Below are 115,343 nucleotides of genomic sequence, written 5' to 3' on the forward strand. Positions count from 1 at the left end.
GGAAGTATAAACTCCAATTCTTTCAGTGCACTCCAATTAATTGTAGGCGACAATGATCCCACTGAAATTCGAATAGCTGCATCAAAAAAATAATCGGAACAAATGAAAAAAGGAAAAAGCTTTGATGAAATCACCTCTTCATTTGGACGTAGAATCATTCCATGCGCGGAAAAAAGTCCATCATGCGGTGCAATTGATGCTCTTCTAAGATAGGCATTCCTTTTTCCAAAAAGAACATCACCTTTTTCCATTACTAGTTTATCACCCTTAATGGGCACCTTACTTCCCCATCTTGTAACAGCAAGGCTACCACTATCTAAATGCTCTAATCCAATATACGTCTCCATGTCATCAGTTGTCGGCTTTCTCTTTTGAGTTATATTAAATGCTATATCTTTAAATTTAAATTTAGGCATTTTTATCACCACCGATCTCAAAAATCATATATTTCAAAGTATCATATGATTCTCTAAAAGTATCACTACTGGTAAGCCACTCATCTAAAGATTCCTCAACAGAGTATGAAATCTCCTCATCTTCACTACTAGACCCACTTACATAAAGAGGAATACTCAATTTACTACCATATCCAACAATCTGCTCTATCGTAGCAATTGAAGAAAAACCATCTTCTATTTTAAAATCAGTGTATGTTTGTGCAATCCTCTGGATATGCTCTTCTTCCAAATAACTCTCTGCATTTTTCCGAGTCACTTCATTTTTTGCATTGATAAATAGTACACGGCCTTTTCGAAAATGCTCCTTTTCAGTTCGACATATAATAATACATGCCTCCATTGGCGAATTGAAAAAGAGGTTTTTCCCAATTCCAATAACACATTCAACTAAATCACTTTTCACTAGCATTTCTCGCATTTCTTTTTCTTCATCTCTAAATAGAACACCATGTGGAAACAGAATTGCACATCTACCAGTTTTAGTATCTAAACTTTTTAAAATATGTTGAAGGAAAGCGTAATCTGCCCTTCCCTGGGGTGGTGTGCCAAGAAAATTCCTACCATACTTATCCGCTGAAAATGCTTCTCGATCCCATTGTTTAATTGAATATGGTGGATTTGCTAACACTAAATCAAATTGCATTAACTCACCATTTTCCACGAATGCAGGTTTTTTCAATGTATCATCATTAACTATATAAAAGTCCCTTACACCGTGTAAAAACAAATTCATCCTTCCAATCGCAGATGTAAGAGCATTAATTTCTTGTCCGTAGGCTTTTACATTTCTCCATTCCAACCCTTGTTGCTTCAAATAAGCAATAGATGAAATTAACATACCACCACTTCCACAGGTCGGATCATATATGCTTTCACCTGACTGTGGTTTAAGCATCTCCGTCATTAGGTGAACAACCGTGCGATTTGTATAAAACTCTTGAGCAGTGTGCCCACTATCATCAGCAAACTTCTTTATTAAATACTCATATCCTTGGCCAAGTTCGTCTTCAGGGCAATTTTGCATGCTAAGTGTCTGTGAGGAGAAATGCTCCATTAGGTCTTTAAGTAACTTATCGGGCAATCTGTTTTTATTCGTCCAAGCACCATCACCAAAAACGCCTTGTAATTTTTCAGGATTAGCTTTTTCAATAGATCGAAATGCATTTACAATTGCAACACCTACATTTTCTGATACTGATCTAACATCATTCCAGTGGGACCCCTTTGGAACAATGAATCTATGATTTTCTTCCCACTCTATTGCATCTTCATCGCCGTCATATTCTTCAAGAATTTGTTGGCATTCTTCATCATATACATCACATATTCTCTTAAAAAACATAAGTGGGAAAATATACTGCTTATACGAACCGGCATCAATATGAGTCCGCAAAAATACTGCTGAATTCCATAAGTATGATTTCAATTCATCAAGTGTAATTCTATGACTCACTAATGTATCCCCCTTCTATCAATAATCCCTTTAAATTTTCTTCCGCTTCAATAGCTTCATTTAATGCTAATAAAAACTCTTTTCTAACTTCTTCAGGGCAAGCAGTTTTTATAGGTGCTTTTTCAATGTACCCATTCACAGAAAGAATGTAATCCTTTAACTTTATATCTTCAATAGTCACAACTTTAGACTTTTCAATTATTGATTCGTAGTTTTTGAAAAGATTATAAACTTCTGCAACATCTTGCTCGGTCATAATATTTTGTGCCCTCTGTGCAGTATAGATCTTTGATGCATCAATCAGACACACTTTCCCTTTATGTTCAGCAGGCTTATTGTTATTCAAAATTAAAATACATGCAGACACGCCTGTACTATAAAATAATCCACTGACTAAAGTAATTACACACTCCAGCTTGTCAGATTCAATAAGTTGCTTACGGATTTCTCCTTCTTTGCCTCCATGAAAGAGGACACCTTGAGGTAGAACAACCGCACATCGGCCATTTTCTTTATCCATGGATTTCACCATATGCTGAAGCCAAGCAAAATCAGCACTAGAATCTGAAGGGCTACCCCATAAATTACGACCATAAACATCTGATGAAAATTGATCTGCCCCCCAAGCTTTTAATGAAAAAGGAGGGTTTGCTATTACACAATCAAATGTTTGTAATTCTCCTCGATGTAAGAAAAGTGGCGACTTTAAGGTATCCCCTTGCTTAATCTTAAAATCCCTTGCTCCGTGTAAGAATAGATTCATTCTCGCAATTGAGGAAGTTGCTAAGTTTTTTTCCTGCCCATAAATTCTACCGTACGTACTTTTATCATCACGTACGTTACGGATCGCCTCGATCAGCATACCACCAGTACCACAAGCAGGATCATAAACTGTATCACCCGGCTTCGGATCAAGGATTTTAACCATTAATTTCACAACAGATCTAGGCGTGTAAAATTCACCTGCATTTTTCTTTGAAAGATCAGCAAATTTTTTGATTAAGTATTCATAACTATCTCCCATCACATCAGATGAATAATTCTCATTTCCTACTTTAATTTCTGACATGTGTTCAATAAGATCCTTTAGACGTTCATCTGATAATTTGTTCTTATCAGTCCAGTTTGCATCGTCGAAACTAGAAAACACCCCAAATAAAGTATCTGGATTCGCACGTTCAATTCCGTTCATAGCATTGACAATTGCTATTCCCACATTCTCACTCGCTTCACGAACATCCTGCCAGTGACAGCCGTTTGGAATAATAAAACGGTGGTTTTCAGGGAAACTAGCAAATTCTTCATCGCCCCCAGACTCTTCTAATGCAACTTGCGTTTCCTCGTCATAGACATCTGATAAGCGTTTAAAAAAGAGAATTGGCGTAACATAACTTTTATACTCATCCTGATTAATTGGGCCTCGCAAAATATTGCAGGCTTCAAAAAGGTGAGAAAACAGCTTTTGACCAGTTGTTTCTTCAGGCTCTGAAGTGCTATTTTTTAGCGCTTCATCAGCAGCATCCATTGCCGATTGGATCATCACTTCTCTACCTCCAGTTTTTATTTTGTCTCCGACAGATTCTTCTTTAAAGCTAACACTCCCTGAAGATTGTATCTTTTCCATCTTTGCAGGATATCGATTTTCGAACTCAAGAAGTATCTTCAGAAGCCGTTCATCAAGAAATGTCAGTGCATGCTTTCTGATATGTGTCGGCACTCCGTAGTAAGCTTCTGCCACACTTCCAGTAATTGCTGCCAATGTATCACTATCTCCACCAATTGAGATAGCATTCCGAATTGCATCTTCAAAATCGGAAGACTCGAAGAATGCAACAAGTGCTTGTGGTACTGTTTCTTGACAAGTCTCGTTAAATTGATATGTTTCCCGAATTCCATCGAGCGAGAAATTCATTGGGTAGTAGTTCTTATCAATGTAATCGCGAATTTCTAAGATATTCTTCCCACTTCTAGCCAGAAAGACCGCAACTGCAGTAGCCTCAGCACCTTTTATTCCCTCCGGATGGTTATGTGTTACAGCTGTCACCTTGCGTGAGAGCATTTTAACTTCTTCAATGGAATTCGCTACATAGCCACAGGCACTCACTCTCATTGCAGCACCATTCCCATAACTGTTGTATGGTTTAGGTGAATCACTGTACATCCATTTATAGAATCCCCCTCCATACCCACAATTCGGATAAGGTCTCCCAACGACTTGCATGGATTTAACAGCCCGGTCACCCAAATCTCTAAAATCATGTTTACAACTCATAAGCGCTTCGCATATAGCTAATGACATCACCGAGTCGTCTGTAAAAAAACACTTGTATATTAAAAAATCAAAATTCTTCGAGCGATGATTATCCCATTCAAACCTGGAACCGACAATATCGCCAATTATAGCTCCGATCATGTATTTTCCTCCTCTGCTGACAGGTTGATATTTTAATGAAGGTTTCCATATTACTAACCTTCTATATAACTCAACCATTTCATCACAGTTGCCAAAGTCAAATATTTTACTGTTTCACATTCAAAATTGTATTTTGAAGACGCCCCGTTACTTCATTCCATCTATCCTCAGCAAGACGAATGCTTTCTGCATATCTGGAACGTTCCAGTTCATATTCTTCTGCTATCACTTTTTGTTCTTCAATTCTAAGCAACGGAATTTCTAGTGTTTTCAAGTCTTTATAACTAATATTGATGACGACTGTTCCTTGTTGCTTTCCTGCTAAGACTTTACTCCCCATTGGACTATCCAAGAAAATTTTCAAGTACGTCCCAATAAGCAGCTTTTCATTCGGCCTTATTACAATAATGTTTGATGACGCGATGCAAGGATACTTCTGTTCTTTAAATATCGATATTCTGGTCGCCGTTCCGCGTGCCGGCAATAATAAATCACCATCTTTAAGAAGGTAATTCACCACTTTGCGTTCTTCCTCTTCTATATGATCAAGACTCTCATAATCAACGTCAAAATCATATAGGTTCGATATATTTACGACTCCAATGCTACCAGTAGCATCTTTTTTGTTGACCGCTTTTCCGCGAAAAACCTCAGCGATACTCCCTAGTTCTTCTTTTTTTATGTTTGAGTTCTGATAACGTTGCCAATCTTCATCCATCATCGCGAAGATATGATCGACATTCCAATAACCCATTTCTATTAACTCTTCCAACATAACAAACGTATCATCAAGGAGTACCAGCCTGTTGATTCCATTCTTTTTGACATTTCTTGTATCAGCATCATATCTTTTAACCATTACATCTTCTGTTCTACCAGTTGTGATAGTAAACATATAAGTCTTAATAGCAGTAGATGCAAATATCCCAGTTGGCAGCTCAGCTATTTCTTCTAATTTATACATCCCTTGTATAAAATCCCTTAACTCTTTAACCGAACCAGCTGCAAAGGTTATTCTAGCTGGAAGCACAATCACTAATACACCCGAACTATTCAAGTGCAATAGTAGGTTCTCTGCAGCAATCATTTCATATTCTCTACAAATGAAATCTCCATTATCTTCTCCGCGCTCTCTCGCCCCAAATACAGGCACCGCCAGAATTAAATCAAACTTCCTTGATGAAAACTCATAATCATAAATACTAGTCTGTTCGACAATTACGTTAACATGCTCCTTAAACATTTCATCAAGAAGAACTTTACTCACGCTATTCATAGTAGTAATAAGGAATTCACAACCAGAATGTCGGTTTACTAATTCAGAAAGATAAGGTACAAATTTTTCAGCTTCAGGAATCAATACCACATTAGTGTTTGGATTAAAATGCTTTTCAAATTCGGCAATCAACACTTTCGGTATATAAAACATCTCTTTAGGATCTGCAGATGCAAGTACCATTTCCCATTCAATTTCTTCATCATCCATAGCCATAAAAGAACTATAAAACGCTTTTGAATCCGGATATGGATTATTCATTCCGTAACTATCTGCTATCGAAAGCATGACTTCATAAATTTTGTGCTCAGTAGGGTTTTTTGAATTTGAAACAAACTCTTGTTTTGTCTTCTCTAATAGGAACAATGCAACAGGCAACTCCGATTGAACCGTATATCCCCTCAATGCATTATAACGATCCCAAATATATTTCATCTGCTTGTCATTAAGCATCTTTACAACCCTCCCTTACAAAACATCACATTGTTTTCATACATAAAATATAGCACTGTGATTTTCCATTGTCAATCAGTATTTAGTTTTGGTATTAAAATACCAAAACTAAATACAATGCGTTTTACCCCATTATAGATTCGTACACACAAAAAAAAATCAGGGAAAACCTGAATTCCGACTTCCTGTTGAGACAATTATGGCTGAATTACTATTAATACATAGATTGAAACATTCACACGACAACCACCTGCAGGGTATTCCGATGTTGTGTGAACTACAACTAAATATTTGCAATCGACCACCGGAAGTGAGGTTGCAATTCGAAATGGAGAAATCCTATTGAATTGCACCAACCATCTGTGGCCTGGTTTGTAATATCAAAAGCCCCCCTTCGGTTCAAACCGAAGGAGGGCTTTTCAGGTTCTGGTGCAAACACTCCAAAACGCTTGTAAGTAACCTCCTAAACTTGGACATACTGATACTAGTACTCTGAAAAAGGATGTGATTGGTATGGAAAAGCAAAATCTATTCAAGTGGAAACATTATCAACCTGATATTATTTTATTAACCGTGAGATGGTACCTACGGTACAACCTCAGTTTTCGTAATTTAGTCGAAATGATGGAAGAGCGTGGGTTATCACTTGCTCATACAACTATCATGCGATGGGTTCATCAATATGGTCCTGAATTAGATAAGCGAGTACGACGTCATCTTAAATCAACCAATGATTCTTGGCGAGTCGATGAGACGTATGTGAAAGTCAAAGGTCAATGGATGTACCTATATCGTGCTGTTGATTCAAAAGGAAATACAATTGATTTTTATTTAAGCTAAACAAGAGATCATAGGGCTGCAAAGCGTTTTTTCAAGAAAGCTTTGCAGTCTTTTCATGTTTCAAAGCCCCGTGTGATTACAGTGGACAAAAACCCGGCCTATCCTATAGCGATTGAAGAGTTGAAGACAGAGAAAAAGATGCCTGTAGGCATCCAAATAAGGCAGGTAAAATACCTGAATAACATTGTAGAGCAAGATCATCGTTTTATTAAAAAGAGAGTTCGTTCAATGCTAGGATTGAAATCTTTTCGTACAGCTAAATCTATTCTTTCAGGAATAGAAGCGATGCATATCATTAAAAAAGGCCAACTTATTTTACGGGACAAGTCTGTCCAAAATGAAGTGAAGTTTATTCATCAACTATTCGGAATGGCTGCATAAGAATAGATTCTATTAGGCATCTATATACCTCTTTCAAATAAATACAATCTTTGCACCAGAACCACAATTGTATCTTCCCGCGGATAAGGATTCTTTCCGTAATGCCTGTCATGGTTTCGACTTCCTTATATGTATGTGTCTCAAGCAGTTTTAAATCATCTCAGATTCTCTCCTATTTGATACCGTAATAAAGCCTATACAGCCTATTTCTTATCAATTCATTAACGTTCAATTCTTTAAAAACAAACACCCTACATTCCCTCCTATTATGTTACAATAAAACCACATATCAACATATTTTTACTTGTAATCTAGAACATATTTAAGATGAATAATAGAGGTGATTTAATTGGATAAAGACACCAAATACAAATGGATTACAATCAGAGTAATTATAGAAAAAATGTTGATTGAAGCCTTCATGTTAGGATTAATCACTTTCATTGTATATAACGTCATTAAAGACATATATTCTATCAATCTGTTTACATCAATATCCTCTATTCTAAAACCAATTCCTTCAGAAGCTCTAACTATTATTTTTATATTGATAATATCTAAAAATTTCAATAAGCGTTATAAGTTTCATAGAATGCTAGATGTTTTAGAGAATAGCAAAAATAAATATGAAAATCCAAAAGCTCGTATTGAATGGAGTATCGCAAATTTAAATGGCCAGATAGATTCATTGAAATTGAAGGTGGATATATTAAAGTCATTTTCTCCAATCCCCATTCTCATTCTCTTTATAGGCAATTTGTTTGAAAAAGGAACTTTTATCAACTTAAACTCCTTTAGCATAACAGTTTTAGTGATTATATTAGTTTATTTTGCTTGGTTAATGAATGCTTATAATCAATTTGTTACCATTAGAAAAGTACTTGTTCATTTTGAACAAGAAAAAATTAAATTAGAAAATGAAAATTTCTTTGATCAAAAAATTCGTACACCTAATAATCTTCATAATGACTTTAAAAAATTTGAAAAAAGTTTAAGCAAGTTAAGAGAACCTTCTTTTTCAACAGAAAAAAAAGATAACTCCAATTAAGTTAAAATATCATTTACAATTTTCACTTGTAGGTTAAGAACAAAATCCCATCAGAAATTCCAAATAAATTTATAGCTCTTTATATTGGTAATAAAATATGAATATACGTATTGAGCACATCTTGTATACTATCTCTGAAACATCACATTTACTCTCAAATAGGCTTTTAAAAGGAGATAGAACTCTCTAATAAATAACTATGCACAAATACATACCATATTTAATCTATTCATTTTCATATCCCTGTAGTAGAGTAAAAGAATAATTTTTAAGCTATTTTTTATAATTCACAACAAAAATCTGGTCAAGATTCAAGTCAATAAATTTTATTTTTCTACTTTATAATATTTTTATAAAAAAATACAGAATACCCTATAAATACTTGATGCAACTAACTTTCCGCTCGATATTCTAGAAAATGCTTCTTACCTTGACAGGGTGGAGGTCGCTGGTTCGAACCTCTCCGGGGTCATAGTTGTAGAAACCGTGTCAAATTAATGTTTGATGCGGTTTTTATTTGTTTACTTTCATACTCTATAAGGCTAGTGGTCACAGAATTGGTCACATTCCCTACAAAATCTCTTCTATTTTATTAACTGCATCCTCTTGCATCGTTGGCAATACATGCGAATAAGTATCTAGTGTGATTTTGATATTACTATGACCTAACCGTTCGGAAATCACCTTCACATTCACCCCTTTAGCCAATAGTAAAGTCGCATGTGTATGACGTAAATCATGAAAGCGAATCTTCGGAACAGCCGCTTTCTTAATCAAAACGTTTAAACTTCGTCTAACATTAGCAGGATTAATTGGTGTTCCAGAAGGCGTACACATCACCAAGTCATTGTCTTGGTATTCCTCACCTTGACTCAGCTTCTCTTTCAATACGACTGCTCTGTGTTTCTTTAGCTTTGCTACTGTGGATGCAGGCAATAGTATCTTTCTTAAACTTGATTTCGTCTTTCCTCCAAGCAAGAACGTCTTTCCATCATGACTTAACGTTTGGCTAATAGTTAAATGCCCCTTTTCTAAATCAACATCTTTCCACCGCAAGCCTAACAATTCACCTTGTCGCATTCCAGTTACAAGAGCCATATGAAAGACAATAGAATATCTGCTATCCTGCGCAGCCTTTAAGAACAACTGTACCTCATGTTCATTCCACACAGTTAATTCTTCCTTATCAACTTTAGGCAACTTCGTTTTTGCTGCAACGTTTTTAGTAATTAACTCCAAATCTATCGCATGCTCAAGAGAGTTCCGAATGATTTTGACTATCTTCTCAATTGTTCCTCTCTTTAACCCTTCATCTCGCAGTGAATTAACGTAGTTTTGCATATGCAATGATGTTAACTTATCTAGTTTGATATCGCCTAGAGAAGGGATGATACGACTGTTCAAATAGCCTTTCAGTACCTTTGCTGTTTGAGTCCCAACACTATGCTTTTTGGTATTGAACCAGCTCTCAAGATATTCATCATAAAAGAGTTTGCTAGGTTCTACGTATGTTCCAGTATGAACTTCTGAGAGCAGCTTTGTTAAAGAGTTTTCTGCTTCTTTTTTTGTAATGAATCCCCTCTTCTTCTTTTGCTTTCTTTTACCAGTTAAAGGGTCCATACCGATATCAACAATATAAAAATACTTTCCTGTTTTCTTATCCTTTTTGACGCTTCCTTTCATTGTTAAGAACCTCCTTGGAGTCCTTAACTGTGCTGTATTATGGTAATTTTATTATAATGGATATTTTATTGTTAGGAGTTATAATTATAAAATTTTATTATAAAAATATACAAGTGAAATTTAAGAATAAGTAAGATAGGACATCTAATAATTCAGATATCCTATCTTACTTATCCTTTTTCATAAAAGCAGCTTCCCATCTATAAAAAATTTGTTGTATAATTTCACAGTAAAACATTTATTGGAAATGAGAGTGAATTTATGGAAATAGCGAAAAGTGTTTATCTTATTATTATTAAAATTTTACTAGCTTCAATACTCGTTGTAGGTTATTGGGCTTTAGGCGGCTCATTTCTCTTTTTGATTAATTTCAACATATATACTTCCTTCTTAAGTTGCTTACTTTATGTTACTCTAGGGTTCTTATTCTTTACAATCAAATCATCTAAATATAGTGGATTATATGGCGCTTTGGAAATCACCTTGGGCTTAGCAACATTCTTTGTTCCATTCTTTTTAACATCAGGGATTTCTGATAAAATTCTTATTGATTCATCAACAAAATATTCCACTTTTTATATAGCCTTCTATTCGGGAATTTACATACAAGCTAGGGGATTCGAAAACGTATATAAAAATTGGAAATCCAATCCTTCAAAGTATGATTGGGCTTTCAATAAACTATTCAACTATGTAAAGAAAATTGAACTACAGACTATACAACAACATGATTTAATTAAAAGAACACAATCAAAAAAGCGTAAATGGAAACAATTCAGCTCCATATCTGTATTATATATCATAAGTATTTTTATAAGTTTTCTAGTTTTTTATACTATAGTTAATACTGAGCATGATTTAAACAATGTTTATTATATCTTCAGCACTAGCGCACAAACAATAGCCGCACTAGTTGGACTTGTATTAGCTGCATATACCTTTAATCATCAGTTTATGTGGAATGCAAGGGATAGTAGTGAAGGAACTTCAGAGATTATTGATGAAACTATCCAAAAATACTACACCTATATTAAATTGCTTTCCATTGCAACGGGTTTTACCTTAATAGCAGACATATTCATGCTTCAGCTCAATGCAACTCTAAATTCATCCATAAAACCAGCTTTATATATATTAATTGGTTCTCTGAATGTCTGTGTAATAATTACCGCATTCCTTATAGCACTTCATATTATCCGTCCTATTAATATTGAAGATTGGGCAAAAAATTTATTTAACGAAAGAATAAGAGAAAGCGAAAACAAATCTACATTGACAATTAATAGAGGTGAATTTATAGATACTTTCATCACACTAGAGACAATAGTTAGGAACTTTTTAAACAATCTTGAACCATCATCACAACATGTCGTAATGGCTAAAATGACTAGGGAGCTATACGAAAGAGGAACTGTTGATGAAAAGACTTTCGGGGAGCTAATAGAGATAATTAAATATAGAAATCTAGTTATACATGGTCATATTCCTATGGTAGAAAAAGACATGTATGATAAACTTCTAGAGTTAACTGAGCTTATGAATACTAAATTAAAACTAGAGTAAAATTAAAGATACCCGCTAAAAACAAACCTTATTACAAGCATTAACAATTATTTTTCATTTCTCTAATACTCTAATGCAGGGTAGCTACTTAATGTAGCTACCCACAAGCATTTTAACCCTCTTATAACTTTGATACATAACACATTATTATTCAAGCTCCTAATGCTTCCACCTATTCCTCCCTTATCAAATAAATATTATATATTCAACTCCACTACTAGAATTGAATGGTCTGATAAACTATTTAAACGTTCTTGATGTGAAAAATATGATTCAAGTATGTTTCCTTTTAAAACTGGTGAAATAAAAGCATGGTCAATTCGGAATCCATTCCCCTTTGTACTGTACCATGAGTAACCAGAAAAAGAACCATGTGTATGTCTCCAAGCGTCAATCCAACCTAAATCAACTAGTTCCTGCATATACTGTGGTCCGATAAATGGAGCACCTTGTGTATCTTCTTCTAGTCCTGTATTATAGTCCCCGATTATAACAGTCCTAAAACTCCCCTGTTCTTTTGCAAAGGCATTTATTTCTTGCCAAAATTGCAGCTTCTCTTGTACATCATTGTTATTAGTTGGAATATGGACCCCAGTAATATGTAATTCATATTGAGGTATTCTAATTTCTAACCAGCGCTGTCCGTTTCTATCTTTATTGTAAAAAGATGGAACAATTTCAAAGGGATAACGAGAAGCAAATAGTAGACTATTCTGCTTTATATCGCCATTATTAGAAATCATATATTCATACCCATTTTCTCTTAGTAATCGCTTAATCTCTTCCCCCTTTCCCCCCTCCCAGTATTCTGTTAATAGGAGTACATCTGGTGAATGTTTACTTAGTTGCTCTACAATCCTCGGGATGCGCTTCACTGAACCCCCTTGTCTTATATTCCAAGTTAATAATTTCAAAACAACACTCCTTTCACCAATTGCGTTAATTGTTAATAAATTTAAGATGAATGGGGAGTCTACCACATATCCAAATACACTATTCATGCCATCCTATCCATGTTTTTGGTTCATTCTGTAATTCCCCTTCGGGGTTAAGCAAAGTTGATTACCAACAAGGTTCGGAACATTATCTCGAACCTTGTTGGTAATCAAGAAGAATGGTTGTTAACAGAAGATGGTCTTTATGAGGTCTTGATGCAACCACGAAAGCCTATTGCTAAAATATTCAAAAAGGCAGTTAAGCGTTCTACTGCTCTTAAGTCTATTATTAATTTACTAAACAAGTGATTATATTATGTGTCACTTGTTTAGAGATATGTTTTTAATAGAACAAATCCCTAATAAAATCAACATTTTATTATGATTGTATCAAAAAAAGGATAGCATTGTAGTAGCTTCCCTTTTCATCGTTAAGAGCCTCCTTAGAATCCTTAACTGTGCTGTATATGGTAATTTTATTATAATGAATAACTTGGTACTATGGATTAGAAATTCACCCTATATCAGTATAAAGACAGCTGAATGTGACTTGAATATGTTTTCTAACAAGTTGAAGAAAAATAATGAGAGATTTAATCTGCGTACGTAGTTTCTCCACTTATGATTCACGTAGCATTATGCCAAACCTCAGAACGACAAAACTTTCAAGAGGTGCTGCTTCATATTCATTTATTGATTATCCCAACTAGGGAGTATTACATATTCACGAACTTAGCTCGGTGACCTTACTACGTTATAACTAATATTTTTATAGAACCATAGAATTATTTTAAATACTGCTTTAAAATAATAAGTAAAATGTAATAAGAGGTGCTAATTTTGGGTAATCAAGAGAAATCTAGCAAATTTTACTTAATCAATACTACTTTAGAAATAATCCTATTTACTTTAGCTGCTTTAGTTTTAAACATATTTCTAGGAAAGGGTATGTTTAAAAGTGCCATAGCTACTGCAATAATTGCTATAATTCTAGAAATCATTTTAAAAGTAAAAGGAATCAATCCTTTACTAAAAAAAGCAAAAAAAGTAGAAACTCTATATGAAAATTTAGAAAAAGATGGTGTTAACAATATTTATTTCATGTATGACCGTAATTCTAAAAAAGAGCGAAATGAAAAAACTCAAATTGCTATTAGTGAAGCATCTTATATGTATTTATTAGCTGAAACAGGTCGCTCATATATAGACGCTTCAACAGATAGACATTGGAAAGAAGTAAAAAAACAATTAGATAAAAGTACTTCTTTCAAAGTACTTTTAATACATCCAGAATGTGAAAATAAAATTGTAAGAAATAAGTTAAATAATTCTACTGGAGTGGATAGAAAATTAAATTTTGAAGAGCTAAAGGTTCTTGTATCAAAGTATGAAACTTTAGAAATTCGATTTACTGACCAAGTTTATAATACTCTTTTCTTTACGAACGATTATATGATATACGACCCTTATCATTTAGGTAAAACTTCTGAACGTTTAGAAAACAATTTCGTAGCAATTGAATTCGATAGTGCTAGTAGTAACTATAAAACAATGAAAAGTCATTTTGATTACTGTTGGAATAATAGCAAATCGATAGAAGATGTAGAAGCAGCTTTAGGAGGTATTTAGTTGAAAAGACTAATCCTTACATACAATCAAAGTTGTAATTTAAACTGTAAATTCTGCTATATAGATTTTCATCATAAAAAAATTGAAGATAAAACTATATCAATAGTAGAACAAGCAATTCAATTAGGATTCAACATCATTACATTTGGTGGTGGAGATTCATTTAGTAAAAGGGATTTTCGTGAAGCATGTAAAATTGCACATCAAAATCATCTTATTACTCATGTTGATACTAATACGTTGAGTATTAGTGAATCTGACTTTGAATTCATTGAAGAGAATATTGATTTGTTAGGTATTTCAATAGATGCTATTGGCAGTGATTATAATCTATTTAGAGATTCTCGCCACCTTTTTCAAAAACTTAATCATACATTACAGCAATTAGAAAAGTACCCTATCGAAATTAAAGTTAATACTATATTAACTGCAAAGAATATAGATTCTATACCTGATATTTTTGAATATATAACCACTCTTAACAATATCAAACGCTGGAGCATATACCAATTTTTCCCTTTATCTTCCGCGAAGAAATTCGAAGATATATACAAAATATCAGATAGTGATTTTGAACAAGCATTAAAATTTTTAAACACATCAAAAACGAATTTGATTATAGAAAAAAATAGATATGCCAACAGAGTGGATGGTTATATATTTTGTGATGAGGAAGGAAACTTATACACAAACAATATTAATGGCAAATACATTCCTTTAGGTTCTATTTTTAATGAAGAAGATACAAAAAATATGCTTTCAAAAGATGCTTTGATTAATCCTAAAATAAAACAACGTTATAAATAATTATGAACCTTATCGCATCGGTAATTTACCTTACTATTAAATAAACATTCTATAGTCTATTTAATATAAAAAGGGCAGACCTCCTTGTCTGCCCTTAATTATTAAAATCGATATTTTATTACGATTGTATCAAAAAAGGATAGCATTGTAGTAGCTATCTCAACTGAATATCAATTATATATTTACCATCATTTATTAGTTCCTTTTAAGATATCAATACAAGATTGCATTCTCTCTTCTCTCTCATCAATTTTTTTAGAAAAACTTCTTATGTCTGCTTCTATGCCGCTTAGTTTCCTATTCTATAGATGATATTTTTTCATCCATAGATAAAACTTTATTTAATAATATAGAAGTACAGTAACACATCTCTTATGTCTATTTAGCTGCCTTTATAAGCATTGTTGAGTTTAATCTACGGTAGGTGAGAACAAAATTTGCAAGCATCTTTTTTCACCGCAACCACATATTCCCGCCAAAAACATTGAATTTTTTGGTGAAATAAGAGATTTTTCTCCTTATCAATAAGTAGATTATAACACGTTAGAAGATGATAATTGCATATACGGTTTCCAGTTACTTACTTTCCTGTTTTCTTATCTTTTTTGACGCTTCCTTTCATCGTTAAGAGCCTCCTTGGAGTCCTTAACTGTGCTGTATATGGTAATTTTTATTATAAAGAACAATCTTATTATTATGTATTATAATTTTTTATCAGCACTAGCTAACTAAATATCATTTGCATATGTTTTATTATAATTTAATAAATAAAAACCTCAATTCATTATTAAAGTGAGGTTTTTATTGCGATTTAAACTCCTATCCAGAAACACTAATATTTCAGTTACTACACATATAGTTTATCTATTTATAATTAGTACTACATTTGAAGAACTTAGGGCTACAAGCATTCCAAAAGTTTTTATACTCCCATTAACTCGATTGCACTTAGCACTTACTAGGAATCATCACATATTACAAGCTGAGTTCCAATACCTTCTTATAAAACTATTCTACTATCTCTACATCTAATGTCCCCTTCATAAACCCATTAACTTCGAAATTTTTCTGTAATCCTCCTTGAAGTTTAGTTTCAATACTAGCCAATGCTTGTTCTACTACTATACTAGCTACTAGTTGTTCTTGTTCTTGTTCTTTCTCTTGTTCTTTCTCTTGTTCTTGCTCTTGTTCTTGTTCTTTCTCTTGTTCTTTCTCTTGTTCTTTCTCTTGTTCTTGTTCTTGTTCTTGCTCTTGTTCTTGTTCTTGTTCTTGTTCTTGTTCTTGTTCTTGCTCTTGTTCTTGCTCTTGTTCTTGCTCTTGTTCTTGCTCTTGTTCTTCCTGCATAACTAATTCTAATTTCCTCTTAATATTTATCCACTTTTCAATAGTTTGTGTAGACAACTCATCTGAGGAAGTGTCTGTTACTTCCTCGTCACCATTTAAATGTTCAGCTTCTAAATCAAAATCATCCATATCTTCATCTACATAATCGTTTGTCAACTTATCTTTATCTACTTTATTAACATATACTTGATGCATTAAATTCAAGAATACGTATCCAGCAACAAAACAAATTGTAAAAGGACTATTATGTCTTACTTCTTTTAAATCTATTTGCTTTTCTTCATGAGCATTTTGTTTTATGAAATTTGTTCCCAAAATCTCGATTAGATTAGACTCTTCATAAAAAACTGCTACGATAGGTCTCACGTTATTTACAAATAATTTACCAAATTTATCAATATACTTATTCTGAAGTGTATTGTATCTATCTTTTTGTTCCGAGGTTCTGCCATTCGAAATTTTTTCCATTAAAATATATTCATTAATTTCATCATTTACTTTTTTATTTTTTTTTGTTAGTTTATCAAAAGTTTTTTCACACTTATCAATTAACACTTCTTGTTTCTTTTTATCTTTTATTCGTTTCGAGCATTCATTAATGTAGATTTTTAAATTTTTGATGCAAATTTCAGCTTTTGCTGTATTATCCATTGCCTCTTTAATAAATTCATTTAAATTATCTTTGTTTAAAATTACCCCTTCTGCGTTAAAATCTTTATATAAATTGGAAAAAGCTTCAAAAATATGATTTATTTTATATATTTTTTCATTAGGATACAAAGGGATTGGTTTACCTAAATGATACAGGTTTTTTACACCTATTTTTGATTCCACACTATGTTTCCCTATATGTTCATATTGCTTATGGATACTAAAAGATTTATCAAAGATAATAATTTGTTGACTTTTCACACCACCATCTAATAATCTTTGAATTTCATTCATTATTTCTTTTTTATAGTTTAAATAAGAGATTTTATCAACAAAATCTGTAACTCTCCAAGCTTTCAAGTTTTCATTCTTATCTTGTACTAAAGTGAACTTATATTTATTCTCCACGATTTTTCCTCTTCTCTAATTCTTCTTGTAATTTTTCCACAATTTTTGTAGCCTCTTCTAAATGCTCTGCTAATTCATTATTACGTTTCTTTAAATCCTGGTTCTCTTCCCTACATTTCAGATTTGCTTCTTGATATTTCAATTTTTCTTTTTGTTCCTTTATAAGTTTATGATAATTTGCATCAGTTTTTTTCTTTTCTTTCAATAGTGCATTGTTATTATAAATATCACTTATTTTAAATGACCATAAAGTTATAGCAATACCAATAAGCAATAAAGCGTTTGTATCAATGCCATTTATGCAACCTTCTATTAAATTATAATATTTAAATCCCTTTGCAAAAGCGGCTGTAATTAACATGATAATCCCAATTGAAATATTAAGCTTTCTAAAAGACTTTATAGTGACATCATTTACCTTACTAGTTACAGAACCTTGGTTCACACAAGAGATAGTGAAAAAAAACGCTCCAATATTAAAGGCATTGAGCTGGAAAGTATCAAATTCATAAAATCCCATACCTATCAGTACACCTAAGACTATGAGTAAACTTGGGGCTATATTCTCCCGTAAAGCCATCGTATCCCTCCTGTGCTCATATAGTTTGTTTCACATAAACATCTTAATTTTTGTCTAAGTATAACAAAGTAATATCCAATATAAAATATTTAAAATTAAACGTTCCTCTTAATAATCATACATTTCCAACCAATAAAATAGGTTAAAAAATTAAAGTTTATGTATGATATTTACTTTTTCGTTTTTAATAGCTATATTATCTATATTCATCAGTTACTTATTACTTGGAAATTCTTAGTCGCTTCTTCAGAGCAACCATCTCCTTAATATGCAAAGAATCTTTGTTGTAAATGATGTGGCATCTTTATGATGCCTATTAAATAATTATTATATTATTCTCTGTGGAGTACCCTAGTTATCCTTCTACTTTTTGGCGACAAATCCCTCCTGCTTTCTATCTACTATATAAAGAGTTTCTCTATATATGTTTCTTATAAAATATATGGGTAAAGTTTTCTAATCGTATTAGAAATCAGGAAATTCTATAGATTTACACAAAATCATATTTAATTTTACAGTCTACTGTCTCAACGGTAGACTGTTCTTGAAGTTTAGTAACAGCTTTTTCAAAAATAGCGATATTATTATAGGGCTTATCCCCAGCTCCTTTATAGTAAACACCATCAAAACCAACTTCATTACATACACTTGCTAAAAAATTTGTGAATAGATAATTTCTTTTTACTAGGGTACTTTCATTATTTTCTCTATTTATAAACAGAGAAAAATCTCCGAAAATAGCATCTACATCAAATAACACAAGCTCTTGCTGCACTTGATACTCCGCTACATCTATAACTTCATTTTTCTTAGGCTCAATTTCATACGGTATGCCCATTTTGTCGTCTGTCAAATATAAAACAGATGTCCCAACTAAGTTGTATCTTCCATGACTCGCTAGACCTTTCGGGGGCATTCCTAAATTACCAACTTCGAATTTTTTATTATCCTTTGCTCTACATCTCCCTCTAAATAGAGATTCTCCGATTTGCACACTTAAATTAGCTTTCTTTTCCAACACTTTATTAAGAACATCAAATATTAATTTTGCTAAATTATGTTTATAAGCTAGCATAGGGTTATCAAAACAATGCTGGACGAAATCATCAATTTGTTCCATTGAGATTATCACACCATAAATTTGAGCTACCTCAATTAATCTATCCTCGAATCCTCCCCAAAATTCATGAATTTCTTCAGATTTGTATATTCTATCAGAGTAATCAAAGTGACCATTATCAGGATTTTGTTTAGGATGGTATCCTTCCCCATAACCACAATTACATCTCAATTTTGGCATGATTTCAGCATGAATATCATCTGGGACGTTCATATTACACAAAAAATCAGCAATATCTATACCGCTACTTTGATAAGAAACTTTTTCTTTTTCAGCTCGAACTTCGTAATCCTGCAAGTCCCTTCCTTCACAATGTGAACAATGCTCAATCTCATCCGATAATACATTAGCAATTGCAGTCACAATTAGCGTTAAACCTATTTTTAAATCATCCTCGCATGTAAAATACATGTCCAATGCTTCCAGTTCTTCTCCACATTCTTTACATACAAAAGTATCTTCTTCACCATAACCAACTACTTTTATTTTAGGATACTCATCTAAATCTTCTATTTTAATTTTAAATTCATCTAAGTATGCATTAATTGAACAGTTACAACAAATAATCTCGTCATATACTTTCATACTATTTCTCCTTTTATTTTACATTTCTATCTAATTATATATATTTAAATATAATACTACATAATTATCCAAAAAAATCATTCAATTCCTCTAATACAAAACTAAAAACAATATTAGATACAAAAATCCTACCTCCCATAAAGAAGATAGGATTTTTTATTTTAAGAGAGTCATCACAAAGTATAGTCTGTATTGGGTTAAATCAATATGATATTTACATTATCAGCTATCATTGAGAACAAATACAATAATCTTAATTAATAATTTATTTATTTATTTATTTATATTTAATCGTTTACATAAAGCCAGACTAAAACTTATAAGTTACCTAACTTCTTCTAAAAGATACATTGCTTCGACTCGAGAGGATAGTTTTCGGTTCAATTCATACTCGGATTCCCAAACGATTGTATTTGTTTGTGCTACATCAAAATGTCTTTTTTCAAATTCATCTTTCCTACAAGTGAAAATTACCTGTTTGCCAATACCTTTTGCATATCCCGCTTCATAGTAAACTCCCGCTTTATGATGAGTTAAATCAGCGATGACAAACTCTGCCCTTTCAATTTCATAGAATATCTCAGGAACAATTTGATTGTTATGTTCTTTAGAATCAATGATAACTGGTTTAAAGCCATTTGCCTCAATACCTTCGCAAAGTTGTTTTCTTAATTCTTTTAACTCGTCATTAAATGACATTGCAACAAATACTTTCTTTCCATAATTAGGTATTTTTATATTTAGTTGTCTTAAGACCTTTTTAACCCTTAGAGCAATACCACTCCAAACCTCATAATTCTCCATGTTCTGCGCTATATAAACCATTGTTACAAAATATGTGAAATGGTCTAATTCTTTGACCAACTGTAAAACATCTTGATAATCATACAAATACTCAGTTGCTTCATATTCTCCATCCCTATCATATATCTTATACGGATAAGAAGGTATCTTGTCGATATGTATATTTAAACCATTTATTAAAGGTAGGACTTCATCAAATGTACTTCTATCGGATTCAAACCTATGGTCTTCAAGTGCTTCTTCAATAGTTTTATCATCTGGCACATATAGACCCGCTAGGATATCAGCTTCAATAGATTTTAGATGAATATTTAAAATCTCTAGTTCATTTTCAACTCCATTATAAAACATTTGTAGTAACTCTTTGTTTTCACTGTAACGTAGTAATTTCTCTTTTAATTGAAGCAATTTATAACACCCCTTAAAAATGTGATATTTTTATAATAATGTATAATTAAGGGGATATAAATACTTTTAGATTAATAAATCATTATGTAAAAAGGAATTCTTAACAAGAATAGCTGTCTTTTAACAACATTAGATAGGTTTCGCATTTGTTATCAGCTGTCATTAGCGAACTCTATCAGTTTATCACTACATGATTTATCAATTTATAGCTCTAAATCATGTACATTATTTGAATCCTATCGAAACTACATCTTATGTCACGTGAGTATCTAGCTTTTATTTTAATGAAGTTTTCATTAAAACTATTTTTAAAATTTTATGTATAAGAAAATCATATCCTGCTATTTAAATCTCTAATATATGTGAATAAGGAAAATACGAGAAATCTTCTCCTTGTATTAACAGGCTATAACATTTTACCTAACAAAATAAAAGATGGGTTTTATTAATTTATGAAACAACGTCGTTAAATCCTGCCCCGTCTTCAATCACCCGCTCCAAGATACAAAAAAGAGAGCCTCAATTAAGAGACCCTATTTATCACATCTGACCATATCTAATCCTACGAAACACTTCAAGAGGATTGTTTGTGGTTCGTTCTAATTTGACAGGCTGTCCACCCTCAAATTGCTTCTCCCATTCCTTGTGTTCTCGTTGTTTTTGATGCTCATATTCAGCTATTATCTCTTTTGCTGTAACCTTTCTTGTTCCATGTCCCAAAACAGCATCAAGCGTCATGTGTTTCATACCATCATCACCATACTTTTCTTCATAAACCCGAATCTCATCTCTAATGGTTTGCATAACATCAAGATATTCATAATCTGTAATTTCTGTACAATATCCAATTTCCAGAAATTCTTTTTCGTATTCATAGTATTCTTGTTCAACATAATACTTGGAAGGCTCGATATTTGGTTTGGCTTTAATGTTGTTGCCTTGCTGCGCTAGATTTTCTAATTCAATCTCTCTAAAAGCTTGATTTTGATTGTTTTGTACTTTCTTGGTCAATTCTATATGTTGTTCAGTGTTCACGCAGGATTCATAATTTCGAATCCCATTCTTAACACTTTTCTCATGCTCTACCTTCGCTGGGAGTGACAGTCCTAGCTGTTCAAGTTCTTTCCTTTCATATTCATCAATCATTTTTTGAACCGCTTTAATTCCATCGGATTCAGTGACACTCATGCCATGTAATTGAAGATGGAGGTTTCTAATACACTCAACATATTTATCGCTCTCAAGTAGTACTATATAAGGTGATTTCTCTTTCTCCTTAAAATAAACCTCTTCTTTCATACGCTGCTCATTAGATGCGATGATTTCTTCCTCTGATGTACCGAGTGCAATCAGTAACTCTTTCACATCTTCTTCAAGCTGAAATTTCTTATCATGCTTCTTCTTCAAATAATTGTGATACTTCTTTTGGGCATTATCTACAACATAATCAAGTAACTTAGAGTGGTATGCTTGTTCATTTTCATGTAAATCGAATGAATCAATTTCACTAGGCTAATGTGCCTTAATATACTCATCAAATGCATATTTGTTTAATACATCGATTCGAAACACTTCATAAATATACTGCAAGTGCATTGCATCGCCTTCTGCATCTTCTACATTCTCGATATATTGAAGCCACTCAGCTTTAAAAGCTTTGGTCTTTGGGCAGTTCTTAAACATTAGTGAATGTGTTTTAGAAATTTCATGTTTCTTAAGCAACTGTTCTTCAATGAACTTTATCTCCATGGCAAGGAATCCATCAATTTCAATCGGCTTATCAGAACCTTTTACTTTAGCTCTCCATGAACATATTCTGCTAATTAGTTTCAACTTCTCCGCTTGGTTAAGTACAGTCTGTATTTGCCCTTTAGCAACCTTAGTTAACGTGTAAGCAAGGTCTTGGAATATCTTCTCTTCTCCATCTTCTATAATTCCTAACCCAATCATGGATTGCTTATATGGTTTAAGTGCTTTTTCACTGAAAACGCCATTCATGATATCTTTTTCAGCAGAGGATATAAGTCCAAAATAGGTTGCCCATCCATTTCTAGTCCTTGCCTTGTTATCAATATCATTCATCTTCCTCATAACCATGAGCGCTAAATGCTTTGAATGGGGTGGTGCTATTCCTTTATTAAATTGCCGTCTGTCTTCTTTCTTAGCTTTTACTTTTCGCTTCTTATCTGTGATGATGATTCGATTCTTACCAATACCTTTGTCCCTAACCTCTTCGTAATTGCATTCAATTTCTTTGATAAGAGATTCGTATTCACGTTTGTTTAGATTCCCATTATTCTTATTCAAAGATTTCATCTTTTCTGGTTTAAACTTCTTAACTGCATTTTGTAGTGTCCATTCTTTTGCCACTTTTTTACCTACTTTCTCCTTATTTTTATTAATGAATTTGAGGATTAATTTCTGTGCAAGATTTACCTCTATATAAAGACATTTTTATATAAATATTTAGAGACAAATCTTGCACTGTTTTTTTGCCTTAGATTCGCCCTATCTTTACTAACGGTTTTGATATTTTCAGTTGATATTTTTTAATTTACGCTTATCTGAATCCGATTCAATGTCATAACTTAAGGACATCCGTTCCATGTCTCCCTTAGAAAACACAAAAAAGGAGCGAATCTACATACAACTCACCTCGTTCGAAAGCACACTCATCCCTGTCCAATATAGGCATAAAAATTAGCCTATCCCTATGAGTACGTCATAGGCATACAGAATAAGTGCGCCTCCTTATGAGGCGGTTGCATGTAAATCCACTCCTTTATAATTTATTCATTTAACAATTTACTTTTTTAAAATTTTAATTCTTAATATGATAACATTAATATTCTCATAATACAATAGATTCATTATAGTAAATGAACAAGAAGCGCAAAAATAGGAGTGTATCGAAATTAGTGTTATAAATACAGGAAATTGGATGTTTATGTTAACAATAAACTAGCAAAATATCCGTCTCGTATCGGAATTTTTTATGTCTTGCTTGGTGTAAATTGAGGCGCTTAACTCCTTTTCATAACAAGAGGGCTATAATATATGAAAATATAGCCCTCAGTAATTATATATTTAAATGAGATGGTGCTTTTTCTGAAATCTTTTTAATGTCCTCTTCCATCTCCAATAGATGAATTTTTCGATGGCAATTCGGACATAAAGCAACCACATTATCTATAGTGTCACTTCCACCTTTAGATAAGTAATGGATATGATGGACTTCTAAAAATGGGTTTCCGTATTTATCTGAGAAAGGCGCTTTTTTGTCACAGAGCTGACAAATTCCCTTTGCCACCCTTCTTGCAAATTCCTTAACATATACACTTCTTGTGAAGACAGATGTTTGTGTTGTTCTACAAGTACTTTCTATTTGTGATTGCTGGTTTGAGGAGATTTGTTTTAACCTCTCTAATGAAAGACTTTTAAAATAAGCAACTTTCATGCTACAAAATTCTTGATACATAGCAGGAAAATGCTTGTATTCAGAAGATGACATTATACGTTCTTTCCATGCTTTCTGTTTCGCCTTAACCTCTAACATTGAATCAAACTTAGTAACCCATACATCTTCCTCAAGGCTAACGCCATAATCTTTCGCTTCCTTTATTATGTTAATAGCCTGCTCTTCTGATTTACACAATAATATCTGGTGTTCAAATAAAACGCTGTATTTTCGCCTACGCTTCATTTGAGTTTTTAAAATTCTATTCTTTAACTCAACACAGTCTTCATAATCCTCAATAAAATGTATTAAAGTACGATTATAAAATACAAATGGTGGCTTAAATCCATGTTCATCTATTTTATTGTAAAACACTTTAACTTGTTCAGCGTTGTCCAGATAATTTACCATCATATTAAGCTCATCTATGGACGGGCTTCTGTTATGCTTTTTTATTAAATCTAAGTACAAAAGTATTTCAGATAAATCTATTGTAATGTTCATAATCTACCTCCTCTTTTTATTCCATGTTACATTTAGCAATAGTCTTATAATAGGAAATAGTCTCATACACTGGATAGTATTAAATATAGTTATCAATGATATAATTAATCTACTCTATATTAATTACGACTACTGTTTTACGGATAATTCCAATCTTTCTTTTGCATTCTCACATGCTGTTTCAAAATATCCTTTAATAACCATTATTTGTTCTGGATTCAACTCGAATCTAGACATTATTTGTATCCAATTTGATTCCTTGGTAAATTCCTCCCATGTAAGGTCATATTTGTTGTAACTGGTCATTGCATGTACAACCCAACGAACTAGCCTTTTCCTTCCATTTCCGTTCAATTTCCTTTGATAGAATAAAGCCGATGCGGCACTTCGTTGATATGACCTATTCACATCAATTCTCTTTGTAACATCCCTAAACAATTTCACAGTATTTCTAGCATCAGTCCTTGCACTATGAGCCTTACCTCTCCATTTTAAGCCCATTACTTCCATTGCATATTTAAGGTTAGGAGTATTTTCAAACAAATCCTCAAATGCATGGTACATTAGATGTTGTAAATCTATGAACCTAGGCATATCCCACTTGATATTATGAAGAATACAATCATTTTTAAGAAAATTAGAATCAGCATTTCCCCAAGTTACCATTACATATTCCCCTTCTAAAAAATAATGAAACCATTCGAGCATTTCGGGAAATGTAGGTGCGTCTTGTACTGTTTTATCACTAATTCCAGTTAATGTCTCAGTATATGTAGAGATGGATGTACTTGGCTTTACAAGAGAACAAAATTCATCAATTACTTTAAACGTTTTAGAATCTAATTTGAATGCAGAAATCTCAACAATTTCTGTTGGCTTATTTGTTTTATATCTTCTAACATTCGCCTCTAAATCCAATACAATGTAATACAAACGTTCCCGCTCCTTGACTCAAGATTCTTATACAACTTCGTCTGACCGCAAACCTTGCAGTTTTTGAATAAGCGAAAACTGTCGCTTGTCTTTCTTTCCTATAAAAAATTTTTAAAGCTTACCGTATACCAAATATGTTCTTGTCAATTATAGCAATAGAGTTTCTCTAGTAAATCTTCCAGTATTCGCATTTCTTCTAGTTCTCTAAAGTGTACGCCGCTTTCATTAAGCTTTGAAGTTTGGGTACGTAGACACTCTCCTCCTTTTATCAACTCCCCAATGACAACAGATTTCTGTTCTATAGAAATTTGTTCTTCTAAGGTGGCATCCCACTCTAGCATTTTAAGTTCCATTTCTTCTTCTGTATATCTTCCTTCTATAAAAGCATCTGCATTATATATGTAGTTTTCACCAAAGAAACCCTCTCCAATTATAGCCACAACTGCAGATTTTAAATCAAACCCTTTAATAATCTCAAAAAAATCCATTCCTGTATTATCCATAACATCCATGCCATGAGAATAAAATTCACGCTCTTCTTTCCATATCGCCATAACTACATCAATTTTTCTCACTTTAACTCCCTCCTAAAATTTCATTAACTCCAAGCCTCTTTTATCAACTTAATACCAAATCCTTCTTCTGCAATTAATACGAGAGCATAATGTATGGGTAAATCCATCTTTATGTACCTGCGTACTCAAAGGCAAATCATTCTAAAATCATTTTCCTACTTATCCCCAAAAACCTCCTTTCATTCATTATATTATAAAACGAATATTCATTAATTTCAAAATATTTAGAACGTAAATACATTTAACTTAATCCGCTGTATTACTGTATAAGTCATACAGTAATACACTATCACATTAACTTTCCGCTGTTAAAAGCGCCTTTCAATAATTATGTTTAAATAACATTAAGTTGTTTTTACTTCAAACAGAACAATACAATATCATTTCAAAATTTCTAGTATACATGCCGTTCTATCTTCCCTTCTTCTAATGCTTAACCCCATCGATTCGCACCATGTATATCGTGTGGTTTAGGGTACTATATCCGCCTTCTTTAGTAAGATGGCTGTAAAATGTGGCAAATAGCCCCCACTACATTCAAAAAAGGAATGAGTCATCTCATTCCTTTTACCATTATACAGACAGTTAAGAACATAATTTTGTGGTCACAAGTTTGGTCACATTTTTACAATAACCATTGCTTTTTTAATAGAATCCCATTTATACAAACCCGTAAAAACGCCTTTTAATCAACGTTTCTCCCGTAGCTCAGCAGGGAGAGCGCCACCTTGACAGGGTGGCGGCCATGAGCCCGAGCCACCGGAGTCATACAAATACTTTCAAAACAGTTTATATCTTATAAAAATCTGTCTCATTATTTCTTATTTCAGACCTTAATTTTTAAACTTCAAACATAAAACTCCCACGGTTGGAAGATCCGCCGGGGCCCACTTTAACTCCAATAAATTATTGACATGAACCCATATCAACTCGGCATGCTCAAGCGCTTTAGGTATACCGGACTCTATGTATGCCTTATAAGTAGCAAGATGAACTATAATATTCTCATATTCATGATCCACTTCTTCTATTTTTTCACCAACAGTAATTAAACATCCTAGTTCTTCTTTGATCTCACGTATCAACGCCTCTTGCTGCATTTCTCCTTCATTAATTTTTCCACCTGGAAATTCCCAATAGTTCGGTAATGACATTGCAGGAGAACGTAATGCACATAGTATTTCATTCTCCTCATTAAAAATGACCGCTCCAACAACCGATACTTTTTTCTTCATGAATCGTCACTTCTTTCACATCTTATTTAGTACATATACTCTCTATATTCCGTCTTTTTGCTTATATCACGCCAGCTTTTTCTCTAATTTCACAACATCTTCATGTAGATTTAAAACATGCAGCTTCCGATGACAATTCGCACATACTCCAACAGTATTATAAATCGTATCTTCTCCATCCTCTGCTAGCCATTTCACATGATGTGCTTCTAAGTATGGATTCCCTTTTTTATCTTGGAAAGGAGCATGCTATTCACATAACTCCCATATACCTTGCGCACGTCTTTTAGCTAGCTCAGCTACATACTCATTACGTTGATATACTGTATATTTTGTAAAGCACCTATTATAACCATGAAATACTACCTTTGTAGCTCGATCCTTTAATTTATTTTAACTTATTACTCCCAACAATTTTTTAGCCACTTAAGCCTGAAATTCAATCTCTCTATGCCATTTCATATATTGACGCTGCATTTCATTCATTCGGATCTGTAACTTATCATGTATATTCAAGAAGATTTTTAAAGTTTCGTCTAAACTGTTCGAAATTAAAATTCTCCCGTCATCTCCAAAGCTAATATAACCTTTATCAAATAAAGCATCATGGTTAGGACAAAGTAGTAGTCCATTGTTTATATCTAACCTTTCCCTATGATTAGATTGGCTCCAAGGCTTAATATGACTTGCTATTAGAAAACGTTTATCAGAGACTCCACATAGTTTACATTTCTCTTCATTCTTCAACAAATTCTTTTTAAAAATGGATTGTCCAATTCTAGATTTTATAACTTGTTCTTTTTCAGTTTGATCTAATACATACGACAAATCCTTCTCTATTTCTTCCAGAATAGTTTCTTCATCACTACCCCCTATGTTTGATAGCTTGTTCCAAGTATCCCTATTTTTTTCTTTAACTATTGTTAATAAATAATCAGCAAGTTCTAGAGTTACTCTAAACAGGTAACCAGTATTACCACGCCCAATCTTATTAAATGGAGCGTATTTTTCACCCTGTAGCTTTAATATGTTTTCTATGAAATCTTTATATATAATAGGAATCTCCAAATCATGGTATTCCACATTTACAATCCATCCTTCTTTTTCCCAGAGCTCAGTCTGTTCCAGTCCAATTGGCTTATCATGAACCTTATAATCTTCTTTTGCAACCAAAATTGATACTAGCCTTCCTTTAAAACTATTAAAAATGATGTCACCTTTTCTTATCATTTTCATATCTGCCCAGTGATGAAATGTTTGTCCCTTGTTATTTTTTTGTGGCGCCCAGAGAAATCCTCCCTCCCTCTCCTCCTTATAACTTTTATTTTGAAATACAAGAAAATAATTCATTTTTCTACTCCCCATATATTAGATTGGAAACTTATCTTATCAATATTTAAGTAACTGTTTATATTCAAATAAAATATTATCAAATCTAGTACTCTTTTTCACATGAAACATCTAAATTATTCCTTATTGCTTTTTATGGTACTTCATCCCATGCACAAAATAATTTAAATCATCTTGTCATAGACAATAAAAAAGTAACAAATTTGAAATTAGGACTAAGTGAAGCAATTGCTGTGAATGGGAATGTAGATTCTTTTGAAGTTACCAATAACAAAGTGCATGATAACAACATTGGAATTGTTCTTATTGGACATGAAAGCATATCTCCAGTAGCAGCTTTAGATCAATCGCGGAACGGAATTATTCGTAACAATTTCGTTCATTACAATTCATCTTTCAATAATACTAGTTATAATGAGTATTCAGCTGATGGTATTTACGTGGATGGTGGGAAGGAAATTATCATAGAGCAAAATCAGAACTATGAAAATGACCTTGGTATCGAAGTAGCATTTGTGAATGTTTTGTGGATGAATTACTCTTCTTTCAAATAAAAGTGTTTGACCCACAAAATAAATAACCCTCAACACGTTGTGCGTCGAGGGTTTGAGGCTCTTAATATAGAAACATATATTAATTGCGTTCCCATTTGTGAACTTGTGTGCGGAATATATCCTCTCGATTCATCAAGTTTTAAGTCATGCCAAAAATATTGATTTATCAAGGTTTTATAAAAGTGATGTTTCATAGTGATTCATCACTTTTTTTTATTTTGTGGGTGAATTGTGGGTGGGTTCGTGGGTGAATTATAAATTATTTTGATTCACCCACAAAAACAAACGGTCATTCATTTATTTCTTCTTTGTCGGTCACGACCTTTTTCTTCTTTTCATATTCCCCTTCCTCAACTCCAAGTTCAAGAAGTATAGCATTCAATTTATTGTAAAGGTCATTCGCACCCCGAACGGAATTTTTGCCCCTATCATTGATCGAAGTTAATTGTCCATTAAATTCGAATGCAATACCGTCTCTATGGCGAAAGATTTTTACACCGTCCAAGTAAGCCGTCTTTTCATTATGATATGTAGCTTTGAAGCGTCCATTTTCGATTGTCTTTTTATCCACTATTAAAAACCCCTTTTCGTTTTCAAGTTCCCCGGCCTACTAAATCTTAAAAATTCGATGCGTCTATTTTGCTGTATCTTATATTTAATAACTACAATACCTCTACTGTCGGAATGTCAACCGGTGCCCATTTCAATTCCTTTAAATGATCAATGCTAATCCATCTCAATTCTGAATGTTCAAGGGCCTTAGGTATTCCTGACTTTATACGCGCTTTATAAGTAACTAAGTGAACAATTATATTCTCATATTCATGTTCAACTGCTTCTAATTCTTCCTCTACAGTAATGAAGCAATCCAATTCTTCTTTAATCTCACGTACTAAAGCATCTCGCGGATGTTCCCCTTTATTTATCTTACCACCTGGAAACTCCCAATAATTTAGAAGTGACATATTTGGAGAACGTAATGCACAAAGTACGTGATTATCATTATTTAATATAACTGCACCAACGACTGATATTTTTTTCTTCATTTTTGATCGCTTCCCTATGCGAATTATTGTAATTTAATCATTATCTTCCTTCTTATATCTTCTTAACTTTTCTTTTAACTTCATAACATCATTTCTTTCATTTAGAATATGTAAACGGCGATGACAATTTGCGCACACCCCTACTGTGTTATAGATGGTGTCTTCTCCCCCTTCAGATAACCATTCTACATGATGAGATTCAAGATAAGGATTTCCTTTCTTATCTTCAAATGGAGCTTTTTGTTCACATAACTCACATATACCATTTGCTCGTCTTTTTGAAAACTCTGCTACAAATCCATTTCGCTGATACGTTTCAGTTTTTATATTTCGTTTATTACTTCCAGATGGAGCTTTCTTAGCCCTCTCCTTCAATTCCTGGTAATCTAATTTTCTTGCTTCCTTCTGTTCTTTTTCCTGCTTGCTTAGGAATACATTTTTTGAAAGAGTTATATCATCGTTTAATAAACGTATTGGAAAAATCCATACTCTTCTCTTTTGGCCTTGCGTATCTTCTTGGGTCTCTTGAAAAGGTTCCTCTACAAGTCTAACTTGCCCCATAAATATATGTTCACCAGGTTGAAATGTCTCAAACAAATATACATCTACTCCATTTTCATTGGATTCGTACAATGTTTTGTTTTGGTTTCCATCTAGTATTTGATGCCCTTCTTGTCCCATTCCAGTGTACAATAATGTACCTTTCTCCCAACGATCATCATAAATACCTTTTGTGTGATCAGAAAATAGCACTAATGTATTTGTTTTTTTAGACCGTCTCATTCCGCCCATGTTTCCACATTTAAAATATTTAGCGATTTCACTATTATTATATATTTCACCTATTACCATTGAATCGATGTCTTTTCTAATACTTTTCAACCACTCTGCTACTTGCTCTATATCGTATTCTTTATCACGAGTGCTAATTTTATAAAACGGTAATCCTTCTTTTTCCATAACACTCAATGTCTTTCTATCTAAATTAAAATGTTCTATAATTTGTTTCTGTGTTACCCTTTTCTTCATTTCCAACAATCCTCAACCCGCTTTACTATTTATTTCTTTCATTTATTACCGTATCTTAACACCTAGTTCCTAGCAAGATATAAATTAGGAGATTTACAACTTAATTCATCAAAGATATTCCTACTCAAAACCTAATGGATGTAAACTTTGTTGGACTTGGAAAACCAACAAATGCTTCTAAGAATGCAAAAGATTGGAGTACATGGCCGGGGCATCCTAAATACGGTAAGGTTCCCGAAATTATAAGACTAGAAATGTTAGAACGTGAAGCAGTGGCTAGAGAAGCTTTGAAAAAATCAATAAAAGAGAGGTTACAATCCATTGAAAACAATAGTTAAAAATATAGGTGGTAAAAAGATAATAGCTACAGCAGAAGAACATTTAAGCCCCCAGATAGAAAAGTTATTGTATTTGCTAACTAAAGTAGAAGATAACAAATTAGTTGATGGATTTTCTATACAAGTTGGTTGGTCTATTTTTGTTCTATCCAAACGTGAAGATGGGTATCACATTATTGCCCCAGATTATACAAAAAATCCATTTAAGGATACTACAGATGATTTAACAATTGCTTTATGGGTGCAATTAGAACAAGTACACTGTTTACGTCAGTTAAATATTGATGGTGAAATGATAAAGTTTAGCGATAAAATAGTGACTGCAAAAAATGTGTTACAACTAGATGAGGTTTATTTACAAAGGGCTAGGGATTGTGAAAAAGGTGATTCTGGTTGGTATATCGGTCCTGTCGATGAAACAGAAGAAACTGAAGGTAAATTAGAAGCATTTTACGCATATCAGCTACTAAAAATTAGACCTTCAATTATTCAAGTTTTAGCCTTACCTTATGAATATCTGGTAGTTTTTGAGAAAGATAAAATCAAAGCCATTTTAGATGATAACGATGTCGATGTTTGGAATGAAGTTACAAACTGAGATTGGTAAAGTTCTAAAATAATTGATAGGAGTTAACCGCATGGACTCAAAAACTTCGGAAATTCTAGGAATATTAGACGATTATGAGGAAAGTGAAAAAGAAATTTTTGTAATAATAGAAGCTGAAGCAATGGTTTACATTAAACTAGACACTTACAGGATGGAAAATAATCAATTATGAATAATAAAAGAGCATCCCTCCCATTAAAACAGGATTGCTCTTTTTTAAATTTCTCTACTACTTCACATACACACAGGCTTCATTTGCTGTTATATAGTATGTTTTTCCTTTGCTATTGTGTACTTTATATTGTGACGATCCATTGACAGTTACTTTCGCATCAATTGTAAATCCTAACCCTGCATCTACAGACCCAGCAACATCTTTATCCTGCCAAGATGGAGATTCATAGAAACGTAAATTGTCCACTTTAGAAATAACCCTTTTACCAGCTACAGTAGAAGCTTCCGTCCCATTGTAACGAATGTATGAGGAATCATAATAAATCCATTGGTTACCACCAAGATTTAACCAGTTTCCTAATTTGCCCCATACTTTATAAGCCTGTCCTTTTTGTAGTTTACGAATAACACTATTATCTGTTGATGGTCCAGAGCGAAGATTTACATTGTATCCCTCAATATATGCAACACTATTTACCTGTACTGTGCCAGGTACTTCATTTGGTTTTTGTGGTTTAGCATCCACTGTAACAGAGTTCCCGTTATAAGCCTTTAACACATCTGCTCGGAATTTAGCCTCTGATACACCATGACTACGAAGATAATCAAGTGGATCTTCATGGTCTGTGCCACCTAATTTATAAGTAATATCCTTATGTGTCCATAATCCTTTAGAAGGATGAATATTTCGTTCTCGCAAGATTTCTCCAATCCAACGGTATAACTACCAACCACGGTTTTCTATCCGCTTTTATTGCTAATGCATCTGGCTGTTCACGTTCATCCTCCAACCAGTTGTATAACGTCTTGAATCCTTCTTTCCTCGCTTTTACTTCCCATTCAAGACCTTAAACCCTTCACATCATTTGAGTACCCGTCCATCGCACCAGAGAGTGGTACACGAGCACCGCCTATTAAACTAGCAAATTCTCTTTCGCGTCTCATACCCTTATCTCGTTGACTTTTCCCCATCTATAATTCTCCATTTCTTTAAAAGGACTATTTTATTAGGTTTTCTAACAACCTTCATTTTTCAATTTTCAGATCCAGATGCACATCTAGACTCATAAACCATATGTTAATTTAAATACTTCTTAAGAAAGTAGGTGAAAACAATGCCATCTATTGTTGGAAATATGGTTGTACAAAATAGTAACGGTTCTTTCAACTTAGGTGATTTTTATAACGTTTCTCCAAAGGAAAATACAAAAGCTTATAATGGTTCAGGTTCATCAAATGTTGCTTTTGTTGCCAATACCTTTAGCGGTGTTAGTGCAACAAACACATACGATTCTGATATTGCAGACCAAAACCAAGTTGGGACAGTCTAGAATTGTTCATTTCCCTCTTCCTCCCTTAATAAAACTCAATATTTCGTCAATACTGTATATGACATTAGATTTTCTCCTTGTTCCCCCTTGGAGAACCGAGCAGTTAGCTTTTGCTAACTGCTCTTTTATTTGTGACAAAATGAAATTTTTATATTAATCTTCATCATCCAACAGAATTAATCGGAGGCATCTTTTGCTATCCCCACGGATATTTGAATAACTTGGCGTTTTCATCCATCTGAGAAAAGATAATGCCTTATTTGTTTTCTTACTGATTTCTAAAATCGTCCCTTCCGCAATGAAGTTATCACCTTGATAAAGAGCGAATATTTGCTTGTCCCACGGGATCATATCGCCACCTCGATTTCTACTAAAATAGCGTTCTTGTTCAACTATCTTCTTCACTTCTTCACGTTCTACAATTCGATATGCAATATTACATATTCTGTATGTTCAATTTATAAACATGTAATAATTGGTTTATAAAATATTTAAAATTAATATCGAAAGGAGAATACTAAATGTCTTTCTTTTCTTGGTCTCCTCTTATTTTCTTAATAGTTGTTGCAATCATCATTTCTATTAAAAAGGCTAAGAAACAATAGCTTTAGATAGTTACAATAATTTATTATTAGGAGGTGTAGTTATGTCATTTGCAGCATGGAGTGCAATTTTTATGACTTTAATCGGAGCAATATCCGGGGCAATCTTTGGTACAATTCCCTCTAGAAATAAAAGCAAAAATACCAACTAAAAAACCTAATAATAAAAATTAATATCTATTTTAGTGACAGCTGATACGATCTTAATATTTCAGCTGTCATTTTCTATTCGTTGCGATAGGTAAGACTTTGAAGTTATCTCCATCTTTTCCCCCGCTTAACACTGTACGTGCGACTTTCATCGCATACAGCGTCCCATCTTATCCTTTTATACTAAAGCAACTAGATTACAAACTTAGTGTTGTACTCACCAACGTATTAATTCCCCTTTCTTACGAAAGGTCACATCATCTTACTCGATCCTGTGAGTTACATCTAATTGATTTAGTTTTCAAAGAACAAGACTAGGGACTATCCCTTCACATTCGTTACATGCTTCGTCGGTACTGTGTCCCCACCTTCACAAGAATGAAGCAATTTCGGTTCGTTAGAACCTTATATGCATCTGTCCGCTAGTAGGCGTTGATGACAGTTTCTTGCTTACCACGTTCCGATTGACTTAGCTATACATATATCCTTAGGTGCTTGCTGTAAGCCTGTTATCTTTACATCTTCATTGTTAGATGTTCCGAATTTCATATTATTTACTCTTACTTTTCGGTAGATAACGTCGTCATTGACGACATACACATTTCTAATGTATTAATAGTTTAGACCCGTACATTCGCAAGTTCGTCAGTCCATTCGGACATTCTCACCATAGATATTTTGTAGCATCCCGACCTATCCATTACCATATGATTTCTCACTTAGGTTTTGTTCAGCCGACTTCACCTAGCTTCATACAATTTGTGACTACTATCACGCCTTGCATGTAGGAGTATTAGATAAGTAGTTTCAGCTCAACCTGACGGCTTTCATTCCTACTTTCAGTCAATCAGTTGTTGTCATCAAATTGATAACTCTCCTATTTCGTGTTTGCACACTTATGAGGAAACGTGTCGCGCAAATAACTATTTTGTTAAGTTTTATCAATTCCTACATTCTCTTAATAAGTTCTGTATAATAACCTTTTCAAAATCATTGTGTTTCTCTCTGCAATACTACTTTTCTAAAGAATCCGACAAAATTTGACAAACACAGTCAGCTATATTTGTTATGATGTTCTAGGTATTTCACTTGACCACATAGAGGTTCTGAAAAAAAGAAACATATTTAATGACTGTTCGAAGAAGGAGAATACAACATGGAAACACAAACCTACAAATACTCTAGACAAAAGATTAATGGGATTTGGCTAATAATTGCTGGTATAGCAATGTTTTTACTTTTAATAAAATATAACGGCTATCCAAATGTTTGGCCTTTTATCATCGTTTATTTATTGGGTATGATTTGGCAATTAAACCCTAAAACTAGGAAAAAGTTAGCAGTTGGTCCTGGAACGCCCGAACAAAAAAAGTGGTCTAATTCTTCAATCATCCTATTGGCCATTTTAGTTTTTCTTATTTTTCATTTCTTTTCCGATGATTATAGAATTTGCTGGTTATTAATTCTTTTAGCTGTAGGCGTTCATTTTTTAACTTTCATTCCAGTACACGGAAAATTAATGCTCTTTTTATCAATTAGTTTGATAATTAATGCATTTATAGGATTAATTATTACTAACGTAAGTCTTGATGTCTTTTTTGTAATAGATGGTCTAATAAAAATCCTATTTGGTGGTATCTTTATTAAGCTAAGCCCTACTAATTTTTAAAAAATTAGTATTCTGTTTCACAGTGAACCTCGGAGATAAGCAGTTAGCTTTCGCTAGCTGCTCTTTTGTTAAGATCTATGAATCCATTTCTTAGGTGAATAACTTTTATAGAAGCACCTTTTTTGGACAAATTTACCGGGTGAATTAGCGGAAATTTCGTGTTATTCTGAACTTGTTGAATAACCCAATACATTCAACAATGCTCTTGATTGCATACTTAGTATGCAACCATCCATCCAGATACCTTAGCTAATACATCCCCCTAATCATTGTTATAGCTAAGGTATCTTTTTAGATGCCCTGTGTGCAGGGCTTTTTCATTTCAGTGATGATGCTCTTTCCCCATCTAATTATCGATGCTTTCAGTCCAATTTCTTAATAAAATCCAAATTTGATTAATATCCGTTATCCTGTCTCTCGAAGTTTTCCGCATTCTTCTCCTTATACGAATCAATTACATCCTCATAAGTAAATCCGTACAAATAGCAAATACGAAAGAAAATACCAAACGCTCTTCTCAAATGCCCCATCGTTGTAGTTAAATCTCTGTACTGACACCATGCCCTTTTTGCAGTCAACACATCTTGCATATACCATTCAAACAGCATATTTACATTGCTAGTATCTTTCCTCATAATTGATTGCATGCTGAATGATGGAATATATACAGTCCGCTTACGCCTCTTAAACGTTCAATCATACTTGGTACTTCTTCAAAATCTATACTTGAATACTTTTTCTTACTCAATATAAAATACCTTTCTTACAAATTAATACGGTAATCTAATATTAACATGGTGCAATTTCAGGGGTAAGTTATCAGAAGACATATGAAGTAAGCACTCTACAAATTATAATAAATTAAATCTTGTTAAAACAAAAAGAGATGTCTTAGTAGTATACCTAGGACATCCCCTTCATTTTATAATATCTAGATTCTATACATATCTAACAATTAAACAATCATTAGATAAATCTTCTACCTAAAACATCGTATTATCATTAGCCGCCTCACTTGGGATCTCCTGAATTACATCCCAGTGTTCAACAATCTTACCATTCCTTATACGAAATATATCGACTATAGCCACTCCCTTATCTTGAGAATTAGCTCGAGAATGTACATGAAGAGCTACTGTATCTCCTTCAGCTACTACACGTTTTATCTCTGCAGAGGAATTAGGATTTTTAACAAAGTCCTCCTTAAAGAAATCCATGAAGGCTTTTCGTCGATCACCAACAAAAGGATTATGTTGCTTATAATCTTCACTTACATATTTAGGGATAATATCGATATTATGTTTGTTAAAAACTTCATTATAGAAATCAACTACCATCTTTTTATTCTTTTCTTTTTCTGTCGCTTCTTTTGATACTGAGGCAACATTTTCGCTCTTTATTGAGTTACCTTTGTTATTACCGGTGGAAGCTTGAAATATCAAAGTCGACACAATTCCTAAAATAAACACAGAAATAATTATTACTATTAAATTTTTCTCTAATTTCATTTATACCTACCTCTTCTATTCATATAAGTTATATTCCATAACATACTTGAAGAAGGAGAAACTTTCCCCCAAATGTAATGTAAGGGGTAATGTTAGGAAATTTCGTTTATCCTAACACTACTCCTTATACAAGGTATGTTAGAAACGATTAACTCTAACTCAATACCTCATTAACAGTTGCACTGTCCACAATTTGAATAAACTTCTTAACCTTATCGTTCTCATCAAACTCATAAAGATGACAAAAATCTGCTATAAATGATTTCCCTGTTGCTTTATATGTGCCACTATATTTCCCATAAACGATAACAGTATTATTATTAAATGCATAAACGTCATCTTTTGCACTATAGTTATCCCATTCCGTGCCAAGGCGTTCATGTACATTTTTCACTACTTCATCTGGACCTATATAAGTCCCCGCATATGGGAACCCAGCAGCTTCTGTCCAAGATACATTTTCACTTAAATATGCTTTGAAAGCATCTAAATTTCCTTCGCCAGTTAACACATACGTTTCATGTAATAGTTTTTGATATTTATTCATATCATTAACCCCAAGGTATTTCTTTTGTTACAACTTTTGCACTTAATTCTAATACACCTTTATTTGCATAGTCAGGATATGCTGTTTCAAGTTTCGCCACAAACTCTTTTGAAGTTTTACTTTCTTCAGAAGCTTGAATTGCAGTTCTCAGGTAATCCATAGTTGCAGTAATTGCTTGATTATTTAAAGATTTTTCAATTGATCCATGGCTAGGTACAATTATATCAGCATTTAATGCTTGTAATACTTTCAAGTTCTCAATCCATGCCTCCATAGCCGCTTTTGAGCTAGTATCCGCTAAGAATACATGTATTTCGTTAAATACATCAATACCACCAATTAATAATTTTAGCTCTTTATTAAATAAGCTAGTTCTGTAATGATCTAAGCCTACTAGTTCAAATGTTAACCCCTGAAAATCAATCGTTTTTTCTTTAAACACTTGAGGTAATACTACGTTACTTGGTGCGTTTTCTCCTAGGGCGCCTTTCCAAACTTTTAATTTACCTAAGACAGAATGAACAATATGTTCAACAGTAGACTCTGTAGCATACACTATAGCTTCTGGGTAAGCAGCTTTAATACTCTCTAATCCAAAGTAGTAGTCTGGATCTCCATGAATAATAAAAATTTCATCTAGAGATAAGTCGTTTTTTTTCAGATACTCAACAATTTCTTTCGAATCAGATTGAGTAAATTTTGAGTTTATTAAAAATGCATGTCCCGCTTTCTCAACTAAGGTTGCAGTGACCATAAAACTTTTTTCGTCTGAACTAAACACCGTCAATTTCACATCTTTTTGATTTGTATCGATTGTTTTAAACATAGAATGTTATTCTCCTTTTGTTAAAGTTATTAAATAGATAACATATTTTTATCTTGTTCCGACAGAAGCCCCCTCTTCAATTTGCCTGAAAGTGTGATAGTACCAGCAAATAGGCGAGAGATGAATGTCCGTTGGCTTAAGCTAACATGTTTGCTACTATAGTCTATAGAAAAATTAAAATTGGACTCTTTTTAAAAATAAGTTGAAACTATGACTGTTATAAAAAGGTTTAAGTCCATCCACTTCTAGCCTTTTTTAAAACGTTAAATGCTATATACTTTAACTTAAAATTTTTTAATATAAATTTTTAAAACGTGCTTCGATTTTATCTGGCGTCATTACCCCGCCACCAATAGGGATAATTTGATTATCCTTTTGTAAAAGCAAAGAAGGATAACTATTAATACCAAGCTGTCGAACTTTATTGAAGTCGTTTTGGGCATCTATTATTGTTTCTTGAGAGTTTAAACGTTCTAATACTTGTTTAGGATCCAAACCAAGCTCAATTGCAATCTTACGATATGTTTCAGGATCACTTAGACTTTGTCCCTCATAATAAAACGCTTTTTGCATAGCCGAAGTGAATTCTAACAAACGGTCTGGCGCTAATGAGCGTAAGGCTGAAAAGCCAATTGCAGCATCTTTCGAATTCATTTTAAAAGTCCCTTCTTCCACCAATTTTTGATATGAAGGACCAAATTCTGCACCTGTAAGTTGATTAATTCTTTTATTCCCCTCTTCTATATATGAGAAATTTTTTATTGGTAAATCATCTAAAAATAATCCTCCACATAAAACTGTTAACGGCATTTCAGTGTGTTCTTTGTAAAATCCTTTAATACTTTCTGAAAATCCATAGCACCATCCACAATATGCGTCCCATACGTATATAAGATTATCTTGTTTCGTCTTCATTTAAATCTCCTACCTTTATTTTTATTAACCAGTCCAGCTATCACTTAAAATTCTCAGCTAACTTTTTGGTTTATATAAGTACATCTTTTTTATATCTTGTTCTTTTATGAGCTACCTTACTATATTTCCCAAAAACTACCCCATTCAAAAAAATCAACTAAGATTTTTAACAAAAGATAACGCTACACATTATTGCCCCAAAGCAGAAAATACTATAGTTCGGAATATGCATTACCTTTAATCTTTTAGTGACTTTCTAGACTGAGCGACAATGTGTGAGCCACCTTCCTTAAATAAATATACTAACCGTATTTTTACATAAAGCAGAATGAATTGTAACCATTTTAGTTACAAACTTTATGTAACTATAATAGTTACAACTAAAACAGAAGTCAATTCTTTTTAAAAAATTTAATAACATAAACATAATTATAAGCTCTATCGAAAATAAATAAGTAGACCTTATCTCATTACACTCCTTTCAAATGTACAGAAATTCTTTGAGCAATATTTTCTTATTTACACAGTAATCCTCACAAAATAAAATTATTATATATAAATATAAAAAGTCCCCTGCTTTATAACAGGAAACTTTTTTGCATATTATTAACCTACAGACCTAAAATTCCTACAATCTGACGAGCTTTAGCATTATCAATATAATAATGCACCTCTAATCCTCTTCTTTCTGTACGGAGTACGGTTCTTCTCAATTTTGATAAATGCTGTGAAACAGTGGATTGAGGGAGTCTTAATATTTCCGTTAACTGTGTAACATTGCATTTTTTATGATGCATTAATTCATTTACAATTTGTAATCGTACTGGATGCGCCATAACCTTTAATAAATCTACGTTCTCTTCCGAAATTTCTTTTACATTTCGATCATTTTTTAATGCTATCATTTCACATTCTCCTTTATTATTTATTTCTATTTTCCTATTATCCTTATAAGTAGTATTTATAGATAAACAGCATTTGTCCTGTTGAGAAAATAAATTACCCTTTCAAAACAAAAAGGACACCTATCCTTAAAACAACTTTAATTACTGCTTCAATGAATTGGTGTTCTCTAGCTTTCTCAGACTATATTTTGTTTTCAAAGGATTATTTTTTCAATTTCTCTCATAATTATTTGCAATTAAATCACTAAAATGCTCTACTTTATTTTTTTCTATAAACTTCATTATTTCCTTCAGCTCTCCCCATGTCCCCTCCTACATGTGTTCTTTTAATCCCACAATAATCTTTAACAGCATTACATGAACCGACTCTACTCTTTCTTTTATAATAAATTAAAAATCTGCACTACATAGAGGATGTTAATTTCGACTAAATTAGTTACTATTTAAATCATAAATAGTAACAGCTTTTAAAGCCGGAAAATAATTAAAAACAGCAGTTAAATAATAAATACATAACAAAAAAGGATCTGCCACTTACTGCGGATCCTTTTTTGAATCGGTGTACATTTGTTAACTCTTACAAGCATTTAATGTGTTACATTTTTTACGTGCTTTAATTTCAGCCGGTTGAGCACCAAGCCAATAAGTTGGAAAGGCAGTCCCTTCAGTAACACCTCCATCACGATGCATGTAATAACGTTCATCATAGTCATTTTTAAAGTTCCCTTCAAGTGCAAGTTCTACCCATTCTGCACCAAAACGGAAAATTTCCGCAGCTACTCCACCAAGGGGATGAAATTCATTCTCATAGACACGCAGCTCCTTTGGTGCTTCTACAAGCTCATAAAGACTTAGTGCTTCTTCCAAACGGGTTAGTTCATCAAATTCTCCTATTCCCATAAAGACTGGACAAGTAATCTTTGGAGCCAATTTCCATAGGTTCATCTGGTTACTCAGCTCGTTTTCAAAAGCAACCTCATCAGTGTAGCCAGACATGTACATAAAGTTTGCTTTGAAACTCGGCTGTGCTCGGTTGAAGATAGTATCAAATTCACCATAAACACCTTCAAAGGTTGCTAAAGCGTTTATACGATTATCGCTTGCAGCAGCCCGCATCCCCCAATACCCACTCATACTGATGCCAAAAAATCCAATCCGATTTGAATCAACTTCAGGTCGCTTGGAAAGAAAATCGATATAACAACTAACTGCACGCTCATAATTAGTCAAATCAACTTTTAGACCTCCTGACACAGATTCGCCTTGACCAGGACCTTCAATTGATAGAGCTACAATTCCACGAGACGTATAATAACGTTGCGCAATCTGTATATAGTCCTCCTTAATCATATCCATACCTGGACCTAATATTACTGCTGGTGCATTACGAATTTCGCCTGAAGGCAAATGAAGCAATGCATATATCTTTTTTCCTTCAAAGTCTAATACTACACGTTGTACCGTTCCTCCTCCAAGTGACGAAATAGCTGCCACACATTCGTTACAACGCTCTCGAAACGCCAATTTTCGGGGATCATCATTAAAATATGAGTATTGCGCACGTCCCCACATAACAGCAGCTCGCTGATACAGGTCACGAGCAGTCACAGCGAATCCTTTTTGTTCATAGTGCTTTGCTCGTTCTTGAGCCTGAGCAGCAACCGTGGCCCATGCTTTTGGTATCATTGCCCCACTCTTTACTTGGGAAAAAACCTTATCAAAATCAGTATGATCGTGTCCTAACTGTTCCATAGTTGCCTTTGCCTCAGGGTGCAAAGCATCAAATCCACCAAGCGCAAGAGCTATGTCTAATGCCCATCCTTGAGATATTGAACGTTGAGTCATAATAATCATCCTTTACTATATCCTTAATAGTTAAGTACTTAATAATTAAGTACTTAACTAAAATAATGAAGTATACTATATGTTTTTGTCAAGTCTATAATCTAAGTATTTTATCTTTTTATAAGATAGCTCCAGATGATTAGATATACTATCGCTTGGAAAAAGAACAGTAAATTCCGCCTTAATTTGACTCTATTCTTCTCTATATGTTAATGTTATTTTTATATAATTAAGTACTTAGTTAATGAGGAAATGGTGATTTTATGAAAAATTCTGTAAATAAATTAACTGCAATAGACGTACTTAGTCAGGCTATATATAGCCTGACTGCAGCCGATGGACGTTTAAGAGGGCGAGCTACTCGTACATTGGGAGCTGTTTCAATGGTCCACGCTCGAACCCTCAAAGTATTAGCTGAAGAAGGTGAATTATCAGTCAAATATTTAGCTGACCGAGCAGAAACTACCGCCGCGGGTGTTACCCAATTAATCAATGGACTGCAACAGGCTGGCTACGTTGAGCGTGTTCGTTCAAATAATGACCGGAGAGTTGTCAACGTCCGACTTACACCTAGTGGTTTAAATTGTCATTTAGAAAGAGAAAAAAAACTAAAGCATATTCTTAATTCGACCCTTTCAGACTTTGATGCGGAACAACTCGAGCAGTCTGCGGAAATAATAAGACGTCTAGTTCGTGTACTTGACCAATTGTAATATATTTCTAAATACTCCTTGATTTCTCCCATCATCAAGTTAAGTGATTTATTACTCCATAAAATAGAAAAATGAATTTAACGACCAAATATATCTGCAATGATATAAAATTTTCGTTATGGAGGTGTAATGTATCTCATAAGAAGAAGGCACTTTTTCAGTGCCTTCTTCTTATGAGGTAAAAATTATTTAGCTAGTTATGAAATAATTATTCTCTCAAATAGACTATATTTATATCAGACAATATCATCAACTTATTGAAATTGTTTTCCATCTAATAAATAACATGTTATATAACTATATAAAAACTCTACCAAGTTACTAAAGGAATCTCCTTTCCCCTATCGAATTATTGTAAAGGGAAAGGAGATGAATGTATGGAAATTCTAGGATTAGATACTCGCGCATTAGCGACTTTAGGTGCACTTGAATACACAAATCGTCGCAATAAATTAGTCGAAGACTCAGACAATAACATATACGAGTGTAAAGAAATGAAAGAAATACTACAATCACTTCCTAAAGAGAAGCAGATTGAGATTCTTGAGAATCAAGCTTATTTTGAAGCAGTGGCAAAGATGATTGAACAAAACAATTTAATTCTTTTAGAACAGATGAAAGCTCTACAACTAATCCAGAAATAACAAACTTATGATTGATTAATCTTACATACGATCCCATAAATTATCTATCTTTATCTAGCATACTAGCCTCTGTTTTTACAGAGGCTTTTGTTATACTCTTTTTCATCTCTTAAATTTGAAGGGTTTCTTTTACATGTATAAATAAATTTTCCAATAAGCCTGGTGTAGATTCTAGTCCCTCCTTCTCACTCTCTTCTGTTACAGCACTTACAAACTCCCACGGTACTTGTGGCCTAATAGTTCTACAAATCGTTTTTCACGCATTTCAAATGTTTTTATCTTCATTTTGAACACCGCCCTTATTTAATACTTTTCTTTCCTACTAATGGTAATATCCGCGTTATTATCTCTTGTCAGTAGATTACAATATTATGTATAATGAAAATATTATTTTTCCAACAAATGTCAATAAAGAGATGCTATAAGTACATACAAAACGTATCATCAGCAATCGATATATTAACAGATTTATTCTATGTACACTCAGATACATACATGGGAATCAAAACTATGGAATTTTATGTACAGATTGAATTAATACAAGATGGAAGATTGGTAGCAAATGTACTCAAGGAAAAAAGAGTGTTCGATTTGATTAATGTTATAAAACTACTTGAAGTGACATCTACCGAACAAATTGAAAACATATTCAGGGGGAATTTCAAATGAAAACATTTGGTAAAGTATTATTAGCAGGAACGTTGGCTCTTGGCGGTTTAACAGCAATGAACGTGGAAACACCCAAAGCTCAAGCAGATGGAGCGAGCGAATTTTGCCGATACATTTGTGGTCCTAAAGAAACGTTGAACAATTTCACAATTCAACTTTCAAATACAGAATACAAAATGGGACAAAATATTATCCTACGAGCAACAAATGATAATGCATATGATGTACATTACCAAGCATCTGTAGAAAAACAATACGATACTGGTTGGGATTATTATGACGCTGATTTTCGCTATGGTTCACTATTACCAGCTGGAACAAACGTATATGAAGATTTTGATGCTGAGACTGGAAATGGTGGAGCAATTTCTGAACCAGGAACATATCGTATGAAAATTGAAGTAGCGCATGCTGATGGCCACGTTGACACAATGTACACAGCGCCAATTACATTAGTAAATTAAATAAGGAGTTCGCTTCACATCTTATAGTATATATTTTAATAATGTCATTAAATATTTACATGGACATAATGGATAATGAAAGGAAGGATTATACCTTCCTTTTTCTTATATTTTAGAATAAATAACGTATCCCCTCCTGAATGTTGTATATAAAAAAACAAGGAAATACCTGTCATGGTAATTAAAAATACTTGATAACAATCAATCATCTGTAATACCCCCTTCATACAAAAATAAGCTCAACAAAATATTCACTTAATACACATGTAATAAGGTCAAAAAATGTAAAATTCAGCTACAATCTCATTCATAATTTTTAAAATTAATTCTCTCCTTCTTTTAAGAATACTTCTAAACTTGATAGATTACGTTATATCGCTACTCTTGTATGCAGAATTACATACCAATCCCTATTGAAAATCATTCTCGTTGTAACTATAATGATTTCAGGAAGTAGTATTTTTATTTCCTTTTCAAATCTCACAATATATTAAAGGAGGATTTAGCGTTATGAAAAAAGTCATTTTAGCAGGGGCACTAGGAATTGCAGTACTTTCAGGTATGAATTTACCAGGGGTAGCAGCACCAAAAGCGAGTGCAGCAACTACGAATTTAGAAATTCAAGAAGTTACAAAATATTACTCTATGAGTTCTTATGAAGTGTCCCAAAAGGAAACATTTAATCTCAATAAAGGAGAAGAACTTACAGTCTTTGTACAAAATTCTGGGTTCCCAATTTCTTATACGGTCTTTGATGCAGATAATCAAATAATTGGCACCTACAATGCCAATTCACCATATGGTCGCGTATTCAAAGCACAAAAAGATGGTAATATTTCTGTACAATTTCAAGCAGGTGCAAATCCTTCGTACATGAAGAAGATGAATTTCACAGCTAAATTTGCAGTTTCTAAGCTTAACTAACAATCACAATTTCATTATCCTCTTTCAAAAAATTAAAAAGGTATATCCCTTCAACGGGATATACCTTTAACTTTAGTGAATTTTATATTGACCAGATAATTGCTCTTGCGCCATACGCACTAAACGTTTGGTAATTTCTCCACCTACTGAACCATTCGCTCGTGCTGTTGAATCCGGTCCAAGTGTAACACCAAACTCCTGAGCAATTTCATACTTCATTTGTTCAATTGCACTTGCTGCAGCTCCTACCAAAATCTCGTTTGAATTATTATTTTCGCGAATTTGCATTTCTTACACACCTCCGTTGAATTTGGTAATATCATGCTCTATTTCCAGTAAAATATGTAAAAAGATCAAAAAAAAAGACGCATTAAGGTGTCTTTTTTCAATATGTTTTTATTTGTTAAAGGAAGTAAAGTATCCACAGGAGTAATTTCCTCATAATTATACAGTTACCACAATGTTCTCTAATGTAATCATGGTTCTAAGATTTGTGCTCCTACAAATCCAAAATCCCCATAACTTCTTTTGTAAATATTTTAAAATCTTTTAGATGTTTTTCAATAATTTGACGAACAATATCTAAGTTTACACTTTGGTAATCATGTACAGCGATATTTCGAAATCCAACCATAGCCTTTAACTTATTTGCCAGCTCTGCGCTAAGTAATCCTGCTGTAACCAATAAATCAAAAGCTTCTCGACTAGATTGGGGTAGTCCTAATTTTTTACCTGCAACAATATGCATTGCTAAATCAATACTCGCTTCACAAGCTCTTTGTATATTCAATATTATTGAATCTTGCTTTGTATAATCCTCCAAATTTTCAGGGTCATTTCCATACACATCTTGGATTCTTTTTATACAACGCTCTATTGTGGAAATTTTATTTAAAATAACCTCATTCTTCATATATAGAACCTCTTTTCTTTATATCATCGAGTACTATCTGACGTTCCTCATTCAATTTTGAATACATTTTTAGAGTTTTCATTTCAAAAATGATTTTCCGTTCTTCATCAGAACAAAATATTGTCTTTCCTGTATGTATAATCTGAGCTTGAAAAACTGTAGAAGCTTCGGATAAATCAACTAAATCAACATCTCTATGAACAATGTTGGCTAACTCCTGTGCTAATAAAAAACGTTCATAGTTCCCTAAAGTTGTGTCACTTAAATAAGCTATATCAATATCACTATCTTCCCGTTCTCTGTTCTCAGCCGTTGATCCAAACACAATTATCCAATAGGGATTCACCGTCTCTTGTAATTTTTCTATAATAGCTGTTATCATACTTTGAAAAACCATTTAATTTATCCCCCTTAGCATACTTGAATTTTATTATATCATAACCATTAATAAATCCTTTAAACTACTAGAAATACCTAAACAATATTAAGACTTTTTAGTACTTAAGACATCACAAAATAACATGCTTATTCCTGAACTATATTACATGAGTTTAGAAATAAGCATGTTACGGTTTTAAATCTTAAATGATTGTTTATAATCCAACACTTTGGATACTTAAAGTACCACAAACCTTTCGATTTTTAAATATGCCAAACAAAACAAGTCCCATGAACATGTAGCTATAATTCTATGTAATTTCATATCCTTAAACCCTTATTTCAATGTAGCTTGTGCTGCTCAAAAAGCATATCTTTTATTGAAATATTTAGGATTGAACACCCAATCAATCTCATAAGTATGCTCACCAAAATGTTTATGAAAAACAATTTGACCAATCAGGATATTTTCATCTATTAATACCACAGGAAAGTTCTTAGCATTTTTACCAATGTTTTCATTCACAAAATTTCTTGTATCTTCTTCAGTAAAAACCCCTTCAGGTATGTATTTCATAACATTGATATCCGACGTATACTCATGGACAGCTTGCCAATCTTTGAACTCAAATTTTCGTATTAAAAACCTTTATTTTTTTACAAACATTTACATTTATTCCCCCCCTTAAAACAAAAAGAACTTGTAGGAATCTCTACAAGTTCTTTTTAGTTCCAGGTGAATATACGAGACAAACTATCTTACAGATTCATCATAGAAACTACAGGGGTAATGCTTTGACAAATATATTATATAACAAATATTAACAGTCATAAATTTCAATTTTGAAAATTATGTGAATTAAGAACGAAATTAGCTTTTTTCTTAACTATTATTAATTTCGTTTACTACTAACTTCTTTTTCCTTAAATAAACTGCTCGATCCGATTTTTTTGCAACTTCTTGTGAATGCGTAACTACAATTACACATTTATCCTCTTGATGAGCGAGCTCCTGAAATAACTCAATAATTTCATTTGCTGTTTCTCCATCAAGGTTTCCTGTTGGTTCATCAGCAATAAGTAAATCGACATTGCAAGATAGTGCTCGAGCAATTGCTACACGTTGTTGTTGTCCACCACTTAGTTGCAAGACATTTCGTTTCGCTTCTACTTCTGTGAGTCCTACCTTCTCTAATAATTCTAATGCTCTTGCTTTTTTATTTTGTACCTTCACACCTGTAATTTCCATTGCCGTTAGTACATTCTGAAGAGCAGTCATATAGGTAATCAAGTTATACGATTGGAAAATTACGGATACATTTTGATTACGGTATCGATCCAAACCAATTTTTCGAATATCCTTGCCATTATATAGTACATAACCGTTTTTAGGTATGTCCAGCCCACAACCTAAACTAAGAGTTGTGGTTTTGCCAGATCCAGAGGGCCCTAAAATCGTGTAAAAATGCCCTTTTTGAAAAGAAAAATTAACATTATCTAGTATCGTTACTTTTTTCCCGTTACTTTCATAATAATAATCTAAGTTTTTAAATTGTAAAATCGTCTCCATATCGAGCCTCCTTATTCATCTTTTAAAAGAATTTGTTTTGGATTTAAGCGTAAAATAGATAATGCTGGAAGAAGCGTTGCTAATATAGCAATAGCTAGTCCAATTCCCCCCATTTTTCCTACATCCTCTCCCGTTACACTTACATCAATTTTATCAATTGGCTCCTTTTTTTGGTCTTGTAGACTACCACCAGGTCCAGCCACCATTACAGTACTATTTTGTGAGGTGTCTGTTTCTTCACTTGCTGTAGCAATTTCACCCGAAAGTAAGTTATCCCCTACGAATTGAGAAACTTTAGCTCCTGTTGTTAGGGATAATCCAAACGCTAAAATAGCAATACATACTACTTCTACTATGAACTGCGCCATCAGTTTCCATTTTTTCTCTCCAATGGACAATAAAATCCCCATTTCCTTACGACGTGCTTTAATCGATAACATAATGATTAATCCTAAGATAATCGCACCTGCAATAGATACCATATAGATAATCATTTGAGACGTAGAAGCGATATTTTCGATAGGACCAATCATTTGTTTGTACAATGAATCTTGTGCATCTAACTTAAAATAATTAAAATCAATATCAGATTTTTTTGCTTCTTTTTTAAATGCATCAATGTCTTGTGGATCGTTCAATAAGTACACAACTTGAATACTACTACTCATACCTTCATCTGTTTCTAATTTTTTTAAAGTAGAGTAAGGCATATATAGTTTATTAGCTGGATTCATCATAGGAGGGGGATTTTGACCCATTGGTTGCTCATTCGTTTCGTAAATACCGATAATTTCAACTTCAAGAGTTTCCTTCTTATCCCCTGATTGAACTTTAACTTTATCTCCTACTTTCAAATTGTTTTGTTCCGCTAATCGTTTTTCCATTAAAGCTACATTCTGATCTTTCATCTGTTCTGTAATTGGTTTCCCATCAATGATTTTACTTTTTCCATTTTTAAAACTTTCTTGTAATAAAGTCTTGCGAACTCCTTCTATCATAAGGGAAGAATTCATATCTATTTCTGAACCTGAACCTGATCCTCCCACCGTTGCCACTCTAGCATTTCCTTTTCCTTCTTCTTCTCCTTTCGAAGCTCCTACTAATTTAAACCCATCCGCAATTCCGAAATTATTGGTTATATAATTATAGTCTTTTACATGCTTTGACTTCGCTAATTGATCTGCTTCTTTTGTGTTGAGCTTCGGCGGCTTAGGCATCTCGCCAGTTTCCCTAGCTTGTTGACCTAATTTGTCAAAATCAAGACCTAAAGTAACATCTGCACCTAGTTTTTTTCTTGCTGCATCAGCAGCTTTTTTTGATGCATTTTGGATTGCGAATCCTGCCAGCACTAAGTTTGTAACAATCAGAAAGACCGCTATCAAAATTAATGATGTTCCTATTCTTTTTTTCATACTGAGAATTGCACGTTTTATAAAATTCATTTTTCCTAACCTCCTTGATAGTTGTTATTCTAAATACACTATCTGGAGTTTATATGAAGATATTCAGTAGTTTATCTAAAGATATCAGGGGTTTATCTGGAGTTTATTTGGAGTTATTCATTGACCTGGTCAACAAAAGTTGGAACACAAGTTAGCATATGCAATCGATTTTGAAGATTGGTAAGGAGTCAGTCCATTTAATGTGGAATGAGGACGAACGGAATGATAGTACATATAAATAAATTCAGCCACCAAATGATTAACTTGAGGATGGGAAACAAATACGGGATAAGTCTTTTTATATAATATATGGCCCATACTGTACAGGATGAGAAACTGTAGCTGGAGAAAATGAGCTTCTTGCATGGAAAAACAATGTGGGCATTCTTTTTGCTTCATCACATGTAACACCTCTGATATATCTAGTACTCACACAAAAAGCACATATTAAAACTAGTAAAATAGAAAAAACCACCGAAAGGTGGCTGTATTTTTAAGCGGCACGTGTTTGATCCGTTAATTTCACGTTTTTTGTTAGTTTTTCACTATTTCGATAAACGGTTACTTTAATTGTATCCCCCAGTTTTTTCTTTTCATATAAATATTTACGGAATTGAACGACATTTTCTATTTTTTGTTCATCCAATGCAATCACAACATCATGCTGTTGTAATCCGCCTTTTTCTGCTGGTGATTGACTTGAGATATTCCCCAACACGGCACCATTTGTTATCTCTTTTGGTAATTTTAATTGATTACGTGCAGAATCCGTCAATTTCTCTACATCTAATAACTGTACACCCATCATTGGACGTTTAACTGTTCCATCTTTTTCAAGAGACTCTAGGGTTGTTTTGGCTATATGAATCGGGATTGCAAATCCAATTCCTTCAACAGCTTGTTGTGCAATTTTACTCGAATTAATTCCAATGACTTCACCCTGTTCATTAAACAAAGCTCCTCCACTATTTCCAGGATTAATAGCTGCATCTGTTTGAATGACCTGTGCTTGCCAATCCACTTGTTGATTTCCAAGGGTACTAACAGGTATTTCTCGTTCCTTGCTACTAATAATCCCCTTTGTTACACTCCCTTCTAGCCCTAATGGATTCCCAATGGCTATCACAGTTTCCCCTGTACGAATTTTTTCTGAGTCTCCAAGTGTTGCGACTCTATTTACATCTGTACCGTCAATTTCTAATACAGCTAAATCTAATAAGGGATCTGTTCCTACTACTTTAGCGGTCACCTTTTTACCGTTATTCAATTTCACTTCTATTTTATTCGCACCGTCTATCACATGATTATTTGTAACAATAAAAGCCTTATTACCTGTTTTTTTATATATGACCCCTGACCCTGAACCAGCTTCTTCTGATTGTGCTTGCGTATTAAATGGATCTGTATTTTTTTTATAGTTAATGACACCTATTACAACTTCTTTTGCAGATTCAATCATATTTTGAAGATTGCTCACATCTTCTGGTTTGTAAGAGGTCGGCGTAACCTGATTTACTTCGTTATGTTTAGGAGATTGGTCTGCATTTCCTTTGATTTCATTTATATAAGGGATGGTCAATCCAATGGTAATTACACCAATCATTGCACCAATTATTCCTGTGAAAAAATACCCTGTTTTTTTATAGGCTTTATCCCTATTGTTTTCTGTTTGATTTGTATCATAATGTCCCATTGTGAACATCCCTTTCTCCTTTAATTTCAATTGAATATTTTTATGTTCATATTTGAATTACGATGTATGAATGTGATATTTAGGAATCACCATTTCAAAAAAAATTTCACCTTTAGGCATGGTTTAGATATAAATCAACTGTTTTTTCGCAGGAATAACATTATATTTAAATTTCTCTATAAATACATGTATGACGATATTCAACCCCACCTCGAGCTGGTCTCTAAAAAAAGAGCCTATTCGGCTCTCATCAAATCAATTATTCAATGTACATAGCATGTTATACGGGTATTGGCACAAAGCAGCAAGAAGGAATCATAACCTCAATTAGATTCTTTACTCTTTTGTTATAAACTTAGAGCCGAAAGTTCTCGTGAGAATGGATGGTAATAGGTTTGCGTGTAAATAAGAAGGAAGGGATAAAAATTGATAGATTGTGTATGTCGTCAACATCATGTATCATTCCTTTCTATTTGATACATGTAGCATACAAACCTAATCTGTATTCTATATGGAGTTAATCTAGAGTTATAGTAAAGATTTTCAGTACCTAGCTATTGAATACACGAAAAAGAAAGAATCAATTTGATTCTCTCTATTTTTGTTCACTAGACTTATATAGCTTTCTTTTATTTACACTTGTATATTTATTTAAGTACGGTGCTAATTTCAATTTTTGTTTTTTCTCTTTTATGCGACCATTATTCGAATGAGGGGCCATCCACAGTTGTACATCTAATAAAGAAAGAATGATGTTTGCTTCCAGTGACATCTTGATTACCTCCCTCTGTCTTGTTATGTATATAACCTATCTCATGCATCTGGAGCTGATTTGAAATACATGTAGTTTTCCTGTGAAGTTTTTATAGTGTTTCTATGTATTCTAATTCGTCTCCACATCAGCTCCAGATTGGAGGATTATAATGACTACAAGAGGTGATATAACGATGAACTATCATATTCTGGTGGTAGAAGATGATCAAGAAATACAAGAATTAATCAAACAATTTTTAATGACACAACAGTATAAAGTTATAGTTGCTTCAGATGGATTAGAGGGCATGAAACAATTTAATAAGCAGTCCTTCGATTTAATTCTTCTAGATGTGATGATGCCAAACCTGAATGGATTTGAAGTTGCCAAAATGATTCGAAGTCAGTCAAATATACCAATTATTATGCTAACTGCGCTAGAAGAAGAACAAGATCAAATGAAAGGATTTGATCTTGGAATCGATGATTATATTACGAAACCTTTTTCTTTTCATGTTTTGATGAGACGAGTCGAAGCAGTACTGAGAAGAAGTAATAATCAAAGTACGGATAATCATTTTGTATTTAGAGAACTACATGTCGATGGCGATGCATATAAAGTATATGTAAATAAAGTTGAGGTTCCCCTAACGACAAAAGAATTTGAAATTTTGCAACTACTACTTCAAAATGAAAAAAAGGTACTCACAAGAGAAAATATCGTAGAAAAAATTTGGGGATATGAGTATGCCGGAGACACACGAATGATTGATACGCATATGAAAAACATACGAAAAAAATTAGATATACCCTACATTAAAACAGTAAAGGGCATTGGTTATAAAATCGATGAATAGGATTGTAAAGATCATGAAGATGAAGAGAATTACCTATAAACTCTTTATGACTACATCCCTCATTTTGTTAGCCTTTGCAACCTTAATTTATGTAACTTTATACTTCTTTCTCCCTAAATTTTATGAGAAATACAAAACAGATCAGCTTCAAACGGGAATCGAAGAAATAATTGATAAATCTAAAGATCTTCCGCTTCAAAATGCAACACCACTTGTTGATGAATACGCACAAAAAAATAATGCAGTGATATATCTTCAAGATAATGAGGGAAGGGTTATTTATTATCCTTTTCTTCAAAGTACTATTCAAGGGAGTACTATTCAAGGGGGGACTGTTCAGGGGGGGACTGTTCAGGGGGGTACTCCAGCAAAAGGTTTTGTTACAACAGTACCAATAAAGGGTTTGGCTCAATCTCGTAATTCATATGAGGCTACCAAGCCAATACAATTCCAAGATGTTAACTTAACGCTTGTAGTGTTCGCAACATTTCAACCGATCGATGAAGCTTCACAGGTCTTGGTACGTTTTCTACCCTATATTAGTATCATTGTACTGGTTATTGGTTTAGGAAGTGCTTATCTCTATTCAAGATTTATTACTAAACCACTTATTTATATTAATGAAGGTGCACAAAAGATGGCAAACTTGGATTTCTCCGAAAAAATTGAGGTTCGTTCTATGGATGAATTAGGGGAATTGTCCAATAGCTTGAATGATATGTCCATAAATTTACAACAGGCAATTTTTGATTTACAAAAAGCGAATCATCAATTGAAAAGCGATATTGAAAAAGAAAGAGAAATAGAGGCAAAGCGAAGGGAATTCTTTGCTATTGTAGCACATGAATTAAAAACTCCTCTTACTGTTATGAAAGGTTACTTAGAAGGGATGATATACAATATCGGCCCTTATCAAAATCGTGACCAATATTTAAAGAAAAATCATCAAATAATTGGAAGTATGGAACAACTGGTTCGCGAAATTTTAAGCACGTCAAAACTAGAACAACATACCTTTAAACCACAAGTAGAAGAAGTAAATCTTTCGAAGTTAATAGGTACAATCACAAAAGACCTCGAATTTTTTGCTTCTCAAAAAGACATTCAAATAATAAAAGAAGTCGATTCTGACATTTTTGTTTATACGGATCGTGTTCTTTTAGAAAAAGCTTGTAAAAACATCATTCATAATGCGATTATGTATTCACCACTTAACGAAAAGGTCTATATAAAGTTAAGCCAAAAATCTAAGCAAAACTATATCGAAATGCAAGTCCTTAATACAGGTGTCGAAATTAAAGAAGAGAATATACAACATATATTCGAACCCTTTTATCGAATCGAAAAGTCAAGAAATCGAAATACTGGAGGGAGTGGCTTAGGATTATATATTGTAAAACAAATTTTCGAATCCCTTTCTATCACGTATTCTATGAATAATACCAAACAAGGCGTACAATTTTTAGTTACCATTCCATTATCCAGCAAATAAACAACAAAAGAGTCTCAATCTCATTTCATCCTATAGAAATAAGATTGAGATTTTTCATATAGGATACCGTCACATTGATAAAAAGAGTTACTTAAAATATAAGTTATATTCTAATATTTTATCATTTTAGCCAAGAAGACTCCTTCCTCAAGGAACGCGAAGTGAGTAGGTGGGAGATGAATTGGCTTCGGACAAGGGATGGCAGGAAGCCATCTTAATTGTTCGACAGACATAAACTGTTACTTCACTACCTATCGAATGTACGTTTGTTGTATAATAGAAACATACCGAAATGGAGGTGAAATGAATGATGATTAATAAAGCATATAAATTTCGTATCTATCCAAATAAAGCACAAGCAACCCTAATCAATAAAACGATTGGCTGTTCTCGTTTTGTATTCAATCATTTCCTATCTCTATGGGATCATGCATACAAAGAAACAGGGAAAGGTTTGACATATGGTACATGCTCTGCCAAACTCCCTGCCATGAAGAAAGAGTTTGTTTGGCTAAAAGAAGTGGATAGTATCGCGATTCAGTCGTCTGTTCGCAACCTTGCGGATGCTTATACACGCCTTTTCAAAAAACAAAACAATGCCCCGCGTTTCAAATCTAAGAAGAACAACGTACAATCTTATACCACAAAACAAACAAATGAAAACATTGCCGTTGTAGGAAACAAAATAAAATTGCCAAAACTAGGTCTTGTTCGATTTGCCAAAAGTCGTGAAGTAAAGGGACGTATTGTAAATGCTACAGTTAGACGGAACCCTTCTGGCAGATACTTTGTGTCATTGTTAGTTGAAACAGAAGTGCGAGAACTTCCGAAAACAAACTCTTACATTGGAATGGATGTGGGACTAAAAGATTTCGCCATTTTGTCAGATGGAACAACCTATAAAAATCCGAAGTTTTTTCGATCATTAGAAGAGAAGTTGGCAAAAGCACAGCGTGTTCTTTCTAGAAGAATGAAAGGATCTTCTCGCTGGAATAAACAACGAGTAAAAGTAGCTAGAATTCATGAATACATGACGAATGCTAGAAAAGATTACTTGGACAAAATCTCGACTGAAATCATCAAAAACCACGATGTTATCGGTATAGAGGATTTGCAAGTATCAAATATGTTAAAGAATCATAAGTTAGCAAAAGCAATTAGTGAGGTATCATGGTCTCAGTTTCGAACTATGTTGGAATACAAAGCAAAATGGTACGGCAAACAAGTCATTGTCGTATCGAAAACATTTGCTTCCAGCCAATTATGTTCTTGTTGTGGATATCAAAACAAAGACGTTAAAAATCTAAACCTACGTAAATGGGACTGCCCTTCTTGCCTTACACACCATGATAGGGATATTAACGCAAGTATCAATCTAAAGAATGAAGCGATAAGGCTTCTAACCGCAAGGACTGTGGAGATAGCCTAATAAATTAGAGTTCGATAGAACTCTTTACTTAGGAATCCCCCCTCTTCTAAACGAAGTGAAAGTGGGGGTAGTTCAAGATTTCACCGCTAAATTTTTCATAAAACTTTCTATAGAATTCGCCTGAAATATACGTAAATGAGGAGATTGAACGTCGTAATGTTTGCCAGTAATTATAAGGATTGAAGGAAAGAATTTAGAAACTTTCGGTTGCCAGGATTCATTGTGCCATTCTTGGCTATGGAAGTATAACTCGTATCTGTTTATCTTATCTTGCATTATTTTTTTACTGTACACTGACTTTTGAACTTCAATAAAGAATGGTGATCTACGCCATATAGTAAAAGCATCCGGCTCCATATATTCTTTCCCATACTTTGGTTCAACTTTGAATAGTTTAGGATTTTCATAATGAACGAGTTGTTTGTATACGTCCACAATACCAAGGAAATGAGGTATTTTTTGACTTGTCTTTCTGATAGAACTTGGCTGCGGAAAATAAATGTATGGGTGCTGCGAAACATTAGCATCAACATGGCCATCTCTTCTTAATCGTTTCATAACCGTATTACAGCAAGTTACCGCATTCTTTAAGCCTTGAAAATGCAAGTCAATAATATCGTCACGGGACATGCATCTAAATCGATTCAAATCATTCAAAATTCCTTTATCTCTACTCTTCATCATCTAACACCCCAAATAACGAAATTTCTTCTTGCGTTGAATTCTGGAGTATTTTCTCCTCTTTAGGCATGCGATATGGTTCAACAATTTGTTTCGCCTTACTTAATTCCAAATAAGGTGCTTGCACTTTCTTTAATCCATTTCGTTTTAAAATCATTTGGCCTGATAGCTCTAAATGCTCTGAACCAGGAGTACCCATGATATTACTATTAATTGCACTATCACATTTAAAGCCGATTCTTACGGTCATATTGAGCTTTAACTTACCATCTAACACTTTCGCATCTGGCCGCTGCATACTAAGCATAAGAAACACCCCAAGTGATCGGCCGACTGCTGAAATCTTTTCAATCGTAGCCATACAATCTTTTTCATCTTTTAGCATGGCCACTTCATCGATAGCAAGTAGAATATATGCTTTTGGATGATCAGGATTTAATTTGTTGTACGCATCAATATGATCAACTTCATATTCTTCCATAAGTTTTCTTCGTTCTCTGATTTCTTTCCATAACTTTTGAAGCATTATTTTCATTTCAATTTCTTCCATACAAACTTCTTTCACATGCTTCACTCTACGTAAAAAATGAAATTCAGAGTTTTTTAAGTCACCAAGGTACAAATGCAACTTTTCAGGAGACATATATTGAATAAGTGTGGATAATACAACACGTACCATACTACTTTTCCCGCTTCCCGTTTCTCCTGCTATTAATAAGTGTGGTGTATTGGAATCAACCATATCGTACGTAATCGTTTTTCCGAATTGGTCGCGGCCAACCACAACAGGAAGACGGTATTCTTTTAATAATGGCTGCCATTCTTTATAACAGTAAGTGTATGGTTTTAGTCCAGCCGCTGAACGGAATGCATGTAGTACAAACTTTTTCATATCCCCTTCAATCGTAAGATTCCGTCCTAATATTTGCTGAAAACAGAACCACTTCTTTTCGATTTTCTGTGGATCTAATCCGTTTGGGATGGTAAATACATATCTCACGCTTTCTTTCGAAGAGGAAACATTATGTATCTTTGGATAAATAGGCACTTTTCCCCCACGCGTTTGATGTTCCGTATATAAACCTGCTTTTCCGAACACCTCCATAAGCTGATTCCTTAACCTTTGCGTACGAATCCACTCCTTTATCATCCCCATTACTCCCTTCCCTCCTTAAAACATGATTACGATACGAACAAATACATATCCAATCAAGCAAACTCCACCAATTCGCGTGCCGTGATAAATACCTTCGCTTACAAATTTAGCTGCTGATATATAGTCATTTCGCACCAAATACTTTTCTAACATGACTGCCCCGATTAAAACCGTTCCCATTACTCCTAATGCAATGTAAGTATGTAATACCTGATCCGACATATGAAGGAATGCGAAAGGACTTAATGAATTGTATTTACGAATTTTTTTTTCTTTATCTTTGTATGACCGATCCATAAACTTGCGAAAAGGAATTGTTTCTTTCCTAGCACGCATTTAAATGCCCCCTTTATAAACAGAATTTAGAATGTAGATATTACATAGCTTCATCTACTTAATACCTTGGTAGTTTTACCTTGGTAGAAATCTTGATAAATACTGTGGTAATCATTTGCAACTTACTTTGGTAACCTCGTATTCTTCTACCTTAATAAATACCGTGGTAGCTGCTTTGATACATCATATTGTGGACAGCTTGTACATTATGTAAAAAACTTTTGCCGTCTATGCGAATAGTTTTTTACATTTATGTCCACAATGTTGAAAATAGGTTCAGGAGGGATTTAAGTGTTTTGGAAATTCGGAGGGAAAAACCGAACGAAATTAGGTGATTTTTTAGATCGGAATGGCTTCACCCAAAATGATTTAGAAAAGACCGCGAAATTAAGTCGTCCTACAGTTTCAAAAGCGTGCAATGATAAAGAATACATACCTAGTCCAACTGTAATGAAAAAGATTTTAAAAGTTATTAGGCAAATAAAACCAAACGTTAAATCTACCGACTTTTGGGATATGTAAAAACTGGCTAACTAGAGTCAGTTTTATTTTTTTATAAAAACCCCTTCATAAGAGAACGTATATTCGTGTATAATAAGAACAAATGTTCTTATTATTAAGGAGGCGTAAAGGTGTATGACTACTCAATTTTGCCGAATCGAATTGTTTTATGTGTAGATCTTCGAAGCTTTTATGCTTCAGTTAGTTGCATCAAGATGGGATTAGACCCACTACATACCAAATTAGCTGTAGTAGGAGATGTGAACAGAAATGGCTCTATTGTTTTGGCTGCAACACCACCATTAAAGGCATTAGGTGTTAAGAAAATGGCAAGGTTGTACGAAATACCACGACGTAAAGACATTCTTATGGTAAACCCAATCATGGGCACTTATATAAAATGCTCAAATTACATAACAAAATTAGCTTTACAATACGTTCCGATTGAGGATTTCCACCAATACAGCATCGATGAATTCTTTATGGATATTACAAATAGTATCCATCTGTTTGCGAATGAGCCATATGAATTTGCGTTGAAATTCAAACGTGAAATATATGAGAAAACAAGAATTGAATGCACAATTGGGATTGGGCCTAATCCTTTAATGAGTAAGATTGCTTTAGATGTGGAGGCGAAGAAGACAAAAGACTGCATCGCATATTGGAAGTACGAAGATGTACCCATAAAATTATGGCCGATACGACCACTTAGTAAGTTTTGGGGGATTTCGAGTAAAACAGAAGTAAAGTTAAATCGAAAAGGAATACATTCAATTGGAGACTTAGCGCAATACCCGCTCAAATACTTAAAACAAAGCTTTGGGGTTATTGGCGAAGAATTACACTTACATAGCAACGGCATTGATTTTAGCCGTATTGCAGAAAAATACATACCAACAACAACTTCAATTGGTAAGAGCCAAATACTCATGCGTGATTACACAATAGAAGAATTTCCAATTATCCTTCTGGAACATATCGAAGAAGTTTGTTATCGGATGAGAAGACAAAACAAACTAGCTCAAACAATCCATTTTTCCATTGGTTACAGTAAAAATTACGCTGGTGGTTTCAGAAAAACTCACACTATGAACCGACCAACTAATTTAACAATGGATATCTATCATATTTGTACATATTTTTTACATACGTTTTATACCGGGGAACCAATTAGATCTATCAATGTTTCTTTAACCAACTTAATCAATGAAGGTGAAGAACAAATATCTCTTTTTGACAATGTAATACAACGAGAAAAAGAAATGAAATTAACGAAGGTAATGGATGAAATACGCACTAAGTTTGGTAAGAACAGCATATTTAGAGGAATTTCTTATACAAATAGTGCTACAGCAAGATACAGAAACACATTGTTAGGAGGACACAAATCATGAACAACGCTAATATGCCAAAGGGACGAGGAATGGTGAAATGGACGCCATTTGCTGCAATGACAGTACAATTTGACGGTATACGTGAGATTATTAAGGAAAAGAATAAAGTAGCACGTCCAATCTTAACTTCTGAAGAAAAAGAACTTATCGAGAACCTGTTATTATGTTCATTACTATCTGAAGAAGAGGTGTTGATTACATATTACGAAGATGGCTATTTGCTTACTAACTATATGACCGTAACTGATATTGATCCATTGAATTGTTCTATACTATGTACAGATGCTTTTTATAACAGAATTACTCTTAAATTCATGGATATTATTGATGTAAAATAAAAGAATTCCATGCTAAGTATAAATGTTAAATGTGATGATTGCGCTCCCCCCTTGAAATAAATGAATTCGAAGCTAAGGATATGAAACTATATTTTAAAGATATAATAAATGAAACTTGAGTCAAAAATATCTTATAGCAAAAGAGACTCTATAATGAAGTCTCTGTTGCTAGTATACTCATATGGAAGTATCTACTGTAGAATGAAAATAAAGTTGTTTAATTTTTGATAAAAAATATTTCACCAAACGAAAAAATAACAATAAAGTCGTTTAAAAATCTAAGTTTTATAGAAAACTAACTGTACAATAAGCAAAAGAATCCAATCCAAACGCATTTAAAATCCTTTCATCAAAGAGATAAAGCATCGCATCATTTTTATAAACATCGCAACTTTGTTCAAAGCTTCGCGTCTTTCTTACAAACATCGTGGATTTATTTCAAACCCACAGAAAGAACATTATCAGAGAGGTTTTGATATAGATGTAAAACTACTATATTTCCAAAGAACGTGTATAAACTGTGACAAACAAAAGATATAGTGTTAATAGCAATAATATTAATACACAAGTAAAATACACGATAGAAATACGCTTTCTATTCACTTTCCAATTACGTATACTGGAAATCATAAAACTTACTATCACCATGCAACAAATCCCTACCAAAAACACCAATACATACTCGTGAATAATAACACCACAAATTAAAAATACAACTGCTAATATTGCTAATAGTGAATGTACTACACGCAAAAATAACCTCTCCTTATCTCATTGGAAATGCCTCTAATATATTATTATTTAGCAAACAGATGGTTTCCAATTTGTGCAACGGTTTGACGTGTTGTAATCCATTTGTCAGTCGATGTTTGAGGATTATAGAAATACAGCCAATCAGAATTTGTTCCTTTTGAAGTGAGAGCCTCTTCTACTGCCATTCTTGCTTCCTGTGTAGCAGGCTGATTAATTCTACCGTCTGTAACAGGAGTAAATGCATAACCATTTTTAATGGGGTCATAAATTACGTCTGTAATTGTATTTGGAAAGCCATTTGCGTTAACCCGATTTAACACTACCTTTGCCACTGCAACCTTTCCTGCATGCGGTTCTCCTCCTGCTTCTGCATTCACTAATCGAGCCATTAAATCCACTTCTTGCAACGAAATGCCAGTATCAATCTTTAGGTGTTGACCGACAAAAATTTGACTTCCGTCCACATTATTCGTTTGTTTGATAGACTGTATTGAAACCTTGTATTGTTGTGATATAGAACTTAATGTATCCCCGCTTTTCACTTGGTAAATTGCTTGATATGTATTACTTGAAACTGCTGAATTATTTTTTTGAACATATTCGTTTGCAGTTGACGATACCGGAATTGTTAAACGTTCTCCAATATTAATTTGATCATTTGCTTTATAATTTGCTTGTTTAAGTGATTGAACGGACACCTCATATTGTTTACTTATTGCTTCTAGGGTATCATTCTTTTGAACCGTATAAACCGTTGAAGCCGCAGTCCCTACTGGATTTGATACTACTGTAATCATTGCAGCAGATAATGGTAACCAGGTTTTCGCCTTACATAACTTCATTCAAAAAAGCCTCCTAAAAATTATTAAGTACTCTTAATATGTTTAAGTTAAAAACAAATCAAGCTATTTATAGCGTAACAAAACATTGAATTCAAGTCATTGAATTTGTATTTCTATATAATAATTGGGTTGCTTATGATATTGAAATTGAATTATTATAGTTATGTTTCAAAAGAATCGGACAATCTAATTCTTAAACTAAATATGGTGAAAGTAGAGGCTTATTTCAATTGCCTAATAGTTTCTTTCCTAAGAACTGTTTCTATACGCTATACTGACTCCTAATTAATTGTAGAAGGAATGATAAAAATGAGTGATAGATCCTCAAGACGATGGAAAATGCAACAAAAGTTACGGGCACTGAAAACAAAAAATAGCAATGATACAAACCCTTTGTTTAATGAATGTATTGAATCCCTCGGAGACGAAACTCTCATTTTCCCTCAAAAAAAGCCAACAGATTGCAAGTACTTTAATAAATTCATTTCCTATAACTGTCTCTGGAAGAATAGATTGGGAACAAATAGACAATCAATTAATAGCTTTAAATAAAGAGCAACTAATTTCCCTTATTAAAGAAAAGAAACCAGATTTTGATGAACAGATTTTTATACTATGGGATAACTATGAAATCCCTGTAATAAGCACAAATCTTGATAAAGTCTTCCAATCACTAGTTGATATTGGTGCAGTCAGTTTTTATTTCTGGTTATTGGATAAAGAATATAAATTTATAATTGAAATAAGAAATGATTATGGTTGGGTTTCGCTAATAATCCACTCAACTTTCCTCATTCTCTTTTTCTATAAATGAGCTGTTTCCACCGACGCTATGACGCCTTTAGCAATACGAATACCTCCTTTAATTTCATGATATGGGGTATTTTCCTATCTAAGCGCTTCATTGTTATCAACCAACACTCCGACTTCTCCGTGGCAGCTACTGTCCACCATTCCAAGAACATTGCATTCCGCGTCATACCGATACGCGGATGCACCTGCAATTTATATCCTGATAGAATCTCAAAAACTTATGTTTTTGGGACACTAGCATGTTTCTTTTTTCATTTATAACTTTAACATTTCTTATACGGCATTTGGATTACGCGATATAATCTCAATCGGGAATGGGAATTCCCTCTCACTACTTGTCTATTGTCTTGTTATTCACTTTCTTCCTAGATTGAATAATTTTAAAATTCTTATCTTGAAAGAGGTCATTAAAGTTATCTAAAATTGGTTTTAATATTTTTGGGTTTAGCAAATAATAATGTTGTATAATTTGAGAATTTTAAAAACAAACATCTTTATTTTAAGATTATAATTTTTTTATTTATCCATACTGCCCCCTTCAAATTACCTTTTTCAATTAAATTTATTGCTTCACGTTCTTCTTTCAACTTTTATATATAATTGTGAGCAGAATAAAAAATATCAAAAAATAATATAGAAAAAGCACTGCTGAAATCTTCAGCAATGCTTTCCCATTAACCATATATGATAATGAACGTCTAATTTTTCTACTCATGAGTTCTGTATACTCACATATATTTATTTTAGATTTAAGATACGTTCTATTTCCTTCACACTCAACTTACTTGCTTTTGCAATAGTTTCAAGTGGTACACCAATTTCATGCATTCCTCGGATCATCTGCATCTTACCTTGCTCAATACCTTTTTCCATGCCCTCTTGTTCTGCATGTGCTAGCTTGGCTTGTTCATCTAAAAGCAATTTCTCTCGAGCTTCGTACGCTGTTCTAAAAGAAGAATCATGGCTCATATTTTCCCATTTATTTATTGCCTTTTGTAAAATTGGATCTTGATTCATCGCAATCTCCTCCAATGTTTGAGTTAAATGTTCATCTTCATGCGCTGGTAATAATAACATCCAACGAACAAATGTATTTTCCCACGGGTTTACTTTTTCTTCACGCCATTGTTTTACCAATTTCGGTATCTCTACAAAATGGATTTCAATGTCGTCACTTAGGAGTTGCTGCATTTTAGTATTCCATAATTGCCCGATGGTATGAAATGCATCATCCTGAGAAAATAAGATAAAATCTAGTAAGTTAATGGTAATAGTTTTCCGAAGTGCACGATATGGCATTCCTTCTTGCATTTGGGATGTATAAAGTTTACTCCAGTAATATAATGATCTCTTTACCATATCATGTGTATTTCGAAGCTGAATTTCAATATTCACTTGCGTTCCATTATCTAGCGTTGCTAATAGGTCTAAAATCGATAATTTATCATCTTCATAAGATTTATGGAGATGTGGATCATCTAATTGTAGCGAAGTAATAGGTGCATCTAAAGATTCCTCTAAAATTGCATTTAGGAAACCCGTTAAAATTTCCTCATTTCCTTTTGTTCCAAATAACTGTTTAAAAGCAAAATCAATGCGTAAATTCACTAATTTAGTGGACATGGATTTCCTCTCCCTGTCTATATCATATCTTATTACTATTGTACATAAAAAAAGGTAGCACATGCAAACAGGCTCTTATGTTATCAGATTGTCTAAACCTATAAAAACTTGTGATTTCGACAAAAGGGTATTTTTTATTCCACATGCACCTCTATTTCTATATCTAATTCCTCATTTTTAACAGCCTTATATACATTCTTTAAATGCTCAATTTTTTCCAAGGCGCTTTGTTTTAAATATTCTTCGGTTCCTACTATTTTTAAATTAATATCTCCCTCATAAAACACTTTATCTTTATAACATTTCCTATAATATTACACTTTAAAGAGAAACTAAAAACTCATTTCATCATTTTTCTTTTCTGAATTCCTACTTAATATAACTAGTTTTAGTTGTTCATGGATTTTCTGTGTATCTGGTGTACTTTCAGCTTGTTTACGTTTACGCTTACGTTTTACCGTCGTACCATTTTCCACTATTACATCATCTTTAGTTTCTGCGACCATTTCCAGGTGTTCAAGTACCGCAATACGTTCTAATCCTTCCATTCCCTCTGATTCTGATTCTTTTTCTTTAACTTCATCTGCATCATCAATTATTTCTAACTTTTCTGTTTTATAATGTTCTCTTTTTCTTTTTTTAGTTCAATTGCTGGTTTCTCTTGTGACCTGCTCTCTTTTTCTATGTTAACTTCAGAAGCTCCAATGACCTCTAAAGGTTTATTTTTAACATTTACTTTTTTATTTGCTTTTGCTATAGCATTTTTCACTTTCATCGCTCTTAAAGAAGAGGACATTTGATTTAGTATTCTTCCTAACCCATAGAAACGAATTGCTTCAACTATGGCACCCATTAAAATTCCAAAAAACCATGAATTCGAAAAATATCCAACTAAGCCAAACGTTATAACTCCTGGTAAATATAAGCTGGCATAGGCTATTAAGTTAGGTATAGCTTTTTCTACTGTTAATTTGAAGCTATATTTAATTATTAAATATATAGCACTTAACCCTACTATTAAACCAGCCAGACTTATTAGCAAATTTTTAAAAGTTTCACCTATCATTATAATTTCCTCCCTTAATGTTTTAATTTTAATAACTCATAGTGTTTTCACATTACAAATTAACAACTCATCGCACTCTCTTTATAGAAAATCTCTAAATAATGGGACCAGCTTAATTGTTTTTAAATATAAAAAAACCTTTCAGGCATATGAATAATTGCAAGCAGTTTTGCTCTACAAAATCATAGCCCCGAAAGGGTTATATTAGTAATTGATTATGAAAAGTAAGAAAAAAAGAAAGTCTTATCTATATAATACCTTTAGTTGTCTTAATTTTCAATATATAATAGTTAGTTCTCCTAATCGATAAAAACAATAAATCATAATAAAAGAAATGTTTTTATGATTTATAAACATATTTACTTTTTAACTACAACTACCAAGTTATTTTTTCTTCATATTATGTTTTTTTGTTATAATATTATTGGGAAATTCTAGTATAGAAAGAAGTGTATTTGATGACAGAAGTTAGTCTTGTTCTAGCTGGTGGTGATTGTAAAGGAGCCTATCACATAGGTGTATGGAAAGCATTCAATGAATAAGGTATTAGTGACAATATTTGTGCCGTTTCAGGTACATCTGTTGGAGCTTTAAATGCAGCACTTTTCTCCCAAGGTGATTACCGTATTGCAGAAACCATATGATTAAACATAGAACCCAGTCAAACTTTATCAATTGATACAAAACAATATATATCCAAAATGATAGGTAGTAACTACTTAGCAAATTCTATAATGACTTCATTAATAAAATTAGCAAAAAAAGTAGCAAAAACAGGCGTTTTTTCTCGCATTGATATGTTAGAAATTATTAATCAACATATAAATATAAATTATATCTCGAAATCTATAAAAAATAAAATTAGATATATTTCAAACAAAAGTTGAGTTGTGAATATCGATTCATCGTTAGAACAACCAAGAGCCACTTCAGCGTATTTACCTGAAGCAGCTCTTCTTATCTCAAAAATGGCAATGATGCTTGCTGAATACTGCTTTGAGTTGAGACATAAAATGATTTTGCAAATCCCTCATTGTGAATACATTCATCTATTACAAGCATTATAGGAATCTTTCGTAAGTCTAACATTAGCTCCTTTCTAACATGTTCTGCTAAAGCGAGATTAGATATAGATAATATAAAAATTCCTGGTAAACTCTTCGTGTTTTCGAAATTCAATAAATTATTTGATCCATTTTGAATTTGATCTTCCCAAATTTTCAATCTCGATTTCAAATGTTGTGCATATCGCTGACCTTGTTGTACCCTTTCAAATATGAAATTTTGATTTCCAATTGGAGTTTTAATTTCTCCGACAGCAATTGGATTATACCCAGTACCAGTACCAGTACCTTGTAACTTCGGATACCAGCACCATTTTTTTAATAATTGTTGGCCTATTGCAAACTCATATTTTATTTGATTCATAGTGACAAATCTTTGTACCCCCGCTACTCCAAGTTTTAACCACTGTTCTGGCTTCAAAGAATAGTTTGTGTTGCGATTATGGTAAGCCCACATCATTAAATGACCAGCAGTATTTAAAGTAATTGGAGCAGAGGTTTTGGGTTGATCCGGAAATAGCCCCGATTTTATCTCCCATCGACTAACAAATCCATACAGTACCAGTTTTTTCAACGATTCTGAAACCTGTGACCTACTAATTTTAGATTCCACAAAATTTTTAATTTGAGCTTCAGTAATCGCTAATGAATCCCAAATAAGCTTTAGTATTAAATTGTCTTTTTCATTTATAAAACCTGAATTAATTCTGTCATAAATACTACGTAAATCTGTGAGTGGTTTGAATTTATCTGGAAGAATTGGTCCCCCCTGCAAAGAGGGGTCATCCCAAAGTGATAAAGATTGGTCCCTATTAAGCCAATATTGAACCGCCTTTCCATTCTCTTGTACGGAAACCTGCGGCGCACTCATTAGTTATATAAAAACGCCGTTGGGTCGTTAACTTTTTTGCGTCCAAAAGGAAACTTGAAGATAACCCCCGACCCTCTCTCTTTTTCTACATCCACATTCACAATTCTCATACTAACTACTTCATCCAATACTGGCTGTTCGATTGTTTTAGGGACAATTCCTTTAATTGTGCAGCCTTGGTCCAATTCAACAAAAACTCCAAAACGCGGGTCAACATTTACTACCCTTCCTACAATTGTATCTCCTTCAGCTAATTCAGATAATAACTGATAAGGGTTTTCCACTGCTGCTTTTCTAGAAACGTGGATTAATCGTTGCTCTGGATTAAATTGTAGAACCTTAACTGGGATGCGTTCACCAATAGGTGCATAGCGATCCACAGCGTTTTTATACACTCTTCCATAGTTTAGTTCATGTAATTTCATAAAGCATTCCGCACCATTAATGCGTAAGAATATAGTTGGAACCTGAGCATTCATGTTATATCCAGTTACCTCAGCTTCGTAAGCAGGCTCTTGAAGTCTTTCATTTTGCTCCAATTCTATTAACTCACGAATTAACGCATCTGCAGATCTTCTACTAGCTTCTTTTACCGAAACTTGAACTTTATTTCCATCCAGTTCATCAGACATTTGAGTAATTACTACGTTAAAAATATTACCTGTGAATTGTGTAATACTTCTAAAAGAGTAATCAGAGAAGTCCTCTTTTTTACAAATACCTATAATCTTTCCGGTTTCAAGGGCGAATTCAGCATATTCAGTATCTGGATTGTCTTTATCGTGTCTTTTAACCGTTCTCAATACTGCCTGAATTGGCTCTTTATATCTACGTAGTGCCTGTAGCTTTTCATAAGTTTTTGAATCCATAAAAATATCGCCTCTCCCTTGTTTAATATTTATAAAATTCAAAAATAATACTCCTACTTAAATTATTGTTACTTTTAATTTAGAAACTAAGTTTTTTAGAAATGTTTTCTGAAATTTTTAATTGTTTTTTATATTAGCCCTACTCCTTACCTTATTTATAAAGATTAAGGAATGGACAACTTTTCGTATATGATTGAAAGATGGACGGTATAGACAAAATTAGCTTTAAAGAGCTAAAAAAATAGATATAGATGAAAGTGCGGAAAAAGCTTTATTTGAAGGACTAGAAGATGAACTTTTTACAACTGCTAATAGTCGATGCATCAATAAAAAAACCTTTTTTCTGTATTCTTATAGACAGAAAAAAGGTTTTATAGTGTACTTTATTTTAGTGTAATAGAATTATAAGTTGTAAAAAATTTAAAGAAGCTTTTAGAGTTGTATGAATTACAAAAAGACGCATTTAGATTGATATGTTTTTTTGCGATGCCTCTTTTGTGAATTCATATAAAGCAATTGCACCTAAAATAACAAGTATGTCTTCAGGAGCATCTATCAAAATAAATCTCCACATTTCAGGTATTACCCATTTAATATCTGCTGCTGATTCAAGGTATGTCTGAAAATAACTGATTGTAAAATCAATTACAGATAAACATATAAATAAAGTTAGACCAAATCGAATTAATTTCTTATTTTTAAACATGTAACACCTCTCAAAATTCATTAGATATTCCTACTTTTTGCTTGTTATATTCCAAAATCATTATATTTTATTTTAAAATACAAAAAAACCCAAATGAATAAAATATGCATATTTACATATTCTTTTGATGACATGTTAATTTAATGTATCAATATAAAGTATTTTCATTAATAAATATAACCTTCCTCCTATTGAAACATTCTTCACATTACTTTCACTTCTATTTCACAAATTTAACGAATTTACCGAAAGAATTCCCCTTCCTCAAGCGTGTGAAGGGCGATAGCCCAACGGTAGGTGGGAGATGAATCTCGGTTTTGCATAGCCAAAAACTTTTGATAAACTAGCTATATGAAGTTCTTTGATAACTTGATATATGAGGTTGCAGGAAGAAAATAGAGTGCGAAAACCAAGCCATTCGGTTCCTGCGTAAAATATCAACCGTACCAAAGGAGCATCCAAGCGTTGGACATTTAGGGGTGGAACACCCCGAAGTAACGCTCTGGGAGACGAAAGGTTACTTTCGTCGTGGAACTGAGAAGCTCCCACTTCAAGCTTAGCTAAGTGGCGAGTAGTTCACGAACTTCGATATGTTAAACTAAATACATCCTTTTCCAAGGAACTTTATGCCGATATATAAATCCCTAGCTTTATAGGGATTTTTCTATTTTGCTTTTCTACATCATTTTTGTAAGTTTATATATAGAGTTTTATTAATAATTATGCTAAACTTATTATATTCCAAGAAGTCCTTATCTAATCGATACTCAATTTATTTTCCTAAGCCCTAGCGTTTCTTTCGTTAGGGCTTTCCTCATTTGCAATTAGCAAAACTCTATTTAAATAAATCAAAAAATCCCCTTTGATAGGGGCATCTTTTGATTATGGGGTACTATAAATTTATGGCATACGCTCTTTTAAGTCTGCTAAAGGTATTACTTTATCAACAAGCCATAAATTCTTATTTCCATCATATATAAGATTTATTTGCATTAATGACATATTATCAGATGAAACACCATTAACTGTAATTTTACTCTTCACCTTCGCTAATATATTAGCTTTAGTAGTGTCTAAGAACGCATAGTACAACTCGCCACCTGTGTATTCAGACTGAAAGGAGACTTTTTTCTTTTCTTTTTCATCTACAGTTCCTGGAGCAGATTGTGTTGGTCCACCTGGTGGAGTTAATTCTTTCTTAGCATTAGGTGTTATATAAGCATCGATATTAGCAAGGTATGATTCACCTTTACCAGTATCATACGTACGGAATGCTTTAAGGAATCGTTCTGCAGCTTCTTTTACTTGTTGTTGATTATTACTCTTTAAAGCCGACAACTCCTTTTTTGTATCGTTGTATTGCGCCTCCACCTTTTCCACTTTTTTTGTTAATTTTATATTATCATTTTTAAGTTTTTCATTATCAAATTGATATTTCACTAAAAATCCTACGCTACATATTAATATGATTGCTATTATAATAGTGATTTTCTTCATCATTTACCTCCTTTTTGCAGTTACATGAGTTGTTAAGTGTTAATTGTAGTATTATCTAACCACTCGACCATACCCCGCAAAATGCTGTTGAAAATATGCTTTACTTAAATCAGCATATCCAATTGGATCACCAGCATGATACATTGTATTATTCCCAACATAAATTCCAACGTGTGTAATATAGTTACTTGTGGCATATGTGCTATGAAAAAAAACTAAGTCTCCTGGCTTAGGATCCGTTACACGTTGAGTTTTATCCCATTGGGTTTGTGCTGTACCAAATAAATTAATACCAACCCTTGAATACGTATATTCAACTATTCCGCTACAATCAAATGATGTATTTGGCGTTCGTCCTCCAAATACATATGGCCATCCTTGATACTTTAGTGCTTCTGCCATAATTGCTTGGAATACATCATCACCTAAAACGCTACCACCGGCAATTCCACCAGAACCTCCGGGGTTCTGACCCGGTTGATAATATTTCATAACATGCGGAACATAATCTGGATCACCATAGCACCAATTATTAGATACTGCTTCCGCACTTCGCCATGATGCACATCTATAACCATTTTTAGCTGATTGCTCTGCAGAAAATGCCCTTGCATTCTCGTGTGTATATCCACCTTTCGAAACTGCATAGTTAGCGTAGCCGGTTCCGTATAGTGATAGGTAAGGTTTTGACATCATCTCCACCTTTTCCCCCACTTCACACCGTACGTGAGACTTTCACCTCATACGGCGCTCCATCTAATTCAATTGACCAACTTTTGTATTGAAGCAAAGATAGGATGTCGACGCGCTGATATTCTCAGCTTGTCAAACATCACTTTCTTATCTTCAATAATGTCGTACTTATTTAAGATTGATTTTGCCTTATCTGAATCATCGCTATGAATTGCTAAGTGTATGTCTTCTAGTACAATTACCAGATTCTCATAATTGTCCTGTCCCCCAAATTCCAACGGAATTTTATGATGACAGTGCCAACCTACTAATCCAACTTCTTGTTTCGTAATTGCACATTTTCCATACTGTGCAATAAACTTTGCAATTCTGTTATCGTTGTATTCTACTGTTCGATGCTTCATATAAAAACGCTGTACATGTCGGAGTGTCTCCCTATCTACGGCTTTTAGCGTATCATGTATTTTCTCTCTACCTTCTTTTGTATAATTTGAGATAGACTGAGTAAAATTTCTAGCCGGTTTGTGCTTCTGCGCATGGATAGGTAGTAATACGATGTCTTTGATTTTATACAATTTAGGATTGTATCGTTTATATCTTTTCCTTAATACAGTCGACATGTCACTCTTAGTGGCTTTTTTCCAATCTCGCCTCAGTCGATTATAGAGTGTTCTTATGAGATGGCAACTCATGTGATCTAGATCGTGATTAATATGTGTGGCGGCTGAATAATAATTTTGTATTCCCATTACAGTCGTGTTAAATCGCCATACTGATTCTGGTGTTTGTTCTCTGCTTATATCTTTAACAGCCTTTTTCAGCTTGCTATACGCATGTTTTCTGGATTTTACACACATTCTGCTATGAGCCACATGTTTGTTTCCTTTCTTATTTGCCTTAACTGTAAAGCCTAAAAAGTGACTCGCTTTTTTCCTCAAATTTATAATCTTTGATTTTTCAAGGCTAATATCCAGATGTAGGCGTGTTCTAAGAAAGTCTTTTGTTGCTTCAAACATTTTTAAAGCCGTTACATAATCACGACATAATATTTTTGCATCGTCTGCATATCGAATTAAGAAACATTCCTTTAATTTGCTTTTCTTTAGCGCTCGATATTTTTCACTATTTCCCTTATATGGATGTGAGGTCTTTATCGTTTCCCATTGGTTACTTACCCACCAATCTAATTCGTTGAGTACGATATTAGATAGAAGCGGACTTAGTATTCCTCCTTGCGGAGTACCTTTTTGAGGAACACCCTCATTTACAATTTCTGCTTTCAGTAGTCTTGAAATGATAGAAAGTAATTTCTTATCTCGTATACCTATCGTCCACAATTGCTTTAGAAGTTTTCCATGATGCACATTGTCAAAGAAACCTTTAATGTCTATATCCACACAGTAGTGAAATCCGTTTCCTTTTCTATTCACTAAAGATTTCATTCTCGCTAGTGCATGATGTGTACTTCGGTTAGGGCGAAAACCGTAACTATGGTTATGAAATTTCGCTTCGCATATTGGTTCCAATATTTGCAATACACATTGCTGAAATAATCTGTCCCATATGGTTGGTATCCCTAAAGGTCTACGGTCTCCATTTGGTTTTGGTATAAATACGCGTCTTACAGATTGTGGTTCATACCAACCAAACATCGTTCTTACTTTTTCTATCACTTCATCCGTTGAAAGCATTTTAATATCATTAATTGTCATTCCATCTGTTCCAGCTGTCAGACTTCCCATATTTCTTTTTATATTTCGATATGCTAAACGTATGTTTTCATCCATCTTCATAAGCTCTATTAATTTATAAAAGTTGTTACCGTTTTGACTTTGCTGATACAAGTCATCTAGTATAGACTGCATATCATAATATTCAGCGTGTCTAAGCTTTTCAGTTTTCTTTATAAGTCGGATCTCCTTTCAGAGTTTACCTTTTTTAGTCTCACAAGAACCTTATAATTCGACTGCGTAGCTTGTTGAAACGGTTGGTCAATCTTTCATCAGACTAATGGCTATCCCTCTGCAATGTTTCCATTGCTTCACCGGTACTATGCCATCACTCTCACCACCATAAATGAAGGTTATACGTTTGCTAATCTCACAAACACCTTCCCTTCAAACACTTCCTCGAAGATAAGTTCTCCATGTTGGTGGCTTTCCACGTTCCATTATTTCTATCTATGCATAACACTTTTAGGGTTCTCCTTTAAGCCTACTGACTTGATGTCGCCTATAACGACATATGGACTTTCATAACAACTATTTTTACTCATCCACATCAGCACCACGCTCGTGGCACACACATTTCTATGTGTCATCGTTCTAGACCCGTACATTCGAAGATTCGTCAGATTCTGCCTACCCGTTGGTTTTGTTGAATCCATTCTACCCATGAGTGCTTTTTAGACTCCCGGCCTATAGGCTACACCATCCACCGCTGGACAGTTTTCGTAGTATCGAGATACTTTAACGGTAGCTCTCAGCCGACTTCACCGAGCTTCACACAACTACAGGCTTATCTTTTGTATGCTGCATGTCGGAGTATCAGAGGAAGCCCTTCAAGGCGTTACCCTATCATTTGACTTCTCGAAATAATAGTTCTGCTGAATATTGAATCAGCGCCTAACCTTTTCAGTTAGGAACGTGTCGCACAGTTATAACATTGTAATGTAATATTTTGATCACCATTGGATTTTTTATGACAATCAGCAAAATGCATTAAACCATATTTTATACTTTCCTCTGGATCAGTAAAATACCCTGGAGGATACCCTTGTGATTCCGAGCTTTGCATAACATCCAATTGTGTTCCAGAACTTTCTTGTTGGATAAGAGCAAGAATTAAATGAGTCATTGCTTCAATACCATGCTGCGCTGCATATTTCCTTACCAATGGCTCCCATCTCATTACTTCAGGACTGACACTTGCAGTACCTGGTGCAAAAGGACCACCAATTCCTCCAGGACTGACTTCATCTTCACTCATCGTGGACGTTAGTAAAAATATCACTACTCCTAAACCTAAAACAGCAGCCATAATAACACCGGCCGCTATTAATAATGGCTTTGCAATAGCAACTGTAGCTGCCTTTTGAGCTACTTTAATTGCTACTTTCTTACCTACTTGTGCAACTGCTTTACCCGCTATTTTTGATCCTTTACCAGCCGCCTTCCCTAAAGAATGGCCTGCCTTTTTCAAGGCAGGCTTAGCATTCCCTAGTTCAGCTTCAGGATGATGTTCATGTTCAAAGTCGCGATTTGGTTCCGCACTCAATGTATAAACCCTCCCTCACGAGCTGAATTATTTTGGTTTTATGATTTCTTTTGCTTTTACATTTTTTAAAGCTTCTTGTTGTGTTTGTGCTTTTGCGTTAATTTTCTTAATATCTGCTCCTTCTTTTACATGTTGTTGATTATTCACTTTAGGAACATTTTTATTTTGCTGTTGATTAACTGGTTTTACCTCTACTTGTTTTTGTGGTGTACTCACATGGGAAGTAGTGACTGGTTTGCTCTCCATCGGGTTTGCTTGTAATGGCGTTGCCCCCGATTGTGGTGCTGTAATTGGCTTACTCTCAGTCGGATTCGATTGTAATGGTGTTGTTCCTGATTGTGGTGTTGTAATTGGCTTACTCTCAGTCGGATTCGATTGTAATGGTGTTGTTCCTGATTGTGGTGTTGTGATTGGCTTACTCTCAGCCTGATTTGATTGTAATGGCATTGTTCCTGACTGTGGTGTTGTGATTGGCTTACTCTCAGCCTGATTTGATTGTAATGGTGTTGTCCCTGACTGTGGTGTTGTGATCGGTTTGCTCTCAGTCGAGTTCGATTGTAATGGTGTTGTTCCTGACTGTGGTGTTGTAATCGGTTTGCTCTCAGTCGAGTTCGATTGTAATGGTGTTGTTCCTGACTGTGGTGTTGTAATCGGTTTGCTCTCAACCGAGTTCGATTGTAATGGTGTTGTGATTGGTTTACCATCCATTGATTTTGTTTGACCCGTTGGTGTTTTAATTGCTGCTACTGGTTTTGCTTCCGCCTTCACATCTTCTTGCTTATTCTCAAGACCATCATTATTTTGATTTGCAACTGGTCTAATTTGAGCTTTTACATCTTCTTTATTACTTAGTTCCTCATTTGATTGTGCTACTGGTTTAACATCTGCCTTTACATCCTCTTCTTTATCTTTTAACTCTGCTTGTTGTATTTCCGGATTATCATCTTGATGTTTCCCTCGTACTGCTAATTCCGGATTTTCTTTAGTAGCTGCTACTTCTTCCTTAACCCTTTCTTGCTCCTGATTTCCTTTTCTATCACGAACACCTAAGTTTTCTTCATTTTTCATTTGATTAATATTCTTTTCTTTTTCTGCTTGCATTTGCTCTTTTTCCTTACGTTTACCTTCTGCTACCTTTTCTTTTCTATCTGCATAGTTTTCTTTCAACTGTTTAAACTTACTATAGCCTGATTTGCCCATTTTCCCAGCCATCGCAGCACCTGCAGCACCTGCGGCACCAGCTACTGCCACACTTCTTCCAACAGTCCTAGATCCTCGTCTAACATCCCGATATTTGTCTCTAATATTACTCATAGCATCTGATGCGCGTGCTGCTCCTGCACTTGCTGGTACTGTAGTAATTGCATCAAAAATTGTTTTACGGTATAACCAAACTCCTAAGAACGAAAGTATTTGTAATGCTGCTACTACTAGATAACCATATTTATCAGTTGCACTATATAAGATTGAAGAAACCCAAAACATTAAAGTTAATAGAAAACCAATCGCAACTTTCATAAGTAATGTTCTAAACAGTTCAGCCAAGAATTTCTTCGCTGTCCCAGTCCACGCTGGTACTAAAGCCATCAATAACATTACTGGTGACATTAAAGCCACAATGATGAACATCAATTGATAGAATAGCATCGCCATACTACATAAGCATAAAACCACCCATAATGGTCCATTAATTACAAAAAGTAATAGTACTAATGCACCACGTTCAAAGGTAGCGTCTAATTCCAGAATTTTATTATTTTTATCTTTCACTTCATATTCTAGAAGCTTTTGTCTCTCATCAGTATTAGTAGTTGTTAGCATTTTTTTAATTCTTTCATCACCAATTTTCTTCATATCTGTTGTACCAAATTGTAATAATGTATAAGGTTGTTTAATTAATAGAGTATGTGTTAAATCGGTAATGGAATCTACACCACTTGAATAACCTTCTTTAGTTCCCGCAATACTTTGAGTAGCATCAAGAACTGTCTTATTTGTTTGTTCGGAAAAATTGTTTAGACCTTTAATGATATAGCTTGAGTTTGCAAAGAAACCCAATGTAAAAACTAAAATACCTAAAGCTTTCAATAAGCCGCCTAACATTTCTGATTGACGTCGCTCTACAAATCCAACCCATATAACCCAGCAAGCTAAGAAAGCTAACATAAGGCCTATTAGTTCACTATAAATACCAGTACCCCAAGAACCATTAAATCCTGCCGCTTTTGAAATAACATCTCCTAATTTATCCCCAACATCGGCCACTATATTAAGACTCATAGATTGCCCAACCATACTTGTTACAAAAGTACTAACTGCAAGATTAAGAGTCCATCCAATACTAATGAGGCTAAACAATACAGCGACCATTTGTTCTTTTACTTTATCTCCCCATTTCCAAAATTTAAGCGATTCACCAAATCCACCTTCTGGTGTGTAAATATCAATCCCATAACTACTTGGAGGGTGTTCTTCGAATTTTAATTTTTCTTTGTTTTTAGGGATAATATCATCTAAAAGAGATGGTCTGGGTTCTTCTTCTGCATAAACTGGTGCAGCTTTAAAAAGTAAATTAAATGCTAAAAGCAATGTACAAATTAATAACAATAGGGTAATAAACTTTTTCATTTCATGTTACTCCCCCTTTTTATGGGAAAACCTACTAATCGTTTGAACTAAACTCACTTGTTGGTTTAGTATCTGCCACTTCATCAATTTCATTTCGATAAGGAGCAGCATAACTACGTACTTTAAAACCTTCACCTGTTCGAACTACCCTTATCCACTTCACTTCTTTATCGATGTTTTTAGGGGGTTTTTTCGAGCTAAAGTTATACATAATTGTATCCTTATCCACCACATACTCTTTTACTTTATAATCTTTGTAAGATAAATTATTTTTAGGTCCTTGATTTCGGTCCAATATAGTATCTTTATTCCCATCCACTACAAGCTTGAGTATAGTTTTATGATCACGCTGTAAATCAGCTTTTACAAAATCAAGCATAACTTCCCTTGGAGTGTGCCCTTGTTTATCCTTTTCTTCTCCTACAGTTTTTTCACTATTACCACATGCTGCACTCAGGATAAGAGTACCTACACATAGACTTGTTAGCATAATTTTTTTAAATTTAGTTTTTAACATATTAGCTCACTCCTACATTTATTTTTTCTCCCCCTCCTTCGACAAAGGTTGCATTAACTTCCTGCTTTTCATCATCATTTGACTTTCTATAATTCTTTCTTGCATTTGGTCTTGTATCGAATGCATCGTATAGATCCTTGAACACTACATCCATTGTGACAACGCCTGTTCTTCCCTGAATATCCTGGAATAAACATTGTCCTGTTTCTAAGTTTGTAATAATCGCATGATTTTCTTCATTATCAGGTAATCCAAAGAAATCTAAAATTGAAGAAATTTCTTTACTGTCTGTATTACGGAATGAGAACTTCATACCGATATTATTCTTAAATGTCTCATCTCCAAGGTCACTTGCACTTTGAGTAGCAAAGTATACTGCAGAGTTTAAGGCACGACCTTCACGAACTAGCTTACGAGCCAATTCTCGCCCTTGAGAAGTCCCCATAATTGCCCATGCTTCATCCAATAAAACAATTTTGAATTTAGTAGGGTCCTTTTGAAAGAATTTTCTTGCAAAAGAAGATAGAGACATCAGCATACTAACCGATAAATTTTCTTGTAAGGTATAATCTTTCGGATCTTTTTGAATATCTGGCATGTCAAGATGCTGAATTTGTATGATATTTACTGCTGTATCAAGTTCGATATCTCTATTTGTTCCATCACCAAAGATTAAGTGTGCAAATGATAAATTTTCAAATGCTTGAATATGAGCGGCTAATTGTTGATCCACTTTATCCTCACTATCTTCAAGGTATTGAGATACAGCAGTTAAGCATGGCTCTTCCATTCCTGCAACAAATTCTACAGCTGAAGCCAAGCGTGGGAACTTTTCCGAGTTATCAGGTTTAATACCTGTAATGAACGTAAGAATTGTCATAGCTAACTCAATTGCATCTTTTCGACTATGTTTATGAATGATAAATGGGTCTAGTTTCCCTTCATCTCGTCTATCAGTCCCTAGTGTGATAACGTTTACTTTACCTTCTAAACCGTGTAAATCTTCTGTCCAGTTTCCCCTCTCACCTTTTGGATCGACTATCAGTGTTTGAGCTCCTCCTAGTACTGCAAGATAAACAATTAGGTTCGTTCCAAATGATTTACCCGATCCAGTACTTCCTGTTACTGCAACTGAAAGTGCGCTTGTTTTTTGATTTGCAACAGTATTTGTTGCTGCAAGAGAAGGTGTCATATAAACTGCTTTGTTTAAAATACCAGTTGTTCCAATATAGAATCCGATATTATCTCCTAAATCTTGTGTTGCTCCAAACATACCGGCCGCAAGTACTCCAGGTTCCATAAAGTGTATATAATCATTTACATACCTTCTTGCCCCAGGGATATGTTCATTAAACAGGAGGAACTGATCTCCATATGGTCTTACTAGTTCAATCATCATCTCTCTATAAATAGAAATGAGTGAATTTGTATTCCGACGCATTGTATCTAAATCTTCGGCACATATACAGAAAGATACTGATGTTTTTACTAACGGCATACGTGTCTTTTGTATGAGGGCTTGTAGCTCAGTAGCTTCCTGAACACCTTCATACACGTTTAATCCAACAGTTTGTGCATTTTCCCTTGCATGCATTTCTTGATCTTCTAAATCCTTTTTCTTCTTATTTAGTTTAGATAGTGCTTTACGATGATTTATGTTTTCTGTACGGACACTTAATTCAATAGGGAAATCTATGTTTTGAATCATATACATCCACTCTTGGTCTGGAAACTCCATCGTATATGGGATTTTAGATGTAGATAAAAAGCTCATATATGCTGGATATTCTAACCCGTCGGTACCAATCTGGGACATTTCAATATGTCTTCCTTTAACATCAAATTCTGCTTCGGATAATCGTAATAAGCTTTCTTGATTTGGTATTATTGCAGAGTCGTCATTTTGTACGGGAGGTGTCCATCCAGCAGTTACTGGCGCCTCTAATGTGCGATAGAAGTTTCTTAATATAATCCATTGCGTCTCATTAGTTTCTAGAGCCCTTACAGCCAAATGTTTTCTTATCTTATTTTTAAAGGCGCTAGCTTCTCTTTTAAACATCTCCAAATCAGTTTTTAGTATCTTGGTATCACCAAGTAATCCAAACTGTTCTGCAGTGTTTTTAAAGGTATGAAATGCTGTGTACAACATTTCTTTAAACCCTTCTTGTATGTGTCTTACCTTTAATTTCACGCCAATAAAGTATCGGTACTCTACTGCATTTTTACCGAATTTTCGTTCTAGTTCATGTACAACATCATCTGTATGATCAATTGCAAGTTCTTTTAATTCACCGCTTACTGTTTCTTTGAATTCATCTGCTTTTTCTTGGAAGTTCTGATAAACAGGAATCATTAAGAGGTGCTTTTCTTCATCAAAATTCCAAAACAAGCCAAGTTGACGCATGAATAAGGTATTTTTATCATCATCTCCTCGGAACTCGTATGGTATTCCGTATGCCTCATAATACGCCCAGCAAGAACCATCTTGGTTAAAAATCAAATTTTCGTGAAAGTATTTGACTGGAAATTCAACCTGATTCATTTTACCCTCCTTAGAGAAGAATATGAGACTAGAATAATTCTTCCGTATAGATTAATTACTTATTATTGATTGAATCATCCTTGAATCGTATTAAGGTTTTATATTGATAGTTTCCCATATTACCAGTTGTATCTTTATAGCGGCTAATCTTCTTATTTTCGAACATAAACACGAAAAATCGAAATAAAAATTTATGTGGGCTTTTTCCATCCAATTCTACATTGCCAAAGAAGTATGCTATTCCACCTGGTAGTATTAAATATTTTAAAAACACATTATTTCCTAAAGGTAAAAACTGATCTAGAATTAAAATTAAAAGTAAAGATCCAACAAAGAAGCCCAACTGTCTATAAGGAACTGGGAAAGGGAGGGTTAAGTCCCTTATCCCGTATAAACTCTTAGGAATATCCCATATCGAGTTGTATGTCCTAACTTCTTTACGAGTCGGCTTTTGAGTCATTTCTACCAACCCCTTTAATATTTTCAGAGATTTTTAATTTATCACTTGAATACTAAATTATATAATTTTGTACCAAGATCTTTGAAAACGTCTGGTGAGAATACAAAAACTGATAATAGTGCACAAACAATTATCCAACCAAGTAAACCAGCCATTTGTCGTTTAACTGCAAAGATAATTACTCCAATAAGTGCTACAACTAAAAAGATAGGACCTAATTGAGCTACTAACCAGTTTTTAATATTTACTCCAAAATTAATATTTCCTATTACAGCTGCGTCTGTAATAGCAGGTAATTGGTGAGCTAACATATCTAATCCCAAAAGCTCCATAATTATTTACCCTCCACTTTCTCTAACGTATTTTCAAATTTTTTCATAGAGTTAATTGAAAACTTGTTATCTTTATTTACTAAATTTAAGTCATATGTGTATGTGTACTCTAAGCTGCTATCGTTGTCTTTTAATTTTGCATCAACTAAGACTTTATAACCTTTATCTTTATCTTCATAAATACGAAGGTTTTCTAATTTGCTAAATGTCATAATGCCTTTAAGTCCGTTTGATATATTACTTTTTTCAAAGTAATAAGCAATTTCTTCTGGTGTTCCTTCTGTGTAGACTTTAAATACAGATTGTAAAAATTGTTCTACTTTTTTCACTTCTGCATCGTCATTAATTTCTCGTCCTTCTGGTTTGAATGTAGCTACTTTGTATAGAGCCTTTTCTTTCTCTCCATGGACGATAGTAGGGTTATTAGGAACTACCATTTTGCCTTTCTCCATTAAAATAGGAATAGAAAAGTACCTTGTAACTTCTTTAGGTTCTTTTGATGTATCTGGGGCTTGAGTCGTTCCAGGAGCAGGATTATTTACAGGTTCTAGCTTCTGAATGATTTTCAATGTAACTTCTGCTTCATTTCCTTTTTGACGGACTTCTACTGCTTCCGACTTAACTAAAGTACTAGAAGCATTCTTTAAAGTATCTCTATTTAATCCTCCTTGCTCATCGGATCCTTCAACTAAATATTTTTCTAATCGTTTTTTCCGCGCTTCAGCTACATTCATATCAACCTTCCAGTTAAAATAATCAGCGGCAAAACTATTCGCATATGCAATTAATTCTGCTTCTGACATTTTAATTTTTACGGGTTCCTCCTTCTTTTCTTGAACAGCTACTGCTCTAGGAGGACCGGCAAGTTGGATAAATGAAAGGGAGCTTCCTGCAAACACGAATCCCATCACACACCAAAATGTAACCTTACCTACTTTTTTCCCTGTAATAGCTGGAACTTTCTCCCTTGTTTTTCGTTTCTTCTTTTCTTTAAGCGCTTCTGAATTTTCTTGTTGCATATCTAATATTTCAGTTGTTTTATTCTTTGCTTTTTTAAAAAATGTAAATTTCTTTTTTTCGGAGTTTTTCTGGGATTTCTTTTTTACCATGTCCTCACCTCTCTTATTAAATGGTTAGGAAATTACAAATTTTATTGTAATTTCCATTAATCAACTATCTACTTTAAGTATGATTTACTTTTTTCGGAAATCTAAGAGAATATAAAAAAAAAATTATATTTTATATCAAAGTTTTTTAGGAATGATTAATACTAAATAAAATGTTTATTACAGTACATAAAAAAAACAATTCCATTAAGAAATGAAATTGGTTTTACACAGAACCTATTCTCTATAGTAAGCATTAAACAATATTAAAACCTAATATAATATATATCTTTAATATATATAAAGAAAAAAGATAATACTTTTATACAGAGGGAAAATAGTGTTAAAACATTGCTGTGTTAAGGGTTCATAATTATTCTAGCCACAAAAAATCATAAAAAGTAAATACTGGGAACGTACTTAATGAGCTGGATGATGATTAAAAACTACAAAATATCGTAAAGTAGGTATATAAAAACTACATATAATCATCGTTAATTTGATGCGAGTGAATGAATAAATAATAAATGCAAATTTCGCTGACTTACGAACAAACTTTCCACATTTCTTAAAAACTACACACAATTTATTAACAAATTGGTCATAGTTAGGAACAGAATCCACTTTTTAAACATAACTAACAGAATTTTTTCTGATTTTAAGTAGATTTAGAGGTAGAACATGATAAGAACAGTACTTATGGCTATATATTATACACATCAGATCAAATTTATTAAGATATCAACAGAAAAACAATAAATATTTCTGTTTTTTTGTTGATGAAATGATATAAAAAGAATGAATATTCAGATTTAAAATCTTAGAAATTGTGAATATCTCCTCTTGTTTCACGTGCAATGTATGGAATTGCATAAAAAATAGAGAGTCGTGATCATTTAAATTGAAAACTTTCTCTCTGTTTTGTTTGAAGTAATACACTCTATACGTTACCTCCAACACGAATAGCCCTCTACTTTTGTTTTTTTCAAAAATAGAGAGCTGTATCTTTACATTGCTGGAAGCAGCTGATCAACCGTATGTGGTATTTCACTTGTTGAACGGTAATATGCTTCTAAGGACTGTAGAAACTGAATTAAATCAAAGTCTTCAGGGACCTCAATTACACGAATCTTTTCCTTCGGCAATTTATCAATTTTTTCAATGAACAGTTCACGAATATCACCAGGGATTTGATTTCCTTTATGACCACTAGACTTTAAGAGTTCGCGAATTTCAATTTCTAATGCTGTATATGCGTTAATATTTACTCCTTGCTCATAAGCATATTTTCTAAATAGTGATTCCTCTTGATACTGCATGTAATTACGATGGTAAGCATCTATAGTTACAGGTACAGCATATTTCGCATGAAGCAGGTCATGCGCTTTACGGAATAGCTTTTGAACATTTCGTAAAGAGTATATAGCAAAATGAGTACCAAATTTAAAAATGGCCTCTTCCTGATCATGTTTAGGTATATTGTGTGTAATTAAAGGATAAATTCCAGTTTTAGCAGCTGTGTCTAATACACGATATTGAGAAGATTGCTTTAATAATTTACTTAGCGTATAAACAAGCTTTTTCGGATATCCTTCTTGTCGATCAATCATTTCTCGTAAGCCACGAACTACTTGGCGAATTTGACGGTGACAAGAGTGTTTTAAAACGTTAATAAATTGGTTCATATCCTTTGCAAATTCAGCAATATTCATTTCAACTAACAAGTTCTCAATGAATTTAACTTTACGCTTATATGTATCTCGTGGTGTAAATGGATCACGGTATTCTGCTCCTTCTTCTTTCGCGCATAAGAAATCAGGATGTACAGATAAATGCAATGTTGTGTATTGCTTTTTATTCTTTTTCCCTTTTTCTAACTTGCAAATTTTAAATAAAGGAGATCCGGTAGCAGAAAGCTTTGTTTCTAATTCCTCAAGTACAGCACGAATCTGATGTGGGTATTTCTTATGTAGGTAACGATACATACCACCAAAGTGTGTTGAGTTTCCTTGTTCATCAACTTTAAATAAAGAACGTTTCAGGGTAGTTTCGCGTTTCTGCTGCATTGCTACATCCATGAATAGTTTCTTAGCTGCAATGGATAACTCAAAGAATTCTTTGGTAAATACTATCGGGCTGATAAATGTATATGCATTTGCTTTATTTGTTTCCTTATTCATGAAATCAGTTAAGGTAATCTTATATTTACCACTGTACTCATTTTCAATTGTAATGATGTTATGGAAACTTAACTTCTTCAAAGCCACATAAAATTGTGAGTGGTGAATATGTGCAAATGCTTCTTTATAATTTTTATAATCTTCCCAAAGCATGTGGATCGATACATGCGAAAGCTCACCATATGTATTACATTTTTTATGAAGAAATAGAAATACTTCTAAATCAGCATTTGTAATACCATATAGCTTATGTTTTCTGCCCTCATTTTTATCAAATACACTTACTTTATCTAAAACTTTTTTCATTTTCAGTGAAAAAGATGGCTTTGCTTGTTCAACAAACCCCTCTTCATCTGCAATTCGTTCTTCATAGGACATTGACTTCACAATGTCTTCTAAATAAGTATCTTTAAAACTGTAATACTTACCTTCCAAAGCTTCTACTAACTTTTGCCATGATTTAATTGTTACAATTACCGGTGTTGTTGTTTCACCATTCAAACTACGTTTGTTCTTTATAACGAAAGGTTTTGCCATCTTTTTCACCTCCTTTTATTTTAAGTTGCAGTTTTCCTCACAATTAGGTATAGAATTACATTTTTGATTATATCAAATCGAATGCTGGTGAAATCTGTCCCTTTAAGAGGAAAAACAAAAAAATGAAACGTGCCTCAATCCCTTGTGCGACAAGGGGTTTGACGTTTCATGAAAAAAAGTTTGTTGCCACCATAGGTCTATGAAGTTTAGTAAATATGAAACGTAGTATAAATGGTGGTAAATCCTTATAAACCATTGATTTAATAGGGTTCTTAGCTGATTTCATTTTACAGTTGTAGCCATCATATAGCTATAACGTTTCAAGTTTTGGTTGAATAATAATATTTTGTAAATACCACATAAACGTTGTTATATAGGGGTGTAGCTTTGCTTTTACTTGAAAAGTTGTAGCCATCATACCGCTATAAACGTTTCATTTCATTTCATATTTCCTGCCGTCATATAGCTATAGCGTTTCATGTTTTCAAAACAACTTAACTTATATGAAAAACCGCTGTAACCATTGGTATATAAGGATTTGCGTGAGTTTTTATGATGATAGTTGTAGCCATCATATAGCTATAATGGTTTAATCGAGTTTTCAATCATATTTTATGAAATGGCTTTATATCAACGTTTATCATAAAATCATATAGAATAAAATTTTTTTTAGAAGGATAATAATCAGGGCATGCTCGTTTCATTTTTTAAGAGTTGTAGCCATCATATAGCTATAACGTTTCATAAATTACTAAATTGTAGCCACAATAGAGCTATGTCTAATTAAAGATAGGGAGTTGCAGCCACAATAAGGCTATGTAATTTCAAGTAAAGAGTTATAGCCACAATAAGGCTGTATGATTTCAAGTAAAGAGTTATAGCCACAATAAGGCTGTATGATTTCAAGTAAAGAGTTATAGCCACAATAAGGCTGTATGATTTCAAGTAAAGAGTTATAGCCACAATAAGGCTATGTAATTTCAAATAAGGAGTTGCAGCCATGATAAGGCTATGAGTTTTCAAGTAAGGGTTATAGCCACAATAAGGCTGTATGATTTCAAGTAAAGAGTTATAGCCACAATAAGGCTATGTAATTTCAAATAAGGAGTTGCAGCCATGATAAGGCTATGAGTTTTCAAGTAAGGGTTATAGCAACAATAAAGCTGTATGATTTCAAGTAAAGAGTTATAGCCATGATAAGGCTGTATGATTTCAAGTAAAGAGTTATAGCCACAATAAGGCTGTATGATTTCAAGTAAGAAGTTATAGCCACAATAAGGCTGTATGATTTCAAGTAAAGAGTTATAGCCACAATAAGGCTGTATGATTTCAAGTAAGAAGCAGCTGGTTATAAAGGGTGTAACCTAATGTAGTAAGTTATCTAAGCTGTAGGAAGAAAATCAGTGTAAATAGCTAAATTACTTTTAAAAATTGAAACTGTATTGTAAAGTAGTAATTTTACAAATAGAAACAGTTTTATATAATAAAGACAAGCACAGAAAAAATTAAATGATTCCATAATTAGATTGTATAAGAAAGCTGATACTTGTAAGGACTATTCTGATAATATTTCAACTTCAAGGCTATGTAGCCATCATATAGCTATGACGTTTCACATCTTTAAGATTCAAATTATATTTGTTATTAACATTGTTAGGAGGTATTTAAATATGGAGAAAGTATTAGTATTGTTCAGTGATGCCCTCCTACTTGCTGCTCCAATTTATGAAGAAAATAAGCAGTTATGGGGCAAATGGAATAAATATTATAAAGAAGTACAAGAGAAGCACGATAAATTAGTAACATCTGCTAATATGTCCCCTTCCTTTTCAACGCTTGTTTCTTGGTTAGGTCAGAAACAAGAGCAAGGAGTATCGGTATTGAACATTTATGCCAATCTGGATAAATATAAAATTGAGATTCAAAATGTACTAGATAAGATCATTGAACAAGAATTCGGAGGAAAAGTTGAAGCAGTTGAGCCAACTCAAATTTCAATTTTTGAAGATAGTCAGGTAAAAGAACATATAGAAGATATATCGGATGATTACTATCCTGTAACTAATGATGCAATGTACTATCAATTACGTGATGGAATAGCAAAAAATCATTTTGAGGAAGATGAAGCAGTAGCAAAACCGGTATTGCCATTAGAAACGAAAAATTCAAGTGGAGTTGCACAACTATCCTCACATAAGGATGAGGATTTGAGACTCGTTAACACAAACGAAGCAGAGAGATGGTCCATATTGGTCGATGGAGTAATTAGTAATATGGATGACCTTACAGCAGATTGTTTGGATACCATTACAATCCAGTGGTTAAATCAAGCTAAATCACCAGATGAATTCATAGATTTTAGTTATGAAAACGTATTGGAATTGTGCAATATGCCAAAAGCATCCGCAAATGGTGTAGAGTATTATCGCGCAGAAGATAAGATAAAAATAGCACAACGTATTGCAGCTTTAGCTAGTATCTTTATTTATTTGAATGATGATAATGAAGTTGTAGTATTGAACGATCAAGCAGAAACTGGGAAACAATTCGAAATGAAACGTGAAGTAATCAAAAGGCTGTTCGTACTTGATTCTGTAGTGTTATGGAGAGATAAGAATACTAATGAATACATGGGAATAGAATCCTGTAAGATTAAGCCAGGTAGTTTCTTATCAGGTTATTTGTATGGATCTAATAGTACAACTGCTTTATTGTCGAAAAAAGCATTAGAGTATAATAGCTATAGACACAAGTTTCATAAACGTTTAATACGTTATTTATCCTGGCAGTGGCGAATTCGTCAACAATACAGTACTTTAAAAAGGCCATACTCCATTGGTGGAGAAAAAGGTCTACTATCTGTAATAGGTATTAAAACAACGAAGGGTCGCCCAACTCGAATCCGAGAACAACTGGAAAATGTTTTAATTGACTTAGAAAAAGAAAATGTCATTTCACATTGGGCATATGCAGAAGAATTGGATGAAACAAAGATAGGAGAACGTAATTGGTTTAAGAATTACTATGAAAAGTTGGGAATCATTATCTTACCTCCAAAAGAACTGATGAATAATATAGATAGTATGGTGAAGAAAAAAACAATAGATATGCAAGAGAAGCAGGAAGAACCTTATACTGCAGATACAGTAAAACAAACTACTATAGGATCAGAGGATATGATTCGAGAAAAAATTATGCATCAGCATATGCATCAAAATAAAACAATGCGTGAGATAGCAGATGAAATAGGTTTATCCCCTGCTACGCTATCTAGATTCTGTAATAAAAAAATGAAGCGTATTTCAAAAAGCGTTAATGAAAAACTCAACAAGTGGTATGAGAGACAAATGATTATAGAGTCTATGTAAAAAGAAGCAGATACCTTTAAGAGGTACCTGCTTCTTTTTAGTTTGTTCATTTTCTACATGTATTGCTCCATAATCGCGCTCGATATTGGAATAATTTCTATTTGCTATTCCTAAAAACAGAAACCACGTATTTAATTTCCCCTCCTTTACTTTACGTGAAATTCGTTCAACTACTCGGGGTATACCGAGTGTACTTTTGTACAAAATAAGATTGTTAAACGTTAAATTGAGGAGGGTTTGTATGCAAAATCATAAAAAAGCTATAGAGAAGTCTGGTTCTATTATGAAACCAAATTTTGCAGAAACTGATGCGCAAAAAGTAAAACAAGAAATTCAAAATGATGTAAGAGCAGGACAAGGAGCAATGACTTCCCGAGAAGCTGGGGCAATGCGAGATTAAGAAACCACTCCTTACTGAGTTTTAATTTTCTTCTTTAAAATCTTATTCAGTAAGGAGTTATTCCGTAATCTGGCCCGATTGCTTAATAGGAAAAAATCCTGCACATTAACACAGGATTCTAATCAAGTTTTGCTGTAAGGCCACAATTCTGATTTTGTTTCATAAAAAGTCTTTTTTTCGGAAATATGCATCTTAAAAAATAAGAAGGTATGAGTTTACAACCACACCTTCTTACTGGTAGAAATATTCGTTATATGCATAGCTTATCAATCATAATCAATGTCCCCTTCGATATATTGACTGAGTTTATCCTTAATTGCCGCACTTTCTGGAGTTACTTCTGCCACTTTCCGATTGTGAAGTCGAGAGACCCCTTCCATTTCATCTATAGGTAATGTGTTTTCATCATCTTGAGAAACAGTAGCAGCCATTTGTTGCTGTAACCATTGCATTGTTAAGTTAGATGTTGTATTTTTACCATTGATTTCGGCAGTTTTTTGAATTTCCTGTTCCTGCTGATTATGAGTTACAGTTGATGTGTAAGCAGGCTCTCTATATTGTGGTGTATGCTTCGTCCTTGGCACTTCTATTGGAGTTTCAGTAATAACTGGTGCTTTCTTGATAAGTTCAATAGGCTCTCTATGTTTACTTGTATCTGGTACATTCTCTTTTTGCACATTAATCACTTCATTAATTTTTGTGTGTTCTGTTGTATTAGAAGTAGGAATTGATGCTATAGTTTCCCCTTTTTCAAGTCTTGGAGCAGATTTTCTTGCGTTATCTTGCACAGGTTGATTATTTGTTAATTCATCTTCATTGTCAGTATCATCTTCGTTATTGTAATAATCATAAGTATCAGGATTTAACTTCTGTAACCAACCTTCTATTGCAGTCGGCACTGTTGTAGGTGTACTCAATTCCTCAATTACATTTTCTTCACTATCAACATCTGTATCTGTGACATAATCATCATATTTAATTTCCGCATTCAATGACTCTTCTCGAATTTTCAACCAATAAGCAGCTGCTTCTGCATCAACTTGAATTTTAGCTGTTTTAAACTCAATAGAAGGAACAAAGTTTGCATTTACTTGTATTCCACCTTGTGGGGCGTTATCTTTTACAATTTTAGCAGCACACTGGAATGCTTTTTGAATCAATATATCATTTTCAGATAGAATGGGTACCTCTGTTTTCGAATAAGAGTAGGATGTTCTACGGGTACTTTGTGTTTTCGTTTCAGCTGTTACCATATCAATTTCTTGATCACCTTCACGTGCTTCATAAATTGTTTTCGTACCCATAAGTTTACTAAACAATTTAGCGTCTTCATTAGTAACATCACCATAAACAAGTTTATTACGAAATGTACCTAACAGGATATCCATGAATCTTGGGCCATGTTCAATTGCTAATTGACTAATTGTTTGTGCAATAACAATTAAAGGGGCTTTATATTTACGTGATTGAGCAGGAAAACTTTTAAATGCTTTATAAATGTAATCAGCAAACTCATCGACTAAAACAGGATGGTAAGGAGATACGTTAGGTTTACGACGGAAAACGGCATTCTGCACGGCATACAAACATAATTTACCGAATACATCAGATAGATCAGCAAGTTCCCCTTTCGCAGTATTGATTAAAAGGATGCCTCCAAATTCCAAATGCTTTTCAAAGTCAAAATCTGATGGACCACATAATACACGACGGAGCAGAGGTTGAGCTGAAATATCATTTAATGTGTTTCGTAAACCACGAACGAAGGTTTCTTGTTTATCGATAATCTTTGGCTGCCCATAGTATTTCCCTTCAGTATGATAAACAACTTCCCCTCCCCCACGACCGCCAGAAATTTCAGGCACATAATTTAAATCAAACCATTCATCAACTTGCTTCATTATGCGCCAATGATTTCTCTCATCTCTATCAGGTATAGATTCAATATCATTTGGAAGTCGCCCTTTTAACTTGAGATGCATCTCAAAAACGAGATTAGCATCATTATACATATCAATTAAATGTTCAAATCTAGCTTCAAATTTTGAATCATGAAGTTTTAACAAGTAAATATGTTGTTTAAGATGGGAACGCTCAGATTGAACGAAGAAAGGATTTCCTGCTCCATTATCAGAGAGCCCCGTTAATACTGAACATAACATCTCAGCAACTTTATCAACTGGACCACGTACGAAATTTATTGAAGGGGTATCAGGATTTGTTGGATCTAAATAGAAAATAACATTATCGGGAATCTTGTGTGCCAATACCAAGTTATATACCTTTTCGCAGAAGTCATTAGATGGCTCGATAACTGTAAGACCATTTACCTGCGTTCCTTTTACATCCTCTGAATGATAATCTTTTCTTGCATATAAGGTTTTAAAGTTATTAATCATTGAAGCCATATAGTCAAGAATTTGATTAGCAATTGGTAAACCTAGTGCAGCTGATTTACCTGTACCAATGTTACCGATGATCATTATATTAAGTGTCAAAGACTTGCCCTGTATTACTGCCATCTCCCGTGTAGCGCTGTTAGGACCAAGAAAGATATCGGGTTCTGGCAATTTTGATGGATTTTTTTCAGTAAAAAATCTGTGTAATGAAGTAGCAAGTTTTCGTTGGCGATCATCATTCAAAAAGGAAAGCATCCAACCAGGTATTTTAAACACGTATTCCCATTTACCGAATTCATCTAATAGCTCTTTTTTATGTTCATAAAAAATCTTAAAGAGCCATAAGAGTACGAGAATAATAATAATTACAGGTATAGCAAATACAAGGTGCATGATATTACTAAAATTTGAAAGTATAGTATCCTCTAATCCTTGGTCATTTAGTGAAACTTCTCCAGCTTTTGAATGTAAGAATGGTATGAATATCTTAGCTAATGGAACACTAAACGCCCATAAGTACTGGGCAACAATTCCGATTAACATCATTGAGAAAATAAACCATCTACGTTTTATCTCCTGATAAGTCTTAACCTTAGTTGAGAGCTGCCAAGTATAAATTAAGATCCAAAAGCTAAAAAAAGTTTCAATGTAAAAATGAGTCTCGAACGGATTACCAAAGATACTTAAGGTAGGTAATGGAGCTCCCATTTGAAATGACCAGAAAGAAGCGTACTTATATGTTCCTCTGAAAGCAAAATACCACGCTAGTAGCAGTAGTAATGTAATAACGTAGTATGATGAGCGAGCTGCTAGACGATATTTCCAGCTTTTTGTAATGTCAATTGTGACTGTATAGGATTTTTGTTTGCTCTTTCCTGCTTTTGGATCTTCCCCATTACCTGGTGTTGTATTGAGTTCAGTATTCTTTTGAACTGCATTCTCCAAATTCTTGTTTCACCCTCTCCTTTAACGAATAAAAAGCAGCGGTGAAATTAAGCAATTCAGCAGAAGTAGCCAATAAAATATTCTCTGGTGCTATGGAATTATGATATAAGTCAGTGAAAATGGCCTGCTGCCCATGCTCTAATTCATCCGCTTCATATATCCCCAATATCTTAATTGGGTTTAGTGTTCGGTGTTGATTCTGCATGGCCAACAATCCTGATAATTGTTTTAATTTAAAGTGTGTGTTAACCTCCCCTACTTTTAGTATTGTTAATATACAAACTATTTCTAAGTAATCTAAAGAATTTTTTTCTTCAGCGGGTGATTTTTTTCGTAATACCAAAATGTCATCTGTTAGCTCAAGTAGTTTAGAATGCTGAATTCCTTTCGCTTGAATTTCATTTTTATTAGATATCCACTCTACCGAATAAGGGAAAGAAGAATTTAAGTTTAAACGTTCAGTAACTTTTTTAAACAGATGACTTTTGTTTGAACTATCAATTTCGCGAATTTCTTGAAGAATATTATTTACTACAAGTGCCGAACCTCCCATATTACATACATAAAGGTTTAGGTTGTTCACAACACTTAAACGTGGAATATTACCAAAAGCTTTTTTAAAATTTGTAACACGTGTGGTCCGTTTTTTGTAAGTAGAGATGGTATGGTAGGAATCATCAATAACAGAAAATAAAACATAATACTGCTTAGATGGGTTAGAAGCAGCAATATCGAGATATTTTTTTAATTTATTTTCTAAAAACGGAATGTTTTCTGATCCTGTATCAACTTCAATATTGATAATAGAATCGTTACAAGTAATAACCCAATCCGGAATTATTAATGGGTTTCCTTTTGAGTCAGGATAAAACTCTTTAGATGGACGAAATGAATATACGAGTTGAGGTAGATCTGGTTGGAAGGAAACGGGTTGAAGTTCTGGCTGAAATATTTCGCAGTATTCCTCATCTTCGTACAAAAAGTGGACATCATTTGAAGTGGAATACAGCAGGTTTGGCAACTGTAAGTTTTGCTTCACAATTTTGTTGAGCGGGAATAGATAATCTCCATTACCACCTACAATTGCGCCGGTATGTTCATTAGTTGATTCTGCTTCAAGTAAGTTTAATATAAATTGCGTAATTGCTATATTGTGTTCATATTGCCTTTTCGTAACATACGAGGTGCTACAATCAGAGATCAATTTTAACCGATATAATATTTCAGCCCCTTTTGAAGAAATAGAAACGAAATCCAATGTAAAGCCTCGCTTTTTTCTCACACTTATATTTTCTTTTTTTATTAATTTCATTTTTGCCCACTTAGTTAACTTTGATGAAAATGTAGTTCGACTTATAGGATCCCCACTTATCAATTCATAAAATTTGCGTAATTGAATTTGAGATACTGTTCGCTGTTCATATAAAAATAAAACGGTAAAAATGTCAGAACGATTAAAATAAACTCCACGATCATTTTCCCCGACGATATATTTAACGGCATGATCAAATGATTTTTTCAATTTTAAACACTCCCTTGATATGGAAATAATATACGGAAACTTGCATGAAATCGAGTGCAATTGTCATGAAATAAAAGCAATTAATGTTGGATAAATTAAGCAGTTCAGAACATAAAAATGATTAAAGTATATTTTAACTGAAATTTGCAAAAAAGTAACCCGTTATCCCCTATGAACTCTTGATTTAAAAACACATATTGTATCGTCAGGTGTGAGTAATAAAATTCAATGATATCAAGTAGAAATTTGTTATTAGAGTTCGTCATATATACTTCGACATAAATAAGAGGACATATGACGAACTCTAATGATGAAATAAGGGTTCGTCATGTGTATTTCGTCGTATATGTTGTAGAGTATCAAAAATAGATAAAATATACAGTGAATATACTTTTGCATAGATGAAATTAAGTATTGAACTGAATTTTATTTAATTCTGTAGAGGTAGCTGTTTGTCAGAAGGGAAAATCACATCATAAAAGAAATAAGTTAATAAACATAATAAAGTAAATGAAAATTGTGTATATTTTATATTTTGCATGTTACAATCTGATTTAAGGGGTGAAAAAATGCGGAATTGGAACACTGAATATGGGTTAATAACAAAGATAATACAAAGTGAATTTGAAACGGACTTTCTTTATACCAAAGTAATCAACACATTAAATAACGAATATGAGATAATTCCAATACAGTTTGCAGCTCTAGATCCTTATAAAACGTATAATACCTCACAAGTTAGTAGAATTTTGAGGATAAAATCTAATCAATTAAGATATTTAATCAATAAATACGGTGAATACATCCAATTAATAAAAAAGAGAACTAAATATGTTATTTCATTTAAAGCTGTATACAAGATTTATTTAGTAAATCTATGTTTAAAAAAGAAATTAATTAGTTTGGCTGAGTTTAACAACATCATGACTTTACATGTTAGTTATAGCGATTATATTGATATGAAATTGACAAGTTATACTGAGAAGTTTACAGAACTTAACTACAAAGAGAGCCAATTGAATGAAAATGAATCACAATTTTATGTATTATTCCTGCAAATCTCAGAAATAACTACGGAATTAATAAAAGAAATAACTAAATATAACATGACATTAACATCCCCTTTCCTTTCTGTTGACAACAGAGAGAGAAATGAGTTGGTAAATAAGAAGCGGGATCATGAAGTTATTTTCAATAAACTAAGTGTTTTATATAAAACTTTATAGTTAAAAGAGTAATACTTATTAAGTATTACTCTTTTTTTATAGACTTATTTATACGCCTTATATATAAGTCTTATAAATAAGACGTGTAATGATTTGTGATAATATTATATTGACATGAAATTAATATAAAAGTATATAAATCCTTTATTTATAGGTGTTTATATATAAGTCTTATATATAGTTCGTACATATAGGTTGTATAAGTGTAATAAGCATGATAATAGCATTATATTTTAGGAGTATCATATATTGAAAATATAAATCTAGATAAAATTCTACATAAATACTGTATTCTTATTTAGTATCCGATAGTTATTGTTAGTTATATGAAATCTGATATTAACATGTTCTGTTTACTACGTATATGAACGACTTACATATACGTCTTATATGTTAAATGTTGATATATAAGAGATTAATTCAATTTTAAAACGTACAAGTCTTATATAAGTCTTGTATATAATGACTTTATATAAGACTTATATATAATGACTTGATATACGTCTTATAATGATGTAATATATTTTTAGGAATAATTAACCAACGTTTTAAGGGGGGGGACAACTTGAACGAGGTATTAAGTGAAAAATATAAACAGAACAAATTTACTCAAGAAGTTGTGGAAATGTTCGCAGACATTATTGAAGAAGACGAAATACTGTACAATGTATTTCATTACATAGGATCTCAAGTAAACAAACAATACCAAGAGACAAAGTATATGAGAGGTATTTCAATAAATGAGATAGTAGAAAATGTTGTTATTGATAGGAGAGTAAAGAAACCTAAGGGAAAATCCTATTCGTTAGAAATTGAAAGAACTAATATTTCAAGAAGGTCAGCAGAGGGAAGTGTTGGTACTTTAGCTTCCATGTCATTAATAACAGAAAAGATTATGCATCCGTATAAGTTCTTGATTTCAACAATAAGAGGACAACAAATTTTAGTTGAATTAGAGAGACGTAAAAATAAGTAAAAAGAAAAAAGGAGAGATGTAAAATGGCAAAAAACTTTCTGAAAAACGAAGTTGCGGTAAAAATGACTATGGTTGGTTTTGGGCAAGCTGGAACTAGAATGGTAGATAAGTTTGCTGAGTATAAACATACAGACGGTACAGCAGTTTATAATTGTCTTGCATTAAATAGTAATGACGGAGATTTAGCTGAACTGAAACATGTTCCAAAAAGTAATCAAGTTTCACTAAAATTAGGTGGTTTAGGTAAGAATCCTGAGCGTGCTGTAAAGGTTTTAGAATCTAATGATGAAGCTAAAGATAAATTAAAAGAATTTATAACGGAACGTGTAAGACCATCTGATGAATTAGTGCTGTTTTTTGCAGGTTTAGGTGGTGGCACAGGTACATCTACAATTATTAAAGCAATTGAAGAATTCTCTGCTTTTCATAATAAACCTGTAATCGCGGAAGAACTTAAAAGTATGGCAATGAAAGTTCCTAGAGAAGAATTAATAGCAAATCAACAAAAGTATGCAAGAATTGCATTCAATAATGCAATTGAGCGTAAAGATTTTATTAAAATGGGTATTGTGGTTACACTTCCAGTTAGAGCAGATGGACCTGATGTACTGAGACAAGTAAATAAGTTTTCACAGGAAATTTGGAAGTTAGCTAATGATCCAGCTAAAGGCGTTGCATTTGTTGTATTTGGAGATAACCAACATTTTTATGATGAGTTTAAAGGATTAAACGAAAATGAGAAAAAAGGTATTGCAAACTCACGAGACTATGCAAATCAGCGCATTGGAGATATTATTCATGAGTTAAACACAGCTACAAACGGTTCAGGAACATCAGTAATTCTAGATTCTCAAGACTTTAAACGAATTTTGCTAGAAAAATCAGGATGTTTAGTAATTAATAAGGTTTCACGTAATATGAATCAAATTGAAAATAGTAAAGAAATTGTAGATATGTTCTCAGAATCATTGAAAGGAAGCTCATTCCACCACCCAATTGACCTGATGAAGACAAATGAAAATGGAGATTTAGAGGCATCAAAGGTGCATCATTTTGGCATGTTAGCAATTTTAGATGAACAAAAGAACATTGATGATTCATTTATGGATGATGCTAAAGTAGAAGTAACAAATAAACTCCCAATCAATGGAACTGTTTTTAATGGTTATTTAGTTAGTAAAAATGACTTTATGGGTAGCGTGTATACTTTCTATAAAACAGATGCACTACCATCACGATTATCTAAAGGATTAGTTGAAGAATATAATGAATTTAAAGAAAAACAAAGTCAAATTCAATATACAAAGTCTCAAATTAATACTATTGAAGCGCAAGAATCGGATGATGATTTCAATATTAACTTTGGTGATTACTTTGAATTAGAACCAGTTAAAGATGAAGAACCACAAGCGCAAAATGATGAAGAATTAGCAGCATTTATGGATCCAGATAAGATGTTTGGAACAAAATAAAAAATAAGCCTGGAATTTTCCAGGCTTATTTTTCTGTTTTCATTACACTTTTCATATATTCAATCATGTTCTCATCAATATAGTTTTCTATGAAAAGTTGTTTTCTCGCAAGATCTTCCTCTTTTTTAAACCAACCAACTTTTTTAATACGAGTTTCTTCTGGTTGTGCACTCCACTCTCTTTCAGCTTGCTTTCTTAGCTCTGTACGCGCTCTATGTTGAATTATCATATTATCTAGTCTTTCTTGCCTTTGGCGCTCTTTTAACATTTCAGGGTCTTCTGGTTCAGGGAGTACTGCACGTATAGCATCTTCAAACTTCCCTTGATACTCTAATTCAATGCTTTGTAAATGCATTTGAATCTTTTGCTCTACTATTCTTTCAATAGTCGCTGCAGCTTCCTGCATGTTTAATTGGGTTGAGACTTCACTGGTTTGATTTTCTGGAGAAACTGTTCTTAGTTCAAATTGATGTGGTAAAAGCTCAATAATTGCATCTAGTGACCACTTTTCATCCCTCTTTTGCTTGATAAATAAAGCTATGTCTAAATCCAGTGTGTTATATAACTTTTCATTTGTATTATTGGTTCTTAATGTTCCGTGTAACCCCTTTTCCTCTAGGATATTGAACCAATTGTATACAGTGTTATGATGTCGGCCTACTAGTTTTGAAAACTCTGTTATTCGCCATGCTTTTTCAAAAGCATCTTCATGGCTAGAGTGTGTATTATTTGGCTCAGTATGTTCAGTTGTATTTTGGTTACCTTGTTCAATCATTGTTATACCTCCTTGAAATATAATGGCGACAGTAAAATGGAATTAACATAGAAAGCGAGATTAACATGTTAAGTGTTTTTCGACGATATAAACCTAAACACCTCTATCGATTGACATTCACATGAAATATATCATTGATATGTAAAGTATCACTTATTAACATGACGTTGATAAATAAGGGTTTAAAACTAACTATTGTTAATGTCTTATTAATAATTTGTTAGTCATTAATGGTTATTGTTGCTATGAAATTAACAAATTAGTCTACAATATATTAATGATAAGAAAATATGAGTGATTTGTAAATAAATTATAAAGATATAGTATTAAACTTAAAGACTTAAAAGCTAAAAAATATGTATAAATGTAAAATAAAAAGTCCATACTAATAGTAAGTAAAGGCCTATATTTATTATAACTTATGATACACGGTAGTAGAAAACTAAAAATTGTATAGTTAATTGGTTTCAGTGGGTCTTTAGAATGCACATGAAGGTTATTATAGGTTATTGACGATTGTGACAGTCAGTTTGGATTCAATTTAACAATGTTGTTGTATCAAAGCTGTAAACGCCTTTTTAGGGTGGTTACTGGAATAGTCATATTTGTAGATTTAATTAGAGGTTATTTATTTACTTTTAATGTGTTTAATGTAAACTTACTTTTTCAAGGGATTACCGCCCTTTACAAGTGATCTCCATATAACCAAAATTGATTCATATAATGGCTACTTTTAAATCGGAAGTAATAAAAAGCGATTTATTGTTTTTTATTACTATCAAAATACTTTCAAGAATGATATCTTATCCGGCTTATCCAGTGAATTTTGCTATAGGGAAAAGCCCCTTAATTGATGTAGACTCTCAAAACTCTATTTGTATATATATCCTCAACTTTAGAATCGACAATTGTTAACGTCATGTCGATACGGATTGGTGATAGTTGATATGAAACTATCATTAATTGATAACTAGCCCTATTAACATGTCAATCTCAGGTTATATATCAATTGTATGGGGTTCTTGTTAGTTTCTAGCCACAATTATAGTTCTTTTAGGGTGTTTTCTTTTTTTATTTTTCAATAGAAATCTGTTGTGGTAGATAAACTTTTAACTAATGCAGATTTCGAAGAACCGAGATCTGCATCTATGCGTATTTCAACTATTTAATTGTTAATGTCATATTGATGTTAAACGCAAATTGTTGATATGACATTAACAATATAGACAGCATTTCTCTATACGTATTACTTTTAGACTATATGTCAATGATAAACAAAGGGTGAAAACCATTGAATTGCTGTCGTCATTTATTATTACGATTAAATTTTAACTATGTTTTGATAGTGTCGAAACATTTTTAAGGATAGATCATCACTAGATTCAATTCGAGAAAACCGACACAGAAGAAAATTTTCACCAATATAGATTTTGAAATCTTGAAAGCTATAAACACTTTTCCTTTTTTGACACGTTATTGTTGATGTTATATCAATATCAACTAGAATAATATTGATAACAAAAGAAAACAAGTGCTTAACATGTTAATCTCAGGTTATATATCAATGATAAACAAAGGGAAAAAATCATTGAATTACTGTCATCATTTATTATCCCGATTAAATTTTTAACTGTGTTTTGATGGTGGCGAAACATTTTCTAGGATAGATTGCCACTAGATTCACTTCGAGAAAACTGCCACAGAAGAAAAAATCAACCGATATAGATTTTGAAATCTTGAAAGCTATAAACGTTTCTTCTTTTTTGACACCTTATTGTTAATGTTATGTCAATCTTAATCAAAACGATATCGATAACAAAAGAAAACAATCATCTAACATGTTAATCTCGGTTGACATATCAATAACAAATAAGAGATTAAAAATCGGTTATCTTTTCATCGGTATCAACATGCGATTGATAGTTTCATGGTGTTTCTTTTTTTATGTATTACTAGCGTTGAAACATTTTCAAAGGTAGTTTATTAATTAACTTACTTCCGTACAATCCGTTGTAATGGACTAATGTTCAACTAATATAGATCTTGAAGTTTAGATAGGTACAAACATTTTTGATAAGTGCCTGCTTGTCAATGTTATGTAAATGTTAATCGATGGATACCAGTGATAAAGTTGGTGCGCCTTATTTGATATGTTAATCTCAGTTGATATGTCAATGTCAAATGTGGGTGAGATGTATTGATTTTCTGTTGGTATCAACATGAGATTGATAATTATATGACTGTTTTATAGTCCTTGTTCTAAATTGTTTTTAAGTATGACTAAGTAATTTTGAACAAAAGATAATATTATGATGGTTATTTACAAGGAGAGGATTATGGTCAACAAGAATGCGCTTAGTAGCGCAATTAATTGGTTAGTAGAGAGTGTACTGTACCAAAAGAAGTAAGTAGAAAAGCATAAGTGAACGGTTAATAAAGTGGACCCTTATAGCTGGGTAAATATAGATTGCTAAAATAACATCTGATTCCTAAGAAGTTCTCGCTTCAAACAGCGCAAAAGGGGTTAAGTAGTGAGATGATCATATATATTTGTAATGCGGAGTTTAATAATACTAGGAGATTATTTGATTTAATAAAGAATATTATGATTAATCTCTAGATTAAATAAAGAATTTTTAGTATATTCTTATTATAACTTGTTAATTTTTTTATTTTCTAGTGATTACATAAAGCCCTTCGGGTTACGGATTAAATTACACGTTTGTGTGGTATTTAACCTCCGTATTCCAAAGGGCTTTTTTATTTTACTAAGGGAAAAGGAGATATATGATGTCAGATAAAAAGTTAGCAGCAAGTAGATTATTAAGACCAGTGCGAAGCATGAGTAAGGGTAGTAATGAGAGATGGTTTGAATATTATAGAACAACATGCCCTATATGTGGTAAACAAGGATGGTGCATGGTTAATGATTCTGAAACCAAAATAATATGTGGGCGAATTCCATCAGAAAAAGAATTCGGGGAAGCAGGCTATTTACATGTAATAGCAGAAGATCAAAAAAGGAGATATGACTTTTCTCAAGATCAGATGATTAAGGAACATAGTAAGAAAAATGATTACACCCTTGATATTATTTACACTTTGTTCCTAGAATTTTTAGAAGTGCGAGATGAACATATTAAAATGTTAACGGGATCAAAACGTAGGATGACAAGTGAAGTAATAAATATTAGAAATTACAAAAGTTTTCCTATTAAACCTTGGGATACTACGAAAGGGCTAATAAAAAAAGTAGGGGGGAAAACAAGCTATATTGTTGGGATTCCAGGATTCTATGCAAAAGAAACAAAGGATGGAAGATATTTCACGTTTGCAGGAAGGAGAGATTCTTTATTAATACCGCAGAGAAATATTTATAATCAGATATGCGGTTTTCAATGTAGAATTGATAATCCTGAATATATGACGGTTGTAAAAAATTGTAAACCAAGCTTTAAGGCAGAAGTTATTGAGCAGCCTAATACTATAGAAGTGACCTATAAAATCAATGAGAAGATAGAGTCTATATTTAAAGGTAAAGTTGACGTTAAAGAATGGTATGAAATAAATTATGAAGGTGAAAAATTAGGTGAAGTACAATTAAAGTTAGAAAGTAAATATATTTGGATCAGCTCAGGTGGGAAGTTTCATGGAACAGGAGCTGGGAGCCCATTGCCAATACATGTAGCAGTACCTAGTCGAGAGTTGAAAAGTTTGGAACGTGGAGAATTAATAAAAAAGGATAATGTATGGATTTCAGAAGGGAGTCTAAAGTCTGATATTGCTGCTGAAAACTTAGACGAGCTTCTAACAAATGAGGAAAAATTAATGTATGGTACTACTGTCGTATCAATACCTGGGGTTAAAGTATGGAGAATATTAATTGAACCATTAAAAAAAATGGGAGTTAAACAGGCGACGTTCGCTTTAGATATGGATATGATTACAAATTCTGATGTTCAGCGATCGTTATTAGAATGTGCGCAAGCGCTTTATCAAGAAGGGATAAGTATTAATTATGCAAGTTGGGATATAAATCTTGGAAAGGGGCTAGATGATTTATTGTTAAACGATTATATTCCAGCAATAGAGAAAGTGAGATAAACGTTATTTTTCTTAGGTGAAATTAATTTGCCAATGAAAGGATAGCATTATCGGGATTTAAATGAATATTTAAAAATACAAATTTTCTTTGTTATTTAAGTAAAGTATTAAATTAGATTTATGTAAACATAAGTAGCGTCACTATAAGAAAATGGTGACGAAATAGATATCTCGGAAAATTTTAAGATTTTTCTAATAATTAAATTTACATTTTTTTGTAATCATATATTATATATATACAGGGGAATTTTGGAATAGATCTAATGGGGAAGTTTCGTATCTATGTAGTATCAATAGTAGTTTTTAATTGCTAAATTCTATTTATTTATACGAGGTGAATCAAATGGGGAGAAAAGTTGATAGGAAGAAATCCAAAGAACAGTTTTTATATGAAAGAAAAAAACAGTTAGAAATAATGGAAGGCATTAGTAGCATCTGTAAAGGATGCGATATATATAATGAGTTAAAAAAGACGAAATCACATAAAGAAGTTGCTAATACATGTGCAAAGAATTGCAAATTAATAAACAGTTTACAAGAAGAGACAAAGATATTTTTAGAAGCAATTCGCTAAAAAACAGAAAGGAGGAATAGGTATGAATCAATCATATAGCAACTTAAATCGGGACGAATCATTAACAAGAACTATAACTTTAGGTTCTACTGCAAGAAGTATTGAGCCGATGGTTAAAACTGAAGATAACAATTTTGAAATTAAGGAGATTGGGAATTATAAAGTACTGTCAAAGCAAGACAGTTTAAATTTATTTCGACGGTACAAACATGGTGAAAAGAATCTGCGTGAATATTTGTTCCATGTAAATATAGGCCTAGTATTATCTATTGCAAGAAAATATAAAAATAAGCACCTAGATATAGAATTTGATGATTTGCTTCAAGAAGGTAATGAGGGAATGTTGCGGGCAATTGAGGATTTTAATCCTGATTTAGGTTATTGTTTTTCTACATACGCTTACTGGTGGATAAAAAAGAGTATGTTAGGGTTTATACGTAAAAAAAAGTCTGGGCCTTTTAAAATTCCTAACTATGTGAATCAATTTAATGTGAAATATGTTGAGATCGAAGATAAATATTTACAAATGCACAACAGAGCTCCTACAGTCGAAGAGGTAGTAAAAGAGTTAGATGTAACTAGAGAAATGGTAGTTCGACACGACGTATATTATAAGCGAGTTACTACTATGACTTTAGATATAGATACAATAAATGAAGATATAGGTATATTGAACCCATTCTATGATGATAGTTCAGCAATTCCTTCCACAAATGAGATGTTAATAGAGGACTTAAATTACGAGATATGGCTAATATTTGATGAGGTATTAAATCCAAAGCAAAAGATGGTACTAAATCTATGTTTTGGTCTACTAGATGGTAAAGTGTATTTGCATAAAGAAATTGCAAAAGCACTTATGATTACAACTGAAAGGGTATCACAATTAAAGGATGAAGCAATTAAAAGATTGAAGAAATGTGACTATAAAGATGAAATTTTTAATCTACTACATGAAAAGTTGAAAGTAATGGATGAGCTTAATATGGCGTGAAAATGAATATCTATATTTATTTGAAAATACAGTATAATGTGCATGTTGTATCATTTTATTTTTTAATCTATTTCACAAAATTTTGTCCCTCGGGTAGCGTGAATTACAAATTTGTTGCTTAAGTTTGTAATAATACGAGACCATGAGGGGCTTTTTGTATCTAAAAGGAGGAAACAAAGTGATGCATTAAGAGCATCACGTGTACTATAAACTCAATAGATGTAAAATAAAAAGAAGGATAAATGGGGACTACCCGTTTATCCTTCTTTTTATTTACCGTACTTAAAAAATAATATTATCTTTATTTTTCCTTAGTTTTTCTGTAGAAATATCCCATGATTAATTATGAAGGATAAATAAATTAATAACTCTCATTAATGAGGTACAAATAGAAAGGAGGCCGTTGTTGTTTTATGCAAAATAATAGAAAAAGAAACGTAATTAAAGAAAGGATTAGACAAGAAAAAGAAAGACGTGAACGATTGCAAGCAGAGGAAGAAGAACAATATAGTGATATGCATGAGGAACAAGTAAGTGAACATTTCCAGCAAGAGGAGTTTCAACATCCATTGAAACAAAGAGAAGAATTTGTAAATTCAAACAACCCCCAAAATGAAAGTTTAACTAGTAATCCAGCTCTTGGCTGGATTACAACAATTCAAAAACAGTCAGGTATTTCTGAAAGTGATTTTGAAAAAGAAAAAACAGAAGAAGCAAGAAAACAAGCGGAAGTGGAAACACGTCGGAAAGCAGAGGAAGAAGCAAGGCAACGTGAAGAAGCGGAAGTACGTAAGAAAGCAGAGGAAGAAGCAAGGCAACGTGAAGAAGCGGAAGTACGTAAGAAAGCAGAGGAAGAAGCAAGGCAACGTGAAGAAGCGGAAGCACGTCGGAAAGCGGAAGAAGAAGCAAGAAAAAAAGTAGAAGTGCGTAGAAAAGCAGAAGAGAAAAAGCTTGAAGAAGTAAGAAAACGTAGATTAGAGGAAGAGAAGAAAATAGAAGAAGCTCAAAAGAGGCAACAATTAGTAGCAGCCAAAAGAGAATCAGAAATTGATGGAAATAGTTTAAATGAGGAAACAAATCTACCAAATGAAGTCGATATTGAACAAGAAAAGAAAATAGAACTTGATAAAAAAGGAATCTTAAATTATATGAAAAAATATAAGTACGCTATTATAGGATTCGCATCAATTGTTTTAATAGTAGTAGCAGGTTTTGCCTTTAGCAATATGAAGAATTCACAGGCTGCATCTGCAAATAATGTAAATACTTTAGAAATCAATGCAAATTTAATAAATGGATTAAGGTTATCTGCAGTTCAAAAATATCAAGATGCTGCCTTGGAGTTTGATAAAGTAGATTATAAAAAGCTAGGAAAAGAAGATAAAAAGGCAGTTTTATTTACTTATCTTTTAAGCGGTAAAGTACAAAAGGCTATTGACTTAGAGCAAGATTTTGCAGAATCAGTAGTTTCATATTATATAGCTGTAGATAATTTGAAAAAATTAAAAGAACTTAAAACTAAAAATCCACTAATTAATTTTGAAATTGCAGCATTAGATGACAAACATGAAGAAGTTATTAAATTAAAAGATCGTGTTCCACTAGATGGAAGAAGAGAAGGAATTATTGTTAATAGTTATTTGAAATTAAATAAATCTGAGGAAGCTAAGAAGTTTGCTCAAAAGGTTGGAAATAAAGATTTACTTGAAAAAATTAATAATTCTGCACCTAATAGCTCTGCTACATCTGTAGCAACTATAAATGCAGGTTAAGTAATAGGGAGGAATTGATTGTGCCTTTAGATTATTCGAAAATTTTTAAGAAAGTTTTACTTGCGACTACTGCTACTACCTTAAGTGTTGGGGTAGTTACAGGCTGCTCGCTGTTTTCTTCTGAAAAAAAGAGCAGCAAAACAGCATCAGTATCTAAAAAGAAAAAAGATAGTGACAAAGAACAGAAGAAAGATGAAAAAAAAGATGAAAGTAAGAATGAAACAACTGAAAATTTAAACACCAATGACTTCGATGAAATCATTGATAATGCAAAACGTAGCTCGGATCAAAATTTAGCCGGAATCATTGAAAATAACAAAACCAAAAAGAAATTTGATGATTTAACTGATTCAATTGCGACCGCAGCTATAAATTCAGATCGAAACTTAGCATCAGTTATTGACGGTGATAAATCAAGTAATCGTTTCTCTGATTTAAATACTTCAATAGCATCAGCAACAAACAATCCTTCTGTCTCGGATAATAAGGATAGTAAGAATTTTGTGTTTGGTGGCGATCTAAACATCAATGATGGAGTGGCTATTGCAGATAATTCAATACCTCCAATTAATAATGATAAAAAACCACCAACTTCTGGAGACTCCAGTGGCGGGGAAGTGAAACCACCAACAGGCGGCGACGGTAACGATGGTGGTACAACAAAACCAGAGAAACCTGAAAAAGATACAGTGGCACCAGTTATTACAGCAAAACAAGGTGTGACCATATATGTAGGAGATAGCTTAAATGCAGGGGATTTAGTAGAAGTAAAAGATAATAAAGACCCAAATCCAGTAGTAACAGTAGGAGCGTATGATACAAGTAAAGCAGGAGAAATTCAAGTAACAGTAACAGCAACTGATGTATCAAGAAATAGTTCAACTGCAACGGTAACAGTAAAAGTAGTTGAAAAAGAAGAGGAGAAAGATACAGAAGCACCAGTAATTACAGTAAAACAAGGTGTGACAGTATATGTCGGAGATGGTCTAAGTGCAGGAGATTTAGTAGAAGTAAAAGATAACAAAGATCCAAACCCAGTAGTAACAGTAGGGGCGTATGATACCAGTAAAGTAGGAGAAATTCAAGTGACAGTAACGGCGACTGATGTATCAGGAAATAGTTCAAGTACAACGGTAACAGTAGCCGTAGTAGAAAAAGAAGAAAAAGACACAGAAGCACCAGTAATTACAGCGAAGCAAGGTGTAACTGTACATGTAGGAGATAGCTTAAATGCAGGAGATTTAGTAGAAGTAAAAGATAATAAAGATCCAAACCCTGTGGTAACAGTAGGAGCGTATGATACAAGTAAAGCAGGAGAAATTCAAGTAACAGTAACGGCAACTGATGCATCAGGAAATAGTTCAAGTACAACGGTAACAGTAACCGTAGTAGAAAAAGAAGAAAAAGACACAGAAGCACCAGCAATTACAGCGAAACAAGGCGTGACAGTACATGTAGGCGACAGTCTAAATGCAGGAGATTTAGTAGAAGTAAAAGATAATAAAGATCCAAACCCTGTGGTTACAGTAGGAGCGTATGATACAAGTAAAGCAGGAGAAATCCAAGTAACAGTAACGGCAACTGATGCATCAGGAAATAGTTCAAGTACAACGGTAACAGTAACCGTAGTAGAAAAAGAAGAAAAAGACACAGAAGCACCAGTAATTACAGCGAAACAAGGCGTGACAGTACATGTAGGCGACAGTCTAAATACAGGAGATTTAGTAGAAGTAAAAGATAATAAAGATCCAAACCCTGTGGTTACAGTAGGAGCGTATGATACAAGTAAAGCAGGAGAAATCCAAGTAACAGTAACGGCAACTGATGCATCAGGAAATAGTTCAAGTACAACGGTAACAGTAACCGTTGTAGAAAAAGAAGAAAAAGACACAGAAGCACCAGTAATTACAGCGAAACAAGGCGTGACAGTACATGTAGGCGACAGTCTAAATACAGGAGATTTAGTAGAAGTAAAAGATAATAAAGATCCAAACCCTGTGGTAACAGTAGGAGCGTATGATACAAGTAAAGCAGGAGAAATTCAAGTAACAGTAACGGCAACTGACGCATCGGGAAATAGCTCAAGTGCAACGGTAACAGTAAAAGTAGTGGAAAAAGAAGAGGAGAAAGATACAGAAGCACCAGTAATTACAGCAAAACAAGGCGTGACAGTACATGTAGGGGATAGTTTAAGTCCAGCAGGTTTAGTGAGTGTAAAAGATAGTAAAGATGCAAACCCAGTAGTAACGTTGGGGGATTATGATACGAGTAAACCAGGTACAATTTCAGTTCAAGTAACAGCAACTGATAATGCAGGTAACAGGTCAAGTGCAACTGTAAATGTAGTAGTTCTTGAGAAAGAAAAACCAGAGCAAAAGCCTGAACAGAAAACTGCAGAAACAAATCCTAAAGAGCAAGATAAAGGATTACTCGCATCAAATTCTACTGATGTGGCTAAATAAGATTATGCTAAATGATAATAAAGTAAAGAAAAGAAGCTAATAAAAAAGGGGAAGAGATAAAATATTTGAAGTTAAATCACATGCTGGAAAAGGCGGGAAATTAAGTGAATTTGTTAATATAAATGTTAAGGATGCATTGGTTGGACGTACAGGGCAAATTATTCGTAATGTGGAAATTATTGATGCAAAGGAAGCCACAATTGGCGGAGTTAAATCAGTAAGTGTTCGAGTAAGGGGTAAAATGGAAAATGAGTATTAGACAGATTTTGAAGAAGTATCTTTTGATTAAATTTGCAATAAAAGAAAGGAGAGAAAGAAACATGAGCCAACATGATAATGAAGATTTTAGAAAGTTCATCTATAAGTTTTTGTATTAGTAATACTTAACTAATCAAAATTGTATTATAAAAGCTTCAAATGTCCTGCATTTGGAGCTTTTATATGTCTGATTAATTGTATTAGAATTTCATGAATTTGTTGAATGGTTGGTAGCGTAGAAGCATTTTACCTTCTATATTATTTAGACGAATAAACCCAATCTCTTTATATCTGCTGTCTAAACTTTCCTCACGATTATCTCCTAAAACAAAAATAGTATCATTTGGGACTCTTTCGAAGCCATATATGCTAGTTAATGAAAAGTCAGTTGTTTCACCTTTTGAGTATGTTTCTTTTACCTGAATTCCATTTATATAAAGCTGCTGTGATTTATATTCTATTTTATCTCCGGGTAAACCAATTACTCTTTTTATAATTGTTTTTTTAACTGAAGTGTTTCCTAAGGGTGAATTGACAACAACAATATCAAATCTTTGCAGATCATCAATTGAATTAGTAAAGTGATTAATTAGAACCTTGTCATTATTCAATAGGGTGTTTTCCATAGAAACTCCGGAAACTTTATATGGAAAAAAAACAAACTGTCTTAGAAATAATAAGATAACACCAATTAAGAATATTGATACTGGAATAACAGAAATTAGACGTTTTCTCAATTGTAGATCAAACTCCATTCTGAGGGTTTATATTATTCATAATAACACAAAAACAAAGGGTTAAATATTCTGAATATTATTGTATTTGTGAGTGTAATTTGTTAAAATTAAGTATACCTTTTTTACTTTCAATTTTTTATATCCATAACTACTATAGCCCTTTCGGGGTTTCGATTTTCAAAGATAGTTTAAGTTTTTTACTTTTACTTTCTTTTTAAATACAACTCCGAAAAGGGCTTTTTTGCGTTTTTTGGAGAGTATCACATTGTGAAAGGATGAAGATTTTTATGAAGATTAAGAGGATGTTTTTAGTGTTAGGTGTTTTATCTATGATGTTTGTTTTTTATAACACTTTTATAAAAGATGAACCTCAAACAGATGCTTTAGCTCCTATCAAAGTAGAAAATTTGAATCAAAAGATTCAATACGACTATTCGTTTGAAGATGAATTATCACAAAATGTGATTAACGATTTAGGCGGGCAATTCAAATTAATATTTGATGATATTGATAAGAATGGGCACTTAATCATTTATCAAAATACAAAGGAACTTGAAATGTTTTTAGGAAATCATGTGACTACTGCAGAATTAGCTGATGAATTTACATCAGAATATTTTAGTACTGATAAGAATTACAAAGTTACTTATAAAAGTAAACCAAATGTATTCAATTATGAAAAGCCAAGAACTGTTACAAGAATAAATAAAGGATTGTTTTTGGTTAAACAAAACGACTTAATTTTGGAATTTAAATATGTACCGGAAATAGATGGATTTAGAATTTCTGAGATTACATATTTAAAATAAAAAAATTATTAGGAGGGATTTATTATGTTTAAAATTAGAACTGTGATTGCAGATGCATTAAGAATTGATGAAGAAGTGAATAGTTTTTTGAAGTATTGTGCTAATCAACGGAAAATAGTTAAAAAAATAACGCCAAGTGGGTTCATGAATCGTGAACAAGGCCAACCGCTTTTGGTAATGGTAATTGAATATGAAGAAAGTAATTAACTGCAGTCATGAAAAAGACGGGAATCTATTCCTTGTCTTTTTTATTTTGACTAAAAAGGAGTGATGAGTAGAATCATTTATTAAGACTTTCAGAAGCAATACATCCTGTTACTTTAAATGCTTATCGCTGGAAGATAACTAAAGGGAAACTGATTAAAAAACGTTTAATTAGGATTGAAAATATCGATTTAAGAATCGATACAGAACTCGTAGGTGTTAAAGTAGGTGATCCGGTTTATATCCATGTAGGAGATGTCATTTCATATGTCACAGCTGCTGAATGGGATCAGTACCAAAAAGAACAAAGTGTTATTGAAGATAGTTACAATAAGATGCTAACTGGTAAAAGCCGTAATGGAAATTTTAAAGAATAAAAATGATTAAAAAAGAGGAGTGTATAAAAATGAATGTTTCTATTTATAATCGCGAAAATAAAGAATGGAAAGAGAGAAAGGAAACAAAAAACCAATAGTTTTAACGAAGTACTAAAGACATTGCAAATTCTTGAAAAAAATGTAGGAGGGAAAACCTGTATTGCGCCGGCAGATGTATATTTAGGAAATTATCAAGAGTTAATAAAGATGGAAAATATAATACGAAATAAGCTAATAGGATATCACGAAGGTTTTTATTTCTTTAATATATATTATTATTTCTTATTTAAGCGAAAGGTATTGTGGTTAGTGCGTGAGACAGGAACTAGAATAATAAATTTATACAACTATGAAAATGTAGAGGATAAACAGGTAGCATTTGAGATACTGGAATTCTATATTCATCAAAATTGTAGTGTGATCTACAGTATAATTGATGGCAGATTCAAAAAATAACTAGTAATCAGGCTTTTAAATTATTAGAAAGTGTAAAAGCATTTAATAATTTAATTTGTTAACTTGAGAAAGTTAAATTACGAAATGAATTTTCTGAATTAAAAGATAAAATAAACTTCATTGTGATATAATTTAGTTGCATTTTTTCTTTTTTCTTTTTTATATCACTAATTACTTATAACCTTTCGGGTTAATGAAATTACACAAAAAGGAACTTTATGTTGCTTTATTTTATTGTGTAAACACTTCATTTTCCTGGAAGGTTATTTGTTTTTGCCTGAAAGGGGTGATGCTATGTCATAGGAACTAATTATTAAATAGAAACTGCTGCTGCAATGTCAAAAGTTTTCCGAAAAGGGGTGCATATTATGTTGATCACTGTAATTGTCACTGTTGTCACTGTTGTGGCTGGAATGGTCTCAGGATTGGCCAGTCACTACATTACAAACAAAAAGTTTTTGTTGCCTCGCAAAAGCAAGCTTGCATTTCACCCGGGTTTCTTGGAAGAAATGTTTGTAGGCAGTATTGCTTCACTCGTTGGTGTTGCAATGTTTAACCCTGAAACAACAATGGATATTCTCAAGGTGAGTATTCTTGCTGGGATTTCAGGGCAAGCCTTCTTGCTGCACAATCGTTTGGCAACGGAACAAGTGAAAACAGACGAGATTCAGTCGATTTCCAAGAAGTTGACCGAACTTGAGAAAAAGAATAAGGAATAAAAGAGGAGTAATCTGGTATAAATAGAAATAGAGAGATGAGGAGATTTGGTTATGTAACGGCCAAATAAAGAGAGTTGAGTAGAGGTGAGCCCGATGTCTCGAAAGGAAGTTTTTGATTATTTAAATAATCAAGAAAAGGAAGATTTAGCAGAATGGACAGAAGAGCTTAAGAATGCTCAATCTACGAAAGCAGTTAAACTTTATTCAGGTAAGATAAAGGAACTGCTAGGAAAGATTGAACAACGAATGATAAGTTCGGGAGAGGAAGCAGCGACGGTTAGCTTCTAATTGAATAGCAAGATAGAAAGAGGCTGGTGGAGAATTTATCCATCAGCTTCTTTTCTTTATCGGGCAACATTTTTATAAAGTATTACCTATAGAAAAAGAAAATTTTTATTTGAAGGATATATCAAAAAATTAGCTGGATAGCAATTGATGCTAGCCAGTTAATTTTTTTTAACCTTATTATATTAATAACTGATTTATAAATTTTTAATTGAAAAGACAACAATATTATGTAAAACATGTATACACCATACAATCCAAAATGGTGAAAATTTTGTATGTCCATTCTCATATTTTCTTGTATAAATCCAATAAGAGTACGCAAATACCAATCCCATAATGCCAGCATATAACATATAAGTATAGTTAAAATTGTGGCTCAATCCAAATATAAAAGCTGAAATAAAGATAATTGATTTGTTGTATTTTTCCATACCGGGGATTAATTTTAAAATCCAAAATATAAACATTTGGTATAGAGCTGTTTCTAATAAAGGTGCAATGACTATGCCATCCACTATTTGAATCCATAAATATTCATCTTCAATGGGGTTTTTTTGTAATCCTCCTGGTAGAAAACTGATGGGGATTGGTAACAAGAAAGATGCAAAAGTCATGACCAGAATAAACCATAGTGTTTTTAAATGATAAAAATAATGTTGTGTCTTCTGAATCATTGATATATTCTCCTATCCTGCCGTGTCCCATTTACTGTTTATAAACAGGTATGTGTACTTCTAATCTAGTATTAATTTAGGTATATAAAAAGACACTATATTGGTCTTACCCCTGTCAAGTAGACAGCTTTTAAAAAAGACTAAGCAGCCATTGAGATTCGATATTCAATCGGAGCTCGATGATTGAGTCGCTTTTTACGGATGATCGATTGAATTTGAAGCTCTTGCATAAGTCTACATACTTTTTTGTGATTCACTAAGAAGCCCTCTTCTCGTAAGGCAATTGTCATACGAGGATGGCCATATTCCTTGTGTTTTATGTGAATTGCTTGAATTTGTTCACGCAATGTATCATCCTTTGAAAAACGTAATTTTCTTTGCGTACGTGTTGAACGCCACTTATAATAGCTAGAACGATTTAACTGAGCAATGACGACAAGCCAGATTACTTTGTATCGAGAACGTAGTTCTTCAATAATCTCGTACTTAGTCGTTTGAGCAAGGACACCTCCTACAGATTTGGATACTGCTTTTTTAAGTACGCCACCTGTGCCTTGTAGTATTCCAATTCTTCTTCCATACTATCGAATTTCGTACGAGGACGACCTTTCAAGGGGTTTTTGAAAAGCCCCTATTACCACTACTTTTTCCCCGTGAGTCTGAAATACCGCCTGTTTCTTGATATTTCCTAACCCACTCTATTAATTGCGTTCTACTTTTAAGTCCATATTTCTTCGCTATAGCTGATGGACTATCCTCACCATTTAAAAAACTTTCTACAGCTTGTATCTTTAATTCCTCTGAATAGGTTTGAAATGTAGCCCCTTTTTTAGCCATAATAAAATCCCCTCCAAGTAGAAGTGTAACATCCATGTTTGTTCATGGTCTTTTTACACTGTCTACCTTAAGGGGATAATATCAATATATAGTGCCTTTTTATACGTTGACCTATTCTGAAAGAAAATGTAGTGATTAATCATAGTTTGTTGGATGCTTCTTGGTTGATAGTAGTATAACATTATCAACGGTGATTTTAAATGTAATTATGCATATATATGATTTTTGTTATGTTATGATTAGAGCCATGTTTTTTCTTCTTATATGTGGTGCATAATTTGAGATTGTATAATGTCTTTCCATAAATCCTCCCTCATTGAAGTAGAAGGAACATCTATACTAGGAAACAAAAAATAAAAAAGGAATATTTTAATAATATAACCAGATTTTATAGTAAAATAGGTCTCATGGTATGAATGTACAATTTAAAGATGAGCCCAATGAATCATATACTTATAGAATTGGGAAAGATCTTAAAACAAATAAGTTATCTATATTTCAAGACAGTAATGCTTCAAGCAGTATAGGTGGAAATGTCAAGAACTTAAATGATTTAAGATTCACACTATATAAAAGTTAAAGTATATGACTAAGGAAAAGAAGGCTTTGAACTGTGCTGCACATCCAAGAATTAATTCTTACGTAGGGAGTGCTTATATGAAAAGCATGAAAAATGTAATATTGCTAGTAGTATGTTTCATATTTTTAAGTGGTTGTAATCCGAAAAATGAAGCTGAGGTACAAAACTATATAAAAGAAAAACACGGAATCGATGTTGATGTAACAAAATGGAGCTCGATAAATGAAGATAATGGCGGTAATACATACCATACTGTGCAAGAAAAAGATAACAAATATCTAAAATTCCGAGTAAAGGTACAAGGTTTCCTCCATTCATCTATAGTAGGTGATGAATACAAATATGGGAAAAAAACATATGAGGAATATAAGAAATTCCAACCAACTCTAGAAGAAATAAAAAAATTAGGGTACGTGGAAACTGAAGAGGAAAATGCTCTTCAATATATGTTAGATAATGAAAATCCAGAAGAAGGAAGCCCGACAGATGAATTGCTATTAACTTTGAAAATGAGCAACGAGATTGACTTTAGCCAATTGGATTCCGTAGAATTAGATCGTTTATATGCTCTATTTCAACTCATTCAGAAGAATAATAAAAAGATAACAGAACTAGAGATTAAGGATCAAAATGGTAAATCTTTAGGTGGACCTTTTAAAAATGTACAAAAAATAATAACAAAAGAAGAACTGTTACTAACAATGAAATCTACGATGTCAGATGCCATAAACAAATATTGGGAAAATTGGAT

The 115,343-nt window shown here is 33.1% G+C and carries 97 protein-coding genes and 13 pseudogenes (1 of these 110 running past the window's edge); 41 read left to right on the plus strand and 69 right to left on the minus strand.

All coding sequences use genetic code 11. The annotated features are described in order from the left end of the window. From QCI77_RS27800 to QCI77_RS27815, 4 genes are all read right to left on the minus strand, one after another. The coding region (locus tag QCI77_RS27800; RefSeq protein WP_483298996.1) for a restriction endonuclease subunit S domain-containing protein at nt 1–416 on the minus strand (416 nt) is incomplete at its 3' end. Next, entirely contained in the window at nt 409–1,911 is a 1,503-nt protein-coding gene (locus tag QCI77_RS27805) for a type I restriction-modification system subunit M (RefSeq protein WP_002136097.1), read from the minus strand. The genes QCI77_RS27805 and QCI77_RS27800, both read right to left, overlap by 8 nt. Then, the gene (locus QCI77_RS27810; protein ID WP_002136096.1) at nt 1,901–4,324 is read right to left on the minus strand and encodes an N-6 DNA methylase; all 2,424 of its coding nucleotides are present in this window, start codon (nt 4,322–4,324) and stop codon (nt 1,901–1,903) included. The genes QCI77_RS27805 and QCI77_RS27810 overlap by 11 nt, the downstream gene beginning before the upstream one ends. Nucleotides 4,325–4,430: 106 nt before the next feature. After that, complete coding sequence (locus tag QCI77_RS27815) at nt 4,431–6,053, minus strand: restriction endonuclease subunit S (protein WP_002136095.1); 1,623 nt, start codon at nt 6,051–6,053, stop codon at nt 4,431–4,433. A gap of 513 nt (nt 6,054–6,566) precedes the next feature. On the opposite strand from QCI77_RS27815, the pseudogene QCI77_RS27820 reads away from it, so the two are divergent. After that, a pseudogene (locus QCI77_RS27820) lies at nt 6,567–7,274 on the plus strand (IS6 family transposase). On the opposite strand, the gene QCI77_RS27825 reads toward QCI77_RS27820, so the two are convergent. Next, nucleotides 7,243–7,422, minus strand: a complete 180-nt coding sequence (locus QCI77_RS27825) for a hypothetical protein (RefSeq protein ID WP_353826037.1) — start codon at nt 7,420–7,422, stop codon at nt 7,243–7,245. The pseudogene QCI77_RS27820 and the gene QCI77_RS27825 overlap by 32 nt on opposite strands. Nucleotides 7,423–7,623: 201 nt before the next feature. Here QCI77_RS27825 and QCI77_RS27830 point away from each other — a divergent pair, with 201 nt between their 5' ends. Beyond that, nucleotides 7,624–8,322, plus strand: a complete 699-nt coding sequence (locus tag QCI77_RS27830; protein ID WP_309515353.1) for a hypothetical protein — start codon at nt 7,624–7,626, stop codon at nt 8,320–8,322. A gap of 570 nt (nt 8,323–8,892) precedes the next feature. Here QCI77_RS27830 and QCI77_RS27835 read toward each other — a convergent pair. Then, nucleotides 8,893–10,005 (minus strand): tyrosine-type recombinase/integrase, encoded by a 1,113-nt coding sequence (locus QCI77_RS27835; protein WP_353825808.1) that lies wholly within the window; start codon nt 10,003–10,005, stop codon nt 8,893–8,895. A gap of 261 nt (nt 10,006–10,266) precedes the next feature. Between QCI77_RS27835 and QCI77_RS27840 the strand changes: the two genes are divergently transcribed. Beyond that, nucleotides 10,267–11,568: a hypothetical protein gene (locus QCI77_RS27840; RefSeq protein WP_098394488.1), complete on the plus strand. Its 1,302-nt coding sequence runs from the start codon at nt 10,267–10,269 to the stop codon at nt 11,566–11,568. A gap of 197 nt (nt 11,569–11,765) precedes the next feature. Here the strand turns inward: QCI77_RS27840 and QCI77_RS27845 are convergent, their stop codons facing one another. Then, the gene (locus QCI77_RS27845) at nt 11,766–12,569 is read right to left on the minus strand and encodes an endonuclease/exonuclease/phosphatase family protein (RefSeq protein ID WP_353825809.1); all 804 of its coding nucleotides are present in this window, start codon (nt 12,567–12,569) and stop codon (nt 11,766–11,768) included. 774 nt (nt 12,570–13,343) lie between these two features. On the opposite strand from QCI77_RS27845, the gene QCI77_RS27850 reads away from it, so the two are divergent. Further along, on the plus strand, nt 13,344–14,132 hold the full coding sequence (locus tag QCI77_RS27850) for a hypothetical protein (protein WP_098831559.1): 789 nt from the start codon (nt 13,344–13,346) through the stop codon (nt 14,130–14,132). Beyond that, the gene (locus QCI77_RS27855) at nt 14,133–14,939 is read left to right on the plus strand and encodes a radical SAM protein (RefSeq protein ID WP_098831560.1); all 807 of its coding nucleotides are present in this window, start codon (nt 14,133–14,135) and stop codon (nt 14,937–14,939) included. Between the two features lie 1,008 nt (nt 14,940–15,947). Here QCI77_RS27855 and QCI77_RS27860 read toward each other — a convergent pair. The 12 genes and pseudogenes from QCI77_RS27860 to QCI77_RS27915 all read right to left on the minus strand — a co-directional run bounded on the left by QCI77_RS27860 (nt 15,948) and on the right by QCI77_RS27915 (nt 28,779). After that, entirely contained in the window at nt 15,948–17,342 is a 1,395-nt protein-coding gene (locus QCI77_RS27860) for a hypothetical protein (RefSeq protein WP_353825810.1), read from the minus strand. After that, nucleotides 17,332–17,922 carry a hypothetical protein gene (locus QCI77_RS27865; RefSeq protein WP_098831561.1) on the minus strand — a complete coding sequence of 197 codons (591 nt, stop codon included), beginning with the start codon at nt 17,920–17,922 and terminating at the stop codon, nt 17,332–17,334. The genes QCI77_RS27860 and QCI77_RS27865 overlap by 11 nt, the downstream gene beginning before the upstream one ends. A gap of 490 nt (nt 17,923–18,412) precedes the next feature. Next, nucleotides 18,413–19,627, minus strand: coding sequence for a hypothetical protein (locus QCI77_RS27870; RefSeq protein ID WP_353825811.1), 1,215 nt, complete (start codon nt 19,625–19,627; stop codon nt 18,413–18,415). 324 nt (nt 19,628–19,951) lie between these two features. Next, entirely contained in the window at nt 19,952–20,839 is an 888-nt protein-coding gene (locus QCI77_RS27875; protein ID WP_353825812.1) for a nucleoside 2-deoxyribosyltransferase, read from the minus strand. Nucleotides 20,840–21,379: 540 nt separating this feature from the next. Next, on the minus strand, nt 21,380–22,246 hold the full coding sequence (locus QCI77_RS27880; RefSeq protein ID WP_353825813.1) for a hypothetical protein: 867 nt from the start codon (nt 22,244–22,246) through the stop codon (nt 21,380–21,382). 105 nt (nt 22,247–22,351) lie between these two features. Continuing rightward, a complete protein-coding gene (locus tag QCI77_RS27885) occupies nt 22,352–23,209 on the minus strand; it encodes a hypothetical protein (RefSeq protein WP_353825814.1) in 858 nt (285 codons plus the stop codon). A 709-nt stretch (nt 23,210–23,918) separates the two neighbouring features. Continuing rightward, entirely contained in the window at nt 23,919–24,800 is an 882-nt protein-coding gene (locus QCI77_RS27890; RefSeq protein WP_353825816.1) for an HNH endonuclease, read from the minus strand. A gap of 129 nt (nt 24,801–24,929) precedes the next feature. Further along, complete coding sequence (locus tag QCI77_RS27895; RefSeq protein ID WP_098831566.1) at nt 24,930–25,733, minus strand: exonuclease domain-containing protein; 804 nt, start codon at nt 25,731–25,733, stop codon at nt 24,930–24,932. A gap of 143 nt (nt 25,734–25,876) precedes the next feature. Then, nucleotides 25,877–26,308, minus strand: a complete 432-nt coding sequence (locus QCI77_RS27900) for a hypothetical protein (protein WP_353825817.1) — start codon at nt 26,306–26,308, stop codon at nt 25,877–25,879. Nucleotides 26,309–27,141: 833 nt separating this feature from the next. Continuing rightward, entirely contained in the window at nt 27,142–27,543 is a 402-nt protein-coding gene (locus QCI77_RS27905) for a (deoxy)nucleoside triphosphate pyrophosphohydrolase (RefSeq protein ID WP_353825818.1), read from the minus strand. A gap of 66 nt (nt 27,544–27,609) precedes the next feature. Beyond that, nucleotides 27,610–27,762, minus strand: a pseudogene (locus tag QCI77_RS27910) (HNH endonuclease); the annotation flags it as partial. Nucleotides 27,763–27,969: 207 nt separating this feature from the next. Further along, nucleotides 27,970–28,779: an HNH endonuclease gene (locus QCI77_RS27915; RefSeq protein ID WP_353826038.1), complete on the minus strand. Its 810-nt coding sequence runs from the start codon at nt 28,777–28,779 to the stop codon at nt 27,970–27,972. Between the two features lie 239 nt (nt 28,780–29,018). Here QCI77_RS27915 and QCI77_RS27920 point away from each other — a divergent pair. Beyond that, nucleotides 29,019–29,405 (plus strand): annotated as a pseudogene (locus tag QCI77_RS27920) (DUF5123 domain-containing protein); the annotation flags it as partial. A 331-nt stretch (nt 29,406–29,736) separates the two neighbouring features. On the opposite strand, the gene QCI77_RS27925 reads toward QCI77_RS27920, so the two are convergent. The 3 genes from QCI77_RS27925 to QCI77_RS27935 all read right to left on the minus strand — a co-directional run bounded on the left by QCI77_RS27925 (nt 29,737) and on the right by QCI77_RS27935 (nt 31,522). Beyond that, the gene (locus QCI77_RS27925) at nt 29,737–30,018 is read right to left on the minus strand and encodes a hypothetical protein (RefSeq protein WP_000358992.1); all 282 of its coding nucleotides are present in this window, start codon (nt 30,016–30,018) and stop codon (nt 29,737–29,739) included. A gap of 91 nt (nt 30,019–30,109) precedes the next feature. Then, on the minus strand, nt 30,110–30,493 hold the full coding sequence (locus tag QCI77_RS27930; protein WP_353825819.1) for a (deoxy)nucleoside triphosphate pyrophosphohydrolase: 384 nt from the start codon (nt 30,491–30,493) through the stop codon (nt 30,110–30,112). A 33-nt stretch (nt 30,494–30,526) separates the two neighbouring features. Further along, nucleotides 30,527–31,522, minus strand: coding sequence for an HNH endonuclease (locus tag QCI77_RS27935; RefSeq protein WP_353825820.1), 996 nt, complete (start codon nt 31,520–31,522; stop codon nt 30,527–30,529). A 134-nt stretch (nt 31,523–31,656) separates the two neighbouring features. Here QCI77_RS27935 and QCI77_RS27940 point away from each other — a divergent pair, with 134 nt between their 5' ends. The 3 genes from QCI77_RS27940 to QCI77_RS27950 are packed head-to-tail and all read left to right on the plus strand — an operon-like array spanning nt 31,657 to nt 32,639. Next, a complete protein-coding gene (locus tag QCI77_RS27940) occupies nt 31,657–31,860 on the plus strand; it encodes a hypothetical protein (RefSeq protein WP_353825821.1) in 204 nt (67 codons plus the stop codon). Continuing rightward, entirely contained in the window at nt 31,844–32,458 is a 615-nt protein-coding gene (locus QCI77_RS27945) for an immunity protein Imm33 domain-containing protein (protein WP_060751001.1), read from the plus strand. Before QCI77_RS27940 ends, QCI77_RS27945 begins: the two co-directional genes overlap by 17 nt. A gap of 40 nt (nt 32,459–32,498) precedes the next feature. Continuing rightward, on the plus strand, nt 32,499–32,639 hold the full coding sequence (locus tag QCI77_RS27950) for a hypothetical protein (RefSeq protein WP_201025623.1): 141 nt from the start codon (nt 32,499–32,501) through the stop codon (nt 32,637–32,639). Nucleotides 32,640–32,696: 57 nt separating this feature from the next. On the opposite strand, the pseudogene QCI77_RS27955 reads toward QCI77_RS27950, so the two are convergent. Both QCI77_RS27955 and QCI77_RS27960 read right to left on the minus strand, forming a co-directional pair. After that, nucleotides 32,697–33,353, minus strand: a pseudogene (locus QCI77_RS27955) (SH3 domain-containing protein); the annotation flags it as partial. Beyond that, nucleotides 33,313–33,613: pseudogene (locus tag QCI77_RS27960) on the minus strand (hypothetical protein). The pseudogenes QCI77_RS27960 and QCI77_RS27955, both read right to left, overlap by 41 nt. A gap of 143 nt (nt 33,614–33,756) precedes the next feature. Between QCI77_RS27960 and QCI77_RS27965 the strand changes: the two are divergent. Continuing rightward, nucleotides 33,757–33,972 carry a spore germination protein gene (locus QCI77_RS27965; protein ID WP_098855789.1) on the plus strand — a complete coding sequence of 72 codons (216 nt, stop codon included), beginning with the start codon at nt 33,757–33,759 and terminating at the stop codon, nt 33,970–33,972. Nucleotides 33,973–34,125: 153 nt separating this feature from the next. On the opposite strand, the gene QCI77_RS27970 is transcribed toward QCI77_RS27965, so the two are convergent. Then, on the minus strand, nt 34,126–34,377 hold the full coding sequence (locus tag QCI77_RS27970; RefSeq protein ID WP_353825822.1) for a hypothetical protein: 252 nt from the start codon (nt 34,375–34,377) through the stop codon (nt 34,126–34,128). A 156-nt stretch (nt 34,378–34,533) separates the two neighbouring features. On the opposite strand from QCI77_RS27970, the pseudogene QCI77_RS27975 reads away from it, so the two are divergent. Then, nucleotides 34,534–34,726: pseudogene (locus QCI77_RS27975) on the plus strand (hypothetical protein). Nucleotides 34,727–35,880: 1,154 nt separating this feature from the next. Beyond that, nucleotides 35,881–36,393: a DUF6609 family protein gene (locus QCI77_RS27980; protein WP_353825823.1), complete on the plus strand. Its 513-nt coding sequence runs from the start codon at nt 35,881–35,883 to the stop codon at nt 36,391–36,393. A 395-nt stretch (nt 36,394–36,788) separates the two neighbouring features. On the opposite strand, the pseudogene QCI77_RS27985 reads toward QCI77_RS27980, so the two are convergent. The 7 genes and pseudogenes from QCI77_RS27985 to QCI77_RS28015 form a co-directional block, all read right to left on the minus strand. Beyond that, nucleotides 36,789–37,055, minus strand: a pseudogene (locus QCI77_RS27985) (dUTP diphosphatase); the annotation flags it as partial. A 321-nt stretch (nt 37,056–37,376) separates the two neighbouring features. Next, entirely contained in the window at nt 37,377–37,901 is a 525-nt protein-coding gene (locus QCI77_RS27990) for a nuclear transport factor 2 family protein (RefSeq protein WP_353825824.1), read from the minus strand. 154 nt (nt 37,902–38,055) lie between these two features. Then, a complete protein-coding gene (locus QCI77_RS27995) occupies nt 38,056–38,448 on the minus strand; it encodes a nuclear transport factor 2 family protein (protein WP_353825825.1) in 393 nt (130 codons plus the stop codon). Nucleotides 38,449–38,452: 4 nt separating this feature from the next. Next, complete coding sequence (locus QCI77_RS28000; RefSeq protein WP_353825826.1) at nt 38,453–39,274, minus strand: MBL fold metallo-hydrolase; 822 nt, start codon at nt 39,272–39,274, stop codon at nt 38,453–38,455. Nucleotides 39,275–39,568: 294 nt separating this feature from the next. After that, the gene (locus tag QCI77_RS28005; protein ID WP_353825827.1) at nt 39,569–40,189 is read right to left on the minus strand and encodes a DsbA family protein; all 621 of its coding nucleotides are present in this window, start codon (nt 40,187–40,189) and stop codon (nt 39,569–39,571) included. A 611-nt stretch (nt 40,190–40,800) separates the two neighbouring features. Beyond that, nucleotides 40,801–41,094 carry an ArsR/SmtB family transcription factor gene (locus QCI77_RS28010; RefSeq protein WP_002169559.1) on the minus strand — a complete coding sequence of 98 codons (294 nt, stop codon included), beginning with the start codon at nt 41,092–41,094 and terminating at the stop codon, nt 40,801–40,803. A gap of 570 nt (nt 41,095–41,664) precedes the next feature. Continuing rightward, entirely contained in the window at nt 41,665–42,939 is a 1,275-nt protein-coding gene (locus QCI77_RS28015) for an alpha/beta hydrolase (protein WP_353825828.1), read from the minus strand. A 263-nt stretch (nt 42,940–43,202) separates the two neighbouring features. Between QCI77_RS28015 and QCI77_RS28020 the strand changes: the two genes are divergently transcribed. From QCI77_RS28020 to QCI77_RS28035, 4 genes are all read left to right on the plus strand, one after another. After that, on the plus strand, nt 43,203–43,652 hold the full coding sequence (locus QCI77_RS28020) for a MarR family winged helix-turn-helix transcriptional regulator (protein ID WP_353825829.1): 450 nt from the start codon (nt 43,203–43,205) through the stop codon (nt 43,650–43,652). Nucleotides 43,653–44,029: 377 nt separating this feature from the next. Further along, nucleotides 44,030–44,296: a hypothetical protein gene (locus QCI77_RS28025; protein WP_113735992.1), complete on the plus strand. Its 267-nt coding sequence runs from the start codon at nt 44,030–44,032 to the stop codon at nt 44,294–44,296. A 665-nt stretch (nt 44,297–44,961) separates the two neighbouring features. Then, nucleotides 44,962–45,429: a hypothetical protein gene (locus tag QCI77_RS28030; RefSeq protein ID WP_353825830.1), complete on the plus strand. Its 468-nt coding sequence runs from the start codon at nt 44,962–44,964 to the stop codon at nt 45,427–45,429. Nucleotides 45,430–45,939: 510 nt separating this feature from the next. Beyond that, nucleotides 45,940–46,353 (plus strand): hypothetical protein, encoded by a 414-nt coding sequence (locus QCI77_RS28035; RefSeq protein ID WP_353825831.1) that lies wholly within the window; start codon nt 45,940–45,942, stop codon nt 46,351–46,353. A gap of 72 nt (nt 46,354–46,425) precedes the next feature. On the opposite strand, the gene QCI77_RS28040 is transcribed toward QCI77_RS28035, so the two are convergent. From QCI77_RS28040 to QCI77_RS28075, 8 genes and pseudogenes are all read right to left on the minus strand, one after another. Beyond that, nucleotides 46,426–46,641 carry an alpha/beta-type small acid-soluble spore protein gene (locus QCI77_RS28040; protein ID WP_001167057.1) on the minus strand — a complete coding sequence of 72 codons (216 nt, stop codon included), beginning with the start codon at nt 46,639–46,641 and terminating at the stop codon, nt 46,426–46,428. 211 nt (nt 46,642–46,852) lie between these two features. Further along, entirely contained in the window at nt 46,853–47,266 is a 414-nt protein-coding gene (gene hepT / locus QCI77_RS28045) for a type VII toxin-antitoxin system HepT family RNase toxin (protein WP_070128895.1), read from the minus strand. Next, nucleotides 47,256–47,663, minus strand: coding sequence for a type VII toxin-antitoxin system MntA family adenylyltransferase antitoxin (gene mntA, locus QCI77_RS28050; RefSeq protein ID WP_353825832.1), 408 nt, complete (start codon nt 47,661–47,663; stop codon nt 47,256–47,258). Before mntA ends, hepT begins: the two co-directional genes overlap by 11 nt. Before the next feature lie 321 nt (nt 47,664–47,984). Then, nucleotides 47,985–48,284, minus strand: a pseudogene (locus QCI77_RS28055) (GNAT family N-acetyltransferase); the annotation flags it as partial. A gap of 243 nt (nt 48,285–48,527) precedes the next feature. Beyond that, a complete protein-coding gene (locus QCI77_RS28060; protein ID WP_002150937.1) occupies nt 48,528–49,214 on the minus strand; it encodes an ABC transporter ATP-binding protein in 687 nt (228 codons plus the stop codon). Nucleotides 49,215–49,225: 11 nt separating this feature from the next. Then, nucleotides 49,226–50,656 (minus strand): ABC transporter permease, encoded by a 1,431-nt coding sequence (locus QCI77_RS28065; protein ID WP_353825833.1) that lies wholly within the window; start codon nt 50,654–50,656, stop codon nt 49,226–49,228. A 493-nt stretch (nt 50,657–51,149) separates the two neighbouring features. Beyond that, on the minus strand, nt 51,150–52,358 hold the full coding sequence (locus QCI77_RS28070; RefSeq protein WP_353825834.1) for a S1C family serine protease: 1,209 nt from the start codon (nt 52,356–52,358) through the stop codon (nt 51,150–51,152). Between the two features lie 586 nt (nt 52,359–52,944). After that, nucleotides 52,945–53,121, minus strand: coding sequence for a hypothetical protein (locus QCI77_RS28075; protein WP_002017115.1), 177 nt, complete (start codon nt 53,119–53,121; stop codon nt 52,945–52,947). A gap of 151 nt (nt 53,122–53,272) precedes the next feature. On the opposite strand from QCI77_RS28075, the gene QCI77_RS28080 reads away from it, so the two are divergent. The 3 genes from QCI77_RS28080 to tnpB all read left to right on the plus strand — a co-directional run bounded on the left by QCI77_RS28080 (nt 53,273) and on the right by tnpB (nt 56,880). Next, a complete protein-coding gene (locus QCI77_RS28080; protein WP_002169576.1) occupies nt 53,273–53,959 on the plus strand; it encodes a response regulator transcription factor in 687 nt (228 codons plus the stop codon). A gap of 13 nt (nt 53,960–53,972) precedes the next feature. After that, a complete protein-coding gene (locus QCI77_RS28085; protein WP_353825835.1) occupies nt 53,973–55,451 on the plus strand; it encodes a sensor histidine kinase in 1,479 nt (492 codons plus the stop codon). A 307-nt stretch (nt 55,452–55,758) separates the two neighbouring features. Next, nucleotides 55,759–56,880, plus strand: coding sequence for an IS200/IS605 family element RNA-guided endonuclease TnpB (tnpB, locus tag QCI77_RS28090; RefSeq protein WP_353825836.1), 1,122 nt, complete (start codon nt 55,759–55,761; stop codon nt 56,878–56,880). Nucleotides 56,881–56,952: 72 nt separating this feature from the next. Here the strand turns inward: tnpB and QCI77_RS28095 are convergent, their stop codons facing one another. Genes QCI77_RS28095 through QCI77_RS28105 form a run of 3 tightly spaced genes read right to left on the minus strand, consistent with a single transcriptional unit; the run spans nt 56,953 to nt 59,053 of the window. After that, nucleotides 56,953–57,528, minus strand: coding sequence for a replication-relaxation family protein (locus QCI77_RS28095; RefSeq protein WP_353826039.1), 576 nt, complete (start codon nt 57,526–57,528; stop codon nt 56,953–56,955). Between the two features lie 22 nt (nt 57,529–57,550). Continuing rightward, complete coding sequence (locus QCI77_RS28100; RefSeq protein ID WP_353825837.1) at nt 57,551–58,717, minus strand: FtsK/SpoIIIE domain-containing protein; 1,167 nt, start codon at nt 58,715–58,717, stop codon at nt 57,551–57,553. Nucleotides 58,718–58,732: 15 nt separating this feature from the next. Then, nucleotides 58,733–59,053: a hypothetical protein gene (locus QCI77_RS28105; protein WP_353825838.1), complete on the minus strand. Its 321-nt coding sequence runs from the start codon at nt 59,051–59,053 to the stop codon at nt 58,733–58,735. A gap of 291 nt (nt 59,054–59,344) precedes the next feature. Here QCI77_RS28105 and QCI77_RS28110 point away from each other — a divergent pair, with 291 nt between their 5' ends. From QCI77_RS28110 to QCI77_RS28120, 3 genes are all read left to right on the plus strand, one after another. Then, a complete protein-coding gene (locus QCI77_RS28110) occupies nt 59,345–59,575 on the plus strand; it encodes a helix-turn-helix domain-containing protein (protein ID WP_002150963.1) in 231 nt (76 codons plus the stop codon). A gap of 110 nt (nt 59,576–59,685) precedes the next feature. After that, nucleotides 59,686–60,951: a Y-family DNA polymerase gene (locus tag QCI77_RS28115; RefSeq protein ID WP_353825839.1), complete on the plus strand. Its 1,266-nt coding sequence runs from the start codon at nt 59,686–59,688 to the stop codon at nt 60,949–60,951. Then, nucleotides 60,948–61,289: a YolD-like family protein gene (locus QCI77_RS28120; protein WP_353825840.1), complete on the plus strand. Its 342-nt coding sequence runs from the start codon at nt 60,948–60,950 to the stop codon at nt 61,287–61,289. The genes QCI77_RS28115 and QCI77_RS28120 overlap by 4 nt, the downstream gene beginning before the upstream one ends. 492 nt (nt 61,290–61,781) lie before the next feature. On the opposite strand, the gene QCI77_RS28125 is transcribed toward QCI77_RS28120, so the two are convergent. Together QCI77_RS28125 and QCI77_RS28130 are read right to left on the minus strand one after the other, a co-directional pair. Further along, complete coding sequence (locus QCI77_RS28125) at nt 61,782–62,042, minus strand: hypothetical protein (RefSeq protein WP_353825841.1); 261 nt, start codon at nt 62,040–62,042, stop codon at nt 61,782–61,784. Nucleotides 62,043–62,086: 44 nt separating this feature from the next. Beyond that, nucleotides 62,087–62,884, minus strand: a complete 798-nt coding sequence (locus tag QCI77_RS28130; RefSeq protein ID WP_353825842.1) for a cell wall hydrolase — start codon at nt 62,882–62,884, stop codon at nt 62,087–62,089. Nucleotides 62,885–63,193: 309 nt separating this feature from the next. On the opposite strand from QCI77_RS28130, the pseudogene QCI77_RS28135 reads away from it, so the two are divergent. Further along, a pseudogene (locus QCI77_RS28135) lies at nt 63,194–63,698 on the plus strand (CDI toxin immunity protein). Between the two features lie 737 nt (nt 63,699–64,435). On the opposite strand, the gene QCI77_RS28140 reads toward QCI77_RS28135, so the two are convergent. From QCI77_RS28140 to QCI77_RS28220, 17 genes and pseudogenes are all read right to left on the minus strand, one after another. Then, on the minus strand, nt 64,436–65,320 hold the full coding sequence (locus QCI77_RS28140) for an Rpn family recombination-promoting nuclease/putative transposase (protein ID WP_353825843.1): 885 nt from the start codon (nt 65,318–65,320) through the stop codon (nt 64,436–64,438). 134 nt (nt 65,321–65,454) lie between these two features. After that, complete coding sequence (locus tag QCI77_RS28145) at nt 65,455–65,607, minus strand: hypothetical protein (protein WP_353825844.1); 153 nt, start codon at nt 65,605–65,607, stop codon at nt 65,455–65,457. A 45-nt stretch (nt 65,608–65,652) separates the two neighbouring features. Then, nucleotides 65,653–66,386, minus strand: a pseudogene (locus QCI77_RS28150) (hypothetical protein). A gap of 957 nt (nt 66,387–67,343) precedes the next feature. Further along, complete coding sequence (locus QCI77_RS28155; protein ID WP_353825845.1) at nt 67,344–68,321, minus strand: hypothetical protein; 978 nt, start codon at nt 68,319–68,321, stop codon at nt 67,344–67,346. Further along, nucleotides 68,321–69,190, minus strand: a complete 870-nt coding sequence (locus QCI77_RS28160; RefSeq protein ID WP_353826040.1) for an RNA-binding protein — start codon at nt 69,188–69,190, stop codon at nt 68,321–68,323. Before QCI77_RS28160 ends, QCI77_RS28155 begins: the two co-directional genes overlap by 1 nt. 463 nt (nt 69,191–69,653) lie before the next feature. After that, nucleotides 69,654–69,917 carry a DUF3937 family protein gene (locus QCI77_RS28165; RefSeq protein ID WP_353825846.1) on the minus strand — a complete coding sequence of 88 codons (264 nt, stop codon included), beginning with the start codon at nt 69,915–69,917 and terminating at the stop codon, nt 69,654–69,656. Between the two features lie 879 nt (nt 69,918–70,796). Beyond that, on the minus strand, nt 70,797–71,393 hold the full coding sequence (locus QCI77_RS28170) for a hypothetical protein (protein ID WP_353825847.1): 597 nt from the start codon (nt 71,391–71,393) through the stop codon (nt 70,797–70,799). Between the two features lie 51 nt (nt 71,394–71,444). After that, a pseudogene (locus tag QCI77_RS28175) lies at nt 71,445–72,062 on the minus strand (C40 family peptidase); the annotation flags it as partial. Between the two features lie 92 nt (nt 72,063–72,154). Next, entirely contained in the window at nt 72,155–73,951 is a 1,797-nt protein-coding gene (gene ltrA / locus QCI77_RS28180; RefSeq protein ID WP_353825848.1) for a group II intron reverse transcriptase/maturase, read from the minus strand. 781 nt (nt 73,952–74,732) lie between these two features. After that, nucleotides 74,733–75,362, minus strand: a pseudogene (locus QCI77_RS28185) (lysozyme family protein); the annotation flags it as partial. 27 nt (nt 75,363–75,389) lie between these two features. Further along, nucleotides 75,390–77,990 (minus strand): CD3337/EF1877 family mobilome membrane protein, encoded by a 2,601-nt coding sequence (locus QCI77_RS28190; RefSeq protein WP_353825849.1) that lies wholly within the window; start codon nt 77,988–77,990, stop codon nt 75,390–75,392. Between the two features lie 34 nt (nt 77,991–78,024). Then, the gene (locus QCI77_RS28195; RefSeq protein ID WP_353825850.1) at nt 78,025–78,507 is read right to left on the minus strand and encodes a hypothetical protein; all 483 of its coding nucleotides are present in this window, start codon (nt 78,505–78,507) and stop codon (nt 78,025–78,027) included. 1 nt (nt 78,508) lies between these two features. Next, entirely contained in the window at nt 78,509–81,049 is a 2,541-nt protein-coding gene (locus tag QCI77_RS28200) for an ATP-binding protein (protein WP_353825851.1), read from the minus strand. Nucleotides 81,050–81,104: 55 nt separating this feature from the next. Next, nucleotides 81,105–81,509: a TcpE family conjugal transfer membrane protein gene (locus QCI77_RS28205; RefSeq protein WP_353825852.1), complete on the minus strand. Its 405-nt coding sequence runs from the start codon at nt 81,507–81,509 to the stop codon at nt 81,105–81,107. A gap of 41 nt (nt 81,510–81,550) precedes the next feature. Further along, nucleotides 81,551–81,841 (minus strand): hypothetical protein, encoded by a 291-nt coding sequence (locus QCI77_RS28210; protein ID WP_000421388.1) that lies wholly within the window; start codon nt 81,839–81,841, stop codon nt 81,551–81,553. Between the two features lie 2 nt (nt 81,842–81,843). Then, nucleotides 81,844–82,950, minus strand: a complete 1,107-nt coding sequence (locus QCI77_RS28215) for a conjugal transfer protein (protein ID WP_353825853.1) — start codon at nt 82,948–82,950, stop codon at nt 81,844–81,846. A 1,004-nt stretch (nt 82,951–83,954) separates the two neighbouring features. Next, nucleotides 83,955–85,664 carry a hypothetical protein gene (locus tag QCI77_RS28220; protein ID WP_353825854.1) on the minus strand — a complete coding sequence of 570 codons (1,710 nt, stop codon included), beginning with the start codon at nt 85,662–85,664 and terminating at the stop codon, nt 83,955–83,957. Between the two features lie 1,670 nt (nt 85,665–87,334). Between QCI77_RS28220 and QCI77_RS28225 the strand changes: the two genes are divergently transcribed. Next, nucleotides 87,335–89,032 carry a helix-turn-helix domain-containing protein gene (locus QCI77_RS28225; RefSeq protein ID WP_353825855.1) on the plus strand — a complete coding sequence of 566 codons (1,698 nt, stop codon included), beginning with the start codon at nt 87,335–87,337 and terminating at the stop codon, nt 89,030–89,032. Between the two features lie 241 nt (nt 89,033–89,273). Next, nucleotides 89,274–89,432, plus strand: coding sequence for a hypothetical protein (locus tag QCI77_RS28230; RefSeq protein ID WP_001179369.1), 159 nt, complete (start codon nt 89,274–89,276; stop codon nt 89,430–89,432). Between the two features lie 266 nt (nt 89,433–89,698). On the opposite strand, the gene QCI77_RS28235 is transcribed toward QCI77_RS28230, so the two are convergent. Both QCI77_RS28235 and QCI77_RS28240 read right to left on the minus strand, forming a co-directional pair. After that, the gene (locus QCI77_RS28235; RefSeq protein WP_353825856.1) at nt 89,699–92,776 is read right to left on the minus strand and encodes a type IV secretory system conjugative DNA transfer family protein; all 3,078 of its coding nucleotides are present in this window, start codon (nt 92,774–92,776) and stop codon (nt 89,699–89,701) included. After that, nucleotides 92,748–94,298 carry a replication-relaxation family protein gene (locus tag QCI77_RS28240; protein WP_353825857.1) on the minus strand — a complete coding sequence of 517 codons (1,551 nt, stop codon included), beginning with the start codon at nt 94,296–94,298 and terminating at the stop codon, nt 92,748–92,750. The genes QCI77_RS28235 and QCI77_RS28240 overlap by 29 nt, the downstream gene beginning before the upstream one ends. A 539-nt stretch (nt 94,299–94,837) precedes the next feature. On the opposite strand from QCI77_RS28240, the gene QCI77_RS28245 reads away from it, so the two are divergent. The 3 genes from QCI77_RS28245 (at nt 94,838) to QCI77_RS28255 (ending at nt 97,972) form a co-directional block, all read left to right on the plus strand. Then, nucleotides 94,838–95,524: a hypothetical protein gene (locus tag QCI77_RS28245; protein WP_353825858.1), complete on the plus strand. Its 687-nt coding sequence runs from the start codon at nt 94,838–94,840 to the stop codon at nt 95,522–95,524. Between the two features lie 565 nt (nt 95,525–96,089). Next, a complete protein-coding gene (locus tag QCI77_RS28250) occupies nt 96,090–96,500 on the plus strand; it encodes a hypothetical protein (protein WP_070129382.1) in 411 nt (136 codons plus the stop codon). A gap of 23 nt (nt 96,501–96,523) precedes the next feature. Next, nucleotides 96,524–97,972: an FtsZ/tubulin family protein gene (locus QCI77_RS28255; RefSeq protein WP_353825859.1), complete on the plus strand. Its 1,449-nt coding sequence runs from the start codon at nt 96,524–96,526 to the stop codon at nt 97,970–97,972. A gap of 25 nt (nt 97,973–97,997) precedes the next feature. Here QCI77_RS28255 and QCI77_RS28260 read toward each other — a convergent pair whose 3' ends face one another. Beyond that, nucleotides 97,998–98,747 (minus strand): MerR family transcriptional regulator, encoded by a 750-nt coding sequence (locus QCI77_RS28260; RefSeq protein ID WP_353825860.1) that lies wholly within the window; start codon nt 98,745–98,747, stop codon nt 97,998–98,000. Between the two features lie 2,790 nt (nt 98,748–101,537). Here QCI77_RS28260 and QCI77_RS28265 point away from each other — a divergent pair. The 6 genes from QCI77_RS28265 (at nt 101,538) to QCI77_RS28290 (ending at nt 108,912) form a co-directional block, all read left to right on the plus strand. Then, nucleotides 101,538–102,851 (plus strand): DNA primase, encoded by a 1,314-nt coding sequence (locus tag QCI77_RS28265; protein ID WP_353825861.1) that lies wholly within the window; start codon nt 101,538–101,540, stop codon nt 102,849–102,851. A gap of 343 nt (nt 102,852–103,194) precedes the next feature. Then, nucleotides 103,195–103,425, plus strand: coding sequence for a hypothetical protein (locus tag QCI77_RS28270; RefSeq protein WP_353825862.1), 231 nt, complete (start codon nt 103,195–103,197; stop codon nt 103,423–103,425). A 22-nt stretch (nt 103,426–103,447) separates the two neighbouring features. Continuing rightward, nucleotides 103,448–104,419, plus strand: a complete 972-nt coding sequence (locus QCI77_RS28275; protein WP_353825863.1) for a sigma-70 family RNA polymerase sigma factor — start codon at nt 103,448–103,450, stop codon at nt 104,417–104,419. A 413-nt stretch (nt 104,420–104,832) separates the two neighbouring features. After that, complete coding sequence (locus QCI77_RS28280) at nt 104,833–106,191, plus strand: hypothetical protein (protein ID WP_353825864.1); 1,359 nt, start codon at nt 104,833–104,835, stop codon at nt 106,189–106,191. 20 nt (nt 106,192–106,211) lie between these two features. Further along, the gene (locus tag QCI77_RS28285) at nt 106,212–108,653 is read left to right on the plus strand and encodes an adhesin (protein ID WP_353825865.1); all 2,442 of its coding nucleotides are present in this window, start codon (nt 106,212–106,214) and stop codon (nt 108,651–108,653) included. Between the two features lie 136 nt (nt 108,654–108,789). Further along, on the plus strand, nt 108,790–108,912 hold the full coding sequence (locus tag QCI77_RS28290) for a hypothetical protein (protein WP_002162168.1): 123 nt from the start codon (nt 108,790–108,792) through the stop codon (nt 108,910–108,912). A gap of 199 nt (nt 108,913–109,111) precedes the next feature. Here the strand turns inward: QCI77_RS28290 and lepB are convergent, their stop codons facing one another. Beyond that, entirely contained in the window at nt 109,112–109,648 is a 537-nt protein-coding gene (gene lepB / locus QCI77_RS28295; protein WP_353825866.1) for a signal peptidase I, read from the minus strand. Nucleotides 109,649–109,935: 287 nt separating this feature from the next. Between lepB and QCI77_RS28300 the strand changes: the two genes are divergently transcribed. The 5 genes from QCI77_RS28300 to QCI77_RS28320 all read left to right on the plus strand — a co-directional run bounded on the left by QCI77_RS28300 (nt 109,936) and on the right by QCI77_RS28320 (nt 112,501). After that, nucleotides 109,936–110,457 carry a peptide ABC transporter ATP-binding protein gene (locus QCI77_RS28300; protein WP_353825867.1) on the plus strand — a complete coding sequence of 174 codons (522 nt, stop codon included), beginning with the start codon at nt 109,936–109,938 and terminating at the stop codon, nt 110,455–110,457. 24 nt (nt 110,458–110,481) lie between these two features. Continuing rightward, a complete protein-coding gene (locus QCI77_RS28305) occupies nt 110,482–110,664 on the plus strand; it encodes a hypothetical protein (protein WP_002162172.1) in 183 nt (60 codons plus the stop codon). 407 nt (nt 110,665–111,071) lie between these two features. Further along, nucleotides 111,072–111,494 carry a hypothetical protein gene (locus tag QCI77_RS28310; protein ID WP_353825868.1) on the plus strand — a complete coding sequence of 141 codons (423 nt, stop codon included), beginning with the start codon at nt 111,072–111,074 and terminating at the stop codon, nt 111,492–111,494. Nucleotides 111,495–111,862: 368 nt separating this feature from the next. Further along, nucleotides 111,863–112,213 (plus strand): DUF4257 domain-containing protein, encoded by a 351-nt coding sequence (locus tag QCI77_RS28315; RefSeq protein WP_353825869.1) that lies wholly within the window; start codon nt 111,863–111,865, stop codon nt 112,211–112,213. Nucleotides 112,214–112,306: 93 nt separating this feature from the next. Further along, the gene (locus QCI77_RS28320) at nt 112,307–112,501 is read left to right on the plus strand and encodes a hypothetical protein (RefSeq protein WP_328012420.1); all 195 of its coding nucleotides are present in this window, start codon (nt 112,307–112,309) and stop codon (nt 112,499–112,501) included. 194 nt (nt 112,502–112,695) lie between these two features. On the opposite strand, the gene QCI77_RS28325 is transcribed toward QCI77_RS28320, so the two are convergent. The 3 genes from QCI77_RS28325 to QCI77_RS28335 form a co-directional block, all read right to left on the minus strand. Then, nucleotides 112,696–113,175, minus strand: a complete 480-nt coding sequence (locus QCI77_RS28325) for a CPBP family glutamic-type intramembrane protease (protein ID WP_353825870.1) — start codon at nt 113,173–113,175, stop codon at nt 112,696–112,698. A gap of 140 nt (nt 113,176–113,315) precedes the next feature. Next, nucleotides 113,316–113,522 (minus strand): IS3 family transposase, encoded by a 207-nt coding sequence (locus QCI77_RS28330; protein ID WP_353825871.1) that lies wholly within the window; start codon nt 113,520–113,522, stop codon nt 113,316–113,318. A gap of 262 nt (nt 113,523–113,784) precedes the next feature. Then, nucleotides 113,785–114,012 (minus strand): helix-turn-helix domain-containing protein, encoded by a 228-nt coding sequence (locus QCI77_RS28335; protein WP_353825872.1) that lies wholly within the window; start codon nt 114,010–114,012, stop codon nt 113,785–113,787. Between the two features lie 403 nt (nt 114,013–114,415). On the opposite strand from QCI77_RS28335, the pseudogene QCI77_RS31010 reads away from it, so the two are divergent. After that, nucleotides 114,416–114,592, plus strand: a pseudogene (locus QCI77_RS31010) (DUF3139 domain-containing protein); the annotation flags it as partial. 77 nt (nt 114,593–114,669) lie between these two features. Next, on the plus strand, nt 114,670–115,343 hold the 5' portion of the coding sequence (locus QCI77_RS28340) for a hypothetical protein (RefSeq protein ID WP_353825873.1). 340 nt of this gene lie beyond the right edge of the window; 674 of the gene's 1,014 nt are visible here — the first part of the coding sequence; the start codon lies at nt 114,670–114,672; its stop codon lies off the right edge, out of view.

It is taken from the genome of Bacillus cereus group sp. MG9, from assembly GCF_040459995.1.
In the GTDB taxonomy this organism is placed as follows: Bacteria; Bacillota; Bacilli; order Bacillales; family Bacillaceae_G; genus Bacillus_A; species Bacillus_A mycoides.

Bases quoted from the DNA above. Each gene is read 5' to 3' on its own strand.
- QCI77_RS27810 (WP_002136096.1), bottom strand. From the start codon at position 4,324: ATGATCGGAGCTATAATTGGCGATATTGTCGGTTCCAGGTTTGAATGG.
- QCI77_RS27815 (WP_002136095.1), bottom strand. From the start codon at position 6,053: ATGCTTAATGACAAGCAGATGAAATATATTTGGGATCGTTATAATGCA.
- QCI77_RS27835 (WP_353825808.1), bottom strand. From the start codon at position 10,005: ATGAAAGGAAGCGTCAAAAAGGATAAGAAAACAGGAAAGTATTTTTAT.
- QCI77_RS27840 (WP_098394488.1), top strand. From the start codon at position 10,267: ATGGAAATAGCGAAAAGTGTTTATCTTATTATTATTAAAATTTTACTA.
- QCI77_RS27845 (WP_353825809.1), bottom strand. From the start codon at position 12,569: ATGAATAGTGTATTTGGATATGTGGTAGACTCCCCATTCATCTTAAAT.
- QCI77_RS27865 (WP_098831561.1), bottom strand. From the start codon at position 17,922: ATGGCTTTACGGGAGAATATAGCCCCAAGTTTACTCATAGTCTTAGGT.
- QCI77_RS27870 (WP_353825811.1), bottom strand. From the start codon at position 19,627: ATGAAAGTATATGACGAGATTATTTGTTGTAACTGTTCAATTAATGCA.
- QCI77_RS27890 (WP_353825816.1), bottom strand. From the start codon at position 24,800: ATGAACATTACAATAGATTTATCTGAAATACTTTTGTACTTAGATTTA.
- QCI77_RS27905 (WP_353825818.1), bottom strand. From the start codon at position 27,543: ATGAAGAAAAAAGTATCGGTTGTTGGAGCGGTCATTTTTAATGAGGAG.
- QCI77_RS27915 (WP_353826038.1), bottom strand. From the start codon at position 28,779: ATGAAAATGATAAGAAAAGGTGACATCATTTTTAATAGTTTTAAAGGA.
- QCI77_RS27930 (WP_353825819.1), bottom strand. From the start codon at position 30,493: ATGAAGAAAAAAATATCAGTCGTTGGTGCAGTTATATTAAATAATGAT.
- QCI77_RS27935 (WP_353825820.1), bottom strand. From the start codon at position 31,522: ATGAAGAAAAGGGTAACACAGAAACAAATTATAGAACATTTTAATTTA.
- QCI77_RS27940 (WP_353825821.1), top strand. From the start codon at position 31,657: ATGGATGTAAACTTTGTTGGACTTGGAAAACCAACAAATGCTTCTAAG.
- QCI77_RS27950 (WP_201025623.1), top strand. From the start codon at position 32,499: ATGGACTCAAAAACTTCGGAAATTCTAGGAATATTAGACGATTATGAG.
- QCI77_RS27965 (WP_098855789.1), top strand. From the start codon at position 33,757: ATGCCATCTATTGTTGGAAATATGGTTGTACAAAATAGTAACGGTTCT.
- QCI77_RS27980 (WP_353825823.1), top strand. From the start codon at position 35,881: ATGGAAACACAAACCTACAAATACTCTAGACAAAAGATTAATGGGATT.
- QCI77_RS27990 (WP_353825824.1), bottom strand. From the start codon at position 37,901: ATGAAATTAGAGAAAAATTTAATAGTAATAATTATTTCTGTGTTTATT.
- QCI77_RS27995 (WP_353825825.1), bottom strand. From the start codon at position 38,448: ATGAATAAATATCAAAAACTATTACATGAAACGTATGTGTTAACTGGC.
- QCI77_RS28000 (WP_353825826.1), bottom strand. From the start codon at position 39,274: ATGTTTAAAACAATCGATACAAATCAAAAAGATGTGAAATTGACGGTG.
- QCI77_RS28005 (WP_353825827.1), bottom strand. From the start codon at position 40,189: ATGAAGACGAAACAAGATAATCTTATATACGTATGGGACGCATATTGT.
- QCI77_RS28010 (WP_002169559.1), bottom strand. From the start codon at position 41,094: ATGATAGCATTAAAAAATGATCGAAATGTAAAAGAAATTTCGGAAGAG.
- QCI77_RS28015 (WP_353825828.1), bottom strand. From the start codon at position 42,939: ATGACTCAACGTTCAATATCTCAAGGATGGGCATTAGACATAGCTCTT.
- QCI77_RS28020 (WP_353825829.1), top strand. From the start codon at position 43,203: ATGAAAAATTCTGTAAATAAATTAACTGCAATAGACGTACTTAGTCAG.
- QCI77_RS28025 (WP_113735992.1), top strand. From the start codon at position 44,030: ATGGAAATTCTAGGATTAGATACTCGCGCATTAGCGACTTTAGGTGCA.
- QCI77_RS28030 (WP_353825830.1), top strand. From the start codon at position 44,962: ATGAAAACATTTGGTAAAGTATTATTAGCAGGAACGTTGGCTCTTGGC.
- QCI77_RS28035 (WP_353825831.1), top strand. From the start codon at position 45,940: ATGAAAAAAGTCATTTTAGCAGGGGCACTAGGAATTGCAGTACTTTCA.
- QCI77_RS28040 (WP_001167057.1), bottom strand. From the start codon at position 46,641: ATGCAAATTCGCGAAAATAATAATTCAAACGAGATTTTGGTAGGAGCT.
- hepT (WP_070128895.1), bottom strand. From the start codon at position 47,266: ATGAAGAATGAGGTTATTTTAAATAAAATTTCCACAATAGAGCGTTGT.
- mntA (WP_353825832.1), bottom strand. From the start codon at position 47,663: ATGGTTTTTCAAAGTATGATAACAGCTATTATAGAAAAATTACAAGAG.
- QCI77_RS28060 (WP_002150937.1), bottom strand. From the start codon at position 49,214: ATGGAGACGATTTTACAATTTAAAAACTTAGATTATTATTATGAAAGT.
- QCI77_RS28065 (WP_353825833.1), bottom strand. From the start codon at position 50,656: ATGAATTTTATAAAACGTGCAATTCTCAGTATGAAAAAAAGAATAGGA.
- QCI77_RS28070 (WP_353825834.1), bottom strand. From the start codon at position 52,358: ATGTTCACAATGGGACATTATGATACAAATCAAACAGAAAACAATAGG.
- QCI77_RS28075 (WP_002017115.1), bottom strand. From the start codon at position 53,121: ATGTCACTGGAAGCAAACATCATTCTTTCTTTATTAGATGTACAACTG.
- QCI77_RS28080 (WP_002169576.1), top strand. From the start codon at position 53,273: ATGACTACAAGAGGTGATATAACGATGAACTATCATATTCTGGTGGTA.
- QCI77_RS28085 (WP_353825835.1), top strand. From the start codon at position 53,973: ATGAAGATGAAGAGAATTACCTATAAACTCTTTATGACTACATCCCTC.
- tnpB (WP_353825836.1), top strand. From the start codon at position 55,759: ATGATGATTAATAAAGCATATAAATTTCGTATCTATCCAAATAAAGCA.
- QCI77_RS28100 (WP_353825837.1), bottom strand. From the start codon at position 58,717: ATGGGGATGATAAAGGAGTGGATTCGTACGCAAAGGTTAAGGAATCAG.
- QCI77_RS28105 (WP_353825838.1), bottom strand. From the start codon at position 59,053: ATGCGTGCTAGGAAAGAAACAATTCCTTTTCGCAAGTTTATGGATCGG.
- QCI77_RS28120 (WP_353825840.1), top strand. From the start codon at position 60,948: ATGAACAACGCTAATATGCCAAAGGGACGAGGAATGGTGAAATGGACG.
- QCI77_RS28130 (WP_353825842.1), bottom strand. From the start codon at position 62,884: ATGAAGTTATGTAAGGCGAAAACCTGGTTACCATTATCTGCTGCAATG.
- QCI77_RS28140 (WP_353825843.1), bottom strand. From the start codon at position 65,320: ATGTCCACTAAATTAGTGAATTTACGCATTGATTTTGCTTTTAAACAG.
- QCI77_RS28155 (WP_353825845.1), bottom strand. From the start codon at position 68,321: ATGAGTGCGCCGCAGGTTTCCGTACAAGAGAATGGAAAGGCGGTTCAA.
- QCI77_RS28160 (WP_353826040.1), bottom strand. From the start codon at position 69,190: ATGGATTCAAAAACTTATGAAAAGCTACAGGCACTACGTAGATATAAA.
- QCI77_RS28165 (WP_353825846.1), bottom strand. From the start codon at position 69,917: ATGAATTTTGAGAGGTGTTACATGTTTAAAAATAAGAAATTAATTCGA.
- QCI77_RS28170 (WP_353825847.1), bottom strand. From the start codon at position 71,393: ATGAAGAAAATCACTATTATAATAGCAATCATATTAATATGTAGCGTA.
- ltrA (WP_353825848.1), bottom strand. From the start codon at position 73,951: ATGCAGTCTATACTAGATGACTTGTATCAGCAAAGTCAAAACGGTAAC.
- QCI77_RS28190 (WP_353825849.1), bottom strand. From the start codon at position 77,990: ATGAAAAAGTTTATTACCCTATTGTTATTAATTTGTACATTGCTTTTA.
- QCI77_RS28195 (WP_353825850.1), bottom strand. From the start codon at position 78,507: ATGTTAAAAACTAAATTTAAAAAAATTATGCTAACAAGTCTATGTGTA.
- QCI77_RS28200 (WP_353825851.1), bottom strand. From the start codon at position 81,049: ATGAATCAGGTTGAATTTCCAGTCAAATACTTTCACGAAAATTTGATT.
- QCI77_RS28205 (WP_353825852.1), bottom strand. From the start codon at position 81,509: ATGACTCAAAAGCCGACTCGTAAAGAAGTTAGGACATACAACTCGATA.
- QCI77_RS28210 (WP_000421388.1), bottom strand. From the start codon at position 81,841: ATGGAGCTTTTGGGATTAGATATGTTAGCTCACCAATTACCTGCTATT.
- QCI77_RS28215 (WP_353825853.1), bottom strand. From the start codon at position 82,950: ATGGTAAAAAAGAAATCCCAGAAAAACTCCGAAAAAAAGAAATTTACA.
- QCI77_RS28220 (WP_353825854.1), bottom strand. From the start codon at position 85,664: ATGGCAAAACCTTTCGTTATAAAGAACAAACGTAGTTTGAATGGTGAA.
- QCI77_RS28225 (WP_353825855.1), top strand. From the start codon at position 87,335: ATGGAGAAAGTATTAGTATTGTTCAGTGATGCCCTCCTACTTGCTGCT.
- QCI77_RS28230 (WP_001179369.1), top strand. From the start codon at position 89,274: ATGCAAAATCATAAAAAAGCTATAGAGAAGTCTGGTTCTATTATGAAA.
- QCI77_RS28245 (WP_353825858.1), top strand. From the start codon at position 94,838: ATGTTACAATCTGATTTAAGGGGTGAAAAAATGCGGAATTGGAACACT.
- QCI77_RS28255 (WP_353825859.1), top strand. From the start codon at position 96,524: ATGGCAAAAAACTTTCTGAAAAACGAAGTTGCGGTAAAAATGACTATG.
- QCI77_RS28260 (WP_353825860.1), bottom strand. From the start codon at position 98,747: ATGATTGAACAAGGTAACCAAAATACAACTGAACATACTGAGCCAAAT.
- QCI77_RS28265 (WP_353825861.1), top strand. From the start codon at position 101,538: ATGTCAGATAAAAAGTTAGCAGCAAGTAGATTATTAAGACCAGTGCGA.
- QCI77_RS28270 (WP_353825862.1), top strand. From the start codon at position 103,195: ATGGGGAGAAAAGTTGATAGGAAGAAATCCAAAGAACAGTTTTTATAT.
- QCI77_RS28275 (WP_353825863.1), top strand. From the start codon at position 103,448: ATGAATCAATCATATAGCAACTTAAATCGGGACGAATCATTAACAAGA.
- QCI77_RS28280 (WP_353825864.1), top strand. From the start codon at position 104,833: ATGCAAAATAATAGAAAAAGAAACGTAATTAAAGAAAGGATTAGACAA.
- QCI77_RS28300 (WP_353825867.1), top strand. From the start codon at position 109,936: ATGAAGATTAAGAGGATGTTTTTAGTGTTAGGTGTTTTATCTATGATG.
- QCI77_RS28305 (WP_002162172.1), top strand. From the start codon at position 110,482: ATGTTTAAAATTAGAACTGTGATTGCAGATGCATTAAGAATTGATGAA.
- QCI77_RS28310 (WP_353825868.1), top strand. From the start codon at position 111,072: ATGTTTCTATTTATAATCGCGAAAATAAAGAATGGAAAGAGAGAAAGG.
- QCI77_RS28315 (WP_353825869.1), top strand. From the start codon at position 111,863: ATGTTGATCACTGTAATTGTCACTGTTGTCACTGTTGTGGCTGGAATG.
- QCI77_RS28320 (WP_328012420.1), top strand. From the start codon at position 112,307: ATGTCTCGAAAGGAAGTTTTTGATTATTTAAATAATCAAGAAAAGGAA.
- QCI77_RS28325 (WP_353825870.1), bottom strand. From the start codon at position 113,175: ATGATTCAGAAGACACAACATTATTTTTATCATTTAAAAACACTATGG.
- QCI77_RS28335 (WP_353825872.1), bottom strand. From the start codon at position 114,012: ATGGCTAAAAAAGGGGCTACATTTCAAACCTATTCAGAGGAATTAAAG.